This is a genomic window from Pedobacter agri, from assembly GCF_032678665.1.
GTDB classification, from domain to species: domain Bacteria; phylum Bacteroidota; class Bacteroidia; order Sphingobacteriales; family Sphingobacteriaceae; genus Pedobacter; species Pedobacter agri_A.
Genome location: NZ_JAVTSH010000009.1, coordinates 1 through 115343 on the forward strand (window position 1 = coordinate 1; position 115343 = coordinate 115343).

Annotated in this window: 94 protein-coding genes (1 of these 94 running past the window's edge); 35 read left to right on the forward strand and 59 right to left on the reverse strand. The window is 37.5% G+C overall.

Going from position 1 to position 115343, the window contains the following annotated elements:
* Positions 1 to 733 precede the first annotated feature (733 nt).
* The 11 genes from R2Q70_RS17705 to R2Q70_RS17755 all read left to right on the forward strand — a co-directional run bounded on the left by R2Q70_RS17705 (position 734) and on the right by R2Q70_RS17755 (position 13308).
* A complete protein-coding gene (locus tag R2Q70_RS17705; protein WP_316808880.1) occupies positions 734 to 1678 on the forward strand; it encodes an outer membrane protein assembly factor BamD in 945 nt (314 codons plus the stop codon).
* 7 nt (positions 1679 to 1685) lie between these two features.
* The gene (locus tag R2Q70_RS17710; protein ID WP_010602351.1) at positions 1686 to 2012 is read left to right on the forward strand and encodes a DNA-directed RNA polymerase subunit omega; all 327 of its coding nucleotides are present in this window, start codon (positions 1686 to 1688) and stop codon (positions 2010 to 2012) included.
* A gap of 78 nt (positions 2013 to 2090) precedes the next feature.
* Positions 2091 to 3287 (forward strand): bifunctional phosphopantothenoylcysteine decarboxylase/phosphopantothenate--cysteine ligase CoaBC, encoded by a 1197-nt coding sequence (coaBC, locus tag R2Q70_RS17715; RefSeq protein ID WP_316808881.1) that lies wholly within the window; start codon positions 2091 to 2093, stop codon positions 3285 to 3287.
* Complete coding sequence (locus R2Q70_RS17720; RefSeq protein WP_316808882.1) at positions 3284 to 4177, forward strand: DUF4835 family protein; 894 nt, start codon at positions 3284 to 3286, stop codon at positions 4175 to 4177. The genes coaBC and R2Q70_RS17720 overlap by 4 nt, the downstream gene beginning before the upstream one ends.
* A gap of 325 nt (positions 4178 to 4502) precedes the next feature.
* Positions 4503 to 4874 carry a BlaI/MecI/CopY family transcriptional regulator gene (locus R2Q70_RS17725; RefSeq protein WP_316808883.1) on the forward strand — a complete coding sequence of 124 codons (372 nt, stop codon included), beginning with the start codon at positions 4503 to 4505 and terminating at the stop codon, positions 4872 to 4874.
* 104 nt (positions 4875 to 4978) lie between these two features.
* Positions 4979 to 6937, forward strand: coding sequence for a M56 family metallopeptidase (locus R2Q70_RS17730; protein ID WP_316808884.1), 1959 nt, complete (start codon positions 4979 to 4981; stop codon positions 6935 to 6937).
* Between the two features lie 98 nt (positions 6938 to 7035).
* The gene (gene recN / locus R2Q70_RS17735; protein ID WP_316808885.1) at positions 7036 to 8688 is read left to right on the forward strand and encodes a DNA repair protein RecN; all 1653 of its coding nucleotides are present in this window, start codon (positions 7036 to 7038) and stop codon (positions 8686 to 8688) included.
* 64 nt (positions 8689 to 8752) lie between these two features.
* Complete coding sequence (locus tag R2Q70_RS17740; protein ID WP_316808886.1) at positions 8753 to 9964, forward strand: carboxypeptidase-like regulatory domain-containing protein; 1212 nt, start codon at positions 8753 to 8755, stop codon at positions 9962 to 9964.
* Between the two features lie 79 nt (positions 9965 to 10043).
* Positions 10044 to 11279, forward strand: coding sequence for a carboxypeptidase-like regulatory domain-containing protein (locus R2Q70_RS17745; protein ID WP_316808887.1), 1236 nt, complete (start codon positions 10044 to 10046; stop codon positions 11277 to 11279).
* 56 nt (positions 11280 to 11335) lie between these two features.
* On the forward strand, positions 11336 to 12400 hold the full coding sequence (locus R2Q70_RS17750; RefSeq protein WP_316808888.1) for a PA0069 family radical SAM protein: 1065 nt from the start codon (positions 11336 to 11338) through the stop codon (positions 12398 to 12400).
* 35 nt (positions 12401 to 12435) lie between these two features.
* Entirely contained in the window at positions 12436 to 13308 is an 873-nt protein-coding gene (locus R2Q70_RS17755; RefSeq protein WP_316808889.1) for a hypothetical protein, read from the forward strand.
* An 80-nt stretch (positions 13309 to 13388) separates the two neighbouring features.
* On the opposite strand, the gene R2Q70_RS17760 is transcribed toward R2Q70_RS17755, so the two are convergent.
* Both R2Q70_RS17760 and R2Q70_RS17765 read right to left on the reverse strand, forming a co-directional pair.
* Positions 13389 to 13916: a CAP domain-containing protein gene (locus tag R2Q70_RS17760; protein WP_316808890.1), complete on the reverse strand. Its 528-nt coding sequence runs from the start codon at positions 13914 to 13916 to the stop codon at positions 13389 to 13391.
* 186 nt (positions 13917 to 14102) lie between these two features.
* Positions 14103 to 16655, reverse strand: coding sequence for an ATP-dependent Clp protease ATP-binding subunit (locus tag R2Q70_RS17765; protein WP_316808891.1), 2553 nt, complete (start codon positions 16653 to 16655; stop codon positions 14103 to 14105).
* A gap of 567 nt (positions 16656 to 17222) precedes the next feature.
* Here R2Q70_RS17765 and R2Q70_RS17770 point away from each other — a divergent pair.
* The 4 genes from R2Q70_RS17770 to ettA all read left to right on the forward strand — a co-directional run bounded on the left by R2Q70_RS17770 (position 17223) and on the right by ettA (position 21931).
* On the forward strand, positions 17223 to 17543 hold the full coding sequence (locus tag R2Q70_RS17770; protein WP_316808892.1) for a hypothetical protein: 321 nt from the start codon (positions 17223 to 17225) through the stop codon (positions 17541 to 17543).
* A 52-nt stretch (positions 17544 to 17595) separates the two neighbouring features.
* Positions 17596 to 19119 carry a DUF4394 domain-containing protein gene (locus R2Q70_RS17775; RefSeq protein ID WP_316808893.1) on the forward strand — a complete coding sequence of 508 codons (1524 nt, stop codon included), beginning with the start codon at positions 17596 to 17598 and terminating at the stop codon, positions 19117 to 19119.
* Positions 19120 to 19627: 508 nt separating this feature from the next.
* Positions 19628 to 20056, forward strand: coding sequence for a hypothetical protein (locus R2Q70_RS17780; protein WP_316808894.1), 429 nt, complete (start codon positions 19628 to 19630; stop codon positions 20054 to 20056).
* Between the two features lie 195 nt (positions 20057 to 20251).
* Positions 20252 to 21931: an energy-dependent translational throttle protein EttA gene (ettA, locus tag R2Q70_RS17785; RefSeq protein ID WP_316808895.1), complete on the forward strand. Its 1680-nt coding sequence runs from the start codon at positions 20252 to 20254 to the stop codon at positions 21929 to 21931.
* Between the two features lie 43 nt (positions 21932 to 21974).
* Here ettA and R2Q70_RS17790 read toward each other — a convergent pair whose 3' ends face one another.
* From R2Q70_RS17790 to R2Q70_RS17805, 4 genes are all read right to left on the reverse strand, one after another.
* On the reverse strand, positions 21975 to 22697 hold the full coding sequence (locus R2Q70_RS17790; protein WP_316808896.1) for a GDSL-type esterase/lipase family protein: 723 nt from the start codon (positions 22695 to 22697) through the stop codon (positions 21975 to 21977).
* 21 nt (positions 22698 to 22718) lie between these two features.
* Positions 22719 to 22952 (reverse strand): DUF1456 family protein, encoded by a 234-nt coding sequence (locus R2Q70_RS17795; RefSeq protein WP_316808897.1) that lies wholly within the window; start codon positions 22950 to 22952, stop codon positions 22719 to 22721.
* Positions 22953 to 23147: 195 nt separating this feature from the next.
* Positions 23148 to 24452 carry a DEAD/DEAH box helicase gene (locus R2Q70_RS17800; RefSeq protein ID WP_316808898.1) on the reverse strand — a complete coding sequence of 435 codons (1305 nt, stop codon included), beginning with the start codon at positions 24450 to 24452 and terminating at the stop codon, positions 23148 to 23150.
* 45 nt (positions 24453 to 24497) lie between these two features.
* Positions 24498 to 24713, reverse strand: coding sequence for a hypothetical protein (locus R2Q70_RS17805; protein WP_316808899.1), 216 nt, complete (start codon positions 24711 to 24713; stop codon positions 24498 to 24500).
* A gap of 241 nt (positions 24714 to 24954) precedes the next feature.
* On the opposite strand from R2Q70_RS17805, the gene R2Q70_RS17810 reads away from it, so the two are divergent.
* The 3 genes from R2Q70_RS17810 to R2Q70_RS17820 are packed head-to-tail and all read left to right on the forward strand — an operon-like array spanning position 24955 to position 26498.
* Positions 24955 to 25428, forward strand: a complete 474-nt coding sequence (locus R2Q70_RS17810; protein ID WP_010600518.1) for a ribonuclease H-like YkuK family protein — start codon at positions 24955 to 24957, stop codon at positions 25426 to 25428.
* Between the two features lie 48 nt (positions 25429 to 25476).
* The gene (locus R2Q70_RS17815; RefSeq protein WP_316808900.1) at positions 25477 to 26001 is read left to right on the forward strand and encodes a TlpA disulfide reductase family protein; all 525 of its coding nucleotides are present in this window, start codon (positions 25477 to 25479) and stop codon (positions 25999 to 26001) included.
* A gap of 29 nt (positions 26002 to 26030) precedes the next feature.
* Positions 26031 to 26498: an SRPBCC family protein gene (locus R2Q70_RS17820; protein WP_316808901.1), complete on the forward strand. Its 468-nt coding sequence runs from the start codon at positions 26031 to 26033 to the stop codon at positions 26496 to 26498.
* Positions 26499 to 26508: 10 nt separating this feature from the next.
* Here R2Q70_RS17820 and R2Q70_RS17825 read toward each other — a convergent pair whose 3' ends face one another.
* The 13 genes from R2Q70_RS17825 to R2Q70_RS17885 form a co-directional block, all read right to left on the reverse strand.
* Complete coding sequence (locus R2Q70_RS17825; RefSeq protein WP_316808902.1) at positions 26509 to 27087, reverse strand: DUF4468 domain-containing protein; 579 nt, start codon at positions 27085 to 27087, stop codon at positions 26509 to 26511.
* 83 nt (positions 27088 to 27170) lie between these two features.
* Complete coding sequence (locus tag R2Q70_RS17830; RefSeq protein ID WP_316808903.1) at positions 27171 to 28187, reverse strand: porin; 1017 nt, start codon at positions 28185 to 28187, stop codon at positions 27171 to 27173.
* A 36-nt stretch (positions 28188 to 28223) separates the two neighbouring features.
* The gene (locus R2Q70_RS17835) at positions 28224 to 29612 is read right to left on the reverse strand and encodes an ammonium transporter (protein ID WP_316808904.1); all 1389 of its coding nucleotides are present in this window, start codon (positions 29610 to 29612) and stop codon (positions 28224 to 28226) included.
* A gap of 344 nt (positions 29613 to 29956) precedes the next feature.
* Positions 29957 to 30904 carry a TIGR01212 family radical SAM protein gene (locus R2Q70_RS17840; RefSeq protein WP_316808905.1) on the reverse strand — a complete coding sequence of 316 codons (948 nt, stop codon included), beginning with the start codon at positions 30902 to 30904 and terminating at the stop codon, positions 29957 to 29959.
* Positions 30905 to 31100: 196 nt separating this feature from the next.
* Entirely contained in the window at positions 31101 to 32222 is a 1122-nt protein-coding gene (locus R2Q70_RS17845) for a metallophosphoesterase (protein WP_316808906.1), read from the reverse strand.
* Between the two features lie 248 nt (positions 32223 to 32470).
* Positions 32471 to 33835 carry a DUF4302 domain-containing protein gene (locus R2Q70_RS17850; RefSeq protein ID WP_316808907.1) on the reverse strand — a complete coding sequence of 455 codons (1365 nt, stop codon included), beginning with the start codon at positions 33833 to 33835 and terminating at the stop codon, positions 32471 to 32473.
* Positions 33836 to 33845: 10 nt separating this feature from the next.
* Complete coding sequence (locus R2Q70_RS17855) at positions 33846 to 35144, reverse strand: substrate import-associated zinc metallohydrolase lipoprotein (RefSeq protein ID WP_316808908.1); 1299 nt, start codon at positions 35142 to 35144, stop codon at positions 33846 to 33848.
* Between the two features lie 31 nt (positions 35145 to 35175).
* Positions 35176 to 36594: a RagB/SusD family nutrient uptake outer membrane protein gene (locus R2Q70_RS17860; RefSeq protein WP_316808909.1), complete on the reverse strand. Its 1419-nt coding sequence runs from the start codon at positions 36592 to 36594 to the stop codon at positions 35176 to 35178.
* Between the two features lie 11 nt (positions 36595 to 36605).
* Positions 36606 to 38747 (reverse strand): TonB-dependent receptor, encoded by a 2142-nt coding sequence (locus tag R2Q70_RS17865; RefSeq protein WP_316808910.1) that lies wholly within the window; start codon positions 38745 to 38747, stop codon positions 36606 to 36608.
* A 33-nt stretch (positions 38748 to 38780) separates the two neighbouring features.
* Complete coding sequence (locus tag R2Q70_RS17870; RefSeq protein WP_316808911.1) at positions 38781 to 40196, reverse strand: SusC/RagA family TonB-linked outer membrane protein; 1416 nt, start codon at positions 40194 to 40196, stop codon at positions 38781 to 38783.
* A 296-nt stretch (positions 40197 to 40492) separates the two neighbouring features.
* Positions 40493 to 41665, reverse strand: a complete 1173-nt coding sequence (locus tag R2Q70_RS17875; RefSeq protein WP_316808912.1) for a FecR family protein — start codon at positions 41663 to 41665, stop codon at positions 40493 to 40495.
* Positions 41666 to 41818: 153 nt separating this feature from the next.
* Positions 41819 to 42403 (reverse strand): RNA polymerase sigma factor, encoded by a 585-nt coding sequence (locus R2Q70_RS17880; protein ID WP_316808913.1) that lies wholly within the window; start codon positions 42401 to 42403, stop codon positions 41819 to 41821.
* A gap of 412 nt (positions 42404 to 42815) precedes the next feature.
* Positions 42816 to 44252, reverse strand: coding sequence for an APC family permease (locus R2Q70_RS17885; RefSeq protein WP_316808914.1), 1437 nt, complete (start codon positions 44250 to 44252; stop codon positions 42816 to 42818).
* Positions 44253 to 44575: 323 nt separating this feature from the next.
* Between R2Q70_RS17885 and R2Q70_RS17890 the strand changes: the two genes are divergently transcribed.
* The 4 genes from R2Q70_RS17890 (at position 44576) to R2Q70_RS17905 (ending at position 50477) form a co-directional block, all read left to right on the forward strand.
* Entirely contained in the window at positions 44576 to 46822 is a 2247-nt protein-coding gene (locus R2Q70_RS17890; RefSeq protein ID WP_316808915.1) for a sodium-translocating pyrophosphatase, read from the forward strand.
* 129 nt (positions 46823 to 46951) lie between these two features.
* Positions 46952 to 48409 carry an amino acid permease gene (locus R2Q70_RS17895; protein ID WP_316808916.1) on the forward strand — a complete coding sequence of 486 codons (1458 nt, stop codon included), beginning with the start codon at positions 46952 to 46954 and terminating at the stop codon, positions 48407 to 48409.
* A 192-nt stretch (positions 48410 to 48601) separates the two neighbouring features.
* Positions 48602 to 49834: a porin gene (locus tag R2Q70_RS17900; protein WP_316808917.1), complete on the forward strand. Its 1233-nt coding sequence runs from the start codon at positions 48602 to 48604 to the stop codon at positions 49832 to 49834.
* 76 nt (positions 49835 to 49910) lie between these two features.
* The gene (locus R2Q70_RS17905) at positions 49911 to 50477 is read left to right on the forward strand and encodes a MarC family protein (protein WP_116170839.1); all 567 of its coding nucleotides are present in this window, start codon (positions 49911 to 49913) and stop codon (positions 50475 to 50477) included.
* Between the two features lie 295 nt (positions 50478 to 50772).
* Here R2Q70_RS17905 and R2Q70_RS17910 read toward each other — a convergent pair whose 3' ends face one another.
* The 5 genes from R2Q70_RS17910 to R2Q70_RS17930 all read right to left on the reverse strand — a co-directional run bounded on the left by R2Q70_RS17910 (position 50773) and on the right by R2Q70_RS17930 (position 56908).
* Positions 50773 to 51933, reverse strand: a complete 1161-nt coding sequence (locus R2Q70_RS17910; RefSeq protein ID WP_316808918.1) for an RsmB/NOP family class I SAM-dependent RNA methyltransferase — start codon at positions 51931 to 51933, stop codon at positions 50773 to 50775.
* Between the two features lie 20 nt (positions 51934 to 51953).
* A complete protein-coding gene (locus tag R2Q70_RS17915; protein WP_316808919.1) occupies positions 51954 to 53168 on the reverse strand; it encodes an ABC transporter substrate-binding protein in 1215 nt (404 codons plus the stop codon).
* 108 nt (positions 53169 to 53276) lie between these two features.
* Complete coding sequence (gene guaA / locus R2Q70_RS17920; RefSeq protein ID WP_316808920.1) at positions 53277 to 54806, reverse strand: glutamine-hydrolyzing GMP synthase; 1530 nt, start codon at positions 54804 to 54806, stop codon at positions 53277 to 53279.
* Positions 54807 to 54953: 147 nt separating this feature from the next.
* The gene (locus tag R2Q70_RS17925; protein ID WP_316808921.1) at positions 54954 to 55412 is read right to left on the reverse strand and encodes a dCMP deaminase family protein; all 459 of its coding nucleotides are present in this window, start codon (positions 55410 to 55412) and stop codon (positions 54954 to 54956) included.
* Between the two features lie 62 nt (positions 55413 to 55474).
* Positions 55475 to 56908, reverse strand: a complete 1434-nt coding sequence (locus tag R2Q70_RS17930) for an MFS transporter (protein ID WP_316808922.1) — start codon at positions 56906 to 56908, stop codon at positions 55475 to 55477.
* Between the two features lie 144 nt (positions 56909 to 57052).
* Here R2Q70_RS17930 and R2Q70_RS17935 point away from each other — a divergent pair, with 144 nt between their 5' ends.
* Positions 57053 to 57679, forward strand: a complete 627-nt coding sequence (locus R2Q70_RS17935; protein WP_316808923.1) for a LysE family translocator — start codon at positions 57053 to 57055, stop codon at positions 57677 to 57679.
* Positions 57680 to 57691: 12 nt separating this feature from the next.
* Here the strand turns inward: R2Q70_RS17935 and R2Q70_RS17940 are convergent, their stop codons facing one another.
* Together R2Q70_RS17940 and R2Q70_RS17945 are read right to left on the reverse strand one after the other, a co-directional pair.
* Positions 57692 to 58255 (reverse strand): hypothetical protein, encoded by a 564-nt coding sequence (locus R2Q70_RS17940; RefSeq protein WP_316808924.1) that lies wholly within the window; start codon positions 58253 to 58255, stop codon positions 57692 to 57694.
* A gap of 193 nt (positions 58256 to 58448) precedes the next feature.
* A complete protein-coding gene (locus R2Q70_RS17945; protein ID WP_316808925.1) occupies positions 58449 to 60350 on the reverse strand; it encodes an amidophosphoribosyltransferase in 1902 nt (633 codons plus the stop codon).
* A 234-nt stretch (positions 60351 to 60584) separates the two neighbouring features.
* On the opposite strand from R2Q70_RS17945, the gene R2Q70_RS17950 reads away from it, so the two are divergent.
* From R2Q70_RS17950 to R2Q70_RS17965, 4 genes are all read left to right on the forward strand, one after another.
* On the forward strand, positions 60585 to 63377 hold the full coding sequence (locus R2Q70_RS17950; RefSeq protein ID WP_316808926.1) for a TonB-dependent receptor domain-containing protein: 2793 nt from the start codon (positions 60585 to 60587) through the stop codon (positions 63375 to 63377).
* Positions 63378 to 63386: 9 nt separating this feature from the next.
* Positions 63387 to 64712, forward strand: a complete 1326-nt coding sequence (locus R2Q70_RS17955) for a DUF4876 domain-containing protein (protein WP_316808927.1) — start codon at positions 63387 to 63389, stop codon at positions 64710 to 64712.
* Between the two features lie 150 nt (positions 64713 to 64862).
* The gene (locus R2Q70_RS17960) at positions 64863 to 66428 is read left to right on the forward strand and encodes a DUF6850 family outer membrane beta-barrel protein (RefSeq protein ID WP_316808928.1); all 1566 of its coding nucleotides are present in this window, start codon (positions 64863 to 64865) and stop codon (positions 66426 to 66428) included.
* Between the two features lie 4 nt (positions 66429 to 66432).
* The gene (locus tag R2Q70_RS17965) at positions 66433 to 67572 is read left to right on the forward strand and encodes a cytochrome-c peroxidase (protein ID WP_316808929.1); all 1140 of its coding nucleotides are present in this window, start codon (positions 66433 to 66435) and stop codon (positions 67570 to 67572) included.
* Positions 67573 to 67735: 163 nt separating this feature from the next.
* On the opposite strand, the gene murI is transcribed toward R2Q70_RS17965, so the two are convergent.
* The 13 genes from murI to ubiE form a co-directional block, all read right to left on the reverse strand.
* Positions 67736 to 68554: a glutamate racemase gene (gene murI / locus R2Q70_RS17970; protein WP_316808930.1), complete on the reverse strand. Its 819-nt coding sequence runs from the start codon at positions 68552 to 68554 to the stop codon at positions 67736 to 67738.
* A gap of 172 nt (positions 68555 to 68726) precedes the next feature.
* Positions 68727 to 69305, reverse strand: coding sequence for an OmpH family outer membrane protein (locus R2Q70_RS17975; RefSeq protein ID WP_010602608.1), 579 nt, complete (start codon positions 69303 to 69305; stop codon positions 68727 to 68729).
* A 61-nt stretch (positions 69306 to 69366) separates the two neighbouring features.
* Positions 69367 to 69894, reverse strand: a complete 528-nt coding sequence (locus R2Q70_RS17980) for an OmpH family outer membrane protein (RefSeq protein ID WP_316808931.1) — start codon at positions 69892 to 69894, stop codon at positions 69367 to 69369.
* Positions 69895 to 69992: 98 nt separating this feature from the next.
* The gene (gene bamA / locus R2Q70_RS17985; RefSeq protein ID WP_316808932.1) at positions 69993 to 72533 is read right to left on the reverse strand and encodes an outer membrane protein assembly factor BamA; all 2541 of its coding nucleotides are present in this window, start codon (positions 72531 to 72533) and stop codon (positions 69993 to 69995) included.
* Between the two features lie 153 nt (positions 72534 to 72686).
* Positions 72687 to 73427, reverse strand: a complete 741-nt coding sequence (locus R2Q70_RS17990) for an isoprenyl transferase (protein WP_316808933.1) — start codon at positions 73425 to 73427, stop codon at positions 72687 to 72689.
* A gap of 19 nt (positions 73428 to 73446) precedes the next feature.
* Positions 73447 to 74244, reverse strand: a complete 798-nt coding sequence (locus R2Q70_RS17995; protein ID WP_316808934.1) for a DUF6089 family protein — start codon at positions 74242 to 74244, stop codon at positions 73447 to 73449.
* A gap of 2 nt (positions 74245 to 74246) precedes the next feature.
* A complete protein-coding gene (locus R2Q70_RS18000; protein WP_316808935.1) occupies positions 74247 to 75128 on the reverse strand; it encodes an NAD kinase in 882 nt (293 codons plus the stop codon).
* Positions 75129 to 75139: 11 nt separating this feature from the next.
* Positions 75140 to 75802, reverse strand: a complete 663-nt coding sequence (locus tag R2Q70_RS18005) for a CBS domain-containing protein (protein WP_316808936.1) — start codon at positions 75800 to 75802, stop codon at positions 75140 to 75142.
* Positions 75802 to 76566: an alpha/beta hydrolase gene (locus tag R2Q70_RS18010; protein ID WP_316808937.1), complete on the reverse strand. Its 765-nt coding sequence runs from the start codon at positions 76564 to 76566 to the stop codon at positions 75802 to 75804. Before R2Q70_RS18010 ends, R2Q70_RS18005 begins: the two co-directional genes overlap by 1 nt.
* A 181-nt stretch (positions 76567 to 76747) precedes the next feature.
* Complete coding sequence (locus R2Q70_RS18015; protein WP_316808938.1) at positions 76748 to 77188, reverse strand: GatB/YqeY domain-containing protein; 441 nt, start codon at positions 77186 to 77188, stop codon at positions 76748 to 76750.
* A 133-nt stretch (positions 77189 to 77321) separates the two neighbouring features.
* Positions 77322 to 78080, reverse strand: a complete 759-nt coding sequence (locus R2Q70_RS18020) for an SDR family oxidoreductase (RefSeq protein WP_316808939.1) — start codon at positions 78078 to 78080, stop codon at positions 77322 to 77324.
* Between the two features lie 92 nt (positions 78081 to 78172).
* Entirely contained in the window at positions 78173 to 78970 is a 798-nt protein-coding gene (locus tag R2Q70_RS18025; protein WP_316808940.1) for a PorT family protein, read from the reverse strand.
* Positions 78967 to 79698 carry a bifunctional demethylmenaquinone methyltransferase/2-methoxy-6-polyprenyl-1,4-benzoquinol methylase UbiE gene (gene ubiE / locus R2Q70_RS18030; RefSeq protein ID WP_316808941.1) on the reverse strand — a complete coding sequence of 244 codons (732 nt, stop codon included), beginning with the start codon at positions 79696 to 79698 and terminating at the stop codon, positions 78967 to 78969. The genes R2Q70_RS18025 and ubiE overlap by 4 nt, the downstream gene beginning before the upstream one ends.
* A gap of 169 nt (positions 79699 to 79867) precedes the next feature.
* Here ubiE and yihA point away from each other — a divergent pair, with 169 nt between their 5' ends.
* The 4 genes from yihA to eno all read left to right on the forward strand — a co-directional run bounded on the left by yihA (position 79868) and on the right by eno (position 85120).
* Positions 79868 to 80491: a ribosome biogenesis GTP-binding protein YihA/YsxC gene (yihA, locus tag R2Q70_RS18035; RefSeq protein WP_316808942.1), complete on the forward strand. Its 624-nt coding sequence runs from the start codon at positions 79868 to 79870 to the stop codon at positions 80489 to 80491.
* Positions 80492 to 80707: 216 nt separating this feature from the next.
* Entirely contained in the window at positions 80708 to 81565 is an 858-nt protein-coding gene (locus tag R2Q70_RS18040) for a UbiA-like polyprenyltransferase (protein WP_316808943.1), read from the forward strand.
* Between the two features lie 166 nt (positions 81566 to 81731).
* Positions 81732 to 83438, forward strand: coding sequence for a M3 family oligoendopeptidase (locus R2Q70_RS18045; protein ID WP_316808944.1), 1707 nt, complete (start codon positions 81732 to 81734; stop codon positions 83436 to 83438).
* Positions 83439 to 83824: 386 nt separating this feature from the next.
* A complete protein-coding gene (eno, locus tag R2Q70_RS18050; RefSeq protein WP_316808945.1) occupies positions 83825 to 85120 on the forward strand; it encodes a phosphopyruvate hydratase in 1296 nt (431 codons plus the stop codon).
* A gap of 248 nt (positions 85121 to 85368) precedes the next feature.
* Here the strand turns inward: eno and R2Q70_RS18055 are convergent, their stop codons facing one another.
* The 5 genes from R2Q70_RS18055 to R2Q70_RS18075 all read right to left on the reverse strand — a co-directional run bounded on the left by R2Q70_RS18055 (position 85369) and on the right by R2Q70_RS18075 (position 94765).
* Positions 85369 to 87543, reverse strand: a complete 2175-nt coding sequence (locus tag R2Q70_RS18055) for an alpha-N-acetylglucosaminidase (RefSeq protein WP_316808946.1) — start codon at positions 87541 to 87543, stop codon at positions 85369 to 85371.
* A gap of 201 nt (positions 87544 to 87744) precedes the next feature.
* A complete protein-coding gene (locus tag R2Q70_RS18060) occupies positions 87745 to 89379 on the reverse strand; it encodes a RagB/SusD family nutrient uptake outer membrane protein (protein WP_316808947.1) in 1635 nt (544 codons plus the stop codon).
* A 39-nt stretch (positions 89380 to 89418) separates the two neighbouring features.
* On the reverse strand, positions 89419 to 92691 hold the full coding sequence (locus R2Q70_RS18065; protein WP_316808948.1) for a TonB-dependent receptor: 3273 nt from the start codon (positions 92689 to 92691) through the stop codon (positions 89419 to 89421).
* A gap of 200 nt (positions 92692 to 92891) precedes the next feature.
* Positions 92892 to 94043 (reverse strand): FecR family protein, encoded by a 1152-nt coding sequence (locus tag R2Q70_RS18070; protein ID WP_316808949.1) that lies wholly within the window; start codon positions 94041 to 94043, stop codon positions 92892 to 92894.
* Between the two features lie 143 nt (positions 94044 to 94186).
* Positions 94187 to 94765, reverse strand: coding sequence for an RNA polymerase sigma-70 factor (locus R2Q70_RS18075; RefSeq protein ID WP_316808950.1), 579 nt, complete (start codon positions 94763 to 94765; stop codon positions 94187 to 94189).
* A gap of 106 nt (positions 94766 to 94871) precedes the next feature.
* On the opposite strand from R2Q70_RS18075, the gene R2Q70_RS18080 reads away from it, so the two are divergent.
* Positions 94872 to 95171, forward strand: a complete 300-nt coding sequence (locus tag R2Q70_RS18080) for an FtsB family cell division protein (protein ID WP_316808951.1) — start codon at positions 94872 to 94874, stop codon at positions 95169 to 95171.
* Positions 95172 to 95236: 65 nt separating this feature from the next.
* Here the strand turns inward: R2Q70_RS18080 and R2Q70_RS18085 are convergent, their stop codons facing one another.
* Both R2Q70_RS18085 and R2Q70_RS18090 read right to left on the reverse strand, forming a co-directional pair.
* Complete coding sequence (locus tag R2Q70_RS18085) at positions 95237 to 95857, reverse strand: trimeric intracellular cation channel family protein (RefSeq protein WP_316808952.1); 621 nt, start codon at positions 95855 to 95857, stop codon at positions 95237 to 95239.
* Entirely contained in the window at positions 95844 to 97928 is a 2085-nt protein-coding gene (locus tag R2Q70_RS18090) for a hypothetical protein (RefSeq protein WP_316808953.1), read from the reverse strand. The genes R2Q70_RS18085 and R2Q70_RS18090 overlap by 14 nt, the downstream gene beginning before the upstream one ends.
* A 291-nt stretch (positions 97929 to 98219) precedes the next feature.
* Between R2Q70_RS18090 and R2Q70_RS18095 the strand changes: the two genes are divergently transcribed.
* Positions 98220 to 98951 (forward strand): murein L,D-transpeptidase family protein, encoded by a 732-nt coding sequence (locus R2Q70_RS18095; protein WP_316808954.1) that lies wholly within the window; start codon positions 98220 to 98222, stop codon positions 98949 to 98951.
* Positions 98952 to 99036: 85 nt separating this feature from the next.
* Here R2Q70_RS18095 and fabG read toward each other — a convergent pair whose 3' ends face one another.
* The 11 genes from fabG to sucD all read right to left on the reverse strand — a co-directional run bounded on the left by fabG (position 99037) and on the right by sucD (position 110299).
* Entirely contained in the window at positions 99037 to 99780 is a 744-nt protein-coding gene (fabG, locus tag R2Q70_RS18100) for a 3-oxoacyl-[acyl-carrier-protein] reductase (RefSeq protein WP_010599469.1), read from the reverse strand.
* A gap of 107 nt (positions 99781 to 99887) precedes the next feature.
* Positions 99888 to 100973 (reverse strand): agmatine deiminase family protein, encoded by a 1086-nt coding sequence (locus R2Q70_RS18105; RefSeq protein WP_316808955.1) that lies wholly within the window; start codon positions 100971 to 100973, stop codon positions 99888 to 99890.
* A gap of 151 nt (positions 100974 to 101124) precedes the next feature.
* On the reverse strand, positions 101125 to 101478 hold the full coding sequence (locus R2Q70_RS18110; protein ID WP_316808956.1) for a four helix bundle protein: 354 nt from the start codon (positions 101476 to 101478) through the stop codon (positions 101125 to 101127).
* A gap of 112 nt (positions 101479 to 101590) precedes the next feature.
* A complete protein-coding gene (locus tag R2Q70_RS18115) occupies positions 101591 to 102460 on the reverse strand; it encodes a carbon-nitrogen hydrolase (protein ID WP_316808957.1) in 870 nt (289 codons plus the stop codon).
* A gap of 592 nt (positions 102461 to 103052) precedes the next feature.
* A complete protein-coding gene (locus R2Q70_RS18120) occupies positions 103053 to 103286 on the reverse strand; it encodes a cysteine-rich CWC family protein (protein ID WP_316808958.1) in 234 nt (77 codons plus the stop codon).
* Between the two features lie 233 nt (positions 103287 to 103519).
* The gene (locus tag R2Q70_RS18125) at positions 103520 to 105904 is read right to left on the reverse strand and encodes a ribonucleoside-diphosphate reductase subunit alpha (protein ID WP_316808959.1); all 2385 of its coding nucleotides are present in this window, start codon (positions 105902 to 105904) and stop codon (positions 103520 to 103522) included.
* Positions 105905 to 106062: 158 nt separating this feature from the next.
* Positions 106063 to 107034: a ribonucleoside-diphosphate reductase small subunit gene (locus R2Q70_RS18130; RefSeq protein ID WP_316808960.1), complete on the reverse strand. Its 972-nt coding sequence runs from the start codon at positions 107032 to 107034 to the stop codon at positions 106063 to 106065.
* A 455-nt stretch (positions 107035 to 107489) separates the two neighbouring features.
* Complete coding sequence (locus R2Q70_RS18135; protein ID WP_316808961.1) at positions 107490 to 107870, reverse strand: septal ring lytic transglycosylase RlpA family protein; 381 nt, start codon at positions 107868 to 107870, stop codon at positions 107490 to 107492.
* A 232-nt stretch (positions 107871 to 108102) separates the two neighbouring features.
* Entirely contained in the window at positions 108103 to 108603 is a 501-nt protein-coding gene (locus R2Q70_RS18140) for a methionine-R-sulfoxide reductase (protein WP_316808962.1), read from the reverse strand.
* A 192-nt stretch (positions 108604 to 108795) separates the two neighbouring features.
* Positions 108796 to 109188 (reverse strand): GxxExxY protein, encoded by a 393-nt coding sequence (locus tag R2Q70_RS18145; RefSeq protein WP_316808963.1) that lies wholly within the window; start codon positions 109186 to 109188, stop codon positions 108796 to 108798.
* 238 nt (positions 109189 to 109426) lie between these two features.
* The gene (sucD, locus tag R2Q70_RS18150; protein WP_290240883.1) at positions 109427 to 110299 is read right to left on the reverse strand and encodes a succinate--CoA ligase subunit alpha; all 873 of its coding nucleotides are present in this window, start codon (positions 110297 to 110299) and stop codon (positions 109427 to 109429) included.
* Between the two features lie 347 nt (positions 110300 to 110646).
* Here sucD and R2Q70_RS18155 point away from each other — a divergent pair, with 347 nt between their 5' ends.
* The gene (locus tag R2Q70_RS18155) at positions 110647 to 111069 is read left to right on the forward strand and encodes a cupin domain-containing protein (RefSeq protein ID WP_316808964.1); all 423 of its coding nucleotides are present in this window, start codon (positions 110647 to 110649) and stop codon (positions 111067 to 111069) included.
* A gap of 336 nt (positions 111070 to 111405) precedes the next feature.
* On the opposite strand, the gene rlmF is transcribed toward R2Q70_RS18155, so the two are convergent.
* Positions 111406 to 112401 carry a 23S rRNA (adenine(1618)-N(6))-methyltransferase RlmF gene (gene rlmF / locus R2Q70_RS18160; RefSeq protein ID WP_316808965.1) on the reverse strand — a complete coding sequence of 332 codons (996 nt, stop codon included), beginning with the start codon at positions 112399 to 112401 and terminating at the stop codon, positions 111406 to 111408.
* Positions 112402 to 112597: 196 nt separating this feature from the next.
* A complete protein-coding gene (gene dctA / locus R2Q70_RS18165) occupies positions 112598 to 113866 on the reverse strand; it encodes a C4-dicarboxylate transporter DctA (protein ID WP_316808966.1) in 1269 nt (422 codons plus the stop codon).
* Positions 113867 to 114090: 224 nt separating this feature from the next.
* On the opposite strand from dctA, the gene R2Q70_RS18170 reads away from it, so the two are divergent.
* Positions 114091 to 115343, forward strand: partial view of a TonB-dependent receptor gene (locus R2Q70_RS18170; protein ID WP_316808967.1) — the 5' portion only. It continues 1150 nt past the right edge of the window; 1253 of the gene's 2403 nt are visible here — the first part of the coding sequence; it begins with the start codon at positions 114091 to 114093; its stop codon lies off the right edge, out of view.

The window sequence follows — 115343 nt, forward strand, 5'->3', positions numbered from 1 at the left end:
AGTTGATTGGTTTTAAAAGGTTGCCTGGTGTGGATTTTTGAGGCAGGAGTGATACAGGTAGTTTTTGAACCATATAGATATAGAGAACATATAGGTTTGAGCCGGGATCTAAACCAGCGTTTTTCTTTGAACCATATAGATATAGAGAACATATAGTATTAAAACGGGAGATCAAACGGCATGTTTTTTTTGAACCATATAGGCATAGAGAACATATAGTATTAAACAGGGAGATCAAACAGCATCTTTTTTTTGAACTATATAGACATAGAGAACATATAGTATTAAACCGAGAGATCAAACTGCATTGTTCTTTGAACCATATAGGCATAGAGAAAATATAGGCTGAATTGAAGAGGTTAAAATAAAGATAGCTTTAAGGCTTAGCACATAGGTAACTGGTGAAGGTGTAATTCTATTTAGGTAGGTTGGCACCCAGCCATTGATTGAGGCAGTAGCTGCGCCACTTAAACCCGACCAAAGTGGAAAACCCGCAGCGAGGTACGAGCGAGGATTTGTAACATAGGGCGGGACAATACTTATATAAGAGCAGTTGCAGTGCTTTCCAAAAAACATTAAATAGTATACCATATAAGTATACCATATATATGTATAGTGTGAAATGATAGGATGTTAAAAATTGTTAACTATATATATGTAGTGATTTGCTTTGCATAGCTTAGCGGCTAATTGTTTTTATTGATGTTATCGTATTATTATTTATCTTTGCAGAATGTTTAAAGTTAAACACTTAATTATTTTAGTATTTATTGCCGCATTGGGTATTGCGGGTTGTAAAAGTCGTTTCGAGAAATTGAGAGCGAGCAATGACGTTGCAAAAAAATACCAGGAAGCTATTCGGTTATATAATAAAAGGGATTACAGTAAGGCTTTAGTGTTATTTGAAGACTTGGCTCAAAAATACCGTGGTCGTGAACAGGCTGAAGATTTGAACTATTACTACTCTTATACGCTTTATAGGTTAGGTGATTACACAACTGCAAGATATCAATTTAAGAGTTTTGCTGATACGTATCCTGCCAGTAAAAATGCAGAAGAAGCTCGTTACATGGGCGCTTATTGCTATTATTTAGAATCTCCATCGTTTTCATTGGATCAAGAGAATACATATAAAGCGATAGATGCATTGCAATTATTTATTAACTTATACCCAACAAGTGATCGGGCGGCAGCAGCGGGAAAATATATTGCTGACTTAAGAGGCAAATTGGAAGATAAGGCTTTTGAAAATGCGAAAATGTATTTAACAACTGGTCCTAGTAATGTAGATAATTACCGTGCGGCTGTTATTGCTTTAAAAAATGCACAAAGAGACTATCCGGATATTAAATATGCTGAGGAGATGGACTTTTTGATGATTAAAGCACAATATTTATATGCTAAAAACAGTTATATCATCCGCCAGGAAGATCGTTATAACGAGGCAATTGAATTATATACTGAATTTACTGAAAATCATCCTGATAGTAAATTTACACGTGAAGCCAAGCAATTGAAGAAAGATGTTGAGGATGGGATTGTAACTTCGAAACAAGAGCTTGCATTGTATGCAGCTGATCAAGAAAAATATAAGCAAATGTTGATAAGGACCGGTAAATTAAAGGATACCGTTTCTACTAAACCAACTACTGCTGATAACACGAATATTAAAAATTAATTAATACATGAATACTAACAAACCTGCTGTACCAAATACTACAGTTACCAGAAACGTTCACGATTTGGATAGAACTACAGATAACTTATACGAATCTTTAGTTGTTATTGCTAAAAGAGCAAATCAGATTTCGAATAACGTTAAAGAAGAGTTGCACGGTAAATTAGCAGAATTTGCTTCGAGCAACGATAACCTGGAAGAGATTTTCGAAAATCGCGAGCAAATTGAAATCAGCAAACACTACGAACGTATGCCTAAACCTGTTTTAGTTGCTATGGATGAGTTTTTGAATGATAAAGTTTATCACAGAAATCCTGCTAAAGAACAAAAATAACATTGGCATAGCGCATGGAGTTTGGAGCTAAGGCGTTTCGCATGCGCTCTATGCACTGTGATTTAACTCTTTGCTTAAATGCTGAAAAATAAAAATATTATCCTTGGCGTTTGCGGTAGCATTGCGGCTTATAAGTCGGCCTTTCTGGTTCGGCTTTTGGTAAAAGCTGGTGCAAACGTTAAGGTAATTCTTACCCCTGATGGTGCTCATTTCATTACACCATTAACCCTTGCTACGCTTTCTAAAAACCCTGTTTACACCCAGTATTTCGAAGAGGAAACCGGCGTTTGGAGCAACCATGTTGAATTAGGTTTATGGGCAGATCTTATTATTATTGCCCCTATCAGTGCCAATACACTCGCTAAACTGGCAACCGGCATTTGTGATAATTTACTAACAGCAGTTTATCTTTCGGCAAAATGCCCAGTATACGTGGCGCCAGCAATGGACCTGGATATGTGGAAGCATGAAAGTACCCAAAACAACATCAATCAAATTTCTACTTATGGCAACGTTGTAATTTCTCCCGCAAGCGGCGAGTTAGCCAGCGGACTGCATGGCGAAGGCCGTATGGCTGAGCCTGAAGAGATTGTAGCATTTCTATCTGATCGTATTAAACAATCGCTACCACTAAACGGCAAAAAAGTAATGGTAACTGCAGGGCCAACCTACGAAGCAATTGATCCTGTCCGTTTTATCGGCAATCATTCTTCTGGCAAAATGGGCTTTGCTTTAGCTGATGAGTTGGCGAAACTTGGTGCTGATGTTACTTTGATTGCCGGGCCTACCGCTCAAAACTCAAACGCTTACCTGAAGAGGATTGATGTGGTAAGTGCAGCAGAAATGTTAAAAGCTTGCACTTCTATTTTTTCGGAAACAGATATTACCGTAATGTGTGCTGCTGTTGCCGACTATCGTCCGAAAACAATAGCTTCACAAAAAATCAAGAAACAGGAAAGTGCGTTGGTTTTGGAGTTAGAGAAAACGGTTGACATTTTGGCAACGCTAGGGAAAAGCAAAACGGAGCGTCAAATTTTAGTTGGTTTTGCTTTAGAAACCAACGATGAAGAAAATTATGCCAAAGGTAAGTTAGAAAAGAAAAACTTAGATTTGGTTATACTCAACTCCTTAAACGATAAAGGCGCCGGTTTTAAATCAGATACCAATAAAATTACTATTTTTAACAGGGCATTGGAGCGAACTGTATTCGAACTGAAATCGAAAACTGAAGTAGCGAAAGATATTTGTACTGCTATATTAAAAATCATAAGATGATAAAAAGAATTGTTTGGATATTGTTGTTAATTGGTTTCGGGAAATTACAAGCTCAGGAACTAAATGCCCGGGTAACCGTTCTGGCACCTCAGGTATCAAACATGAGCAAACCTACTTTGGAAGCTTTACAAAGAACAATCCGCGATTTTTTGAATAACAATAAGTTTAGCGTTGAAAACTACAAGCCACAAGAGCGCATTGAATGCAGTTTTGTGATTACGATCAATTCGTGGGATGGTGGCTCTGGTTATACCGCGGAAGCACAGATACAAAGTAGCCGCCCGGTTTTTAACAGCTCCTACAACAGTACACTGCTAAATATGAGCGATAAGAATTTCGACTTCAGCTATAACGATGGATCTACGATCGATTTTTCTGACCAAAATTATATCTCCAACATCAGCGCACTGCTCTCCTATTATGCTTACACCATTATCGGACTTGATAAAGATAGTTTTGCCAAAATGGGTGGAAGCACTTACTTTAAAAAGGCACAAAATATTATCAACTTAGCGCAAGCCTCAGGTAATACTGGCTGGAAAGCTGCAGATGGTTTACGAAACCGTTTTTGGTTTAATGAAAATGTTTTGAATCCAGTTTTCAGCGAATTACGTGTTTTTATTTACGCCTACCATTTAAACGGCTTAGATCAGCTTACTGATAATGATAAAGGTTTAACACAAATTGTATCGGCCCTGCCGGCTTTGCAGCAGATGGATAAACAAAAACTGGGATCCATTTTTCCTAATGTTTATTTTGCTTCCAAAGCTGAAGAGGTAACCAATGTACTTTCTAAACTAAATACTCAGGAGCGTATGAAAGCCTATAATATGCTCGCTGAGATCGATCCTGCCAACATTGGTAAATACGAAGGATTGAAAAAGAATTAGATTTTGGTTTGGTAATTAATGGCATCGAGTTAAATTTAACCTCACTCCCATTCGAAAATCAATTTCCAACTTTCAAATTAATGTCAGTCCTGCTTTCCGTTTATACGCCTGCAGGCCTTCTGCATAAGGCCGGTATCCACTTCAATCAGGTTTAATTAACTTAAACCGGTGCTAAAAACTTAAAACACCACCATTATTGTTTCTTAATTTATGCAACGTTTTAGATGTTCTTGCGTCTATTATTTAAAAAGCTGCTAAAATATTTTGATTATACGAATATCTTCGTACATTTGATTACGAAATAATTCGTACAACGTGTAACAATATGACAATTAACAACATCAAACCTACTGAAGGTGAAATGGAAATATTACAGGTGCTTTGGCAAAAGGGCCTGGCTACAGTAAGGGAGGTTCATGAAGCTTTAAATAAAAAGGATTCTGGTTACACCACTACTTTAAAATTAATGCAAATTATGCATGAAAAAGGAATGGTTGAAAGGGATACTAATCAAAAAACACATATCTATAAAGCCATCGTTAACCAAGATAAAACAGAAAAACAACTGGTTACAAAAATGATCGATAATGTTTTTAACGGCTCAGCGGCCAGATTAGTAATGCAGGCACTGGGTAATCATAGTGCAAGTGCAGATGAGATTGACGAAATCAAAAAATATTTAGATAGCCTTAAATAGTTCATTGGTCATTAGTCATTAGTCATTAGTCATTAGTGAAAACAGACTTGCATTGAAAATATCAAGGAAAGTAATTTGATTTTAAAAGAATTAAAGCAATTAACATGGAAACTTTAATAGAACAATTTATCAAGGCATTTGGATGGAGTATTTTAAATTCCCTTTGGCAAAGTGCCCTTATTTACGGTGTCTTATTCATCATTATGTTGAGTTTACCCAAATTGGCGGCAAAATATAAACATAACCTTGCCTTCGGTTCAATTGTATTGATGTTTTTTGGATTTGTTTATCATTTCGTAAATCAAATGCTCATCAACATACCTCAGGAATCAGCAGCTGTTTATCAAAAAGGCCTTCAGTTCCAACAATATTTTAATAATTTGCCGGAGAGCTTTAGTAGCAAGGCGGAGGCCTATTTCCCAATCGTCGTAACATTTTACCTAATCGGCATTGTGCTTCAACTCTTTGTCATCGTTAGAGGATACCATCAACTTGATAAATTCAAAAAACAGCATTTGAATGCTATTCCTGATAATTGGAAACTATTATTCGAAAATGTGATTGCCAAGTTGAAAATTAAAAAGACGATAAAGTTTCAATTGTCGTCAATTGTAAACGTTCCATTGGTAATAGGTTATTTCAAGCCGATTGTTTTGTTCCCCATCGCCTTGGTTAATCAACTGGATAATGACCAGGTTGAAGCGATTTTAATTCACGAATTGTCTCACGTGAGAAGGAACGATTTTCTACTAAATCTTATTAAAACTGCCATTGAAACACTGCTTTTCTATAATCCATTTGTTTGGATGGCTGGTAGATTTATCCACATTGAACGGGAGCATGCTTGCGATGATCTCGTACTGAAAATCACTGGCAAGCCATTAAACTATGCCCACGCTTTACTCAAACTTGAATTACTAAAAGATAAAAGCAGTCCGTCATACGCCCTGGCTGCAACAGGTAAAACCCAAAATTTATATCAACGTATAAAAAGAATAACCAATATGAAAACGAATTATTTAAATGCCAAACAGCAAATGGCAGCCCTCACCCTTGGCGTTGCGTGTCTGTTTTCCATCGCGTGGATTAACCCAACAGATAAGCAAAAAGACAACAAAACTGTTGCTAAAAACGAATTAATGACCATGATTAATGCTGATGGTACAGTAAAGACAATGCTAAAAATTGATACGAGTAAAAAACGTAAAATCAAGATTGTAACTATTGATGCCAATGGTAAAAAAACGGAGTATAACTCTTTAAATGAAATGCCAGATAGTTTGAGAAGGAATTTTTATAAGGATGAGCTTTTTTCTGGCAAAAATGTATTCAGATTAACGAGTGATTCTAATTTTAAGTTTAAAGATTCATTGTTCCAGGCAAGAATTTATAAAGAGTTCAATTCTCCTGAGGCGCAATTAAAATGGAAAAAATTTGGTGATGATATTGCAAGGGAATATTCCTCTCCGGAAGCACAAGCGAAATGGGAAAAGTTTGGGGCTGATGTAGCGAAAGAATATACATCTCCTGAGGCCCAGGCCAAATGGAAGAAATTTGGAGAAGATATCGCAAAGGAATTTTCATCTCCGGAAGCTCAGGCCAAATGGAAAAAATTTGGTGAAGATATTTCAAAGCAGTATTCATCGCCCGAAGCCCAGGCAAAATGGAAAAAGCTTTCAGAAGATATGTCTAAGGAATTTAATTCTCCAGAGGCACTGGCCAAATGGAGAAAATTGGGAGAAGAAACTGCTGCCAAATTGAACACCCCAGAATTCAGAGCTGAATTAGATGCCTTAAAAGATCGCGTTGGAAAAGCTGATAGCAGGAGAATTAAAAACTTATCCAGATTAAAAAGTGATTCTTTAGGCAAAGTTTATCAACTTGGTTTCTCTACTCCAGAAGGTTCAACAGTCTATTTCAATGATAACCAGACAAACAATAAAGTTAGACAAACCGAAGAATACAAAAAGCTAAAAGAGAAATTCGACAAAGAGGTTAAAGAACTTAAAGAAAAGATAGAAAAGTCGGAGAAGAAAGAAAAGAGAGAAAAATCAGAAAACTAAAATAAATCAAACAAACCCTGAAACAGCGAAGATTTATCTTCGCTGTTTGCGTTTTAGCCCTTTCTTAAAATAACTTTTTAGTATTTTCGTAGTCTGATATGCTACAAAAACTTTCCATTCGTAATTACGCATTAATCGATAGTCTTGACATCGAATTTGATAAAGGCTTAAATATCATCACCGGTGAAACAGGTGCCGGGAAATCTATCATTTTAGGTGCTTTATCGTTGATTTTAGGTCAAAGGGCAGAGAGTAAATATTTCTTCAACCAGGATAAAAAATGTGTGATTGAGGGAAATTTTGCTTTGGCTGACAATCAGTTAAAGGATTTTTTCGAGGAAAATGACCTGGACTTTTTTAATGAAACGATCCTGCGCCGTGAGATTTCAATTGACGGAAAATCGCGGTCCTTTATCAACGATACGCCTGTTAACTTATCCATATTAAAACAGATTGGCGAAAAGTTGATTGATATCCATTCTCAGCATGCCACGCAGGAAATTAACGATGCTGACTTTCAATTGCTCATTGTAGATTCATTGGCTAATCATCAAACTTTGTTAGTTGAGTACAGAAGCGGTTTTAAAAAATTGAGGCATGAGCGTAATCGTTTAAAAAAACTCATCGAAGATGCTGCTGAAGCCAGAAATAAACAAGATTATGAGCAATTTTTGTTTAACGAATTGGAACAGGCTAATTTAAAATCGGGCGAGCAAGAAGAATTGGAATTGGAGCTGGAAAAACTTACCCATGCTGAAACCATAAAAAGAGCTTTACTTATTTCAACTGGTTTATTAACAGAAAGTGAACCGTCTGCACTGCAGATACTGAAAGAAGCGCAATTACAATTACAGGCTGTTGAAAAGTTTGATCCGGCAATTAATACACTTTTTGAGCGGCTTAAATCATCTATCATCGAGATTAAGGATATTGCAGATGAGGTTTCATCGCTGGAAGAAAATACCTTGCACAGTGCCGATCGCCTTGAAATCATTAATCAGCGGTTAGATTTATTTTATTCATTGCAGCAAAAGCATCGTGTAAGTAATAACGACGAATTACTGGCAATCCAAAATCAACTCGAGCAAAACCTAAATAATTTGTTATCATCAGATGCAAATATCGAACAGCTTGAAAAAGATATTGAACAACTTACACTCAGCTTAACTAAACAAGCAAATTTGTTGAGCAGTAATCGTAAAAAAGCGATTAAAATTGTAGAAGACCAAACCGCCCTAACGCTAAAAAGAGTAGGAATGCCGAGTGCAAAGTTGGTTTTGAATCAGAAACAGTTATCAGATTTAAATAAAGATGGCTTAGATGAAATTTCTTTATTGTTTACTGCAAATGCCGGACAAAACCCTGCGCCTGTTAACAAGGTGGCCTCGGGCGGAGAATTATCAAGATTGATGCTGGCAATTAAAGCCCTACTTGCAAAACATACTTCCTTACCAACCATCATCTTCGATGAAATTGATACGGGAATCTCGGGTGAGACAGCATTAAAAGTTGGCGAAGTAATTTCAGATCTTGGCGAAAATATGCAGGTAATCTCCATCACCCATTTACCACAAATTGCGGCTAAGGGCAACGCACATTACTTCGTACATAAAAATGAATCTGGCGGCAAAACAAGTACCGGCATCAGAAAACTTCAAGCTGATGAACGTGTGGGTGTCATCGCAGAGATGTTGAGCGGTAAAAATCCTGGTGCATCGGCAATTGAAAATGCAAAGGAATTATTAGGCTAGTTTAAAAAACGATACTTGTGTTTTTCAAACTAAAATACTAGTTTTAAAAATGCGATTGATTTCTTTGTCTCTATTTTTTAACCTGATTTTTCTATTCACGTATGCCCAACAAAGCTTTAACCTATCGGGTACTGTCAAAGATAAACGAGGCGAAGCCTTACCGGGTGCTGGAATTTATGTGAGTGGTTATAAAATCGCCACAGTTGCTGATAATGACGGTAAATACATTCTGCCGCTTAAACCAGGGAATTATGATATTTTAATCCAGTTAATCGGATATAAAGCACTCAACAAAAATGTTATCATTTCAGATAAAGCTATTCGTTTGGATGTTATTCTTGATGAAAGTATTACACAGTTAGCCGAAGTAACCATTAAACCCGATGCCAACCGGGCGCATTACATTGCAATGTTTCGCGATTTTTTTATCGGCACCACACCTAATGCTCAAACTTGTAAAATCCTTAACCCAAATGTTTTAATTATCGATTACGATCAGGAAGATCGAAAACTAACGGTAAAAACAAATGACTTTTTAATTATTGAGAATCAAGCGCTTGGTTACAGAATTAAATATCTGGTCAAAAATTTCGAATGGGAAAGCAAAACAGGTATTATTTATTATGAGGGCTTTCCTTATTATGAAGATTTGAAAGGAACGGAGCGAAAAAAACGCATTTGGGCTAAAAAACGAATGGAGGCATATTTAGGGTCGCCACAGCATTTTTTTAAATCGCTTTTCCAGAATAGTGCCACTAAAGAGGGTTTTATAATCAACAAGTTAATTACAAAACCTAACCCGGATCGACCATCAGATAGTTTGATTAATGCGAATATGAGGCGCCTGGCTCAAAAGCAGATTGGCTTAAATGGCAAAATTACGATTGGAAACGTTCAAGATGATTCTCTAAGCTTTTGGGCTAGAAAGAAAAACCTGAATAAAGGAATTTCAATTTTAAACCGTAGGGATGTGCTTCAAGATACTTTGGTTAAATATTTCAATCCGAACATTAAAGCAATCAACTTTACCGACAAGCTTTATGTGATTTACAAAAACGAAACTGAAGATCCGATGTTCTTAAATCGACTCGGCCAGTCCATCTCTCGCCCTTTAGATATGCCAAATTATCAGGTTTCTACTATCGATTTACAGGTTGCACCCGTATATTTTTATGAGAACGGTGGCATTTACAATCCCCGATCAATGTTGTTTTCAGGATATTGGGCCTGGGAAAAAATTGCAGATAGTGTGCCGATGGATTTTAGCCCCAAATAGTCGCCTTCGAAAAAGTTAAATTTGTTAAAATCATATCCCAACATTCGGAATATTACGGCTTTTGGTTACATTCGCTTTCATGTTTAAAAGCCTACTGGCAACCTTATTTTTTTTCATTATTAGCCTATGTGCTTTTGCACAAAACACATTTACCATCAGCGGCATTGTTAGAGATAACAAAGATGGCTTACCTGGCGCAAGTATTTATTTGAGCGGCTATAAAATTGCTACTGTTGCCGACAATGATGGAAAATTTAAACTTCAAAACCTAAAGCCGGGTAGTTATGATTTGCTTGTACAAATTGTTGGATACCTCCCCTACTCTAAAAGTGTAATCATTTCTGATCAATCAGTAACAGTTGATCTGGTTTTGAAAGAAAATGTCGCTCAATTGGATGAGGTAGTTGTACGGGCAGATCCGAACAGGCAGAAGTACATCAATCAGTTTAAAGAGTTTTTCATTGGCAAATCGCCAAACTCTCTTCAGTGTAAAATTTTAAATCCTCAGGTACTCAATGTTGATTTCGATATTACAAAAAGTACTTTAACTGTCAGCACAACCGAGTTTCTTGTGGTCGAAAATAAAGCACTGGGTTATCGATTGAAATATATGCTGGATCATTTTGAATATAACTCGAGAACGCACATTATTTATTATTCGGGCCATCCGTTCTTCGAGGAACTAAAAGCTTCTGCAGCTAAAAAGAAAAAATATATCGCTGCCAGAGAGATTGCTTATTACGGATCATCACAACATTTTTTCAGGTCGCTTTACGCCGGAAAAAGCAAAGAAGAAGGATTTATCATTAATAAAATGCTTAAAATCCCAAATCCAAACCGTTATCCGGAATATGTGATCAATGCCAATTTGGAGAAGATAAAAACACTGCCGGAAAAAACAGGTGTGCGGAAAAGTGCAGGAAAGATTGATACGGCATTACTGAACTTCTGGACCAAACAAAAGGAAATGCCAAGAACTATCGACAGGTTTTCAAGAGGAGATGTACGCCCAGATACTTTGGTTCATGATTATGATGAAAATTTAAAATACCTGAGTTATACTGATGCACTCATTGTTCAATATACTAAAGAAAAAGAATCGCTGGCCTATTCAAAAACCGGATTTTGGATTTTCAGGCCCTTGGATGTTCCAGAAAATCAGATTTCGGTAGCTAACTTAACAAGTACTGGCGTTCGGTTCTACGAAAACGGCGGGATTTATGATTCAAGATCACTGCTTTATGAAGGTTATTGGGCCTACGAAAAGGTTGCCGATATGGTGCCGATGGATTACATCCCGCTCGCTAAAATTTAACTAAAATTCTTTCCACAATCGCAATAAATTACTAAAAATATTAGTAATTTTAGGTTATGACTGGCGAAGAAAAACAATATTTTAGAGGAAGAGGTGCTCAGGTTAATCCACATAACAAATTCTTGAAGGATGTTTATGTAAAAGAATATGATGAGGGCATTGACGATTGGGAAGAAAGCGATCGCAAAACATCTTTCCTTTTCGAAAACTCAAAATCAATTGTAAATAAGGTTGATAGTCCAGATGTTGGAATGGCTTATTCACTGAATCCATATCAGGGTTGTGAACATGGCTGTACTTATTGCTACGCCCGTAATTCTCATCAATACTGGGGATATAGTGCTGGCATTGAATTCGAGCGCAAAATTATTGTAAAGAAAGACGCTCCAATACTATTTAAAAAATTTCTTGAGAAAAAAGGATGGGATGCCTCTACGATCTCACTTTCTGGAAATACCGATTGTTACCAACCTGCTGAAAGGAAATTCAAATTAACCCGCCAGCTATTGGAGATCGCATTGGAGTACAAGCAACCCATTGGCTTGATCACAAAAAATTCGCTTATCCTTCGCGATAAAGATATTCTCCAGGAAATGGCGAGGTTAAATCTTTGCAAGGTTTACGTTTCGATCAACAGTTTAAATGAAGATTTACGACAGGTTATGGAGCCACGAACGACAACTGCAAAGCAGCGATTGAAGGTGGTGGAAGACTTAAGCAAAGCTGGAATACCGATGGGCGTAGTTGTTGCGCCACTTGTACCAGGCTTGAGTGATCACGAAATTCCAAAAATTTTGAAAGCAGTGGCTAACGCTGGTGCCCTACATGCAGGTTATACCGTAGTACGATTAAATGGCGCTATTGCCCAGATTTTTGAAGATTGGTTACAAAAGAATTTTCCAGATCGTTTTGAGAAAGTTTGGCACATGATACAAAGCTGCCATGGAGGAAATGTAAATGATAGCAGATTTGGAGATCGAATGCGTGGAGATGGAAATATCGCTAAAATGATCAGAGATAATTTTAAGCTGCACTGCCGTTTAAATGGGCTTAATGTTCAGCGCACTGTTTTAAATCATTCGCTTTTTAAAGTCCCAAATGATCAAATGTCATTGTTCTAGTTTGAAATTTGAGGGATAAAACATAGTTTTAACCCATGAATATTGCGCTGGTAACTTATTTGGATAAGGGAAAATACGATTCAACAACCGTTGAAAGTGAGGATGATAAACTGTTAAACTTTTTACAAAATAAAGGTTTAGCTATTGAAAAGGTAATTTGGAATGATCCGGAAATTAGATGGGAAAATTTTCAATTGGCCATATTAAAATCTCCATGGGATTATTTTGACAGGATTAATGAATTTCATAAATGGCTTGATCATCTCGAAACGAAAAAAGTAAAGCTTTTAAACCCTATTAATGTTGTACGCTGGAATACCAACAAACATTATCTGAAAGAAATTGAAGCCACAGGACTAGCCATTACGTCAAGTGTATTTATCAGCAAGAATGATCAATTTTTACTGAATGATTTTTTTGAGAAGTTTAATTCGAGTAAACTCATTGTAAAGCCATGTGTAAGCGGTGGGGCCAAAAATACTTTTAAAGTTACAGACGAAAATGTTGAGGAAATAAATAAACAACTGCAGCTGCTAGTTAAAGAAGAAGATTTTATTGTTCAACCATTTTTACCAGAGATAATAGAAAATGGAGAATGGTCGTTTATATTTTTTAATGGAATTTACAGCCATTCACTGATAAAGCAGGCAAAACCTGGTGATTTTAGGGTTCAGCCTGCTCATGGCGGTTCTGTACATCCTCAAAACCCTGATGAGGATTTAATTGAGGTTGCATCGCAGTATGTAAATCTTTTTGCCAAAGGTTGCCTTTATGCGAGGGTTGACGGCACATTTGTTAATGGAAAATTTCTATTGATGGAGCTGGAACTGATTGAACCTTTTCTATTTCTGAATACAGATCAGGAAAATTATGAGCGATATTATCAGGCATTAGTCGAATTGATTTAGGTGGCAACTCTTTTGCAGATGATAAAGCCACAGACCAGCACCATATGATTATGACTTTGCTCGCCTGTGGCTAAATAAGTTTACATTTTCGCAGCGAATACTTGCGCCCAGAAAGCACCTGATCTCGCTGCCCCCATTTCCTTATAATTTGCATTCATCATATTTTTACAGTGACCTTCACTTTTAAGCCAATCATTAAAAACCTGGCTTTCGCTTGTTTGTCCTTGAGCAACATTTTCGCCAACAGCTTTCCAAACATAACCGGCAGCAGTTACGCGATCTCCAACACCCGTTCCATTAGCAGATTCGTGTTGCATCTTGTTAATTGATTCCATATACTTACTCTGGTTGATCGCTGCTGTTGCCAAATTAGTATTCCAGGTTACCGCAGCAACTGGAGGCATCACGGTTGTTCCGCAATTACAGCCTGCCAAACGGGTGTCATTCACGAGCTTTAAAAGCGCATCGTTATTGATATTTGTGGTGGTTGAAGTTTCTATTTTTTTAGTGTTTACTTCTGGATCTGACGATTTTGCACTTTCATTTTTCTTACAGGAAATTGCCAGACAAACTACTGCTAGGCCAATCATTGGGACGAATAATTTCATTATATAGGTTTGTTTTGTTATCGAAAGATACAGTGAAATTCATTAATAAAAAATTTCTCGAATTTCTTTTTTCTGCCACTAAACCTAATTAAAGCATGTTTTAGCGTATTTGTAAACCTACAAATACAACAAAAACCCTAAATCGTATAACAAAAAAACTCCCGATTTTCATCGGGAGTTTTCTTATTATTTACTAGAAGAATCTTCTTCTTTTTTAGGCTCTTCTTTTTTCTTTTCGCCCTTTTTGTGATTTACTGAAATCAGCTCTGTTTCTTTATTATAATCAATTTCTAAAACATCACCTTCAGTTAATTCACCTTTAAGTATTTCTTCTGCTATCGGATCTTCTAAATATTTCTGAATGGCTCGTTTTAACGGACGGGCACCAAAATTACTATCAAAACCTTTATCAGCAATATAATCTTTAGCATTATCAGTTAATGCAATTTCATAACCCAAAGTATGAACGCGGCCAAACAAGGCTTTCAATTCAATATCAATGATTCTGAAGATCTCTTCTTTACCTAAGCTATTGAAAACTACTACATCATCAACACGGTTTAAGAATTCCGGAGCGAAAGCACGTTTCAAAGCACTTTCAATAACGCCACGGCTGTGAGATTCTGCCTGGTTTGTTTTTGCAGAAGTAGAGAAACCAACGCCCTGACCAAAATCTTTTAACTGACGGGCGCCAATGTTAGAAGTCATGATGATGATTGTATTTCTAAAATCAACCTTACGACCTAAACTATCCGTTAATTGTCCTTCATCTAAAACTTGTAATAAGATATTGAAAACATCAGGGTGAGCTTTCTCAATCTCATCTAATAAGATCACAGCATAGGGTTTTCTTCTAACTTTTTCGGTTAATTGTCCACCTTCTTCGTAACCAACATATCCTGGAGGCGCTCCCACTAAACGAGATACTGCGAATTTCTCCATATACTCACTCATATCAATTTGAATTAGCGAATCATCACTATCAAACATGAAACGAGCCAGTTCTTTTGCCAATTCTGTTTTCCCAACACCCGTTGGACCTAAGAAAATAAACGAACCGATTGGCTTTTTAGGATCTTTTAATCCGGCTCTTGTACGTTGAATGGCTTTAGTTAATTTCTTAATCGCATCATCCTGACCAATGATTTTCTCTGCAACTTTATCGTACATGTTTAATAGCTTTTGGCTATCGGTTTGTCCAACACGTTGTACCGGAATACCAGTCATCATGGCTACAACTTCAGCAACATTATCTTCAGAAACTTCGTAACGTTTAGTTTTCGTTTCTGCTTCCCATTCTGCTTTAGCTTTATCTAATTCTTCAATTAAATTTTTCTCTGTATCGCGTAATTTTGCTGCTTCTTCGTATTTCTGACTGCGAACAACTTTGTTTTTCTCTAACTTGATATCTTCGATTTTTGCTTCGATATCAATAATGTTTTGAGGAACATGAATGTTCGTTAAGTGCACTCTCGAACCAGCTTCATCTAAGGCGTCGATTGCTTTATCTGGCAAGAAACGATCGGAGATATAACGAGAAGTTAAAGTAACACAAGCCTGAATTGCTTCATCGGTGTAAGTTACACCATGGTGTTCTTCGTACTTATCTTTAATTCTGGTTAAAATTTCTACAGTCTCATCAGGTGTAGCTGGCTCAACCATTACCTTCTGGAAACGACGATCTAATGCACCATCTTTTTCGATATATTGACGATACTCATCTAAAGTTGTGGCACCAATACATTGAATTTCTCCTCTGGCTAATGCTGGTTTAAACATATTCGACGCATCAAGTGAACCTGAAGCACCACCAGCACCCACAATGGTATGAATCTCATCAATAAATAGAATAACGTCAGTAGATTTTTCAAGCTCGTTCATCACGGCTTTCATACGCTCTTCAAACTGACCACGATATTTTGTACCTGCCACTAATGACGCTAAATCTAAAGTAACTACACGCTTACCAAAAAGTACACGCGACACTTTACGTTGTACAATGCGTAAGGCTAAACCTTCTGCAATTGCCGATTTACCGACACCTGGCTCTCCAATTAAAATCGGGTTGTTCTTTTTTCTACGAGATAGAATCTGCGAAACGCGTTCAATTTCTTTCTCGCGGCCAACAATTGGGTCTAAGCGCCCTTCTTCTGCTGCCTTAGTTAAATCACGACCGAAGTTATCTAAAACCGGTGTTTTCGATTTAATATCCGAAACCTTTTTAGGCGTACTAAAGCTTTCTTCTTCACGATAATCATCATCGCCACCCGTAGATGCGCTGTTTGAAATATCATCTCTGAAACCATTTTTATTCACTTCAACCTCCTGTTTAAAAACATCATAAGTAACACCATATTGTAACAATATCTGCGAAGCAATGTTATCATCGTCTCTCAAAACGGATAACAACAAATGTTCGGTGCCAATTAAATCGCTTTTAAATATTTTAGCTTCTAAGTAAGTAATTTTTAAAACTTTTTCTGCCTGTTTAGTTAACGGAATATTACCCAAGTTAACTGTAACACTCGAAGTGCCGCGAACAGCATCTTCAATTGAGCGGCGCAATTTACCGGTATCAACTCCTAACGATCGTAAAATTTTTATAGCCATGCCATCGCCTTCGCGGATGAGGCCCAATAATAAATGCTCGGTTCCAATGTAATCATGCCCTAAACGGAGCGCTTCCTCCCTACTAAAAGAGATTACATCTTTAACCTGTGGTGAAAATTTTGCTTCCATAATACCTTTCTTAACAGCTACGTCCCTAAACTATAAAATTAATTATAAAAGAGTACCTGCTGTTTTCTTTATTTTATCAACAATTGCGCCATATAGGTGGATAAAGAGGCTTTTGAATACCGCATCATCCAGAAAATAACTTAAGTGTAGTGCTATGATAAATATTTTTTATTTTATATCTATCTACGTAATAAGTGTTTTATAGGTTTTAAAGCAGATTTTGCAATCTGTTTTGAAATTAACCTATCATATTGTCGGTTTATTGTAAGGATATTTCTGCAACGGACAACTGACAAATTGTAACCTTTTGCACAAGCAATTTACAAGTTTTGACAGAAAAATAAAACTTTGTGACATCATTTAACAATTTAACACAGCAAAATAATTCCGATGCCAGATATTCCCTATTAATGAATGGTAAACCTTTACAAATAACTATCTGTAAAGGAATTTTGTTTTGAAATAACCATGGCTAAATGGTTGGAAGTAATATATTTTTTTGAAATGGAATCTAATTAAACATTATTTACGTATGTGCTTAAGAATCCAAAATTCTGGATCATAATTATGGCACCTCTTTATCAACGGTATTTCATTGTACTTCTTTTACTGCTTGCATTTGCAGGTAGGGTTGCGGTATATGCTATTCCTGTTCAAAAGATGTCGAAAGATTTGATCCAGAAGAACTCTTCAGCCGAGAGTGAGAAATCAGAATCATCAGAAAAACAAAATCAACTGGAAGACAAAGTTAAACTTGCTGATCTGCATTTAAACAACATCACAAATTTTGATTTTGCCTCTTCTGGCAACGCAAACCAACAATCATTCTCCGGCAATTTCCTTTTGGCTTACTGCCATCTTCAAATCCCTGAACAACCCCCAAAATAGAAGCTAACCTGGCTCCTATTTATTATTTAACACTTAATTAAACATTAAAATCATGATGAAAACTAAACATTTCTTCATAATGGCTTTGCTTGCCCTTATGACACCCATTTTATTCTCTGCCTGCAAAAAAGACAGAAACAATCCTTCGGAAACCCTTGTTCCAGGACCAGATGTAAACTTTTATGCGCTAACATCTGATAGCAAGCTGTTGTTGATTAACGCCAAAAACCCATCTTCCGTTAGTGCAACTGTTAGCATTTCTGGTTTACAACAAGGTGAAACACTTTTAGGAATCGATTTTCGCCCGGCAACAGGCCAACTTTATGCCGTTGGTAGCACAAGCCGTTTATATGTAATTGATTACAAAACCGGTGTGGCAAGAGCAATTTCTACTACACCTTTAACACCAGCAATTAGCGGAACTTCAGTAGGTTTCGATTTTAACCCAACTGTTGATCGCATCAGATTGGTAACCAATACTGGTCAGAACCTGCGTTTAAATCCAGAAAGCGGAGCAGTAATGATCACTGATGGCGCTATCAACGGTGTTACAAATGCAAGGGTTTCTTCTGTAGCTTATACGCAAAACAAAGCCGGCGCAACTGCAACAGTGCTTTTTGATATCGACGCCGCAACTGACAAACTTTACAAACAAGATCCACCGAATGATGGAAAATTGGTTGAAGTTGGAAGTTTAGGTTTTGACGTAGAAGATGCCGGTGGTTTTGATATTAACCCCGATGGAACCGCAGCACTTGCTGCATTAACCGTTGGTGGAACTTCTGCTTTATTTACAATTGATGTAAATAGTGGTAAAGCTTCGAAAATTGGAAACCTGCCTGCGAACATTACGGCTTTAGCTATTCCTACCGAACCGGTAGCCTATTCAGTATCTAACAATAACGAGTTGTTAATTTTTAACCCAATGGCAGCTACGCCAACAGTTAGTGTAAAAACCATTTCTGGTATTCAAACTGGCGAGCAAATTTTAGGAATTGATTTCCGTCCGTTAAATGGACAACTTTACGCTTTAGGAAGTACAAGCCGTATTTATACAATCAACACTTCATCTGGCGCAGCCGCAGTTGTGGGCACAGCTCCATTAACTACATTATTAAGCGGAACACAATTTGGTTTTGACTTTAACCCAACGGTAGACAGAATCAGAATTGTAAGTAATACAGGCCAAAATTTAAGATTTAACCCATTAGATGGTAGCGTAACTGTTGATGGTGTACTGAACCCTGCTACAACTGGAATTACTGGTGCAGCATATACCAACAACTTTGCGGGCGCAACTACAACTGTTTTATTTGATATCGATTCGAATAGCGATAAATTGGTTAGACAGGATAATCCAAATGGAGGATTATTGGTTGATGTTGGTGCTTTAGGCATTAACGTAGAAGGAAGCAACGGTTTTGATATTGGCGGTACAAGCGGATTGGCTTACGGTTTATTTACTGTGGGTACAACACAGCGAATTTATACTGTAAACTTAACTACTGGTGCTGCTACAGCTGGCGCAACCATTACAAATGCCTCGAGAGGATTTGCTTTAGGTTTAGGCTTTTAGTATTCATATTTTTAAAAATTCAAATGCCCTTCGAATTTCGGAGGGCATTTTTTTTACAATCTTTCTGTAAACAAAATCGACGATTGTAAGATGTTAAAACATTTTAATTACCCCAGGATTGATACGCTTTTGGTAAAGTTATTTAATTAAAATCTTCACAGCAGTTTACTTTTCGAAAACATAGCCACAACTGTTATTTATCCTTATTCATACAATTTTTTAGAAGTTGGAAGATTGAATAATTAAGTGAAGATTTTTTTTAAATATTGTTGCAAACAAACTAAAAAGTATAATAAAAAAAACGTTACTCCTCCTGGTACTCATCAGTACCAATCTCATTGCTTTTGCCCAATATGAAAATGCAAAGCAAGTATTCGAAAGTCCAAAATTAAAAGAGGTAATTGCTACACACAAAACCGTAGCTATTCTTCCATTTAACACCAAGATTTCCTTTAAGAAACAGCCTAAAGATTTCAATCTAGAAGCTCATGTGCAAAAGGAGAAAACGATGTCAACATCTATACAATCGAGTATGTATACTTTCCTGCTAAGAAAATCCAGCAACTATACCGTAGAATTTCAGGATGTTGAAAAGACAAATATTTTATTGAAAAAAGCCGGGCTTTTAGATAAATTAGATGAAGTTACAAAAGATGAAGTTGCTAAAGTATTAGGTGTTGATGCAGTTATTTCAGGTAAATTTGAAACAGAACAAACCCGATCAGAAGCCGGAGCGATTGTAACAACCGTTTTATTTGGTGGACTTGGAAGTAAAACCGGTTCTGGATCATTAACAATGGTAGTGAATGATGGAAAAACGGGTGATATGTTATGGCGTTTTTTCAAAGCAATGAATGATGGCGTTTTTACTTCAACAGATGAATTGATCGATAGAATGATGAGAAAAGTATCGAGAAATTTCCCTTACAGTAAGTAATCGCTAATTTTAAAATAGTCAACTTATTACAAGCCCTCATCTTTTTAAGTTGAGGGCTTTTTTGTGTAAATACTAAATGATGTCAAAAATAATATTCCCAGATAAACCAATTGTTATCGGCAGGTTGTTATTATCTTTGCCAGTATTTACAAACCCTTATGATTAAGGCATAATTAACTAATATCAAAATTCAACATGTCAGACGAGAAAATAATCTTTTCAATGGCTGGAGTGAGTAAAATCTATCCGCCACAAAAACAGGTTTTAAAAAATATCTACCTATCATTTTTTTACGGTGCAAAAATTGGCGTTGTAGGTTTAAACGGCTCTGGTAAATCATCTTTACTAAAAATTATTGCTAGTTTAGATAAATCAATACAGGGCGAAGTTGTATTTTCTCCGGGCTATTCTGTAGGTTATCTGGCTCAGGAACCAGTTCTTGATCCTGATAAAACGGTACGAGAAGTAGTAGAAGAAGGTGTTGCTGAAGTAACCGCCATTTTAAAAGAGTATGAAGAGGTGAATGAAGCTTTCGGATTAGAAGAAAACTATTCTGATGCCGATAAGATGGACAAACTCATGGCCCGCCAAGGGGAGCTACAAGATAAAATTGATGCTTTAGGTGCATGGGAGATTGATTCGCGGTTGGAAAGAGCCATGGATGCCTTACGCTGCCCAGATCCGGAAACCAAAATTAGTGTACTTTCAGGAGGTGAGCGTCGTCGCGTTGCGATGTGTCGTTTGTTACTTCAAAAACCAGATGTTTTACTATTGGATGAGCCAACCAACCACTTGGATGCTGAAAGTATTGACTGGTTAGAGCAGTTCCTGCAAAACTATGAAGGAACCGTGATCGCGGTAACCCACGATAGGTACTTCCTGGATAATGTAGCGGGATGGATTTTAGAATTAGATCGTGGCGAAGGTATTCCATGGAAAGGAAATTACTCTTCGTGGTTAGATCAAAAAGCGAAACGTTTGGCTCAGGAAGATAAAACCGAAAGCAAACGCCAGAAAGCCTTGGAGCGTGAATTAGAATGGGTACGCATGGCGCCAAAAGCCCGTCATGCCAAATCAAAAGCCCGTTTGGCAAACTATGATAAGCTTGCATCTGAAGATGGTAAGGAAAGAGAAGATAAGCTGGAACTTTTCATTCCTGCAGGACCGCGTTTGGGTAATGTAGTAATTGAAGCTACCAATGTTACCAAAGCTTATGGCGATAAAATTTTATTTGATAACCTGAATTTTTCACTTCCGCCAGCAGGTATTGTGGGCATCATCGGGCCAAATGGTGCGGGTAAAACAACTTTATTCCGCTTAATTACCGGACAGGAAGAACCAGACAATGGAACTTTCAGGGTTGGTGAAACGGTAGAACTGGGTTATGTAGATCAAATGCATAACGACCTGGATGCTGATAAAACTGTTTATGAAAATATTACGGATGGTTTAGACAACATTCAGTTAGGCACTAAAGCTGTAAATGGTCGTGCTTATGTTTCTAAATTTAACTTTAACGGTGGCGACCAGCAGAAAAAAGTTGGCATTTTATCAGGTGGTGAACGTAACCGTGTTCACCTGGCCATTACTTTGAAAAAGGGCGCAAACGTACTTTTACTCGATGAGCCAACCAACGATATCGATGTGAATACCTTACGTGCTTTAGAAGAAGCTTTGGAAAACTTCGGTGGTTGTGCGGTAGTGATCAGTCACGATAGGTGGTTCCTGGACAGAATTTGTACCCACATTCTGGCTTTTGAAGGAAACTCAGAAGTTTATTTCTTTGAAGGAAATTATTCCGATTATGAGGAAAATCGCAAGAAACGTTTGGGCGATGTTGCTCCAAAACGAATCAGATATAAAAAATTAAACTAAAAAAAAGTCCCGGTTTGCACCGGGACTTTTTTCGTTTTAATAATTACTTCCTTCTCCTCAAAACTTTGTCTATTACCTCTTCAGTAACCTTTTCCATTACCTTATAACCCGCCAGATTCGGGTGAACGCCATCTGTGGTATATGCTGCTTTCTGTCCGTTTCGCTCATCAACCAAGGGCGTCCAATAATCTAAAATGATAAAATGATTGGCTTTCGCATAGCTAACAATTTCGTTGTTCAAAGAAATAATCTGATCTGCTACGCCCTTTAGGTTTTTATTCCAGGGGTACTCATAAATTGGCAGGTATTTACAGAGGATAACCTTAATTCGATTTTTCCTGGCCAGTTCGGCCATCGATTTGATGTTATTTAAAACGGTTTCATTACTTACATGGCCTTTGTTACCAGCCAGATCATTGCTTCCTGCAAGAATAATAACAGCTTTCGGTTTCAGATTGATCACATCTTGCCGAAATCGGATGAGTAGCTGAGGTGAAATTTGTCCGCTAATTCCCCTATCAATATAAGAACCGTTATTAAAATACTGCGGATCTTTCTGCTTCCAGAATTCGAATATTGAAATGCCTAAAAAGACCACCCGCTTCTCGCCTTTCTTCGGAACGCCTAAGGAGTCATTTTCTTTTCGATATTTTGAAAGCGCCGCCCAATCATCTGAAAAATCCTCTTTCTGAACCGACTCCCGCTGTTGGGCAATCAAGCTGACAGAATACAAAAGCAGTCCCAATAAGAGAAATTTAATTTTCATAATTGTGCTAAAAATGCTGTATTAAGATTTTTTTTCTTCTCTTGGACCTCTTTTATAAATCACCAAACCGTTTAAAAAGTTACGCAGAATCTGATCGCCACACGGTTTGAAATTTTCATGATCCTCGTTCCTAAAAATATCACCCAGTTCTGCCTTTGTTACTTTAAAGCCAACCAAATCACAAATTGTAATAATATCTTCCGTCTTTAATGACAGCGCTACCCTTAATTTTTTTAATATATCGTTATTGCTCATATTTTAATTTTGAATGAATGAATTTGAATTAGTAAATCATTGATAAGCGAATTTGAATGACATTGCTAGTATGTGTTTTATTGGAATGATGAAATGTTAGAATGTTGTAACGTTTAAACCTTCCAACAAATGAACAATTGAACCAATGAATAATTGAACTAATGAACTAATGAACAATTGAACCAATGAACCAACCTAACTCGCTACTTCCAGTTTTAACTTTTTTCCTTTTATTTTTTCACCAGTTAATAGCTTCAGGAGTTTTTCGATTTTTTCTCGTTTTACGGCTATGTAACTCGTGGTATCTTTTACTTCAATCAAACCTAAATCGTCTTTTGCCAGTCCACCTTTTTGCAAAAATAACCCCACAATATCTATCTTGTTAACTTTATCTTTTTTGCCATGGGCCAAGTATAAGGTTACCCAATCAGTTGCTTCAGGAATTTCATAGTGATCCGATAGCTGCTCCTCTTCAATGTCTTCAGGCAGATACTTATAATTTTCTTCAGGGGTAATTACGGCATATGCGGTACCTTTGGCATGCATTCGGGCGGTTCTTCCATTGCGATGAATGTAAGCGTCTTCCGTGTAAGGCAATTGATAATGAACAATGTGCTCAATTTCCGGAATATCAAGTCCACGGGCAGCCAGATCTGTCGTGATTAAAATTTTGTGACTTCCGTTTCTAAACTTCAAAAGCGCTTTCTCACGGTCGATTTGTTCCATTCCACCATGAAAAACATCATGCCCTAAACCATGTTCGAAGAGGATATCACTAATCCGATCTACCGTTTCACGATGATTACAAAAAACCAACGTATTCTTTCCTCCAATTTTAGTTAATAATTTAAATAAGACTTCTAATTTATCTGCCGCCGGGGCAGTTACTTTTTTCAGTTTTAAATTAGGTTTCGATTGAAGGTTTTGAGAAAAATCAATATCAAGTGCATTTCTTAACTTCACAAAATCAGGAATTTCCTCCATTTTCGTTGCTGAGGTAAGTATCCGTTGATTCAACGAAAGCAACTTGCCGATGATGTACGACATATCTGACTCAAAGCCAAACTCAAGCGATTTGTCAAATTCATCCAAAATCAGATTTTCTACGAATGATTCGTCAAAATTCTGATGTTCCAGGTGATAAGCAATTCTGCCCGGTGTGCCAATTAATACAGCCGGCGGATGAGCAAGATTATTTTTTTCTACCCGAACTGCGTGGCCGCCGTAACAACAGTTCACCTTAAAAGGCGTACCCATTTGCTTAAATACCTGCTCAATCTGCAATGCAAGCTCTCTCGACGGCACTAAAACCAGCGCCTGAACACCTTTAACATCAGGCTTCAGCTTTGCCAGTAAAGGCAACAGAAATGCCAGTGTTTTGCCAGAACCAGTAGGTGCAATCAGCAAAACATCATGCCCGGATTTTACTGCTTTTGAGGCAGCTTCCTGCATTTGGTTAAGCGCTGTAATGTTTAATTTTTTTAAGGCGTTCTCTATCATTACGCCAAAGATAAGCATTTCAACGCCTGTTACCTTAAATCACTATCACTTGAAAAACTTTGATTTAAATTTTCTGATGGTAGAGAAATCAAATTTTTTCTCTAACAACATTAACATATTCCCTCTTTTTGAGATTGATGAATTGACTTTTTCTGTTACCAAATCAACTGACGATTTTAGTCTGTCTGATAAATCATCTGCAAATTTATTCGCTCTGCTATTCTGCAAAAGCTGAAGTTCCTGAATTAATTCCGCTCTCATATTCTTTTGAATTTTAGTCGTTAATCTAACAAGTAGAACGGCGATTCGGTTGTAAATAATATAAAAAATTTGCAATTGTTCACCATAAAAATCGCTAACTTGTTGAAAACTAAGGCGCTGTTAGCAAATAAACAATTTCATCTTAACATAAATTTAATTTCAAGCACTTATTTTTATAAAAACCTGATTACCATGTATCCAAAGGAATTTCTTTGGAATTAACCTCAAAACAACATTGCGTATGACCTGGAAAAAATTTAGTGGCGAAATTATTCAATCTTCTATCCTCGAAGAAGTAGAAAAAGCAATTATCAGAGAAACAGAAAATGGCTACAAACTAAAAGTCTGCATCGGAACAGATTCGCAAGTGAAAGGCCTGGTGACTGATTTTGCTACCGTTATCGTACTGTTGCGAGAGCATCACGGCGGTTTTATGTACATCCATCAGGAAAAAAATACTCAGCAAGTGGGTATCAAAGAAAGGATGTTGATGGAAGTTCAAAAATCAATTGAAACGGCTTATTCCATCTGCGATTTACTGGACATTTATGACGTTGCACTTGAAGTTCATGCTGACATTAATACCAACCCATCATTTAAATCGAATAAAGCTTTGAATGATGCAATGGGCTATATTTTAAGCATGGGCTTTATTTTCAAAGCCAAGCCTGAAGCATTTGCCAGCTCAACCTGTGCTGACAAAATGGTGCATTAATTTTGTAAAGATTTTTTATAGGAGTATCTTTATTCATAATCCCCTATTATGAAAAAGATATTCCTAATCATTTGCTTATTCATCTCTGCCAATGTAATGGCTCAAACTGCTGATGATGGCACAATAACCAAAGTTGGTGACCCTATACCTTCTTTTAAATTTGAGATCGAAAAGGGCAAAACTGTTGACATTGCCGACTACAAAGGCAAACTGATTTTAATTAACCTGTTTGCAACCTGGTGCCCGCCTTGTAATAAGGAGTTACCAGAAGTTCAAACAAAAATTTGGGAAAAACATCAGCAAAACAGCAACTTTGCTTTCTTCGTATTCGGCAGAGAAGAAGGCTGGGATAAATTAACTCCTTATAAAAGCAAAAAAGGATTTACCTTCCCGATACTTCCAGACTTAGATCGAAGTATTTTCAGCAAGTTTGCTAAACAAAGTATTCCCCGAAATATCTTAGTTGACCAAAATGGAAAGATCATTTATCAATCTATTGGTTACGAGCAAAAAGAATTTGAGGCATTGGTGAAATTAATTACGGATAAACTCAGTTTATCCGCAACAAAATAGCAGCATTGCTGTTAAGCCTAAAAGATACTTTGAAAATACATCGATTAGAATTTACTCAGAAAATTCCTGTAGAATTGGATACCGCATGGGATTTTTTCTCATCGCCGCTAAACCTGGCAGAGATTACGCCGAAAGACATGACATTTGACGTGACCTCACCCAATATGGCAAACACTAAAATGTATCCAGGTTTAATTATCACTTACAAAGTTTCACCACTTTTTGGTGTCAAACTCGATTGGGTTACAGAAATTACCCACGTTAAAGACAAAGAATATTTCATTGATGAGCAACGATTTGGCCCTTTTGCTTTCTGGCACCACCAGCATCATTTTCAGGCTACCGCAAATGGCGTATTAATGAATGATATTTTACACTACAGTGTGGGCTGGGGTCCGCTTGGAAAAATAGCCAACGCAATTATGGTCAAAAATAAAATTAACGAGATATTCGATTTCCGTTACAAAAAAGTAGAAGCCATATTTGGCAAAATTTAAAAATCAGTTTTTACCATTTCCTGGTAGAAATTGATTCTTTTTTAACGGGAGCAGCTGTCTTTGTATCTGTAGCGATAAATTTCTTGAATGATTCGCCAAGTTTTAAAACTTTTACATAAGTGCTGGCTTGAATATCTTTCCAGGTTCCTGCATTTAAACGGTCAGCAGGTTTTTCCAAAGGGGTTCCGATATTTGTTGTAGCAACAAAATTTCCGTAGCGATCTCTTTGGTAAGGGATATATTCGAAATCAGTTAACCAGTAACGGTACTTACCGGCTCGTACTTCCATCACAAAGTTGTAGTTCACCTCCCCGCTCGGATGGCCAGCAACTAATATTGTTTTATCTATTACCATTTTTCCTTTTGCCAAAATTGAGGTATCCGTACTGCTTTCTAACCGCATGGTTTTCTTGTTGGCAGATTGAATAAAATTCTTTGCCCGCTCCAGTAAAATTGCCTTATCCAATACTTGCGAATCGACAACTTTATAATAAATAAATTTACCATCTTCATCCTTAGGAAATTGTTTTTCCTGAGCTGATAAACTGGTTATAAAAATGGAAAGGATTAAGGCAAATGCGTATCTCATCGGATGGTGTTAAATCTATTGACTAAGGTAAAAAAAAGCCGCCAGTTTTAATCGACTGGCGGCTCAAATCATATAAATTGCTTTTAGAAAGCATAAACTGCTGCCAAAGAAAACTGACCGGCATTTGGTGCAGCCATTCCATTTTCTTTTGCAAAAGGTTTAGCACCACTGTGATCTAACCTTACCTCAGGAATAAAAGTTAAACCTCCAGATTTAATATTTGCAGTAAGTGTTACTGAAGTGTATTTATCTCCTTCAATACCACCAACATTTTTGTATTTGAAATACTCACCTCTTAAACCCAATGCAACGGCATCAGTAAAGGCATATTGCGGATATAAAGCAGCGCCTGCATAACCACCGGCATCGTCATTAATGTCGTAATTAGCAGCGTTTAAGCCTAATTTAAATTTATCTGTAATCTGATAAGCCGTTGTTAAATCAGCAATGGTTCCATAACCACCTCCGCCAGCACCAGATAACACATTGATGTAAGCAGTCCAACCTTCAACCGGAGAAACCATCAACTGACCGCCGATGCTCGATACCCCACGGGTTGCACTATAAACATTCCAATCGTTAAATAAACCAGCCATTAAACTTACCTTATCAGAGAATTTGTAAGTTGCTTTGATGCCCGCATTCTGGAAAGGACCATTGGTAAACAAATACGAAGTAGAATAGTTAAAGTTTCCTACTGGAGAAATTACTTCGTATCCAATAAATGTTCCCATGTAACCGGCAGTCATCGAAAACTGATCGGTAAAATCGTAATTAACGTACAAATTCTGGATGTGGAATGATGATCCGTCATCAGAAGCATCTAAAAGTGATTGTGTTTGTCCTCTTGGACCAAAGGAAAGCTCCCCAACAAATGAAGCTTTACCTGTTTTCTTTTTTAAAACCAGGTCAATCATCCCTAATGAAACCGAGTTATGATCAGAGGCAAATGAGGTTCCAATATTGGGTTGTTTAGCAAAATCGTATTTAAAATAGGTATCAACCGATCCCGAAATTTCGAGTGGAGAGGTTGGCGTTTCTTGAGCCAGGGCGCAGCTAGCGCTGGCCATTGCGAAAATAGCAGTTAAAAATTTCTTCATGTTTGAGCTTTATTTGGGTTTAGATATTATTTAATGTTAGGCGATAGGTTCAGTTAAAGGACTGTTTTTTTCGATATAAACAGCTCTTTCTTCCACTAACAATGTACCTTGAGAATATTTTTCATTGTGTTGCGACTCATCAAGACCCATTTCTTCTTCCTCTTCAGATACGCGAATTGGTTGAATCAAGTTAATGAATTTGAAGATGATGAATGATACCACGAAACTGAAAATGATTACGATCACCGCACCTTTAACCTGAGTGAAGAAGAATTCAGTACCACCGTACAATAAACCATCTGCACCAATGCTATTTACGGTTTTGGTGGCGAAAACGCCAGTTAAAATCATACCAACAATACCACCAACACCGTGACAAGGGAAAACATCTAAAGTATCATCTAAACTTGTTTTTTGTTTCCATGAAACCACTAAGTTTGAAATTACAGAGGCAATAACACCAATGAATATACTTGATGGGATACTTACAAAACCTGCACCAGGGGTAATGGCAACTAAACCTACAACGGCACCAATACAGAAACCAAGCACTGATGGTTTTTTACCTCTTGCTACATCAAAGAACATCCATGATAAACCAGCGGCACCGGCAGCAGTATTGGTAGTTAAGAAAGCCGAAACTGCTAAAGAATTTGCGCCTAAAGCCGAACCCGCATTAAAACCAAACCAACCGAACCAAAGTAAACCTGTTCCAATTAGTACATAAGGGATATTTGCAGGCGGAACTTCTTTATGCTCCAAGTGCGATTTTCTACGTTTTAAAACCAATGCACCAGCCAATGCAGCCATACCAGCCGAAATGTGTACTACTGTTCCACCGGCAAAATCAAGAACGCCCATTTTTAATAAGAAACCGTCAGGCGACCAGGTCCAGTGTGCCAAAGGAGAGTATACAAATATGGCGAACAATACAATAAATAGAATATACGAGGTAAATTTAATACGCTCTGCAACTGCTCCCACAACCAGGCCTGGTGTAATGATGGCAAACATCAATTGAAACACTGCGAAAAGTGATAATGGAATCGTTCCCCAGGCTGGACCTGAATTTACACCTTGAAAAAACAGGAAAGTACCTGGATTTCCAATAAATCCGCCTATTGTTTCGCCAAATGCTAAACTGAAACCAACTACGGTCCAAAGAACAGTAATTACCCCAGCTGCAACCACACTTTTAATCATGGTTGATAATACATTTTTACGATGAACCATACCACCATAGAAAAAAGCAAGACCAGGAGTCATTAAAAACACCAACGCTGCAGAAATTAAAACGAAAGCAATATCAGGTGCACTGTATTTTCCATCGTCGAAATTTGGAAGTAGTGGAATAAATAGCGCTGCAATCGCTACGATCATTAAGACTGCAAAAGGCGCATACTGTTTTAAGGAAAATTTACTCATAGTTTTTATAGTTTGATTTGTTTTTATTGAAATTCTCTTAATTATTCATTAATTATTTTTATAAAAGTACGACATAATGTAATTTTTACACTATTTAATTAAAAAATTATAACAAAAACAGCAAATTTTTATAAAACAAATCAAAATTATACCCTAAAAATAAAATTAAATCAAAAAACAAACTTATTTAAGATGCGTTTTTAACAAAAACAAAATGACAAAATCTAGGCTAATAGTAAATATTTATCATTTTTTTGAAGAATATTAACATATAAAAACATGTAAAACTAAAAAACCCATAAAAATTCATGGGTTTTTATCAAAAAATATAAAATTTCTAAGATTTATCCAAAATAATCAGAACCCTGAACTACACCTCTTTTTTCGATCTCTTTATCAATATAAGTTTGAATTGCCGATTTATTCAGACCCCAATTGGGAGCAATTAACAAATCCCAGTCAGAAATTCCGAATAATCTTTGTATTACGATATCAGGGCGAAGCATTGGAATCAATTCGCAAAGCAAATCGGTGTATTCCTCTAATGTAAATAGTTTAAAAGGTTCTTTTTTATATTTAGCGCCCATGATTGATCCTTCAACAATGTGCAGATGATGAAATTTCACAAATTTTATTTGAGGAAAACGATTAATCTCATGAATATAGCCATACATCATTTCCCTGGTTTCCCATGGGAAGCCGAAAATCGTATGTACACACAAATCAAGCTTGCTATTTTCTAAAAGCTTAACCGCAGCAACAAATTCACCATGACTACAACCTCTGTTAATCTGCTCCAGCGTTTCATCATAAATGGATTCCATGCCCATTTCTAAATCAACATCGAAGCGATCGGTATAACTTTCCAACAGCGCCACCTTCTCGGCATCTATACAATCAGGCCTCGTGCCTACTGCAAAACCTACAATGTTTTCGGTTTCTACAGCAAGTGCCTCATCATACATCATTTTTAAATAATGTGTTGGTGCATAAGTATTGGTATTTGGCTGAAAGTAAACAATGAACTTATCTGCTTTATAGCCGTTTTTCGCCCGCTTAATTCCCTCCTCAAGCTGCTCTCTTATAGTAGGCATTTTACGAGAAGGTTCTGGCGTAAAAGAATCTACATTACAATAGGTACACCCCCCATAGCCCTTACTGCCATCTCGGTTCGGACAGGTAAAACCGCCGTCAACAATTACTTTGAATACACGTTGTCCATTATATTTTTGACGCAAATGAACGCCGTAAGCCTTATAACCCTTAATGCCAATATCTACCTGTGTTCCCATTGTCGCAAAAATACACAAATACATTTAAGTACAAGGATTTGATACTCAAGATTACATAGCGATCATAAAGCTAAAATTATGCTGATGATTTCATTAGGGTCGTAGCTGGATAAAAAAGCTTCTAAAATAAAAAGGAGCAAATTTACTTTGCTCCTTTTACTTATTGCTGTTTTTCGAAAGCATCAACACCCTTCAGCTAATTAAGTAAGGTCTTATTACCTGTTAAATTTAATTTATACCACTTTTTATCCTTGTAAAAAACCGCTTGATGATCGCCCTTGTGTTGGTTTACATCTATCGCTAACACTTTACCCTGGTAATGAAAGCGGATATTGTCATCCAAAATAGTGTGACCAACCACTATTTTTTTTGCTTTTTGAAAGGCCAGTATTTCATCCAGTACTTTTTCGTCTAAAGGCGGTTCATCAAAATAACCGCGATACCAGAACAATCCTGTTTTGCTATTGAAAATATTCAACACCTTTTCGTCCTTAACTGTATTCTTCAGATTCTCCCAACCGAGATACGGCCTGGAAATGTTGTTTATTTCTTGTACACTCAGTTTAAGGTTGTTTACTTCCGGTGATATTCCTCCGTGTAAAAACAAGTTCTCCCCGATTTTTTCGATCAGGTTTTTGCTCCTTAACCACCTGCCCAATTCCGTATTTTCGTTATATAATTCTACATAAGGATGTCCCATCGCAGCGGCACTTAGCAAATATTTTTTATCAAGGTATTTTAGGTTATTTGCCAAATTCATGATATCGTGATTACCTAAAATAGTATGTACATAACCGCCTTTTGCTTTTGCCGCTTCTTCCAGCTTATAAATGAGCCACAATGCTGCCGGAACATCCTTACCACGGTCGAACAAATCGCCACAAATTACCAAATGCCCTTTACCAAAAATCCATTCGTACTTGCCATCTATAATTTTGTTTGCTAACAGGAGATTTCTAAAAGCATCAAACTCGCCTTCAATATCCGACATGACGAACATCTCTTTAGGCTGTTTCCAAACGGAAGGTTCAACTTCAATTGTTTTTTTAAGTTTTACTTGAAAATTTTTTTCTTTTGCGTTTGAAAACTGAACATCTAACACTAAGTTTTCCTTATTACTTAAGGGCTGAGCGCTGGATTGAACTTCAGCCTTTTCTTTGGAAATATGCGTAGCGACTTTAACTAAAATACTATCGCCTTTATATAAGAGGTAAGGGCCATCTAACTGGTTTTGACTTTTTTGCTCCTGTGCATTGCTCACCTGCGTACCATATAGCAAAGCAACTAAAAATACAGATTTTATAAAATTGGACATCATATCGTTTTAAATTACTAAAATACTTCCCCCTCAGGGAAAGGCCTGGAATTATCCATAACGGGCACTTTCATAATTATAAGGATAACTAACCAATTTCTAGAACACTATGTAATAAAAAATATGTGCTTTCGAAATTATTTTTTGAGAGAATTAAAGGTTGTAATTTTAATACCAACAGCCTATTTGCGCTAATTTAAAAAGATTACCTCTATAAAAACACAAGAGGTAATCTATTCAATTCTATTTCATCAATTTACATTTAGCCGCATAAAAAAGGAATTATTGGTGGAGACTTTCAACCTGCCAAGGGTTTGTAAACCTCCATTAATCATCCCCACTTCGTAATCTGCATCAAAAGTATTTTGGGTTAGGAAATTATGGAATCCGGTTACATAGGTACCTACACCTCCAACTGCCTTGTAGTTGGTATAATTGCTTGTATTCAGCTTACCTACAAAATCGGTAAAGCTTACCTTTCCATTGTCTATTTTGATAACATATTCCTTGTATGCTCTCGTAGAAACGTTCGCTGGATTATAGTAGGCATAATTCACAATTACAGTATCTGCAGCCCTGCGTGTAATTTCTATGTATCTTAATGTATTTCCTACTGTTGCCATACTGGCTTCTGTATTGTTGTATAGGTTTGCACCGCTACCGGTTTGGTTAGCCTTTTGTAAACGTAATGCTGAAAATCTATAGATGGACAATCGCTCTGCAAAAGTCTCTACTGGGTTATTTTCTGAGCGTACTAGTGACTCTTTCCCATCTTTGTCTATCACGAAAAGTTGGTTGGTGGCTTTATTAAATCTAAATCCTGATACAGAAACATTCCCATTAACAAAAATATCTCGAAGTATGAGTTTATCGGCAGAAACAGCAAATGGTTTATTAGCTTCCTGCACTTGTCCACTAGCGTTCTTCCAGTTAAAAGTTACCTCTCGTATCACCATATTAAAGATAGCTGTAGTGTTGTTTACACCTTGTACCGGATTTAAAAATAAAAATGGATTTAATAAGGTATAAGCTTGTATCTCCGTTTTTTGGCTCGTTAAGGTATTTTGCGCAAGCGCAGTTAAATCCTTATCGGTAGCTTTAACCAGAACCATTTTATTGTTATACAATTTACCTTCCAGAATAATGCTATCCGTATATAATTTCTTAAAGGCATATTCAAAATCGCCGAACAAACCCAGACCGTTTATTCCGCCATTTATGGCTGGATCTGGATCTGCCAAAACATGAATATAATTGTAAGTATCAAAATTAAGTGCCGGACTGCCGGTGAGTTGCAAAGCGTACGCACTCTCCTTTTTGTTAAGAAGTGAGTTGTCATCAAAATCGCTATACATATTTACCCTACCGTTGGCATCAAATTTCATATAAAAAGTGTAGCCACCTGTTGCATAAGATCTCGGATCACCCGTACCTGGATACACGTACGCCATCCATCCTTTATCCGATCCTGTTAATATTTGTTTGTATTGCGCCATGGTTTCTGATAGCCTTTGTTCTGGTTTTTTGCCATCAATCAATTCTTCGCCATTTTTTTTACAAGCAAGAGTTGTAAAAATCAGCATCAGTAATGAAACGTAATATAGGTTCTTTTTCATGTTCTTTTTTTTATTGAAGTAAACCGGTTACAAAATTTGTACTTTCCTGCCCCACCACATATAAACCGCCTATTGCAGTGCTGCTTCCCTGATAGTCTATTTTAAAGGTATTGCTGTTAAGGTAATTCCTTAAAGTTGGGGTCGCATTAAACAATGAACCACTTGCAGGGTCGTATTGCTGTAACTTAAAGGTAGTAGGGGTAACAGGTATTATTTTAAAACGTAAGCTATTATTGCTTGAAGTCCCAGAGATCGTAGAATATATCCTTAATCGCAATTCCCCATCAATCTCATTAAAATTAAATAACAGATAATCTAAGGAACGCGAACCGTAGGCGAATAACTCTGATTTAATCGCTGGTAACAAACCAGCAAAAGCCTGCGATTTTTGTATTAATGTATTGCTTTCTAGGAATTGAAATTGCGTAAACTTTTTACCATAACCCAACTGTGAAGCCAAGGTAGGTTCTGGAGGTAAGGCATTTTGGATACGAGTTTGCAGTGCCCTAAAATCTATATTCCAGATTTGGCGATAATAATCGATGACCATGGCTTCTTTTCTTCTAAGTCTGTTGGCGCCATCAGTCCCTGCCAGCATTAAAATATTATCGAAGTTTTTCTGCCCACCTACCAATAAAACAGCAATCATATCGGCAAAATCTTCATCAGGTTCATTTCTCGCATTCAATGTGATAAAACCCTTTGCATATGCCTCTGGAAGTGTTGAGTTTTCAGCCTCACTTCCAATATAATCTGCTTGATTACTAATGGTTTTATAGCCTGCGTTATAATTTGCATATTGCATTAAAACATGTGCAAAATCGTGATGAATCGTTCTAATCTGTTCGGTTACAGCAACTCTATTATTCGGATCGAAATAGTTCAGGCTGTAAAATGTAATTTTCCTTCCTGATCCCGCAATAATTTCATTGGGCGAACTTTCGGCACTACCTACTAAAATAATTTGTTTGGGTGGATAGGTTTTAATAAAAAAATCAGAACTCTCAGCCTTATATGGCAATAAAAAACTGTTTAGCAATAATCGGCTTACTGGAAGGACTTTTGACTCATCTACCGGAACCAACGAACTTCTGGATAGTTCAGAGCGATCCCAATAATATTTCACCTGAATATTAAAAGGCTTCGTAATGCTATCCGTTAGCCAATTATCAATGGCAGTTGGCGTTCTCAAATTGTGAGAGAAATTCATTGCATTTACCTGCTCCGCAAGGTCTTCTTTCTTTTCACAGGCTGTTAAAAATGCAATAGCCGTAATCAAAAAACCGAGTATATAATATCTTATTTTCATTTCTATGATTTTTAAGTTAAACGGATATGACTTATCTTGGATTAAGTTCTATACCCGCTAATTTTGCTTCAGTAGGTATTTGAAAAACTCGTCTCAAATCATTTTTATCAACATTAATGGTCCTAACGTAAGTACCAGCATCATCTAAAACATCATGTCTTACGGTAATACCGTGCCTAAGAATGTCAAACCAACGTATCCCTTCCTGCACGAACTCCGATCTTTTAAAATCCAGCACGGTATTTACCAAACCAGTTTGATCATCGGTGGTCGCATAAAAATCACGTATTTTACTAAGCGTAATTTCGTTTGTAGTAGCGTTATACCCTGTAATGCGTTTACTGGCGTACAAGTTTAAATCAGCAAGCGCCTTTTCATTTTGCCCGGTGTAGGCATAGGCTTCTGCTCTATTAAACAACACTTCCTCTGCAGATAAAAGCGGTAAATTTGGATCATCAGAAGTAAATTTATTATGTCGACCGGTAGCGGTGCGTTGTCCCCATGATGCACCCGTAACGTTTACCTTAATCATCAATTGCTGATTGAGTTCAGTACTTAATCCATACCTATAATTGGCGTTTTCATAACCCCATCGAGTTGATGAATTGGAGACCAGGAGATTGGCCGCTTCAGTAGGTAAACCATATCTGGTTTTAGTAGCATTGGTACTTAAAGCGTTATACTCGGTAATCCAGGGGCGAAGTGAGTTACTAAAATTACCTCCGGCAACTACCTGGTTAGCATGTTCGATTACCTTGGCATAATTTTTTTTGAATAGAAAAAATCGTGACGCGAAGGCATGAGCAGCCTGGGTAGTGAAATGATATTTTGGAACCGTATATACCGTATTTTTTATAAGTGGTATGCCTTCATTGATGTCGTTCTCAATCATTTGATAAACATAATCAACCGTTCTACGGTCATACTTCGGTTGCATCTGCGTTTCTGGTGCATCTAAGTAAGGGATGCCTGGCGAACTATTTGCCTGGCCTGCTACGTATGCCTTAGAAAAAAAAGTGACCAGCATGAAGTGTGCATAAGCCCGGGCAAGCAAAGCTTCGCCTTTATACGGTAGATACGCTTTCTGATCAGAAACATTTGCTATCGCAGCAAGGGCATGGTTGGCTGCCGCAATGGCCGAATAACAGTTATACCAATAATAAATTGGCGTATCTGTACCTTCACCACCGTCAACATTTCCATAATCTTCGAATAAAAATGGAGGTACGCTTATGCTGTATTTTACACCATCTATCTTATCTATAACATTATCAGAAGCACCTTCAGCAAAAGTGATGTAGTTGGCAGTTGGGTAAGCGGTAACTAATAATTCTTTTACTTTACTCACTCCATCTAAACTTGTCCTCGCATCTGGTGAAACATCTAGATATTTATCGCAGGAAGCCAAAGTGAATGTTAATAATAACAATAAAATGTTTTTAATTTTCATATGCTTTGAGATTAAAAGTTAAACTTAAAAGAGATTGAAGTTTGTTTAGGTTGAGGCATCGCAACCCCTCCCGATTGGGCGAACTCCGGGTCCTGGCCATTCAGCTTGCTGTCAGCATAAATCAACCAAATGTTATTGGTTACCAACGAAACGTTAGCACTTTTTGCCCAAAAGTGTTTCGCAAATTTGCCTGGAAGTTGGTAAGTCAACATCACCTGCTTTAGACGAATAAAATCGCCCTTGGCCACGCGAACCGAAGAATAGTTGTAATTGTTATAAGGACTGCCATCAATACCATCGAAATCTATCCAACCTAAAACAGAAGGTGTTGTTGTTTTGAGTTCATCGCCCGGCATCACCCACCTGTTTAACATGGCTTTAGATGTTGCATTCAAATCAGAATATCTGGCTTGAAATGTAGGGTTTAGTCGCACAAAGTTACCTGCACTAAATGTTACCATCGCACTAAGGGTAAATTGTTTATAGGTAAAACTGTTATAAAATCCACCTGTAAATGGTGGATCACTTGGGCCATGATATACTAAATTACCAATTGAAGTACTCGATGTATTTACCTCTGTTGCCCTGTGGTTTCCCAAATCATCTACAAAATAAGGATATCCCTCTAGTTCATCTAAACCATCGAATTTCATAGAGAATAATGCATTCGGCGGATAATCAACCAACATGCCACCTGTAACTAAACTCCAAATAGTAGGTAGCGATTGTAGATTGGTGATTTTACTCTTATGAAATGCCCCGTTCAACTGCATACGCCATTTAAAATTGTCGTTATTCACAGGCGTTCCTGCCAAGGTAAATTCTATACCTTTTGACTTCATATCGGCATAATTCGCATATTTAGTCACTAAGCCCCCAATACCTGATGTTTTGATATTACCCAACAAATCGAAACCCCTTCTATCGTATAATTCAACAGTCAAATTGATTTTATTCTTTAAAAAGCCGAGGTCAAAGCCTAAATTGGTTTCATATTGTTTCTCCCAGGTTAGGTTTGAGTTTTCTAACCGGTCTATTCTAATTGTATTTTCGTTATCAGCTAGAATTGGTCTGCTGGTAATTCCATTTTTAAATACCACTGCAGAATTTGTTGCGCTGCTAATGCTCGCCACCAAACCATAAGTTAACCGAGCTCTAGCCTGACTTAGGATATTTTGATTGGCAAAAAATGCTTCTCGGTCGATATTCCAGGCACCACTCACATTCCAGGTTGGTAACCAACGTGCGAGCCTTGATTTTCCAAGCATGTTAGATCCATCGTAACGCATGGTCGCGTTTAATACATACTTATCATCGTAAGCGTAGGCTGCTTTTGCCATGTAAGCCAGGTAACGATCGTTGCTTTCGCTCATGCTGTAGTATTTACCGCCATTAACAGCAAGGTATTTGAAATATTGAGGATCGAATGCTACTGTTCCTCCCCGATCGTACTGATAACCTACTCCATTAAAATCAGAGCTTTGACGGGCAATGTAACGTAACTCTGCCGATGCAAAAACATCGAAAAGATGTTTACCTACTTGTTTATTCCAGTCTAAACTGTTACGTAAATAATAGTTGGACAAAGCCGTATTGCTTTGCAAATAAAACCCACCCTGTGGCAATATGCTGGTTGGTATTTCCAATGGATCGTCAGGATCAGTAAAAAGTAACGGGTTATTATTTCTAACATAAAAGCTATAATCCGACCTGAAAGCCTGCACCATGTTAGATTCTTCGGTTACGATCTGCTCTTGTTTGGTCGTCGCAAAACGGTATGCACCATCAAAAGAAAATTTTAGATCTTTAGTGATTTTATATCTCAGTTCTCCCTGTAATTTAAAATCAAGCATATCCGTGTTTAAAGTATTATTCTTAATTTCATTTAGAATATTAAATGGCGCATAGTTATCAGTATAATAAGTTAAACTACCGTCTTCTTCATAAATGGAGGTAGCACGGCTGGTTCTGAGTGCATAGCTATAAGGGTTGATTTCAAAACTACGGCTATAATTTCCAGCTGAAGCATCGGAAACCTGATCTGACGTACCTGGCGACAATTGCTTCCTCACTGCCGAGGTAGCCAATAAACCTATCTGCAATTTTGGAGAAATATCAAAATTACCTCTTAAATTTCCGGTATAACGTTTCACGTTTTCAGCTACACTCCAACCATTATCATTTAATTAACCAGCTGAAAAATAAACTTTCGTTTTATCAGTACCACTGTTAATACTTAAGGTGTGTTCCTGTTGCAGGGAATTTTTGAATAACACATCAAACCAGTTGGTATTTAATGATGCTGCTCTACGCAAATAGGCCTCACGATCGGCAGGACTTTGAGTCAGTGCAAAAGTTCCTGTTGCTTCATTGACTTCATACATTAAACCGTACATTTTACCAAAAACTCCGGTGGAAGGGCCATTGAGTACATCAAGAGGATTTAAATAACCTTTCTTTTCCAATTCTAGATTAAAAGCCATTTGATCGGCAGAATTCATGATATCAAGCCCTTTATAGGTTGGTTTTTGGTAAGTGGTTAGATTGGCAACATAAGAAACTTGTGGCTTACCCTCTGTTGATTTTCCCTTCTTCGTAGTAACCACAATAATGCCATTCATCGCTCTCGCTCCGTATAAGGCCGTGGCTGCTGCATCTTTTAAAATTTGAAAACTCTCAATATCGTTGGGGTTAATACCCGCTACTGATGAACCAATCAATGTGTTAGGGTCGCCGGTAGATAACTGCTCATTTGAGATGTTCACTACATCTTCCAGTACGATACCATCTACTACCCATAACGGCTTATTATCGCCGGTTAAGGAGGTTGCACCCCTAACGGTAATTTTAGGTGCGGCACCGAAAGTGCCCGAAACATTTTGCACAGAAACCCCGGCTACCTGCCCTTCCAACATGCGGCTAACGTCTGGTATACCAACCCGCTCAGCCTCCTTGGCAGAAACTGACACAGATGCTCCCGTAAAAAGCTTCTTATTTACATCCTGGTAACCTGTAGATACAATGTTTACTTCTTTGAGTTGGGTTTCATCTTCTTCGATTACAATGTTAATCGGGTCTTTTCCACTCACTACTCTTTCTATCGTTTTATAGCCAATAAACGAAAATACTAAAGTTGCACCCTCCTTAACGGTGAGCTGAAATTCACCATTCTGATTTGTGCTGGTTGAATTATTGGTTCCTTTTTCTTTGACAGATACACCGGGCATCGCAGCACCAGTTTTATCTTTTACTTTACCGGTAATCCGAACATCAAAAATGTAATTTACCACCCTGTCAAGCAGTGATTTTTCTTTTGGCTTGATCATGATGGTTTTGTCTTCAATGGCGTAGCTTAAATCTTTGCCAGTTAAAACTTTATCCATCACATCTTTAATTTCAGTACGATTAAAAGCGACATCAATGCGATCGGTACTCTTTAAGTTTTTTGTAGATAAGAGCACATCATATCCTGTCTGCTTCCTGATTTCTTTTATTACCTTCTCTATGGTAACATTTTTTGCATTTAGTGTTACATGTTGGCTAAACGATGCTGCACTTACCTGCATGAGAGAGGTAAATAATAGGATACAAACTAATTTCATTACTAATAAAAATTGGGGCACGTAGGTTCGTTGCGTACATAAAATTTTAGTATATTTTTTATACATTTGATCATCTGTGTTTAAGAAACACCTAACCTCCTTACTACAGAAGGGTGTTTCCTTGCGTCCATAAATAATTGATTTTTCTCAATGTTCGGATAAGCAGATATCAAGGAAGGGAAAGTGTCCAGCAATCTCTTCCTTATTTCCGCAAAGCAGCCCTTAGCCTGAAGCGTGATTCGTTTTCATGTGTTTGTTTGTTTGGTTGGTTAGTTATTTGGTTGATTATTTTACTTTTATCTTTTGTATACAATCACTTTCTTGCCGTCTATCTCAAAACGTACTTCGCCAGTTTCCTGAAATTTATGCAGCACTTTAGATACATTGTCGAAACGGCTTACCGTACCATAGTAGGTGATATCTTTGGCTTTTGCATCAGCGTATACAATTTCTACATCATACCAGCGGGCAATTTTGCGTAGAATGTTTTCTTGCTTTTCGTTGTTGAACATGAAATAGCCATTCTTCCAGGCAATGGCTTCATCTGTATCCACCTTCTTGATGTGTATCAAATTTGCCGTAATTTCAGCCTGGTCTCCAGGTTGAAGTGTATGAGATTCGAGTGCATTATTTAATCGCACTTCTACACTACCCTCTAACAGCGTAGTTCTACTTAACGTTTCATCTGCATAGTTTGCAACATTGAAATGTGTACCCAACACAGTTATCTCCTGTTTATTGGTTTTTACCACAAAAGGATGCGATACATTTTTTGCCACCTCAAAGTATGCTTCACCACTCAGTTCAACTTTTCGGCTTTTCTTGCCTGAAAAAGCCAATGGATAAGTTAATGATGAAGAGGCATTGAGCCAAACCATTGTGCCGTCGGGCAAACGCACTTGCCATTGCCCGCCATTTGGTGTAGAAATGGTGTTGGTTCTATTTTCATCGCTTTGTCTATCGCCTTGCTGAACATTATAAATTAATTGCCCATCTTTTGTTTTGCTAATTGATATGCCTGCCTCGTTTGCAATTTGTCCGTTAGTAGCGTCATTTAGCGAAATGATTTTTCCGTTGGCCAGCTTTAAAAAGGCTTTATTTTTACCTGGCTCAATGTCTGCTGCAAATATGTTTCGCTGTAATGTTTTATTTACGCTGTACTGGTAAAAACCAAAAAGGCCAACCACAATCGCCGCCGCAGCTGCAGTCCAAAGTTTCCAAACTTTGATCCGGCTTGCCGGTTTAACAGCCGGTTTATCCACATTTAAAATAGCTGCTAACGTGTCGTCCCAATTAATATTTGATAATTCAACATCACTGTGCTGATGCAAAAGGCTTCTTTTGAATATCCCCGCCTCTACTGAATCAGGATTTTCTTCTAACAGTTTTCGTAACTGCATACTTTCCTCATTCGTAAGCGTTTGGTCTTCGAACTTTTTTAAAAGAATATCAATAGGTGTAATATCCATTAGTTAACATTTATAACTGTTATCGCAAATTTGAGCTTACAGCACTCTTCCCTGCTACTACAGGTAAGAAGCACGAAAAACAAATAAGGACTAATGGGATGTAATTTTTTTTCTTAATAGGGAAGAAAGAAAAAGGGAAAGGTTTTATGTACCTTAAAGCATGCCGATCAAAATTAGAATATTAATGGATATTCCGTGATCTTTCAAAGCATCTTTAATATTTTTTAAAGCGGTAACCAGGGTGTTTTTTACCGTGTTTGGCGATAAATCAAGTGCTAAAGCAATTTCAGGGATAGATTTCCCCTGAACTCTACTTAATTCGTATATCTGTCTCCTTTTGGCCGGCATATGTAAAATTACCGAGGAAATGATTTTTCTAATATCGCTTACATACATGCTTTCCATCACATGATTTGTGCTTTCCTCCTGAGTTGTTCCAAAATCAGCCATCACCTGGTCTTTTCGAAGTGATTTCTTTAAATGACTTAAACACTCATTTGTAACGTATTTATACAGATAAGCTTTTGGATTTTCAATGTCAGCAAGTTTATCGCGATTTAGCCATAACCTGACAAATGAATTTTGAATAACTTCTTGCGTAGATTCGATAGATTTAGTGTAACGTGTTACAAAAGATTCCAGATTCGAAATGTGTTCATTAAAAAACAGGGCAAATGAATCTTCATCTCCCTCCGATATTTTCATGAATAATTCTCGTTCGTCTATCTTACTGATCATTGTGCTTATAGAATATGACCAATGAATACATTACCGTCTAAAACTATGAAAGTATGGTTAACCTGTCTTTCAAAAACCTGCAAATAACCAAAACCTACAGGAATGCTAAAGTAACAATATTTTTAACATGCGCAAATACACAGCACAAAACAACCTATCGATAACTGGTAGCTATTGGTTAATTATGTTCGATAAACATATCTATTCCCAGCATCCCGGATTTTCCATCATCATTAGATAAACTAACTTAGCTATGAACCAAAAGCCACCAATATGGCATTTAATAGTCTATTTGGCTACTAATGAGCATTCAGAAATATAGGAGTAATAAAACGAAAAAAACCGCAGAAGCTCTTTTGCCACCGCGGTTATCATATTGATCACTAAGTTTCGTTTTTAAACCAAAACAATACTAAACTGTTTTTTTATTGATGAAAAAGTAAACAGGAACCCCTACCAGAACAATTAATAATCCTGGCCAGGTATATTGTTGTTTATAAATTAGGAGCAAAATGCAGAACGCAGCACCGATTAATAAATAAATGATCGGTGTAATTGGGTACAACCATGTTTTATATGGTCGTTCCAAGGCTGGTTTTTTAATCCTTAAATAGATTACTCCAAAAACAGTAATCATATAAAACAATACAATTACGAAGGAGATCATATCTAATAAATTACCATACTGGCCACTTAAACACAATACAGAAGCCCAGATTCCCTGCATCCAAAGCGATTTTTCAGGAACGCCGTTTTTATTATTATGAAGGGCGGCTTTAAAAAACATGCCATCCTGTGCCATGGTTTGAAAAACCCGGGCGCCTGCCAATACAATTCCATTCACACAACCGAAAGTAGAAATCATTACCAGCACAGCCATCACAACTGTACCTATTCCACTGCCAAAAATTTGTTCTGATGCGGAAACCGCAACCCGATCGTTAGCCGCAAACGCAATGCTATCGCGATCTAAGGTATTGAGGTATATAAAATTTACCAACAGGTAAAGTACCATTACTGCCGATGTACCCAGAACCATTGATCTTACCACATTCTTTTTTGGGTTCTCAATTTCGCCGGAAACAAAAGTTACGTTCTCCCAGGCCACGCTCGAAAAAACAGACCCAACCATAGCAGCTGCAATTCCAGCCATAATCCCCATTCCGGAAATTGATTCCCAACCGGATTTTAAAAAGTTTCCACCCGAGTCAGTTTTTAAATTATTGAAAGCATCCCAACCAAAACTCATGTTTCCAGACCAGAAATTATTCTTCACCAAAAGAAAACCTAAAAGAATTAAGCCAATAAGCGCAACGATTTTTGATCCGGTAAAAACATTTTGCAACAGTTTTCCACTCTCAACACCTTTAGTATTAATATAGGTAAGCAGTAAAATAACGCCAATTGCTAAAATCTGAATCCAGGTAATTTTGTAGCTGCCATTTTGAAATAAAGGCGCCGCATCATTTAAGGCAGGGATTAAGTAAGCGGTAAATTTTCCAAATGCTACGGCTACCGCTGCAATTGTACCCGTTTGAATCACTGTAAACAACCCCCAACCGTACAAAAAACCCATCATTTTACCGAAGATTTCTTTCAAGTATGTGTATTGCCCTCCTGCTTTTGGAAACATGGCCGAAAGTTCGCCATACGAGATTGCGGCAGCCACAGTCATTACCCCGGTGATTACCCAAACCACAATTAACCAGTATCCAGAGCCCAAATTCCTCATGATATCGGCACTTACAATAAAAATACCGCTTCCAATCATCGATCCCATGACTAGCATTGCAGCATCAAAAAGACCTAGCTTTCGCTTGGGAGTACCCTCGCCCTGTAATTTTTCCATTTTTTTTTGTTGGTTTAGCTTTAGTTGCCGGCTAATTTATTTATAAATAAACAAAATCACAGGGATTGAAGTGTATTATTTTAGTCGACGAGAAAATTAAAACGTAACCGGGGATCGTCCTGAAAATGCAGCATAAAGGATTAACTACTGTTGTTTTGATCTTATCAATTCATTCCTTTAAACTCTCATTTTTTATTTAAGTACAAGAAAATAAAATTATTATATTGCTTAACTAATAACCAAAATTAAGAAATCAATGTTCTTTACTTATGAGGGTAAATCAATGAACTTGATATCAACGAACCAATAACCAAATATTAACTATGAACTTTTTACAAGAGAACTTAATTTACAGTATCCCGGCTTTGGGCCTTGTTGGGATTATTGTGATGATGATTAAAAGCGCCTGGGTAAATAAACAAGATGCAGGGGATAAAAATATGCAGGAGCTGGCAGGTTACATTGCCGACGGCGCCATGGCATTTTTGAAAGCCGAATGGAGGGTGTTAAGTATTTTCGCAGTTTTTACTGCTGCATTATTAGCCTACTCCGGAACCATTACAGAAATTAAAGGTGTGCCAATGCACTCCAGCTGGATTATTTCCATATCCTTTTTAATTGGCGCCATTTTTTCTGCTACCGCAGGATATATTGGAATGAAATCGGCCACAAAGGCTAACGTAAGAACCACACAAGCAGCAAGGACAAGTTTAAAACAAGCATTAAAGGTATCATTTACAGGCGGAACCGTGATGGGTTTAGGCGTAGCGGGTTTGGCTATATTAGGTTTGGGTGGCTTATTCATCGTTTTTTTAAAATACTTCAACGTTGTATCTGTGAACAGCGTAGAAATGAAAACAGCCATTGAAGTATTAACCGGGTTTTCACTCGGGGCAGAATCTATCGCTTTATTTGCTCGTGTTGGTGGAGGGATTTACACCAAAGCTGCAGATGTTGGCGCCGATTTAGTGGGTAAAGTTGAAGCAGGAATCCCTGAAGATGATGTGAGAAATCCTGCAACCATTGCCGATAACGTAGGCGATAACGTGGGTGACGTTGCAGGAATGGGTGCCGATTTATTTGGATCTTATGTAGCCACAATTCTGGCAACAATGGTTTTAGGGCAAGAAATTGACGTAAAGGATAATTTTGGCGGGATGTCTCCCATCCTGTTGCCAATGGTAATTTGTGGTTTGGGTATTATTTTTTCCATTATCGGCACCTGGTTTGTTACCATTAAAGATGAAAAATCTAACGTTCAAAATGCCTTAAATCTTGGCAACTGGTCTTCAATTGTAATTACTGCCGTTGCTTCATTTTTTATTGTGAAGTGGATGTTGCCTGAAACCTTGAGTTTACGCGGTTATGCGTTTTCCAGCATCAATGTATTTTACGCCATAATAGTTGGTTTGGTTGTGGGCACCATTATGAGTGTGGTAACTGAATACTTTACAGCGATGGGCAAAGGACCTGTAAATTCCATTATTCAACAATCTTCAACAGGCCATGCTACAAATATTATTGCAGGTTTATCTGTGGGCATGAAATCAACAGTAATTCCAATTTTGGTTTTGGCTGGAGGAATTATGGCTTCCTATCATTTTGCAGGTTTGTACGGCGTAGCAATAGCCGCAGCGGGAATGATGGCGACTACTGCCATGCAACTGGCAATTGATGCCTTTGGCCCTATTGCTGACAATGCCGGTGGAATAGCGGAAATGAGTCAGCTCCCTCCTGAAGTTCGTGAAAGAACCGATAATCTGGATGCTGTGGGCAATACCACAGCTGCAACAGGAAAAGGATTTGCCATCGCTTCAGCGGCCTTAACATCATTGGCTTTATTTGCAGCTTTTGTGGGCATTGCAGGCATTAGTGCGATTGATATTTACAAAGCACCGGTATTGGCCGGATTATTTATCGGCGGAATGATTCCATTTATATTTTCTGCCCTATGTATTCAGGCGGTTGGAAAAGCTGCTATGGATATGGTACAGGAAGTTCGTCGCCAGTTTAGGGAAATACCTGGAATTATGGAATACAAAGCCAAACCTGAGTATGAGAAATGTGTGGCCATTTCTACCAAAGCTTCCATTCGTGAAATGATGCTTCCGGGAGCAATTGCTTTAATCACACCCATCATTATTGGTTTTACTTTTGGACCAGAAGTTTTAGGCGGGCTATTAGCAGGTGTTACCGTAACCGGTGTATTGATGGGGATTTTCCAGAGCAATGCTGGGGGTGCGTGGGATAACGCTAAAAAATCTTTTGAACAAGGCGTAATGATTAACGGAGAGATGTTTTATAAAAAATCTGAGCCACACAAAGCATCAGTAACAGGCGACACCGTTGGAGATCCATTTAAAGATACTTCAGGGCCATCAATGAACATTTTAATCAAATTAATGTCTATTGTTTCGCTGGTTATTGCTCCATACATCGCAGTTAAGGCTGTACCTACCGAACAAAGGCAAGAAGTTCGCAAGGAAATCAGAATTGAGCAAAAAACTGATGCTTCAGGTAACATCATTAACGATACTTTAGTAAATACTATAGATACATTAACAAATTAGTTGTAAAAACATAGAGATAATAGGACTGAAATGGGGATTTTAACAAAATCCCTTTTTCTTTTTCGCAATTTTTATTTAGGTTTACCGCTTATTATCATAAATCAACAAACATAAAAGACTAAACAAATTATGAATCTTAAAAAGCCTATTGATGTGCTTATAGCAGAATCTGCTGAAAGTGGCGAGGGGACGCTCAAACGTACGCTGAGCAGTACGAGCCTTGTTGCCCTGGGCATTGGAGCGATTATTGGTGCAGGTTTATTCTCATTAACAGGTATCGCAGCAGCTGATCACGCTGGACCAGCAGTAACATTATCATTTGTACTGGCAGCAGTTGGTTGTGCATTCGCCGGCTTGTGTTATGCAGAATTTGCTTCGATGATTCCTGTTGCCGGTAGTGCTTACACTTATTCTTACGCTACAATGGGTGAATTTATGGCCTGGGTTATCGGATGGGATTTAGTATTAGAATATGCACTTGGTGCTGCAACGGTTGGGGTTTCCTGGTCTGGTTATTTCAACAAATTACTCCACGAATTTGGCCTCGAAATGCCGCTGTATCTCACAAAATCATTTGCAGAGGTAGATGGTGGAGGAATTAATCTTCCAGCGGTAGTTATCGTTTCTCTTCTTTCACTGATGCTCATCCGTGGAACTAAAGAATCAGCAAGCCTTAATAATGTTTTGGTAATTGTTAAAGTTGCGGTAGTAATCATCTTCATTGCTTTAGGTTGGAAATTTATTAATCCTGCTAACCATACGCCATATATCCCGGAAAACACTGGTGTTAAAGGAGAATTTGGTATTTCAGGTATTGCTGCGGGTGCTGCTTTGGTATTCTTTGCATTTATCGGTTTCGATGCCGTTTCTACAGCGGCTCAGGAAGCAAAGAATCCTCAAAAAGGAATGCCAATCGGTATTTTAGGTTCACTGGTAGTTTGTACCATACTTTATGTATTATTTGCTCACGTAATGACAGGTTTAGTACCTTTCTCAGTTTTTAAAGGTGATGCTTCTCCGGCAGCTACGGCGTTTAAAGTGACTGGTTACAGCTGGTTGCAAATGGGCTTAATCATTGCAATTTTAGCGGGTTATACTTCGGTAATCCTTGTAATGTTAATGGGCCAGTCGAGGGTTTTCTATACCATGTCTAAAGATGGTTTATTACCGAAATTCTTCAGTAACATCCACTCGAAATTCAGAACGCCATTTAAAACAAATCTGTTCTTCATGGTTTTTGTAAGTATTTTCGCTGGTTTTGTTCCGGTAACTGATTTGGGTCACATGGTATCAATTGGTACTTTGTTTGCCTTCTCATTGGTATGTATTGGCGTGATGTTATTACGTAAAACTGATCCAGACAGAGCTCGTCCATTCAGAACACCATTGGTTCCTTTTGTGCCAATTATGGGTGTAATCGTTTGCGTTTACCTGATGTCGTCGTTACCATTAGAAGCCTGGATCAGGTTAGCAATCTGGATGGCTTTAGGTGTAGCCATCTATTTCTTCTACGGTAAAGGAAATTCAGTTCTAGGCAAAAAAGGAAAAGTTGTTCATCCTGTTGATCCTCCGAAACCAGGATTATAGAACATTAAAATAAATTCAAAGCCTCGACAAATGTCGGGGCTTTTTTTGTGTTAAATAATTGTTAATAAAGTACCTTTGCAGCACAACCCATTGAAACGTATGCAACCAGTTAAATACAAGCATTTGGCAACCTTTGCTTTCTTGTTATTGTTATCCTTCCAATCCTATTCGCAAAGAACGATTAACGATATCATGGATTCCACAACAGTTAACCACCTGCTTATCATCTCTAAAAAATACGGCTCACTATCTTTCAGCGGTTATATGCAGCCTCAGTTTCAGGCTGCCCAATCGAATGGTACGCTTGCCGAATATCAAGGTGGAAACTTTGGAGAATTTAGCAATAACCGTTTTCGATTAAGGAGAGGCAGGTTAAGGGCAGATTATATGCTATTAGATGATAAAGGTAATCAATCAACCTATTTTGTGCTACAATTTGACGGAACTGAGCAAGGGGTAAATGTGAGGGATTTTTGGGGCCGATATTATGAGAACAAATGGAAGTTAGTATATGTTACCCTTGGTCTTTCTGGCCGCCCTTTTGGAAACGAATTACAACTTTCCTCCTCGAACAGAGAAGCGCCTGAACGTGGAAGAATGTCGCAGATTTTGATGAGAACCGAGCGTGATTTGGGTGCAACCTTTACTTTTAATCCACGTTGGAAGGACGCCAAACTTAAAAATGTTTTTTTAGATCTTGGTGTTTATAACGGACAGGGATTAGCTGGCCCCGGCGAATTTGACAACAGCAAAGACGTAATTGCCAGATTGAGCCACAAACCTTACACATTTAAAAAATTAGGATTTTCTATTGCCGGAGGAATAAGTACGTTGCAAGGCGGATTAAATCATCGTTTACCTGTAAGCTACCGAATGGAAAATCTAAATGGAAGCCTAAGCATGGTGAAAGATTCTGATGCAACCACCATAAATAAGGTAGCACCACGCCGATATTACGGCGCTGATGTTCAGTTAGCAACATCTGTGCAAAGCTGGAAATCGGAATTAAGGGCAGAAGTTATTTCAGGACTACAATCGGCCACCGCAACTACCTCGGCAACACCTGGATCTTATCCGGTTGATAATAAATCGGTAGCACTCCCCTACTACACCAGAAATTTTAACGGGGCCTATTTTACTTTCGTACAAACCTTAAATAGTACGGATAATCAATTGATTTTTAAATATGATTGGTACGATCCAAATGCGAAAGTTGCAGGAATGGATATTTCAGAACTAAAAGGATTAACTGCCGCTGATGTTCGGTTCGACACGTTTGGGTTTGGCTTCCTGCATCATTTCAATCCTCATTTTAAAGCGGTAATATATTATGATGTGATCAAAAATGAATCGACCCAGATTTCTGGCTACACTGAAGACAGGAAAGATAATGTGTTCACCTTGAGAACACAATTCTACTTTTAATAAATGGTTTGATAATAAGTATTTAATACAATTGCTTTACCTTTGGGTAAATTTGTTCCCTATGAAATATGATTTCATGAAGTTCGACTTCAACCAGATTCTGACAACTACAATGGTAATTTTCGCCATTATTGATATTTTAGGATCAATTCCGGTAGTGATCGAACTTCGTAGGAAAGCGGGACATATTGAATCTGAAAAAGCATCAATTGTAGCTACGGCACTGATGATTTTATTTCTATTCCTGGGAGAATCATTATTAAAGGTGATTGGACTTGATGTAGAATCGTTTGCTATTGCCGGCTCATTTGTAATTTTTTTCATTGCAATGGAAATGGTTTTGGGTTTAACCATCTTTAAAGAAGAAGCGCCAGAAACGGTTTCTATAGTTCCACTGGCCTTTCCTTTAATTGCGGGTGCCGGTACAATGACCACACTGCTCTCACTCAAAACTGAATATCAAACTCAGAATATTTTGGTGGGTATTATCCTGAATATGCTTTTCGTTTACTTCGTGTTAAAAAATACCGAACGTTTAGAAAAGCTCTTTGGTAAAACCGGATTAAACATTCTTCGCAAAGCATTTGGCGTAATTTTATTGGCTATCGCTATTAAATTATTCAGAAATAATACGGGATTGTAGATCAAAATCTCAGGAAAGAAATCTTCCGTAAGCCAATCATCATGTAGACCGAAGCCGAAGAAATCTTTACCGGATACAAGATCGTACTGTAACAAAAATTTCGTATATTCATCTAAACATAAAGCTAACCAAAGATGAACAGCTTCGAGGAATATACGTTAATTATCGGGGCAATTGCTGTTTTAATTGAAGCAGTGAAATACCTTAAAAAGAACTTCAAATCCTGGTTTGAGCATGTATAAACCTGTCTAAACGCTAATGTAGACAAACATCAACGACAAAGCCTTTGATGCAACTAAATTTTGATGAGCCTGGCTACAAACATGGTATCGGCATTATTTTGATACCCTTTGATTACCTCCATTTTTTCAAGCGTTAATGGTAAAGTATCTGTTAAGTGTTGCACCACCGCTTCGTTCTCAGCAGCAAACGCAGAACAGGTAATGTAAATCAGGGGCTTGCCTGGCTTTAAATATTTTACAACGTTTGGTCCGATAGCCTTCTGAATGGCTGCAAATTGATTAATCTTCTTTTCTTCAAAAAAGGTAAGCATTTCTGGTGTTCTTCCCCAGGTTCCGGCGCCTGTACAAGGTGCATCTAAAATAATCCCGTCAAATTGATAATGGTGCAGAACCTGATCATTATTTTTCAAAAGGTCTAACTCTTTTTTATGGTATTTCCTGATTCCTGCAAGGCGAAAACGCTCATCAAGATTCATCAGCACTGATTCTCTTAAATCTGTAACCAACAGCTCAACTACAGGCTCTAAGCTATGTAATAATAGGGATTTACCACCAGATGCCGCACAGCAATCCCACCACTTATCCCATTTGTTTGGCTCGAAATAGGTTCCTGTATACTGTGAAGATAAATCCTGAACCTGATAAGTTCCTTCTTTTAATACCGTTTCGAGTTTGGTACCATTCGGTAATGCCAAAGCAGTTTTAGAAACCTGATTAACTGTAATATCTGCCGCTTCAAGCGTTGTTATAATCGATTTTACATCAGCAGATGCCACCCTGATAAACAAATCCGGCTGCCTAAAAAACGAAGTAAAAAACTCAATCTTATTGATTCCTTCAGATAATTCATCTCCAAATGGAAAAACATCTTCCAGGTTAAAATCTGGGTATTTTTCTGCAATGATTTTAATTTTCTCTCCTAGCGGAAGCTGAATATCCGACTGTAACGAGGGTGAATTTTGCGCTACTACCGCACTTAAGGTTTCGTGGCAAAGAAAATCAGCAATACAAAGCCTTTCCTCGCGAGGCAGATTAGGCAATGCCTTCCCTAGCCTAAAAAAGCTATAAATATGCCTGGTTGCCCATCTTCTGTCAGACGACCCCATTTGCTTGTTTTGCTTGAAATAGCCAGGCAAAAAACGATGCAGGGGCAAATTCCCATCATAAGTATTTAAAATTTGTTCAAAAGCCCTTAACTGATGGTCAGCCCTCATAGAAAAATAAAAATTGTGAATTATTCGATAATATTTAATGCAAAGTTTTTGTATTTCAACAGCATTAAACTGGTGTTAATATAGCCTAATTTTTCATCATGGATAAATGAAAAATTATTATGAAGCCCCTTATATTTCTCCTTTGTAAGGTAATCGCGGTAATTTTCACCGTATTGACTTAGCAATTGACCAAAGTAAAAGCCTATATCAAATCCCTTGTAAGCATATTCACCAGGTTCGAAACCGAACTGTTTGCGATATTTTTTGATAAAGGCAATTACAGCAGCACTTTTATAATCAATCTTATATGATGAGCTGATTATCGTATTTAACGCCTGCATTTTATCCGTTGGATAGTTCTGTTTTATCCAATTGGGATGACCAAAAAGACTAAGATTATAACCTCCCGAGGGCAGATTTTTTAGCTTGAACAGTTTTTCAATAGTAGGTAAAACAAAAGTTCTATCCGTTGATGTAACCACAACAACATATTGCTTACCTTTTATCATCTTCGTTTCGAAAGTATAAGCCGATGCATATTCCTGCACTACAAACTTTGTTTTGCTTGCCAGATAGGATCTGATGGGCGAAGCAAAGGCTTCATCTCCAGTTTTCTTAGGATTGATAATCACTACAATGGTGTTTGCAGGATTAAAGCTTTTGCCAATATAAGCGGCAATTTTTTGCGCATGAAGATCGATATTGTTTACAATGGAAATGAGATTTGGATTGTTAAACTCTGAAGGATTAGATGCCGCCAAAGGGGAAACTACAGCGATATTGTTTTCCTTTGCATAAGCCGACATAAATTTTTGCCCGTCAGGAAATACCGGACCAACAATTAAATTACTCTGTTTAAACCGTTCATTTTTGTATAGTACTGCAATATGAGCATTATCATCCTGCGTATCAAAAACATTAAGTTTAAAGTTTAAGCCTGAAGCAGCTACCGAATCTAAACCCAACTTAAACCCCTGGTAAAAATCGATCGGCATCGCATATTTTTCTACATCAGCCTTGGTAGCTGTTTTTAAATTCAGCTCATCGAGTTTAAAAGGTGCAAGCAACGACACACTCGCTTGTGTGAATTTCTTAACCGTTTTCTTTTTTTCTTCAGGTTTTTCCTTTTCAACAGGTTTACTGGTTGGTGTTTTAGAAGTTCTTATTTTAGGAGAACAAGCTCCTAAAACTAAAATAAAGAAAACTAAAATATAGTAACAGTTTCTAAAATTCATACCTGCTGTTTTTAACAAAATATGCTAGCAAAGTTTATTCCACCTTGCTAGCATCACTTATATTTTATTGATAATGTAGTTAACTGAGAGAAAAACTGTCAACTTAAATTATTCCCATTCAATGGTTGCAGGTGGTTTAGAACTGATATCGTAAACAACCCTGTTAATACCTTTCACCTTATTAATAATCTCATTTGAAATTTTCGCAAGCACCGGATAAGGCAAATGGCACCAATCTGCAGTCATACCATCTACTGATTCAACAGCACGAAGCGCAATCACATTTTCGTAGGTACGCTCATCGCCCATTACACCAACAGATTGCACTGGTAAGAAGATTGATCCAGCCTGCCAGATTTTATCGTATAATCCAGCGGCTTTCAGTTCATTGATGTAAATGGCATCAGCATCTTGCAGTATGGCTACTTTTTCTGCGGTAACCTCACCCAAAATACGAATACCTAAACCTGGTCCTGGAAAAGGATGGCGGCCAAGAATCACATCATCGATTCCTAAAGCTTTACCTACCCTGCGAACCTCATCTTTGAATAGCGTTTTTAACGGCTCGACCACTTTCAGTTTCATAAAATCTGGTAAACCACCCACATTGTGGTGCGATTTGATGGTAGCTGAAGGACCATTTACTGAAATAGATTCGATTACATCAGGATAAATGGTACCCTGACCTAACCAGTTTACACCTGTTACCTCATGTGCTGCATCATCAAAAACTTCGATAAATACTCGTCCAATCGCCTTACGTTTCAATTCCGGGTCAGTTAATCCGGCAAGCTGGCTTAAGAAACGATCTTTAGCATCGATGCCCTTAATGTTTAAGCCCATGTGTTTGTATTGCTCAAGCACTTGTGCATATTCATCCTTACGCAGTAAGCCATTATCAACAAAAATACAATGTAAATTTGTGCCTATCGCTTTGTGTAATAACACAGCTGCTACACTACTATCTACGCCGCCTGATAAACCTAAAACAACTTTATCATTACCTAAGGTTTGCTGTAATTCTGCGATGGTAGTTTCTATAAACGCTGCCGAAGTCCAGTCCTGGCTACAACCGCAAATATCAACCAGGAAGTTTTCTAATAAAACCTTTCCGTCGATACTGTGTGTAACTTCAGGGTGAAATTGTATGGCATAAGTATTTGAATCTTTAATATGATAAGCTGCAACTTTTACGCTCTCTGTGCTGGCAATTAATTCTGCATTTGCAGGCATATCAGTAATGGTATCACCATGGCTCATCCAAACTTGTGAATCGATGTTGATCCCCTTGAATAGCTTATTTTCCTGGTTTACGAAACTTAAGTTTGCACGACCGTACTCACGTGTTGAAGACGCCTGCACCTGACCGCCAGATTGTTGTGCGATATATTGCGCACCATAACAAACCGCCAATAAAGGATACTTGTTATGATATTTTGATAAATCAATTTGAGGGGCATCATCCTGACGAACAGAATACGGGCTACCTGAGAAGATAACACCTTTTACATCTTCTGAAATTTCAGGAAGGTTGTTGTATGGATAGATTTCACAGTAAATATTTAGTTCGCGAACTCGACGGGCGATGAGTTGTGTAAATTGCGAACCAAAATCGACGATAATGATTTTTTCTTGCATCCGCAAAGATAGAGAAAGAAAGGGAATTGTTAAATTGTTTTATTGTTATTTTCTGGCTGCAAGTTATTCGTTGAGAGTTGTTAGCAATAAGCTTAACAATTCACCAATTTAGCCATTTCACAATTAACCAATTACCCATTTCGGCAGTTAAGCTTCTATCAACTTCACCTCTACCCCAAATTTCCTGAGAAAGTCTACGCCTTCGTCGCTAGGCAAACCTTTATAGGCTGCATACGATTGTGAATAGTAAACCAATTTTATCCCTGATGATAAGATTAAACGGGCGCAGGCAATACACGGCGACAATGTGGTGTATAGCGTACATCCTTCTATCTTCGATCCGTTTTTAGATGCGTAAAGAATTGCATTTTCTTCCGCATGTAAAGCCAGTGAGCAGCTTCCCTTGCTGTCTCTTGCACAACCATGTTCTGGCCATTCCTCATCGCAATTGTGTGTTCCTGCTGGCGGACCATTGTAGCCAATAGAAATAATACGGGTATCTTTTGTTAAAACCGCACCAACATGAGCACGTACGCAATGCGAACGGGCAGCCAAATCGGTGGCGAGATTCATAAATATGGTATCGAAACTTGGTTTGTTGGTCATGCTAAAAATAAAAAAGCCACAAAGCATAAATCTTTGTGGCTGTAAAAATAGCTTATTAAAAATTAATGTCCGCCAGAAATTTTCTGATCGAAATTAATTCCCTGAGACCGAAGGATACCGCTAACTCTCCAGGCATAAAATGCCAGGTAAGCAAAACAAAGAATCCCTACAATGTAACTATATTGAATACCGGTAACTTCCGAAACCGCACCTTGTAACCAGCTGATGATACCACCGCCCATAATCATCATGATCAGGAAACTACTACCTTGACTGGTATGTTTACCCAAGCCGCTAACCGCTAAAGTGAAAATACATGGCCATAAAGTACTGCAAAATAACCCTACACTGGTGATGGCGTAAACACTTACCATGCCTGTTGTGAACATTCCAATAAGTAGCGCTAAAATACCAATCCCCGAGAAGATTAATAACATTCTTGCAGGATTACCCTTACTCGCCATATCAGCAATAATTAAAACAAGAATAATTAAACCATAAACATAGAAAGGGGCTAAATCGTGATCAGCGATAGCATTTACCGCTAAGAAAATTCCGAAAGCCAGGTAAGGTGCCACAAATCTAAGTACTTTTTGAGTCTGAACGTTGTCGGTAAAAGCCTCAACTGCACCCGTCCATCTACCAATCATCATACTTGCCCAATACAAAGAAATATATGGTGCAATATCATGCAGAGCGAAACCTAAATCTTTTTCCATATAAGCCGGCAGGTTGCTTGCTGTAGAAACCTCAACACCTACATAAACAAAAATGGCGATCATACCCAAAACCAATTGTGGGTATTTCAAAGCTGAACCTTTAGCACCCACTTCTTCCGTTTTTGCCTCAACCAAAGCCGGGCGATCAGGCAGCGAAGATAATTTTAAGAAAATAGCAACGGCGATAAATGCAACACCCAAAATAAGATAAGGAACTTTTACACTTTCAATGCTGATATCTGAACTGGCATTTGCTGCTGATCCAAAAATTGCAAAACTCACAATTAGTGGTCCGATGGTTGTACCAAAATTATTAATCCCTCCTGCCAGCGTTAAACGCTGAGAACCTGTTTTGATAGGACCCAATGCAATCGCCAAAGGGTTTGCTACGGTTTGCTGTAGTGAAAAACCTAATGCTACAATGAACAAACCCGACAACATTAAAGGAAATGAGGCTAAATTAGCGGCTGGGTAAAACAAAAGGGTACCTGCGGCAGAGATAACCAAGCCTAACGCCAGGGAATTTTTGTAACCCAATTTATTCACAATATCTTGACCCATTAGCACAGATATACCGTTATAAATTAATGCACCAACGGTATAAGCAATATAGAATGCTAAAGAAACCAGTTGACTTTCGGCCTGTGAAAGATCAAAAGCTTTCTTAAATACAGGAATTAAAATATCATTACTTGCGGCAACGAAGCCCCAAAAAAAGAATACGGTAACCAGGGGTATAAATTGGGCCCACTTGGTTTGTGTTTGTTCTGAACTCATTTTTAAAATTTAGTTTTAGTGGGGCTAAACATAGATAAAAAAAAGTTAACTGAGGGTAACTTTTATGCAACTAATGCAACAAAAATAAATGTGCCATGTTTAGGTATAAAATTGCATATTCGCATATTATAAACAATACAATACATGTTTGAAGCCATATTATTAGGTATTGGGGCAGGGATTATTTCGTCGTTTTTAACAGGTCCGGTATTTTTTGCAATGATTAAAACCAGTATAGAAAGGGGCTTTATGGCAGGCTTTTCTTTGGCTATTGGAGTTATAATTAGTGATGTTATTTTAATTGCACTGGTGCTTTTTGGCAGCCAGTTTTTTGATTACAAAGCGAGTTTTGATAAATATGTTGGTTCTATTGGCGGAGTTTTCTTACTCGCTGTAGGAATATATTACCTGGTATCGAAAATGAAGGTGAATTATGATTCAAAAACCCTTCAAAAAGTTAGTAAAAGAGGTTACGTTTTAAAAGGTTTCCTGATGTGCATCCTCACTCCTTCAACCTTGATGTTCTGGATTATTGTTAGCGGAATCATTTCCGTTAAACTCAATAATATGCTAAACGAGAAACTGGTTTGTTTCTTTATCGCTATGGCTACTCAGTTGAGCATAGATGGCGCTAAAAGTTTTTACTCCAGTAAACTCCGTTACAAAATAAAGGAAGATGCTTTGAAAACGTTGAATAAAATAGCTGGCGTAGTGATCATCTTCTTTGCCTTCTGGCTGATTTATAAAACCTATATTCAGTTTTACGCCTGATCAAGAACAGGTTTATAGCACTTCATCAAGATTATAGATATCAACATAATCTAGCAATCTACCGCCGGCACAGTTTTCCATATTTTGAAGACGATAATAAGCTCTGTCGCCCTTTTTTAAAAATACCTGAGCACCAGTTTTTTCGCAGGGCACACCTCCATTATTATCTTTAATATAGGTTATGAGGGTACCTTCAAACGAAACCCGATTGGCATCCAATCTTTTCATCCGCCCATCAATTTTAAGATATTCATTCCGGCTATTGGTTTGCTCGCCCTTTACGGCAAACCAGTTATCTGCCTTTTTAGTTATTTGGGCAGTACCTTTCTCACTTTCGAAACTGATCCACTGCAAACCAATCGGAACGCTTTTGCTAACATTGATCTCAACTTTTGGAATTTTACTCTTAAGCTCATCGCGTACATTTTTAAGTGTATCATTTAATTCAGATAACTTATTAGAAATGCTATCGCTCGTATTATCTATCGCGTTGGTTACCTTTTGCTGGCTACTATCAGAACAACCAAATGCCAAACAAATGGCAAATATTACGCAGGATTTTATCAAATTTTTCATAGTGGAATTAACATGTACACCTGTCGAAATGTTTTTTTCAAACTGTTAAATCTGATCATAATGATTGATGGCATTAGTACTGAAAAACACCTCCAGATTCGTTGATTATTCACGTTACTCTATATTTTTTCAAGAAAAAAAAATAGCCCACATAAAATGTGAGCTATCTAATCTTCTAATTCTTCGAGGAGTTTTAATATGCCCGCTGGTTATTTCCTTCTTTCCAGTTGATAAAAGCCTTATTTACCACTTTATTTCCACCAGGAGTTGGGTAGTTACCAGAAAAATACCAATCACCTTTATTTTTCGGACAAGCTTCATGCAAGTTTTCTAAACTTTGATAAATCACTTCCACCTCGGCAACTGTACCTTTTGGCGTAATAATTTGTGCAATTTTAGCAGAAATTTCTTCTGGTGTAAATGGTCTGTAAATATCTTTCACATGATTTACTATCTCCTCTTTAGGCAGCAATAAAGACGCTTTACATTTTGCATAAACATCTTCAATAACCTGCCACATGCCACGCTCAGTTAATAACTGAATTGCTGCATCGAAAGCTACAAACTGCCCCATTCTACTCATATCGATACCATAACAATCAGGGTAACGGATTTGAGGTGCAGAAGAAACAATGATAATTTTTTTCGGATGTAACCGATCTACGATTTTAATGATGCTTTGTTTCAAGGTAGTACCACGAACAATTGAATCATCTAATGCTACCAGAGTATCCTGATGATTATTGATGATACCGTAAGTTGTATCGTAAACGTGGGCTACCATTTCACTTCTATCCGCATCCTGGGTAATGAAGGTTCTCAATTTTACATCTTTAACGGCAAGTTTTTCAACCCTTGGCGCTAACGATAATAAATCTTCCAGTTGCTCATCAGTCAGTTCTTCTTTCTTATGTAGAAGTATATCTTTCTGGTGCCTGCGTACATATTGCTGAACACCATCAACCATTCCGAAGAATGCGACTTCAGCTGTGTTTGGAATAAAAGAAAATACAGTGTTTTTCAAATCATAATTAACAGCCTGCAGAATTTTATCACTCAATAAACGGCCTAACTGTTTACGTTCACGATAGATCTCCACATCACTTCCTTTTGAAAAATAGATGCGTTCAAAAGAACAAGATAATCTTTCAGTAGGTTCGCGGAATTGTTCCATGCTCACCTCGCCGTTTTTTTTAATGATTAAAGCATGACCAGGATCAATTTCCTTCACATCTTTAAACTGAATATTGAAGGCCGTTTGTAAAGCCGGTCTTTCAGAAGCAGCCACTACAATTTCATCATCATAATAATAATACGCCGGGCGAATACCTGCCGGATCACGCATGATGAATGAATCGCCGTTACCTACCATACCACAAATAGAATAACCACCATCCCAGGTTTTAGCCGAGCGGCGAAGGATATTTGCAATGTCTAAATGATCGGATATTTTGTGTGTGATGGATACGTTATCATGTCCTTCTTTTTTGTACTGATCAAAGAGGTCTTGATTTTCATCATCTAAGAAGTGACCAATTTTCTCCAAAACGGTAACGGTATCTGCTTTTTCTTTTGGATGTTGCCCTAACTCATACAATTGCTCCAATAACTCATCAACATTGGTCATGTTAAAGTTACCGGCAATTACCAAATTACGGGTCATCCAGTTATTTTGCCTTAAAAAAGGATGGCAATTTTCGATACTGTTTTTACCATGTGTACCATAACGCAAATGGCCCAATAACACCTCGCCAATAAAGCTAACATTGTTTTTGAGCCACTCTGTATCCTGCATTAATTCAGGTGTGTTTTCTTGTATATCTACGAACTTATTCTGTACGTATTCGAAGATATCTGCTACCGCATTCGAAGCCATGCTCCGGTATCGGCTAATGTACCTACTGCCAGGTTTCATATCCAGTTTAATGGTGGCAATACCTGCGCCATCCTGGCCCCGGTTATGCTGTTTCTCCATTAAAAGGTATAATTTGTTAAGGCCGTAAAGTGCTGTACCGTACTTTTGCTGGTAGTAAGAAAGTGGTTTTAACAGGCGAATAAAAGCGATTCCGCATTCGTGTTTTATCTGATCACTCATTGTGTAGGTTTGAAGCCGCAAAGTTATCCTTTTAAAACATCACAACCTAAACAAAAGTATTTTCTTTTGTCACAAACGAGTTAATTTGAAATGATGCATTTCCAACACTTATAACGCCAAAATGTTAAATTATTTGGAATTAGTCTAAATAGTTTTGTAAAGAGGCTGCAAATTTACATCTTTGCAAAAAAAATGAATTTCGTCTGAGTTTTCATACTCACAATTATTAATTACTTGAAGAGAGTTTACATATTCGTATTATTATTGTTCGCAATCTCTGCCCAAGCGCAACAGGGAATGTTTATTGAAGGTAAGGTAATAGATCAACAGAATAAACCTATTCCTTCGGCCAACATCAAAATTATTGAAACCAATCAGTATGGAATAACGGCACCTGATGGTTCGTTTAAGCTTCCGGTAAAAAACTTATCTAATAATACACTAACATTAGAGTTTACATTTATCAGTTATCAAAAACTTGTTAAAAAAGTGCTGATTTCAGGAAATGGCACAAACCTCGGTAATGTTATTTTAAAAGAACTAAACCTAAGTTTAGAAACGATTGACATTAATGCTAAACGTAATTATGAAGGACAATCAAATTCATCACTGATAATTTCTAGAGACATTATCGAGCAAACTCCTGCCTTAAGTGTGGCCGATTTGCTTAATCAACTGCCGAACAGAAAAATTGTTGCACCATCTTTGCAAAGTGTGCAAAACATTACGTTGAGATCGAGTTTTGCACCAACCACCAACGGCCGTGGTGCATTCGAAATGAACAACTCTTTTGGGGTTGCCATTATTGTTGATGGAAATGCGATTAGCAATAACATGAACATGCAAAGTTTTAACCCAGGTTTATTGGGTGCAGGCAATTCGTTAATTTCTGGTTCTTATAGTGGTTTAAACGGTGCAGCAACACCAAGCGTAAACGGCAGTCCGGTTACTTCGTACTCAGGCGATTTTGCTTTCAGTGGAACGGATTTACGTCAGATTCCAGCCGATAATATTGAAAACATTGAAGTAATTTCTGGGGTTGCCCCCGCAAAATATGGCGATTTGACCGATGGAGCGGTAATAATCGATCGCCAGGCTGGTAAAGCACCTGGATACTTAAGAATGCAAATTCGCGACAATGCTACATCTTATGGCTATTCCCAGGGTTTTAAAATTTCAGAAAAAGCTGGCGCCGTGAATGTTGGCATCAACTACGTTAATTCCTTTGGCGATAACCGCGACCGTTTAAAAGCCTACAAAAGAATTAATACCTCGGCGATGTACTCAAATTCTTTTGGGATAGAGAAAAGATTAAAAAATACTTTAAGTTTAGACTATGGCCGAAACCTCGATGGCTTGCGGGGCGATAACGATGACATCACCAGGACCATTCTTCGTTTTGATAGTTGGAATTTTAGCGTGGCCAACAGATCTAATTACCGCATAAACAGTAACTTTTTAAAAAGTGCATCGCTAAATTTAAGGTATGCAGAGGGGCATCAAGTAAGTTACAGAGAACAGTTTAGAAATGAACCATATCTGATTGTTTCCGATGCCACTACAACCGGTATTCACGAAGGTAGTTATGCTCCAGGAATTTACACCGCAGCATCTTTAATTGATGGGCGACCAGTTAATGCTTCAGCGAAGCTGGATTTTAATGCTGATTTCAAAATGGGGGAGATTACACACTTTTTGGGTTTCGGTGTGAGTTATGATTATGGGGTTAATAAAGGTGATGGACAAGTGCTCGATCCGAGCAGGCCTAGGGCACAAACTGCGGCTGCTACTACTTCTTTAACCCCAAACCGGTCAGAACGTTATTACGATTTTAACTTGGCCGTACCCCAAAGAAACGTAGGTTTTTATTTGGAAGATTTATTCAAAGTGAAGATGTTCAACCGCGATTTAAACGTTAGGGCTGGCTTAAGGTACGATATCCAAAATGCACTGCCCTCTTTTTCTCCAAGGCTGAACATGAACTATGCTGTTGACCAAAATCTTCGTTTTGGCTTCTCTTATGGTTTATCCTTTAAATCCCCATCGTTAGGCCAGCGCTACCCTGGCCCAACTTATTTTGAAATTCCAATTATAAATTCTTTTAACGGGAATGCGGCGGAAAGCATTTATCTGGTTTATGTTAATCGTTATGATCATAATTCGAGTAATTTAAAATCATCAAAAAGCCAAACATTTGAGTTTACTTCACAACTTAAATTAAAAGAATTTAATCTTTCATTAAGCTTGTTCAACAAACAAAATCGTAATGGCATTAACACTATTAGCCAACGCAATTATGTAAAATTACCAACTTATGTAGCCACTATTAGACCAGGCCAACAGCCAATGTTAACCCAAACCGGAACACGAATAGTTGGCTTTCAATATTCTTATTTTGGAAACGACTTATTATCTGATAATCAAGGTGTAGAACTTATTTTGAATACGCCAAAAATTAAAGCCATTTCTACAACGTTTAACGTTAGTGGCGGTTTGTTCAGAACCAACTATGAAACCAAAAGTCCAAAATTGGACAGTTTTGAAGATAATGGTTCAACAAGGCCCGACTACGCCATCATTGGATATTACGAACCGGAGAAAAGGGTTTCATTCTTAAGTAATGCCAGAATAAGCTCATCTACACACATTCCCAAAATCAGCTTAATTGTTAATTTTATCGCTGAGTTCTCTTTACTTCAAAAAACAGTTCAATCTGAAACCGCTGGTATTCCTTATGCTTACCTCACAAGAGAAGGCAGATATATTGATATTCCAAATTTCGATGCGCTTAATCTTGATTATGGTCATCTTTATAAACCCGCATCAGAGATCAATGAGAATAATATTCCTCGTGTAATTCCCAACTTCCATTTGAGTTTGGCAAAAGAAATTAAAAAGAGATTCCGTTTCTCTTTCAATGTATATAACGTATTCAATTATCAACCTTATTATATCAATACATCAGGCAGTTACATTTATCCAAGTTCTGCACCATCTTTTGGCGCAGAGATTTCAATTAAACTTTAAATTTTAAAAATGAAAAAGTATCTCTACTTACTTCTTGCAGTTTCGATTTTAGCATCCTGCAAAAAAAACAATTCTACCGACATTCAGCCTGTAGATGTAAATGTAAAATTAGCGTATAACTTACAAGCGAGCAATTACCAATTGCCTTTAACCGAGATAAAGGTTAAGGTAACCAACATCGATACCAAAATTGCGCAAAACTTTACAGTGAACGATAAAGGCACGCTTATAGTTCCCCAATTGGCTCCGGGTTTTTACGATATTGATGCATCTGCAACCATTTCTGCTGCCGATTACAGCGCTTTAACAGGCACTTTGGTAACTAAAGACGTAACTTACAATGCATCTGTTAAAAAGAAACAAATTACAGTTAATTTTAGTGAAACTGTTGCCTTAAATCTGGTAACCGGCACTACTGGAGATTGGGTAATTAAGCAGGTTTATTTTGCGGGTTCTGATAGAGTAAATGGCGCTCTTTATCGCGATCAGTTTATCGAATTTTATAACAACAGTGATAAAGTACTTTATGCAGATAGTCTTTACTTTGCAGAAACTGTCGGTTTGGTAACCAAAACCAGTGCAGCAACTTACAACGTTACGGCAAGCAGCCAGTACGATTGGAGCAAATCGGTAAATATGCCAGCCAATATCGATGCAAATAACGATTACATTTACGCAAGAGCATTTTTGATGATTCCGGGTACAGGAAAGCAATATCCCGTACAACCCGGAACCAGCATCGTGGTAGCGCAAACCGCAATTAATCACAAAAGTCCATACACTGGTGTTGATGGAAAAGCCATTAGCGTTTTAAATGCAGATCTAACTATCGACTTAAGCAAAGCTGATTTCGAAGCTTACTATGCGCCTTTGTTAAGTAAACCATTGGCATCTGACATCGATAATCCATCGGTACCAAACTTAGAAGTTTTACAATATTTTGGAACGGATATGATTTTTGATAATCCAGGCCGTTACTCTTATGCTTTGATTAAAGTAGACGGTACACAAAAGCCAAAAGATTGGCCACAGTACAACCTTCCAACAAAGGCAACGCCAGGTTCAACTTCTACAAAATACTATCAGATCCCAAACAAATGGGTAATTGATGCTGTAGAAGTTCAGCCGAATGAAGTTGCAGACCGTATCCCTAAAAAATACGATGCAAGTTTAGATGCTGGCTTTACATTTGTACCACTAGGTTCTTACACATCTCAATCTATTATTAGAAAAACAGAGAAATCTGTCAACGGCCGTGTAATTCTAAAAGATACCAATAATAGCACTGAAGATTTCGATTATTTCAATCTTGCAAATCCAAGAGGATTTAAATAACAATCAAATGAGGTTGTATCATAAAACAAATTTCTCAGAACGCTTTAACATTGAACCTGTAGCAATACCTTAAAATTGCCTTTAGTAGGTACTTGAACAAGGTCGGGATAACAATCTATGTTTATGATACAACCTCTTTTTAACATATAAATGAATACAAAATTTCTCCTTTATCTATTTGTTTTCATCATTCCATTTTCAGTTTGTGCCCAAACGGTAAGTGATGGAAGAGATATGAAACGGGCTATAACATCAAATCAGTTCTATGCTGATTCTACCAGCCAGCAAATGTTCAACTTTGCAAAATCGAGCAGTTATTATCTCAATAATTTAATGCCCGATCATATAAGCAAGGCTGCAATGAGTTATCAATACGATAGAGGGCTTTATAATGCATCGCAAAATGCCACAAGTTTGCAAAGCAATAAAATTGAAACTGAAGGAACGATAAAACTGGGTACCATCAAACTATTTGGTGGATTTTCGTATAGGAAAAGCTATGAAGACAGCACTCGTTTTGCACACCAAACCCGTAGCAATACCAGCACCCCTTATTACTTTGGCTCGCCGGCTTATGTACATTACGAGCGTAATGTTTACGATTTTAAAACCATGGCGAACAAAAATTTCTTTAGCGAAAAACTTAGTGTTGCCGCAGGGGCAGATTATAAAGTGGGCAGTCATTTTTCTACAAATGATCCACGTGGGGGAATTGGGGAGTATCAGTTTAACCTCATGTTATCTTTGGGCTATCAAATTAGCACGATTACCAAAGTAGGGGCAGCAATTAGACATGGTTACGGACAGGAACGTATAAACATTGCTTACAAAAACCCACGCTATTACGAAAGTTCGAGCTTCCCGATGTATTACAATCATTTAATTAACGGCTATGGTGAGAGCAGGCCGGTTTTAAATGAACGCCGCTACAATGATGATCAAACCAGGAATGGTGCCGATATTTATGTAGATATTACCACAGCAAATGCTGGAAATTTCCACCTATCAGGAAGATATATTGCAGAAAACCAAGATTATTTATTTGGAAATGGAAGTGGTTTTACAACGTATGCCAAGTATAATTTAAAAGCCACCGTTGGGAATTTATTATGGACCAAGAAAATCCGCAACCTGAGCTTAAGTGCTTTAATTAATTACATCTCAAAGAACGGTGAAGATTACAATATTGATTTCAAGGCTAACAATTACAAATACCTCTCAAACAATTTATCTGCGAAGTTTTTTGTAACAACACGACAAGAAAAAAATCAATTTAATCATTTTATTGGGGTTGAACAACTAGATGAAGAACGTGTGGATGGTATTAAGGGTAATGATGTCTTTTATAAGAATCTTTTATTGAGCGCAGGTTCAGGTTGGAGAAGAAATCAAGATGATGCACATTACTTTGCATTAAACCTCACAGCTACCTATATAATGCCTTTGGATGATCGTTTTGCTGTATTGCAAACCAATGAAGCTTATTTTACACAGTACGTAATTTACCACGATTATTTGTACAATACTTCATCTTTTATTGGTGGCAATTTGGCTGCCGAATATGGTTTCCCATTATTTAAAGTTATGCAAGCATCCTTTAAAATTAATGCAGGTTATCTGCAAAAAATAGATGAGAAAATAATCAACAGAACAATCGTTTCGGCCCCCGGCAAAGATCGGTTTGCTTCCAATATCAGCTTAAATCTGTATTTTTAACCCCATGAATAAAGTTTTTGTCACGCTTGCCTTAGTCCTAACCGGATTGATTTTATTTTCATTTCAATCAACAAATTTTAATAATGATGATGAATTGAGCATAGATAGTTTGCGTAAAGTTTATTCGAAACCTACTGACCATTGGCCAAAACCTACGGTAGATAAAGGGGCCGTTTTTCAGGAATTGGGAGAACTTCCACCCTCTCCGGTCGATTTAAAAAACGATTCGGTAAAAAATGTTGTAGAACTTGGAAAGATCTTGTTTTTCGATCCTCGATTATCAGGCTCTAATCAAATTTCATGTTCGAGCTGTCATGCGCCAGATTTACATTGGTCTGATGGTCGCCAGGTTTCTGTAGGGCATGATCATCTGACTAATATCCGCAATGCACCATCTTTAGAAAATGTGTGGTTTTACAAACGTTTATTTTGGGATGGAAGAGCAGCAAGTTTAGAGGAGCAAGCTGAAAGTCCGGTGGCAGCACACAATGAAATGCACCAGGACATGAAAGCACTGCCTAAAAAACTGACAAAAATAAAAGGTTATCAACCATATTTCACTGCAGCATTTGGTTCGAAAACCATTACCAATAAAAGGATTTTCGAAAGCTTAGCCACTTTTCAACGGAGTATTGTGAGCAGAAGAACCCCATTTGATCGTTTCCTTGCCCGAGATAAAAAAGCATTAACTGACCAACAAATCGTAGGCTTACATCTGTTCCGTACCAAAGCCCGTTGCATCAACTGCCACAATGGCCCATTGTTCACCGATAATGAGTTTCATAATGATGGTTTGACTTATTTCAAGCGCAAATACGAGGATTTAGGCCTGTACAATGTCACCAAAAAACCTGAAGATGTAGGTAAGTTTAAAACGCCTGGATTAAGAAATGTAATGAAAACTGCCCCTTGGTTTCATAATGGACTGTTTCCGGATATGGATGGAGTGATGAACATGTACAATATCGGCATGCCTGTTCAAAGAGTTAGGCCAGAACAGGAAAATGATCCGTTATTGCCTAAAAATGATAAGCTTTTAAAAGGTTTAATGTTGAGCAAAGCTGAAAAGGATGCCGTTGTTTCATTTTTAGATGCGCTTACCTCCCCTACGGTTTTAGTTCGGGTAGAGAAGTTGCCGCAGTAATTTTACTAGATAGCCGTTCGACCATTATCCCTAGCTTGACTGGTGTTTTCGTCGTAAATTTATTCAATTCACTTAGGGATATTAAGTACTTCCTATCGCATACAACGTCATACCCTAGGGCATGATAAAGGCATTTAAAGGCATCTTTGATACCACCTTGCACTTACATCTTTTCAGATTTCAAATCTTCGCCAAAAAAGATTGAGGCATGTTCATCAAATGCCAGCGGATCGCCACTGGTGTAAAATGATTTCTCCTGGTTCCTGCTCAGTTTCTCTTCGATCTCAGGGTGTCGCTGTAGGTAATCAACCAAACTAGTCGCTACGATTTCGCCCTGCGTGAGAATATTGATATAATCTGGAAAAACTTTCTTAAGCTTAGGCAGCAGTAAAGGATAATGTGTACAGGCTAATAAAACACAATCAATATCCTCTGACTGTGTCATCAGCTGGTGGCAATACTCATTAATAAAAAAGTCGGCTCCACTTTGAAGATGCTCATTATTTTCAATTAACGGCACCCACATCGGGCAGCTCTGTTGGTAAACCTTTATCTCCGGAAAAAATTTATTAATCTCCAGCAGGTAAGATTGAGAATTAACCGTTCCCCTGGTTCCCATCACCCCTACCGTTTTGCTTGAAGTAAATTGGTTGATCACTTCGGCCGTTGGCCTGATTACCCCCAAAACCCGTTTACCCGGATACTTTGCAGGTAAATCTTTTTGCTGAATGCTACGAAGCGCTTTCGCTGAAGCAGTATTACAGGCCAGAATGACCAATTCACAGCCCTTTGCAAAAAGCCATTCCACGCATTCTAAAGTATATTTATAAATGGTATCGAAAGAATGATCGCCGTAAGGAGAACGGGCATTATCGCCGAGATACACGTATTGATAGTCTGGCAATCGATCGGCTATAGACCTAAAAACCGTCAATCCTCCATAACCAGAATCGAAAATACCTATTGGCGATGTTTTTTGCATGTATTGATTAAATGTGGAAGCGTTAAAATAAAATCTTAACCTTACAACGTTACAATGTTTTTTACAACCTTACAACATTAGTCAAAAAAAAACGGAACCAAGTTGCCTCGATTCCGCTTTATATTTTGAATTAGCCAGGGAGATTCACTACTCCAGACTAAAAACTAAAACCTTATTTCTTTGGTGCAGCTGGTTTAGCAGCAGTAGCTGAAATACCTAATTTACTTTTAACTGCAGCAGTGATATCATCGCCACCTTCCCAGAAAACTAAGTTGTTACCACCTTGTCCGTTCGCGATATCGAAAACGTAAGCCAAGCCTTTTTCTTTAGCTACAGCAGAAATTGCAGTGGCCACTTTTGCCTGAATTGGTTGGAATAACTCACCTTGTTTAGTACCTACATCCTGAGATGCTTTAGTACGGGCATCAGTAATGCGTTTCTCTAAATCTTGTAATTCTTGTCCGGCAACTTGTAATTCTTTACCAACTTGCTCTTTGTTAGCCTCACTTAAAGTTTTTTCTTTAGCCTGGGCAGCAGCCAATTTAGTTTGATATTCTTTGATCATTCCATCAATGCTTCCCTGTAAAGATTTACCTAAAGTTTCTAAGGTAGTTTGAGCCGTTTTAGCCTCAGGAAGATTAGCAAAAACATCTTCTGAATTAATGTGACCTAATTTTTGTTGCGCACTTGCCATATTCGCTGTAAACATTAACCCTGCTGCTACAAAGAATACGTTAATTAACTTTCTCATCGTTCTATTTTACTTTTTTTATTTTTTTATTGTTTTTCTAAATTCTAAGGGGGCGAATATACTAATTTCCTGCCCCTGGTTTGTAACCTAATTTCACAATTACATCATTACTAACATCGTAGCTACTACTTGCATAAATCATCATGGTTGCTTCACTGCTCTTGTCAAAAATGAAATCAAGGTATTTTGCTTTTGCAATCTGTTTAATCACGTCAGAAACTTTATCCTGAATTGGTTTGATTAATTTGGTTCTGGCCTGAAAAAGTTCACCATCAGGACCGAATTTTGAGCGTTGAAATTCCTTCGCTTGTTTTTCTTTCTCTATAATTTCATTTTCACGGCGCTTACGCATATCATCAGTTAATAAAACCTGATCTGCCTGATAGGCTTTATACATCCTGTCTATTTCAGAAAAGTTTTGATCTACCTGTTGTTGCCATTGTTTTGATGCTACTTCTAGCTGGCTCAATGCCGATTTGTATTCTGGCATCTGCTTCAAAATATACTCTGTGTCTACATATGCAAACTTTTGTGCATACGCACCAAATGTGGTGCAAAGTAAAAATGCGATAAAAAGATACTTTTTCATTTGTGTGTGTTTTATAATTCGTTTATAACCTAAGCCTTGTTTAAACTCAACTTATACTGTTTTATTGCATATTTAATTATTTTTTTACGCTTTATCAATTAAAATCCACCTAATTGTTGTGCGATACTAAAGTGGAACTGGCCTTTGTTCGAATCAGGTAAACCTGGAATCGCATCAAAACCATAACCATAATCAATACCTAACAAACCGAAAATCGGTAAAAAGATTCTTGCACCAACACCAACTGATCTTCTGATGTTGAATGGATTGAAATCACTGAATCTGTTCCAGGTGTTACCACCTTCAGCAAAAGCCAACACAAATGCTGTAGCTTGCTGACTTGCAATAACCGGGTAACGAGCTTCCAATACATATTTCGTATAGATAGGGCTACCAGATTGCTGTGCAATACCTGGATTTGATCCTACCGGGATAACCGTATTGTTGGCATAACCACGCATCGCGATCAGCTCTGATCCTTGTAAGAAGTCGAAACCTTGCATACCATCACCACCTAATTTGAAACGCTCAAATGCTGATTGACCTACGGCTTTATTATACTGACCTAAGAAACCAAATTGTGCCTGTGCTTTAATTACGAAGTTACCTGCTACACGTTGATACCATTGCGAATCAAACTTCCATTTGTGGTACTCGGTGAAACGATATTTTTCCTTATCAGGCGCTGTTGCATAATTTGTTTTATTAAACAATGAATAAGGCGGCGTTGCCTGAACAGTAAAACGGATAAATGAACCTGATTTAGGGAAAATAGGCGAATCTCTCGAATCGCGGCTAATCTCTTGTGATAAGTTTAAGTTATATGATGTTCCTGTAGTAAATAAATAACCTTGATAATTATTCAGAATGTATTGTTGTAAATTAACGGCGTGGCTTAATTGAAAATAGTTATCCGGCCAGTTTAACCTTCTACCTAAACTTACGGTAACACCATTCAAACGGATTTTCATTAAGTCAGACTCATTCGTTGCAGCATTTGATTGCAATGAAGTAAATGCACTCACACCAAAACTTACCGGTTTCTCGCCACCAAACCATGGCTGAGAGAAAGAGAAACTGTATGATTGATAATATTTACCATTCGTTTGTCCACGTAAACTTAATTTTTGCCCATCACCTTTTGGAAGTGGTTTGTACGCTTTTAAGTTAAATAAGTTTTTTAACGAAAAGTTATTGAAGGTTAAACCCAAAGTACCGATAATACGGCCACCACCGAAACCACCTGATAACTCAATCTGATCGGAAGGTTTTTCTTCTACCGCATATTCAATATCAACTGTACCATCTGCCGGATTAGGACGAGGAGTTGGAACTGTTTTGGATTCATCAAAGTTACCCAATTGGCCAATCTCACGAATGGTACGGATTAAATCGCTTTTGTTAAATTTTTGTCCCGGTTTGGTACGGATCTCACGTAAAACCACTTTATCATTGGTAATGGTATTACCCTTTAACGTGATTCTGTTGTTGGTATACTGCGGCCCTTCATACATGCGCATTTCCACATCAACCGTGTCGCCATATATTTTAGTTTGAACCGGATCGATGTTAAACGTTAAATAACCATTATCCGTATACATGCTGTTAATGTCGCCACCGTTTTCACCACCGCCATTCAGTTTCTTATTTAGTCTTTCTTCACTAAAAACATCACCTTTTTCGATGGTTAATACTTTATTTAAAATACTATCAGCATAAATCGCATTACCTGCCCAGGTAATATTTCCGAAGTAATATTTCTTTCCTTCGTAAAGATCCATTCTGATATTTACTCTTTTTTTGTTGTGTTGGTAAATGGTGTCTTTTAAAAGCTCAGCATCACGATAACCTTTTTCATGCATTTTGGCTATCATTTTTACTTTATTCTCTTCGTATTTTTCTTTAGAGAACTTTCCTGAACCCCAGAAACGCCACCAGGCAAATTGCTTAGGATTTTTTAGGTACTTTCTAAGCTTGGCTGCTTTAAAATCCTTATTGCCTGTAAAATCAATACGCTGCACTTTAACGCGTCCACCCTTATCAATATTTGCCTCTAAAACCACACTATTTTCTGCATTTGGGTCTTTACGTGTGGTATAATTAATCGTGGTGAAGAAGTAACCTTTATCTAACATGTACTTCTTCACAATTGCCGAAGTAGTGTTGTACAAGTTATCATTAACAATTTTACCGGTTTTATCATTCAGTTTTTCCTGAATGGCAGTTCTTTGTGATTTGTTAATTCCTTTCAAATCAATCGAGCTTAAACGAGGACGCTCGATCACTTCAATTTCAAAATAAACTGAATCCTGAACAAACTTTTCGATATTAATTTTAACATCATCAAACAATCCCTGCGCCCAAAGCGTTTTAATGGCATCAGAAGTAGCTTCACCAGGAAGAACCACTTTATCGCCTTTGGTTAATTTGGAAAGGGTGATTAAAACCTCTTTATCAAGATATTGGGTTCCTGTTACGGTTGTGCCACCAATGATATATTCTTTCGGACTAAAATAATCGAGATCTAAGCCTCCAACTTTTAAAGATGGGGTTGCCGGTGCCTTACCTGTAGGACGTATTTGAGCGAAGGCCGGAGCAGCTAAAACGAGTAGGATTAAAACTTGAAATATTCTTTTCATTAAAATAATTTGTTCAGTAATGGCCACGAAGGTAACAATGTTTTTTAAAGCAAATTTTAGGTTTGCTATGTTTCCCTTATGATGGTTACATTTATCGTATAAAAGTGGTGCTAAGTTAGTTTAAACGCTTGTTAAAAAGTGTTAAAAGAAAAATTAGTTCAATTGTTCGCTAATTTTTCCAAAGCGGCGTTCGCGTTTTTGATAATCAACAATAGCTTCAAAAAGATCTTCCCTTCTAAAGTCTGGCCATAACACATCGGTAAAATAAAACTCCGTATAAGCCATTTGCCAAAGCAAATAATTGCTGATTCGGTGTTCTCCACTGGTTCTGATCATCAACTCAGGATCTGGAATATTTACAGTAGTAAGTTTGGATGAAAAAAGATCTTCATCAATATCATCTAAGGAGATGGAATTATCTTTTACAGCTGCTGCAATTTTTTTAGCTGCCTCCAAAATTTCCCATTTGGCACTGTAGCTTAAAGCTAAAGTTAGGGTACATTTTTCATTGTGAGCAGTTTTTGCCATAGCCTCTTTCAAATCATCAATACATTCTTGAGGTAAAGATGCTATGTTACCAATCGCATTTAGCTTAACATTATTTTTGTTCAGGGTTTCGGTTTCCCTGTTAATGGTTGAGATCAAAATCTGCATTAAAGCATCTACCTCTTCTTTTGGCCGGTTCCAGTTTTCTGTTGAAAAGGCATAAAGGGTAAGGTATTCAATTCCTACTTCTACACAACCTTCTACAATATCTTTTACTGAAAGTACACCTTGTTCATGCCCGAAAACACGTACTTTGCCCTGGCCTTTCGCCCATCTTCCGTTACCATCCATAATCACGGCAATGTGCTTTGGCAGGCGGCTATAGTCTATTTGTTCTTTAAAATCCATTAATTATGTCAAAATCAGCTTAAAACGAGTAGCATTTTGAGGATACAAAGGTAAAAGATATGCCAACACTAACAAATAGATAAGTGTCCCTTTTTCTAAAATCTCCTCTTTGTGTTCCGGCGAAACCAATCTGATTAGGAGAAGGGTCTGATAAATTGACCCGATTTTGTCCATTACCTACAATTACAGGATTAACCGGATACCTACCACTCACATCATCGATATAATCGGTTAGCGGTGTTCGGTAGCCTAGTTCTGTAAATACACTCCAGGTATCTTTATAATTGTAGCGCAGGCCAACGCCGTATGGAATGGTTAATACCATATTTTGATAGCCCTCATCTTGCCCTTCTGTTGCTAACCGGTCAAGACGATAGGTTTCTCCGTCGTACTTAAACTTAGGTTTAAATGCTACAAAACCTGCTCCTGTAAAAAGGTAAGGCGTAAACTGACGTGTGCCCCCACCAAGCTTAAAATTAAAAAAATTAAAATCAACCAGCGCACTCAGTTCATTTAAAGAAGTATTGAAACTTAAATTCCGATCCCTAAACTGGGCGTTGTTTGATTCAGAATCTTTGGCCTGAATTTGACCGTAAGTATAATTTAGGCGGACACCTAAATATTGATTAAAATTCCTTTTTACGTATAAACCACCCGATAAGCCACTGATTTGTAATGGATTATTTTGATTTAAATCGCCCATGTAACCTGCTCCTCCACCCATAAGGCCAATTTCCCAATTACCTTCCTGAGCATGAGCAACTCGGCCGGCAGTAGTAAACAGGAAGATGATTAAAAGGAGTTTGTTTAGCGTCATACTTAGTAGTTACGGGTATCAATTCCCCATAATAATTTATTCCTTAACGTGTTTAAATAGGTTTCATTGTTAAGGCGAATAAGATTTATACAAAAGTCAGCTTTTTTTATTGATATTTTAACTGATCGCTCTACCGTAACGGTTCTGCTATCGCAGGATACCAGAAATTTTGATTCCCTGGCTTCTACTTCAAACGATAACTTATTATCATCGGGTAAAACTACCGGACGCACATTTAAATTATGTGGTGCAATTGGTGTAACTACAAAATTTTCAGAATCTGGATAAATAATCGGTCCGCCGCAGCTTAATGAATAAGCGGTTGAACCAGTTGGCGTGGCAATGATTAATCCATCGGCCCAATAAGAATTGATAAATTCATCATTCATGGAAGCATGGATAATCATCATTGCTGAGTTATCACGCCTGTGAATGGTAATATCATTTAGTGCAAAATTTTCTTCGCCAAAAAGATGATTATCTGATTCTAAAACTAAAAGCGACCTGGTATCTAACGTATATTCTCCATTAACCAAGGCGTTAAGTGCCGATGTGATTTCGTTTTTATTGATACTTGCCAAAAATCCTAAACGGCCAAAATTAATCCCAATAACCGGAATATTGGAGTTACGGATTAATGATAGTGTATCAAGCAATGTTCCATCACCCCCTAAACTTAATAAAACATCAGCGTTTTGTTTCAGTTCTTTATGGTTATGAAAAATAATGGTATTGGAAGGCAGTTTTATTTTTCCGTGAAGCGATGTCTTAAATTTTGAATATAAAACAGGCTGAATCTGGTGTGTAGCCAGGTGATCAAAAACCTCCTGTACGTAAGGCAAAACCGTATCGTTAAAATCTCTTCCGTAAATTGCGATCCTCATAAAAAGTAGCCTTATACATTTAAATAGTTCATAAACGAATCATATCGTTCTTGTGAACCATCATCAATTTGGGTGTTGTTATAAACTTCTTTTACCAGATAATCATACCTTTCGAAAGAAGCAACAAGTGAAGTAATTTCTGTTTTATTTACTTTCAACGTTACTTCCATCCGGGTAGAATCGTTAAAAGAATTAACATAAGAAGACAAAATTTGGGCATTATCTGCCTCTACTATTTGTGAGATGTGTGCTAAAGAATTATCTCGGTTGCTTATTTCCAAAACGATAATTCCACCTGGTTCATTTACCGCATACTGCTCAGCAACTGCATCAACCATGTTATTAATTGAAATTAATCCTACATAGTTTTTTTGCTGATCTAAAACTGGCACTGCAGTAAGTTTAAGCTGACTCATTAAGCGGATTACATCATAAGTATGTGCATCACTCAAGGTAAAAGCATTCAACATATTCACAGCCGAATCTGTTAAAAAAATATCGTGATTAGGAATACTTTGTAAATCATCTTCAGCAACCAAACCCAAAAAAGTAAGCTCATTAACAACAGGCAGATGCTTCACCTTAAATTCGCTCATGCGATCTAAAGCTTTTTGCACCGTGTCATTTGTTTTTAATGATGGTATGGCCTTCGATATGATTTCTGCAGCAAACATTATTTTAGTAAAATTCTATCTAAAAATTTCTCGAGGTATGCGTTAAATATTGCCGGGTGCTCCATCATTGGCGCATGACCGCATTGATCAACCCAGTTCAATTCGGAGTTGGGCAACAACTGATGAAACTCTTCGGCCACTTCCGGTGGCGTAACTTTATCATTTTTACCCCAAATTAATGAAACCGGGATAGTAATTTTCGACAATTCTTTTGCCATGTTATGGCGAATGGCCGATTTAGCCATGGTTAAAATTCTGATTACACGCGATCGGTCATTTACCGTTTTGAATACATCATCTACCAGCTCTTTAGTAGCCGTAGCCGGATCGTAAAATGTAAATTCTACTTTCTCTTTAATGTAATCGTAACTCTCTCTGCGAGGGAACGAACCTCCGAAAGCATTTTCGTATAAACCAGAACTACCTGTTAGCACCAAAGCCTTCACAAATTCCTGATGCGCAACGGTAAAAACCAAACCAACATGACCGCCCAGAGAATTCCCCACTAAAACAACTTGATTTAATCTTTTAAACTTCAAAAAGCGATGTAGATATCTTGATAATGCTTTTACGCCTAAAGTTAAAATCGGCAATTCGTAAATGGGTAAGATTGGAATAACAACATGATAACGATCTTTAAACTGTTCGATAACAAGCTCCCAGTTGCTTAATTCGCCCATAAGGCCATGTAACAATACCAGCGTTTCGCCTTTTCCAGCTTCGATGTATTTAAATCCGTCGTCTTCTATTATCTCGTAAGTCATATATATTCTAGATGGTATTGTGCACTAAGTTAGTAGAGTAAAATTAAATTTTCGCATTTCTATGCCATTTTTCTGAAATAAAACCGAAAACGGTATAAAAACGCAGTTTGTAAAGCCCAAAGCAATACCTAATAGCCATTTCACAATGCTAAACCTTTAAACCTGCTCCCTTAAACCTTTGTTAAGCCAGCTTCTCTTTCACAATTTCGGCAATTAATTTACCATCAGCTTTGCCTGCCAATTCCTTGTTGGCCAGGCCCATTACCTTACCCATATCCTTAACCGATGTAGCGCCAGATTGTTTGATTACCTGCTCAATTATCGATGCAACTTCTGCCCGATCTAGTTGCTGTGGCAAAAACTGATTGATTACCGCAATCTCCTCTTCCTCTACCTGAAATAAATCTTCGCGGTTTTGAGATTTATAAATATCTGCAGACTCGCGACGTTGTTTGATTAATTTCTGTAAGATTTTCAATTCTGTCTCTTCAGTAATTTCTTCTGAGGAACCTTTTTCGGTTTTAGCCAGAAGTAAAGCAGCTTTAATGGCTCTCAACGCTCTTAACTGTGCATTGTCTTTAGCCAACATGGCTTTCTTAATTTCTTGATCTATCTGTATCATTTGTTTTTTAGTTTTTGGTTGTTTAGATGTTTGGCGGTTAGCTATTTAGATGTTTAGGGTTCCTTTACAATATTTACTTAGTAAACACTATGTACCAACAAACCAAACAAATAAAAAACCAAACAAATAACTGCTACCCTCTATTTATAATCGTTGCTGTTGCTTGTATGGTTGGCATAATCAGCATATCATTAATGTTTACATGCTTTGGCCGGCTAACCACATACCAAATGGCATCAGCAATATCAGCTGCAATTAATGGTTCCAGGTTTTCGTAAACTTTCTTTGCACGTTCTTCATCTCCCTTAAAACGTACGACAGAAAATTCAGTTTCAACCATACCGGGATTGATTTCAGTAACTTTAATGCCATAAGGCAAAAGATCGATACGCATGCTTTTGCTTAATGCATCAACCGCATGTTTGCTGGCACAATATACATTCCCATTAGGATAAACCTCTTTACCTGCAATCGAGCCAATATTCACAATGTGCCCCGATTGGTGAGGTATCATCCAGTTGGAAACAATTTTAGTTACATAAAGCAATCCTTTTACATTGGTATCGATCATCGTATCCCAATCATCGGTATTTCCTTTATCAATCGGGTCCAAACCCTGACTCAAACCTGCATTATTAACCAACACATCCACTTTTTTCCAATCTGATGGTAAAGCTTCTAACAAGGTTGATAAACTTTCTTTATCCCGAACATCGGCCAAAACCTGTTGAATTTCGATGGCGTACTTGTCTGCCAGATGATGAGAAAGCTTTGCTAAACGATCCTGGCGACGGGCAAGAAGAATAAGATGATAACCTTGTTGGGCGAATGTATGTGCACAAGCCTCGCCGATGCCAGAAGTTGCGCCTGTAATTAATGCAATTTTAGCCATAGTATGAATAATTTAGCTTCAGTAAACCAATAAGCTACAATAGCCATTGATTTATAAAGGCAAGCAAAGGTAAGTTTTTTTGAATTGTACGGCTATTGAAAAATTAAACTGAACGTTAATTGACGTAATTTTAACTTATCGATTGGGTTTGCAAAAACGGTATTGTCATGCTGAAGGAGATCATCAGTAGAATACGCCAGCTTAATTTCAGGCGACATTTTAAAATATTCGAAATACAAGTCGAATCCGATTCCGGTTTCGTAAGAAAGGTAATTCCGTTTGTTCTTTAAAAATTTATTAATCGGTGTTTCACCCTCATCAAAGAATTTTTTCTTTGATGCAATATCAATAGAATATTTGGCGCCACCCAACCAGTAAGCCCGGAAATTATTCATCCTATTCGATTTAACTTTCAGCCCCAAAGGAAATTCGAACATGGTGGCCTGAACCTTTTTATCGATAACACTTTGAAAATTTTTCACCTGACCATTCCCAACCGTGATCGACTCCATTGGCAAGTACTCATAGGTAACCACCCGATCACTAAAAATTAAGGAGGGTGTTGCCCGAATATCAAAATTTTCGGCAATTCGCCTGTTCATCACAAAACCTAAACCGAAACCTTGAGAAGGTGGACTGGAAATAGAATTTAATGAACCGGTAACTGGCAAACCAGAATTCGAATCGTACGAAACTTCTAGCGAGTTTGGAACCTCATAAAATGGTGCCCGCCAGTTTTCTTTTTTTAAAATTTTATACTCAGCAGAAATATATTGGAAATTAAACCCGAAACTCCAGTCCTCATCATCAATTCCCCCACCCCAGTTTTGGGCAAAAGTTAAAGTTGAAAGGCTACATAAAGAGAGGATGAGGCTTAATTTTTTTATCATTTAGTTCCTGCGTATATTGAACTTATTCCAAACGTCAAAATTCTTTGTTTGGTACTTTTAAAACCAACTTTCTCCATCAAACTGGTAAAATCTTTACCATCAGGGAAAGCGGCAACCGATTCTGGCAGATAAGTATATGCTCTGGCATCTTTTGAAAAGAGTTTTCCGAAGAATGGCGTTACATGTGAAAAGTAAAAATTATAAAGCTGTTTAACCGGGAAGACCCTGGGTTTTGAAAATTCCAAAATAACCATTTTGCCACCAGGTTTGAGTACGCGGTACATGTCGGCCAAACCTTTTTCAAGGTTCTCGAAGTTACGAACACCATAAGCGCAGGTAATGGCATCAAAAGAATGATCTGCGAAATGCAAACCTTCCGAATCGCCCACCTGAACTGTAAAAACTTCATTCAAACTGCGTTCGTTAATCTTCTTTTTGGCTACTTCTAACATTCCCTCAGAAATATCTACACCAATTACTTTTTCAGGGTGAAGTTTTTTTATGGCTTCAAACGCGAAATCGCCGGTTCCGGTGGCCACATCCAATAAATTCCTAGGCTGAATAGAAACCAACTCCTTAATGGCCATTTTGCGCCAAAGCACATCAATCCCCAATGAGAGAAAGTGATTTAAAAAATCGTAAGTACCTGAAATGTTATTAAACATGGTAGCAACCTGCTCTTTTTTGGTTGCATCTTCAACTTGATATGGAGTGATATTCTGATTCATGATGTGTGGCAAAGATAGGGAAAAAGTCGTGAGTCTTTAGTCTGGAGTCTGAAGTCTGCCTCATCAAAACGCTTTCGGCAATTTAAAGTTTACATTTCAACGAGAATATGCAATTTAGACTACCGACTTCCCTCTTCGGACTTCCGACTCAAAACCCTACCTTTGCAATATGGTTATCAAAACGGCAACATTTGTTTGTAGCAACACCCAGATTTCGGCATTACCGCCCCCAACTATGCCAGAGTATGCTTTTATTGGCCGCTCTAACGTGGGTAAATCTTCACTAATAAACATGTTGGTAAATCAGCATGGATTGGCAAAAACCTCGCAACGCCCTGGAAAAACACAACTGATTAATCATTTCTTAGTGAATGAAAAATGGTATATCGTCGATTTACCCGGCTACGGTTACGCTAAAGTTTCTAAAACGAGCAGAGAGAAATGGGAAAAATTTATTCGGGCTTACATCACCAAAAGAGAAAGTTTGCAATGTGTTTTTGTATTAATTGATAGCAGATTAGATCCGCAGCAAATAGATATTGAGTTTTGTTATTGGCTCGGAGAGAAACAAATTCCTTTTTCACTGATTTTCACAAAAGCTGATAAACAAGGGATGACAACTACACAAAAAAACGTAGCCGCTTTCAGGAAAAAACTGGGTGAATTTTTTGAGGAGATTCCGGCTACATTTATTACTTCAGCAGAAAAGGGGAATGGAAAAGATGACGTTTTAAATTTTATTACTGAAGTAAATCACGATTTTGTTGTGCCAACAGATTATAAGAAATTTTAGATGGTTTGTTAGGCATTAGTTCATTAGTCAATGGTTCATTAGATTACTAACACATGGCCATTAGATCATTACTTAAACTTGAATTGTATGGTTGTGATGCTAACACAAAATTAAATCTTAAGAGTAATTTGTTCTTTAAACTAAAAACAATGGAGCCATTACCCAACTACACAATTAACCAGTTAACCGATTTGTACAGTTAACCAATTCTAATAAATGAAAAAATATTTTTCACTCGTATTATTCGCTCACTCGGTTTTTGCCTTACCGTTTGCCATGATCGGATTTTTCCTGGGTGTTACCACTACCGAAAATCCTTTCTCCTGGTATAAATTAATTCTGGTTTTGCTTTGCATGGTTTTCGCAAGAAATTCTGCCATGGCGTTTAACCGCTACCTTGATCGAAATATTGATGCCAAAAACCCACGTACAAAAATGCGTGATATTCCTGCTGGAAAAGTTTCGGCTAAAGAGGCATTGATATTTGTAATTGTTAATTGCATACTTTTTTCTATTGCCACCTATTTCATCAATCCGCTTTGTTTTTATCTATCGCCGGTAGCATTATTTGTTGTATTATTTTATAGCTATACCAAAAGATTTACGGCGCTTTGCCACCTGGTGTTAGGTTTAGGTTTAGCGCTCGCCCCTATTGGCGCTTACATTGCAGTTACCGGTCATTTTGCTTTAGTTCCGGTTTTGTATTCTTTAACGGTACTTTTTTGGGTGAGCGGATTTGATATTATTTATGCCTTGCAGGATGAAGATTTCGACCGTGAGGAAAATTTACATTCTATTCCCTCAACACTTGGCATTAAAAATGCACTAAATGTGTCGGTTTTGCTCCATATTTTATCAGCAGCATGCGTAATTTTACCCGTATTCTTCACCGAATTTAGCTGGGTTTATTATGTTGGAATTGTATTTTTCTGCTCGATGCTGATATATCAGCATTTGCTTGTAAAACCAAATGATATTAGTAAAGTTAACAGGGCCTTTCAAACTTTAAATGGCTATGCATCGGTTGTATTTGCCATTTGCTTTTTGATTGACGCGTACATAAGAACGAAATAAATGATGGAATGAGTGAATTATTGAATGAGTGAATTTTGAATGATTGAATTAGCGCATGTTTCAGGCAAATTGCACATTTAGAATTTAATCATTTGATAACCAGCTACATCATTCTCTCATCCATTCATTCAAAATTCAATCATACTCTCATCAATAATTTACGAACATGATTATAGAAAAAAAGACTAGAAAATATATTCCCCAAGACCTAACCATCACATGGGAAAGCCTCGAGCCATTGTTTAGTGAACTGCAAAGCCGCGAAATAAACAATGTGGATGAACTGGAACAATGGCTGAAAGATCGTTCTGAACTGGAAGCCGCCCTGGAGGAAGATTTCGCCTGGAGATATATCAAAATGAGCTGCGATACGGCGAATGAAGAGCTGGTTAAAAACTTCCAGTATTTCGCTGAAGAAATTGAACCAAAGATTTCACCTTTATCGAATGAGTTAAATAAAAAGTTTGTGGAAAGTCCGTTTATGGATGATCTGGATAAAGCAAAGTTTTTCGTTTACAGCAGAGCGATTAAAAAAGCCTTGGAAATTTACCGTGAGGAAAATATTGAGTTGTTCACACAATTACAGGTGAAACAGCAAAAATACCAGGGTATTACCGGTGCCATGAGTGTTGAAATCAGCGGGCAGGAATATACGCTCGAACAAGCCTCAATTTTTATTAAAGATTTAAATCGCGAAGTTCGCGAAAATGCCTGGAAAACCATTCAGCAACGTCGTCTAATTGATAAGGATGATTTAAACATTTTATTTGATGAGCTGATTAAATTACGTAATCAGGTAGCGTTAAATGCCGGTTTTGAAAACTACCGTGATTATATGTTCCAGGCTTTGGGTCGTTTTGATTATACGCCACAGGATTGCTATGATTTTGCCAATGCCATTGAGAAGGAAATTGTTCCCATTTTGAAAGAGCAGGCAGAAAAACGCCGGGAAGCTTTGGACTTAGACGCTTTAAAACCATGGGATTTGGAAGTAAGTGTAAGTGGTAAACCCGCTTTAAAACCTTTCAATAATGGCGAAGAACTAATTGATAAAAGTATTGCTTGTTTTAATGCCATCGATGAAAAACTGGGTACAAAACTGGCTACCATGAAGGCAAATAATCTTTTTGATGTAGAAAGCCGGAAAGGAAAAGCACCAGGTGGATATAACTATCCATTGGCAGAAACCGGAGCGCCTTTCATATTTATGAATTCAGCCAATTCGCTTCGTGATTTAACAACAATGGTTCACGAGGGTGGCCATGCGATTCATACTTTTCTTACAGCCAATTTAGAATTAAATGATTTTAAACATTGCCCTTCAGAGGTAGCTGAACTGGCTTCAATGAGTATGGAATTGATCTCAATGGATAATTGGGACGTTTATTTCGATAACGAAGAAGATCTAATTCGTGCAAAAAAAGAGCAACTGGCCGATGTGTTGAAAACATTGCCTTGGGTTGCCGTAATCGATCAGTTCCAACATTGGATTTATACCAATCCGGATCACACCGCGGCAGATCGGGAAGAAACCTTTAAACAGATTTACAACCGTTTTGGAGCAGGTTTTGCCGACTGGACTGGTTTGGAACAACAATTTGGCAATGTATGGCAAAAACAACTTCACCTATTTGAAGTACCGTTTTATTACATTGAATATGCCATTGCACAATTAGGTGCTATCGCCGTTTGGAAAAATTATAAAGAAAATCCTTCTAAGGCATTAGATCAATATTTGGCGGCACTTTCTTTGGGTTATACCAAACCTATGAATGAAATTTATGAAACTGCAGGAATCAAATTTGATTTTAGCGCAGATTACGTGAAAGAACTGGCCCAATTTGTAAAAGAGGAACTGGAGAAATTGAATTAGTCAGGATTCTGAACCGGCCAATATTATTATTTTATTTTAAGTCGTAGTGCATTTCACTGCGACTTTTTTGTTGCCATTAGTTTGCCACAATAAATATCCTCAGCGATATTCGATTATTTTTGAGCCGATGCGCCACATCTCACTCAAACTACCGGCAAAAAATATTTTTCGACTAAACTTTATTTTTAATCAGATTAATATTGCAAATGAGTTTATTAAATGCTTTTTATGCAAAATTTTAGGACTCCAAAACGATAAAATTACTAACGTAACATTAACAGCTGAAACACTTTATTTATTTAAAAAATATACTAACTTTGAAACTACGCTTAGTAATTGTACTTTGTACACTAAGCAGGTTAAAAAATCAACAAAAATCAAATAAAATGAGCATAATTGTTAATGTCCATGCGAGACAAATCCTCGATTCGAGAGGAAATCCAACAATAGAAGTAGAAGTAGTAACCGAAGCAGGCGCTTTTGGTCGTGCAGCTGTACCAAGCGGTGCATCTACTGGTCAATACGAAGCTGTTGAATTACGTGATGGCGATAAATCTACATATTTAGGTAAAGGCGTTTTAAAAGCGGTTGAAAACGTAAATACTAAAATTGCTACGGCTTTAAGAGGTATTGATGTTTTTGAACAAAACGCAATTGATAAATTGATGTTGGAACTTGATGGTACTGAAAACAAAGGTAACTTAGGTGCTAATGCAATTTTAGGTGTTTCTTTAGCGGTTGCTAAAGCTGCTGCTGATGAAATTGGCCAACCTTTATATCGTTACATTGGTGGTGTTAACGCGAATACTTTGCCAATTCCAATGATGAACATCATCAACGGTGGTTCTCACTCTGATGCGCCTATCGCATTCCAGGAGTTCATGATTATGCCAGTTGGTGCACCTTCTTTCTCTGAGGCTTTACGTTGGGGAACTGAAGTTTTCCATAGCTTAAAGAAAATTCTTCATGATAGAGGTTTATCTACAGCTGTAGGTGATGAAGGTGGTTTCGCCCCTACTTTTGATGGTACTGAAGATGCAATTGAAACCGTTTTAAAAGCAATTGAAACTGCAGGTTACAAACCAGGTTCTCAAGTCTGTTTAGCGTTAGATTGTGCTTCATCTGAGTTTTACAAAGATGGCAAATATGATTACACTAAATTTGAAGGTGCAACAGGCGTAGTTCGTTCTAGCGAAGAACAAGCACAATATTTAGCTGACCTTTCTGCAAAATATCCAATCATTTCTATTGAAGATGGTATGGATGAAAATGACTGGACAGGCTGGAAAAGCTTAACAGATAAAATCGGTGACCACGTTCAATTGGTAGGTGATGATTTATTCGTAACTAATGTTACGCGTTTACAACGTGGTATTGATGAAGCTACTGCTAACTCAATCTTGGTAAAAGTAAACCAAATCGGTTCTTTAACTGAAACGATCAATGCAGTTACTTTAGCGCAAAACAGTGGTTATACTTCAGTGATGAGTCACCGTTCTGGCGAAACTGAAGATGTTACCATTGCTGATTTAGCAGTTGCTTTAAACTGTGGACAGATTAAAACTGGTTCTGCATCTCGTTCTGATAGGATCGCAAAATACAATCAATTATTACGTATTGAAGAAGAATTAGGCGAAAACGCTCGTTTCATCGGTTCTAAATTTAAATACGCTAAGAAATAATTTTCGATTTATTTTATAAAAAATGCCGCTTAAATATTTAAGCGGCATTTTTTTGTTTCTATGCATCACGTCATTGCGAGGCACGAAGCAATCTTAAAAGTTTAAAAGTAAGATGAAGATGTTGTCTTATCAATGAAAGCCTGTCTGGCTCAGACAAAATAAACACCCCGCCCTGCGGGCACCCCGCTAAAAGAGGGGAATGCAAATCGCAGAAAATCAATTCCAAAACAGCCTTAATAATTGCCTTTCTATTCCAATATCCTTTTCTGGATGGCCAGTAATTGGCGTTCAGTTATTTTTTTAACAGGGTATAAATTTGCTTCTTTTGCCCATTTAACTTCCAGATCGTAAAAGGTAGTGGTGGGTGTTATCTTATCATTCATGGCTTCGTCAATAAAAAGTTTCCAACGATTGTAATATAATGATGATAATAAACCACTCCATTCCTTATGTGCATAATCTTTAAACCTGGTGAAAGATTTATTGTCTGGGCCCCAAAAGGTAATCTGAGCTTTAGCATTGTACAAAATATTGTTTGCATCTGGCAAGCCTTTTCCTAAAGCAACCGCCTGATTTAGCCACCTGTTTAATGTGAAATAATGATTGCTACTTAGCAAACTGTCTTGTTGTAAAACCATGCTCAAGAACACATTGCCCTTATCTTTTATCGATTTTTTATCTTTTTCCTGTATGGCTTTAACCAATTCATCATAAGCCCTATCGCCTTTATCGGCCATTACCTGCCTTAAAAAGTCAGTTTTATCCGTTTGGTAAGTTTCAGAATTTTTAAATTGTTTATCTGCTTTTATAAATAAGGCAACAGCTTGTTTAAACAGTTTGATGTCGTAATTACGCTTACGTGTACCCCAAGATGAAACCGGATTAACCTTGAGCGATGGCCTTGCGCAATAAATGCTTTCTGATGGCCCTTCCTGATAAACTATTTTACCTTTTTCATCTAGCGGACTGCTGTACACAGTTTGTGTAAACACTTTCCAGGCATCAACAATATCTTTGTTATAACTTCCGTATCGGTAAATGGTATAATCTGTAATCCATTTTTCTAAGGAAGGTTTTTCTTTTCGCCATGCCATATCTAACATCAAATCGTATGCTACAGGGTTATTATTTAATCCTTCCGGAATAATGCCTACACCTTTCAAGTAATTGTTGTATGGGCTTTGTTTTATTCGATAAACTTCATATAAAAAACGTTGAAGACGTCCGTATAAACCGGTCTTCTCGCCAAAGTTGCTTACATTAGACCAAATGAAACTGGTACCACCATAACCTTTTCGCAACTTCCAATTGGAAGTATTTTCACCAAAAAGTTCAATAATTAAGGTGTTTTCTTTTTTCAAACCTGCCAATAGCGCATCGGCAGGATTACTTTGCCAACCCTGCAAAACCCATGTACTGCTTGGAAAATGTTTTTGCATCATGCCTTGCACACTTTTTGCCACTGCAGTAATATCAACTCCTGTTTTTTTCCCTCCCTCATGAAAAGGTTCGCCGCCGAAATATTTAATATCGTTGCCGTATAGTTTTTTTAGTTCATCATAGTACACATCGGCTACAACATTAAATTTATCATTTGTTGGTACTAATATCGCAGGGCGTATAAATTCTGAAGCTACCCAAGTGCCTTGATCGATAATTTGTGCATCTTTAAGTGCATCAACTTTTTTATTCAAATCGTGAGGTACCATGCCGTAAAAACCCTGCAGAATGGGTTCTATTTCCAATTCTTTCATTTGGGTAAGTACCTTTTTTTGAAGTGCTGCCTGCGATTGCATAAAAGCGATACTGTTCGGTCCACCCCAGCCTTCTAAGTTGCCCATTAACCACCATGCAGTAAAAGCTGGTCCGGGAATAAAAGCTTTTGCCTCGGCATCAGTGTAGCCTAACTTTATTAAAGTATTATACCATACCAATTCGGTACCCATTGGGGCTAACATTAAATTTACCCCGCTTAAAGCCATCCAATCCAGTTCTTTCTCCCAATCTTTCCATCCATAAAAGCTAAACGAATAATTAATGGTACAATAATTTAGGGCATAGCGATATTGAAATGAAGAACTGATTCGAACCTTTTCGCTAATGACTGGCAGTTTCGAAAGTGGTGAAAGGTTATTTCCTAAATGGGATAAACTCCTGTTGCAATAGTATTTTAAATACCAGCCCAGGCCCTGTGCAGCAGCATTAGCGTTGGTTGCGGCAATTAAAATTCCCTTTCCATCAGAACTAAGCTCAAAAACATCTTTTTCACCAGAAACAATTTTGGAAAACTTGAGTGATTTAGCTAACCAGGGCACTCTTCGCTCTGCAATACTTTTTACCGAGCTAAAATCTTGTGCCTTTAATAAAGCAGTACTAGTGAGTAATAAGAGCGCAAATAATAATTTTCTTTTAAAAAAAGCCATGTGTGTTTAGAAAAAATGTTGAACTGAATGAAAACCCTTATCAAATACGTTCAAATGAACATAAAAAAAATTGCTTAATATCCTGTGATTAAAATTGAGATTCCTCTATTGCCAGATAGTTAATAAAATGTATGCATCCTTAAAAAAGGGCCGTTCTCATCATGAAAAACGGCCCTTACAGAAAAAATATAATTTAGGATACTACCAACCTGGAGTTTGTGTAAAACCTGGATTTTTGCCTTTTACTTTATTCATTTCTGCTTGTGGAATAGGAAATAAGTAATGTTTTGAGGCATCGAATGATCTGGTTTGAGATTGGAAATACGTAAATGTGGTATCTGTAGCACCGGCGATGGTATAATCAACACCAAAAACAGGTCTGTTATCAACAACTTCAGCTATCTTCCATCTTCTCACATCCCAAAAACGGTGGTCTTCCATTACCAGTTCTATTCTTCTTTCATGTCTGATTACGCTTCTCATTTGAGTTTGATTTAAACCAGCAGGAATATCCGGCATACCTGCTCTTTTTCTGATCGCGTTGATGGCACTATATACGGTAGCATCAGGACCAACAGCTTCATTTTGTGCTTCGGCATAGTTTAAATACAATTCTCCGGTTCTAAATATTGCCCATCCTTTTATTGAAGCGCCGGCACCGGTTGATAAAACTACACTCTCAGTCATGTATTTTCTCCACCAGTAATTGGTACCTGCTGCACCGGCATTGTCTTTATCAACACCGTAAATATTAACCGTACGATTTTTCCATCTGGCACCAGGGTATAAAATGCTTGAGTAAAACCTAGGGTCTCTGTTTCTGTATGGATGTTTTGGATCCCAGCCAGAACCTGTGGCTTTAATGGGCACTCCGGTTTTCATTTCGTAATCATCAACCAAATCCTGTATCGGCCCACTATTTGACCATCCCTGATAACCTAAAGGTTGTAAATTTTGATCAATCGCGGTGGTACCCATACTTCTACCCCAAATACATTCCGAATTCGCATAAACTAAAAATGCATCTTCATATTTTGGCGTTAACGTATAGTTATTGGCTAAAGCCATATCCAAGGCCTGTTTGCTTATTGTTGCTGCCGCTTGCCATCTGGATAGATCGTTACCTGGATTAGATAATACACTGGCAAAATATAAAGCTGCTCTAGATTTAATCGCCAAACAAATGGTTTTATTAGCCCTGCCCCACAAACTGGCACTGGTATGTTTCTCTGGCAAAATAGCCATAGCCGCATCAAGATCATTATTTATAGATGCAATAACCACGGGCAAATCGCTTCTTTCAACAAACACACCTTCCCCATCTGTTGCGGGTGATAGCGGTTTATCTAATAATGGAATTTTACCCCAACCTCTATATAACCTAAAATTATACCAGGCCCTTAACATTAATGCTTCTCCTCTTAATCTCGATCTACGTTGAGGATCATTTGGATCATCTGGAATTTTATCATAATTCGATAAAAAAACATTAATGGATCTTATGGAGGCATAATTGTTTGTCCACTCTATACTCATAGGGGCAAAGTTGGTTGGATTCCATGCACCATTATTAAAAATTATTGCACCATCAACCCATCTTTGCTTTCCCTCATCTGTCATTGCACTCGACACATAAAAACTACTATTGAGATAACCCCATGTACCAATATTAGCATAACAGCCATTGATAAATAGTTCGGCATTTGCTACACTTCCAAATACTTCTTGTTCATCAATATAATCATCTGGTACCTGGTCTAAAAAGCTTTTTTTACATGATGTACTTACCATCACTATCAATAGCGCAGTAAATAACTGTGATAGGTATCTTTTCATATTACTTATTTTATATCTTTTCATATTACTTGATGTTTATTAAAAGGTTAGTGTTAAACCTAAATTATATACCTTTTGGATCGGATATACTGCTGTACCATTTACAGACTGTTCAGGATCAAAATCTTGATAAGGTAATTTATCCCAGATAAATAAATTAAGTCCGTTAGCAAAAAACCTTAAATTATTGAGTTTCATTTTTTTCAACAATGCTTGAGGCAAGGTGTAGCCCAATTCTACATTTTTTAGCTTTAGATAGTCAGTTGAATAAATAAACCAGGTATTGATCGGACTATTGTTTTGAGCGGATACTGCCGACTGGTGAACTATTGGGTACGTAGCGGTTGATGCTGTTTCTGGTGTCCAAAAATCATTTAAACGATTTGGACCTAGGTAAGATATAAATGCTGTACCTTTTAAGTTACTTTGTAATAAAAAGCTAAGATCAAAACCTTTGTATCCAACACCTAATGATAATCCAAGTACATGGTTTGGAAAATTCCCCACCTGTAATGGAATTCGATCATTTACGTTAACGAAGCCATCACCATTAATGTCAGCATAGCGAAGATCGCCAGGCCTTGGTGCTCCTGCTACACTTTGTGGCGGAGCCGCGTTAATTTCAGCCTGATCTTTAACCAAACCTATTGCCTGATAACCCAATTGATAACCGATAGGTAAGTTGGTTAAACTTTGATAAGGAAATGTTAAATCTGGCTCATCTCTTTCTAAAATTTTGTTCTTGTTATAAGTCCAGTTTAAATAACCAAATAAATTCAATGCATTAATGTTCGTGTTATAGTTTAAAGATGCCTCCAATCCTTTGTTTACCACACGACCTACATTTATTTTGGGAGTATTTGTTATGCCCAAATAGGTTGGTATAGTTAAGGAAGAAGTTAAAATATCTTTTCTATCATTTCTAAAAAATTCGACATCTAGCCTGAGTTGATTGTTAAAAAATCCTGTTTCAACACCTAAGTTAATATTTTGTGACTTTTCCCAGGTAATGTTCGGATTGCCATTTCTTGATGAAACGTAACTTGCCACACCAGTTGAAACAGTACCAAACGTGAAGCCACCAGCATTACGGGCATAATCAGTAATAAATAACCAACGATCGGCAACCACCATTGGATCATTATTAATTTTATCATTACCCACGTAACCAAATGAGCCTTTGAATTTTAAAAGGTTCATTACTTTTGATTTAAACCAAGGCTCGGACGAAGCTATCCAGCCTGCAGACACAGCTGGAAAAACACCATATCTTTGGCCTTTCGGAAAATTCTCTGAGCCGTTGTAACCGATATTGAAATCAACAAAATATTTATTATCATAACTATACCCCAATCTGCCTAAATAACCTTCATAAACTGATGGTAAATATTGAGCTCTGGAGTTGAGGTTACGTGTAAATAATACTAATCCCTTAACATTGCTTTTTCCAAAATCGCGATTATAATCCAATTGCAGGTTCATTACAAAATAGCGAGTTGCTGCAGGGCTATAACTATTTGTTAAAGAAGTTTCAGTGGTAAATGGTGTACCATAAGTTTCTACACCCGTTACCGGATCTTTTCTATATCGATAAGATGTATAAGTTTGTCCATATGAGTTGTTAATGGCTGAATAATTCTCGAAAGAATATAATCCTTTAGCACTTAAACCTTTTGTGATGAAATCTAATTTATGGGTGGCCTCAATGGTTCCATTTGTACTGTTAAATGAGTTATTGTAATAACCACTTTCCTTTAATGCGGCTACAGGATTTCGAAGGTCGGCAGCAGTTATGCGCCCAGCTCCCCAACTTCCATCAGGATTATAAATAGGTGTTTGATAAGCCTGCATCAAATTTACCCAGGTAAATATAGAAGCATAACCCGGACCAGGGCCTACTCTATTTTCCAATCTTGAAGCTAAATCTAACCTCAGGTTTAACATTTCGGTTGCTTTAATATCAATGTTCGATCGGAAGTTATATCTGTCGTAGAGTTGTTTTATACCATATTTATTGTCGTCTGCACTTTTAAACAACGAGCCTTGATTTAAGTAACCTAATGAAACAAAATATTTTACATTTTCGTTACCGCCGCTGATGTTGGTATTGTACTGCTGTTGAGGGGTATATTCTTTAAAAAGTTCGTTATACCAATCTACATCCGGGTAGGTATATGGATCTTGCTTGTTAGTAAAAAGTTCAATTTCTCTGGCTGTCCAAACTGGTGCTAAACCATCATTTGCAGCACCGATGTTATCTAATGTTGCTCGCTCTAAACTATTAAACTTCGCTGGAAGGCGACCCGGTGTTTGCACCCCATAATTGGCATTAAAACTGATTTTTGTTTTACCAACGGTACCCCTTTTTGTAGTAACCAATACAACACCATTTGCACCTTGTATACCATATAAAGAGGTTGCAGCAGCATCTTTTAAAATACTAATGGATGCTACCTCATTTACATCAATATCACCAAAATTAGCATCACCCCTTGGTAAACCATCTATTACAATCAATGGAGTTCTGTTTGCGCCATAAGTACCAATTCCCCTGATGTAGATTGCCGCAGCATCTGCACCAGGTATTGCCTGCGATTGAATAGTAGTTAAACCTGGCAAACGGCCGGCTAGTGCATTACTTAAATTGGCTACCGGGCTTTGTTTTAATTCTCTGGTCTGAATGGTAGAAATAGAGGCTGTAACGCTGATTTTTTTCTGGGTTTGACCATAAGCCGAAACCACAACTTCCTCTAAACTACCCGATTCTGCAAGTAATTGAACAAGTAAATCACTTCTGCCATTAAGCTTTACCTCCTGGGTAACATAACTTACAAACGAAACCTGTAAAATGGCATCATCATTCACATTTTTAAGTGAAAATTTTCCGTCATTATCCGTAACTACGGCAATAGTAGTCCCCTTTACTTTTACCGTCGCACCAGGTAATCCGTTATTCGTTTCATCAATTACCCTGCCTCTAACATCGAGTTTTGCAGCTTGCGGTAATAATGACGATGAACCTTTATCTCTAACCACTATCGATCCTGATTCTATAGAGTAACTAAACGGTTGATCAACAAAACATTTATTCAGCGCTTCTTGTAGGGTTATATCCCGAATATTGATATTAAAAACTCTAGCTTTTTTGATTTTGGCAGAGTTGTATAAAACATCGTACCCGCTTTGATCGCCAATTGCAATGAGCGCTTTTTCGAGTGTAGTATTTTTCTCCGTTAAAGTGATTCGCTGTCCAAATGATGTTGCCCCTACCGACGTGAGAAAAGTGAACAAGAATATAGCAGTTAGCTTCATAGTTAACAAAATTTTGCTTTTCGCATAGCCGTTCCTATACAATTTAAAATTGTTAAATTTCATATATTTATGTTTGGTTAGTTAAGATGCTTACAGCACCCTTTAGAATAGTTTGTTTGTTCTCATTTTAAACGAAGCCCAATGGCCGGAAGTGTTGGTAGCACTTTCGGTTTTTTTTAGCTGTGTTAAATTGTAAAAATTTACGGCATAACCACTACCCTCCTTCCTGTTACTTTAAATTTAACATCGCCTGTCCTGTTCAGCATATTCAAGATTTCCTTGAGATTTTTTTTCTTTGATATTTTTCCGCCAAATTCAACACCGCTGAGATCACCCTCGTAAGCAACTTCTATATCGTACCAACGGGCAATTTTTCTAAGCACCAATTTAACATCTGTATGCGAAAAATTAAACCGCCCGTTGATCCAATCGATAGACTGACTTACATCAGCCAGCTGCACACTCAAATTTTTATCACTGAGGACGGCGGCTTCTCCTGGTTTTAAAGTTGCAGACCGTTTTTGGTCAGCTGTAAGAACTTTTACACTTCCTTCAAGCAGCGTAGTTTTAATTTGATTTTCATCCGAATAAGCATTGATATTAAAATGCGTTCCTAAAACTTCTACCGATTGCTTGTTTGTTTCAACTATAAAAGGTTTTTGCGCCTGATGTGCTACTTCAAAATATCCTTCACCAGTAAGCTTTACATTTCTTTGTGCACCGGTAAAATCGCTCGGAAATGTTAACGAGGATGATGAATTTAACCAAACTCTGGTTCCATCAGATAATACAACTTTAAAAAAACCGCCTACAGGCACCTCGATAACATTGAGTGGCTGGTTACCACTGGCTTCTGCAATTCCATCAGCAAATGAAACCTCATCAACCTGAATCTTGTTAGCACTCGAGCTGCCGAAAGCTGTTAGTTTTCCGGTTTTAGCAGCGGCCAAGTCTATATATTTACCATTACCCAAGCGAAGTATAGCTTTGTTTCCTCCTGGAAGGATTTTGCTTGCATAATCAATGCTATCCTGCTTGCCCGGAAGATTTTTTTGCTGAAAAAAATAGTATGCCGACGCAATTACTGCCAGAACTGAAGCTATTTTTAACCAGTTAGGAAACAGTTTAATGGTTCGCTTTTGAGTGGTAACCCCACGGCCTTCAATAGCATCTATTTTCTGATTAATTTTGGAAAGCAAGGCTTGTTCTGTCACCGTATCATTTGCAGAAACTTCATTTGTTATATCGCCAGAAAGCTTATCATAATATTTATCAACGAGAGAAACTTCATCTTCACCCGCCAGGTTTTGCAGATACTTATCGATTAAGATTTTGAATTGGTCTTTTTCCATGGTATACATATAAGTACCAAAAAGATGGCAACACCCTACGCTAATTTTTAAATAATTTGAAATTAATAATTATAAAAGGCTCATATGCCTATACAGCAAATAATAACCCACTAATTATTAGGGATGTATACTAATCGGGATGATTAATTTAATACATGCTGAACCAATATTGAAAGACATAGATTTATACTTAGCCCGGCTTTAATACTTTTAAGCGAAAGAGACATTTTCTTCTCAACGGTTTTTTCTGAAATACCCAACTGGAATGCGATTTTCTTATAGGTTAAATTATCAATCCGACTTAAGTTAAAAATGGTTCTGCAATCTTCAGGAAGCTCATCTATTAAATGCTGAATAAGGTGGCCCATTTCTTTGAAAACAAGCGGATCTTCACAAACCAAATCGACCGTAATTTTGGCAAGCTTATCGTAAAAGTCATCGCTTACTTTATTCTCGCGAATGGCTTTAAGCACTGAAAATTTAACCGCCTGATTTAAATAAGCCTTCAGATTAACAACTTTAACTTCTTCTCTTCTTTGCCAAAGCGATACAAAAACCTCCTGAATAATATCCTCAGCTTCAGCATCATTTTTCAAGATTCGACATGCTTTCTGATGCAGTGTTCTCCAGTAACGCAAATAAATCTGGTTAAATGCAAACCTATCTCCCTGGATTAAGGAGTTACTAAGTTCCGAATCTGTAAACGAAGAATAATTTTGCATTTGGAAACCCAAAGTAACAAAATTATAGCAAAACAATAAAATTCTGCTACTTTTGAAAATGAGTTAAAAATAACAACTCATCATTTGTTTTTTTATATTTGTTAGAATGAAACGTTTGATAGATCTATTTCGCAATAAATACTTCCTGGCAACAGCTGCATTTGCAGTTTGGATGTTGTTTTTTGATAAAAATGATATGATGTCGCAATATGAGTATCGTAGTCAGGCGAATAAACTTCAGGAAGAAAAAGAGTATTTTGAAAAGGAAACTGCTCAGGTTAAGAAAGATTTAAACGAGTTGAACACAAATTTAAATACTGCAGAAAAGTTTGCCCGCGAAAAATATTTCATGAAAAAAGATAATGAAGATGTTTTTGTGATCATTCATGAGGCAAAAAAAGATTAGCTAGAATTTTCGAGCAGGATTTTTAGGATTAATGGATTTTAAGATAAAGTGTTTTTTATCTTCTATTAATAATCAAACTTTGGAAGTGAAAGTTTAAATTTCACAGCCACAATTCTCAACACAAAAATAAAAGCAACCACAGCTAGTTTTGCTACAACACTTTCGATATTTAATTCGATTAATAAATAGTAAAGCATACCGCCGAGAATACAAGCGGTAGCATAAATTTCTCTTCTAAACACCAACGGAATGGTGTTGAGCAACGTATCTCTGATAATTCCACCGAAGCAACCCGTAATTGTTCCTAGCGCAATGCAAATTCCAGGGTTTAAACCAAATGTGATACCTTTTAAAATTCCAACCATTGTAAACAAGCCTAAACCAAGGCTATCAAACAAAAACAAGGTAATCTTTAATTTCTGCACATGCGTTTTAAAAAACATAGCTGCCACTGCCGTAAATAAAACAATTAAACAAGTCTGCATGTCCCGCATCCAGGCAACGGGTGTGTCGCCTATTAATAAATCCCTAACGGTACCACCTCCAATTGCGGTTACAAAGGCGATAATCAATACCCCGAAAGGATCTAACTTTCGCTGCATGGCATTAAAAGTTCCTGATATGGCAAAGGCAATGGTTCCTAATACCTCAATTACTTCTGAAGTAGAAATATTATAATTCTCCATTGCGCTTACGTAAAAACCATTCAACCGACAGTAAAATTAAGATAAGTCCAAACAGCCATTTCATATTGATGAGCTCGTTGTATTTACGGTCTTCATAACTAATGGTTTTAATATTTTCGTTCTTCAGAATTTCATCAGCAATTTTCAATAAATCGGCAGGCATAAAAAGCTTTCCATCACTTTGTTTTGAAATGGTATTAAGCAGTTGATGATTGGCAGTTGTCTGTTGGTACTCGGCAATTAGCGCATTAACATAAAAACTTCCGGAAGCAGTAAATTTTTGACCACCTAAAACTGTATTGGCTACGTAAGAATAATTTCCAGCTGGCATGGTACCGGCATCTAGCTGATAGCCATTTTCAGTTTTAGAAAACACGTAGTTAAATATTTTACCGGCCTCATTTTTAACCTGTAATTTTACCTCGGCTTCATTTACAGGCTGATAACTTTCGTTATATAAGGTTCCGTTGAATTGGATGGCTTCGTTTTCATCGTAGGCTGACTTTGATGTAAATACCTTAAACCTTCGCTTATCATCCTTTACCGAAAGATATTGTACCGTTTTTGAAATTAAATCGTTTAAAGCGGATTGTTCAGTTTCATTTTCAGCGGCTGATAGTTTCCAACGCCACAACCCCTCTCCCATTAAATAACCGGTTTTCAAACCATTGTCGGTTGTAAAAAATAATAGTGGCTGTTGGGTACTTACCTTTCCAATGCGCTGATTAAAAATCGCCGTAGCACTGGCGTTTACCGTTAGTCTGCCAAATGGCATCAATAGTGGGTCGACAGTTGCAAATTGTTTTTTATCCTCTTCTGAAAGACTAAAGTTGGTGAAACCATTGGCAAAGTCAGGATAAACCTCCTGTAACGAGCCGTTCGCCGAAGCTAAATTAACCTGATTTTGGATTTGGTTAAATGTACCAACATTACTTTGAGCGCCCAAAACATACCAGGTAGGTTTTTTTAAGGTTGTTAATTTCTGCAAAAATGAAGTTGAAATATTCTGCACATCAGGTAGCTGGTACAACACAACCAAATCAAATTTGGATGGATCGGTAGCGTTTAAGTCATCCGCTAAAACGAGCTTTGCCTCATAATGTTTATTAAGTGAAATGGCCTCTTTTAAAACACCTAAATCGGGATGTGGGGCGGCGGCCGCTAATAATACTTTTTGCCTACCATCAATTACTTCAACATAAAAGGTTTGCGTATTATTTTTCGTGGTAATTTCATTTTGAAGCGTACTCAGCTGAACGGTATATTTTTGAATACCTATTTTGCCTGCATGCAGTTTTACGGGAATGGTTTTCACGAAAGAATTTCCGCTAATGGCCAGGCTTTGTTGCTGCACTTTAACTCCATTCTGATTAACGGTTAGTATTGTATTTTCACCATCACTTTGGAAAGCCTGAACCTGAACTTCAATGGTAAAATCATCATCTAAATAGACAATGTTATTATAATTTACATTTGAAATTAATACGTCGCGTTTTGGAATGCTATCGCCAAGGGCAATGGTATAAACCGGTGCATTTATTTGGTTGATGCTGTACAAGGGGTTGCCACCGTGGTTAAAAATACCATCAGTAGCTAAAATAATTGCACCAACATTTCTATTGGTGTATTCATCTTTAACTTTTTGAAAAAATGAAGATGCATCAGTCAGTTTTCCTTGTCCCTTAAAATCGAGCCCATCGCCTACATAATCGCTAAAATGATACACCTTTACTTCATATTTATCTGAAAGTTTATCCTTTAAGATTTTAAGGTTTTGCTCGTACAGTTTTTGGTTAAAACCAGCTGCCTTAACCTGACCAACAGAAAGCGAATTATCTTGCCCGATGATAATTACAGGCTTATCTAAGGTGTAGTTTAGCGTTTTAATTAACGGTGCAAAAAGCAGCCAGGCGATAGCGGTAACAACAATTATTCTGATGGTCGCTAAAATATATCGAAGTTTTTTGTCAAGGTTTTTATTTCCACGATACAGTAGCCAGGCATACAAAACACCCAAAGCAAGGCAACCCAGAAAATACAAAATAGAAGTACCTGCAAAAAAGCCATTCATATTTTATAAAGATGCTAATTTTGTGTTTAACCACAAAGGAAGCAAAGATTTTAAGTGAGTTAAGATTTTTGCCACGGAAGCGCTGAATCCACGGAAAAATATTTTAATTTGTTGTAAATCCGTGTTTGCGTGGCAAAATTTAGGCAAACAAAAGGAACAACTTTGTGCTGATTATCTGCTTTGCCAAAGAGATACAGAAATTAAGTAAAAAACATTTTTAATTCCGTGTAAATCTGTGTTTCCGTGGCAAAATTTACCTTTAAATAATCAGCTTATCCAAACCAAATATCAATGAAATTAATCTGTTTAACCTTTCTCCTATCCTTAAGCATAATGGCAAATGCACAAACCCTTACGCATCGTCAACTACAATTTGAAAGAGTTAAAAATGCTTATGATGAAAAATGGACTTCCCTTCGTGAGGTACTTTCAAAATTCAGTATTGGTCATAGTCCATTAATGTTAATTAATGCCTATAAAGCAGAAAAAACATTAGAAGTTTGGATGAAAAATCCAAGAGATAAGTTTTATCAGTTGGTTAAAGTTTATGAATCTTGTGCAAGTTCTGGCACCTTAGGCCCGAAAGTAATGGAGGGCGACAAACAAACGCCAGAGGGATTTTATTACATCAATGTTTTGAACCCAATGAGTAACTATCATTTATCGTTGGGTATTAATTATCCTAATAATGTTGATTTAGAACGCACAGGTAAATACAATAACCCAGGTGGAGATATCTACATTCATGGTAGTTGCGAAACCATCGGCTGCATCCCTTTAACTGATGATAAAATTAAGGAGCTTTATCTATTAGCTATTTTCTCTACCGATCTGAAGTCTAAAAAAATTCCAGTGAACATTTATCCTTTCAAAATGACTGATGGAAATATGAAAAAATATTCCCTACAGTTTCCAACTCATTTAGCTTTTTGGAAAACCTTGCAACCAGGATATTTAGCCTTTGAGAAGAATAAAATCTCAGCTGAAATTAAAGAAGTTGAAGGGAAGTATATTGTGAAATAGTTGGAAATTAAAAAGGTTGGAAAGTTGCAATGTTCTAAATCCAAAACATTTCAACTTTCCAACCTTAAATCCTTTTAACCCAAACCTACAGCATTCCGCCGCAAACAGAAAGCGTTTGTCCGGTTACGTAAGCGCTCATATCTGATGCTAAAAACACACAAACATTAGCAATGTCTTCCGTTTCGCCAGCACGTTTTAATGGAATATCTTTTTCCCAACCCGCAACAACCGCAGGGTCTAAAACTTCAGTCATTTCAGTACGGATAAAACCTGGAGCAACAACGTTTGCACGAATATTTCTCGAACCTAACTCTTTGGCAACCGATTTTGTGAAACCAATAATACCAGCTTTAGATGCAGCGTAATTCGCCTGACCAGCGTTACCCTGAACGCCAACAACCGAACTCATGTTAATGAAAACCCCTTTACGGGCTTTCATCATTACTTTCGAAGCTGCCTTAGTTACATTGAAGATAGATTTCAGGTTGATATTGATGACATCATCCCAGTTTTCTTCACTCATGCGCATCAATAAACCATCTTTGGTAATGCCTGCATTATTTACAACGATATCAATTGTGCCAAATTCTGCAACGATATCATTGATTAATTGCTCTGCCTGGTCAAATTTTGAGGCATCAGAGCGGTATCCTTTAACTTTTGTTCCAAAGCTTTGTAACTCTTGCTCTAAAGCTTCACCTTTTTCTACCGATGATAAATAGGTAAAAGCCACGTTAGCACCTTGCTCAGCAAATTTTTCAGCTATTTTACGACCAATACCTTTCGATGCACCGGTAATTAAAGCTGTTTTTCCTTCTAGTAATTTCATAACCCCTAAATCCCCTAAAGGGGACTTTAATATAATGTATAAAAAATTTAAACGTGTAAAGTTAATATTAATTGTGAATGTTTAACACGATGGGTTTTATTCCCCCTTCAGGTGGTTAGGGGGGTTGGTTCCTGCTGACTCAAACAGTGAAAACTGCCCAAACCCCAGATAATATCAACTGAATTAATCCCAACTACTTTTCTATCCGGGAAACAACCCTGAATAATATCTAAAGCTTTCTGGTCATTCACATCATCAAAAACCGGCACAATTACCGCAGCATTTGCAATGTAGAAATTAGCATAAGATGCAGGTAAACGTGTATCATCAAAAATCACTGGTGAGGGCATTGGCAACTCCACAATATTTAACGAGCGGCCATCTTTCAGTTTCATGGCTTTCAAAGCGTCTAAATTCTCTTGTAAAAGAATATAGTTTTCATCCAGCGGATTACTTTCTACAACCGTTAAAACGGTATCTTCATTCACAAAACGGGTAATATCATCGATGTGTCCATCCGTATCATCGCCTACAATTCCATCTCCTAACCATAAAACCTGGTCTTGTCCGTAATATTCAAGCAAATATTGTTCAATCTGCTCTTTTGTTAAATGTGGATTGCGGTTTTCATTCAATAAGCAAGCAGTAGTGGTTAAAACCGTACCCGCACCGTTAAATTCAACCGAACCACCCTCCATCACAATATCTGGGGTAAATAAAGGCAAATCGAAATGTCTCGCAATTTTAGTTGGTATTACATCATCCAAATCGAATGGAGGATATTTTCCACCCCAGGCATTGTAACCCCAATCAATTACCGCTTTTTCATTTCCTTTAACTACAAATGCAGGTCCGTGGTCGCGGCACCAGGCATCATTCGTTTCGTTGAAATAAAATTCAATTTGCGATAAATCTGCATCAACCTTTTCTAATTCCGCAACTGCAAAAGCTTTCATTTCTTCGTCTTTCACATTGATGCGAACCTTTTCGCCCTCGGCAACAATTTTAATAAACTCACAATAAGGTTTGTAAATCGTTTCGATTTTCCCTGGCCAGCTTGCTTCCTTGTGTGGCCAGCTTAACCAGGTTGCCTCATGTTTTGCCCACTCGGCAGGGAAAGCATAACCTTGTTGTTTCGGAGAATAATCGAATTGGTTTATATTTAAATGTTCTTTGGGAGGGAAATTTGACATATTCTTTAAGTCGGAAAGTCGGGTGTCCGAAGTCCGATGATTTTAGTTTTATAAATAGTCCGAGGTCGGATGTCCGAAGTCGGAAGATGTTAGTTTTATAAATTAGTCCAACGGTCAGGTGTCTGAAGCCGGAAGATGTTAGTTTTATAAATTAGTCCAAAGATTTTATTAAGGCAGAAATCATTATCAAAATCTCTTCACAAGCTTGATAATGCTTCTTAAAAATGTCTTCGGTAATGTAGCCACGTCTAATAGCTAAGTGCAAGCAATTTACGACTTCAATATCAGACCTTAAAGAATAGCGTAGAAACTTCTTAAACTCTGGGTTGCTTTGTCCTGTGCTTCCCTCAGCAATATTCATCGATATAGAATCGGCAGCACGTTTCATTTGAGATGTCAACACATAAACTTCTTCTCTTGGGAAATTTTTTGTCATCTTATCAATCCCATCAGCTAAATCTAACGCTTTTTGCCAAACCTTAAGTTTCTCGAATTTGAAAGCCATATTTTAGTCCTTAGTTAGCGTAAATCAAATTACAGATTTTCAACTCTCAAACCAAATCAACTATATGCTATCTACTTCCAAACTTCTGGCCTCGGTCTTCAGACTTCCGACTTTAATCAATAAATCTTTTCGTAATCGGCTGATAAGAATCAATTCTTCTATCTCTTAAAAACGGCCAATGTTTACGCATAAAGTCGCTTTGGTCTAAATCCAATTCCACCACTTCCGTTTCTTCTTGATCGTGCGAAGCTAAATAAAGCAATTTCCCCTGTGCATTAGTTGCGAAACTACCACCCCAGAATTTCATCGCACCATCTTGCTCAAAACCAACGCGGTTTACACTCACAACCGGAACACCGTTCGCTACCGAATGTGAACGTTGAATCGTTTGCCATGCATTATATTGGTCTTTGTTAGTTTCCTCATCCTGGTCGGTTGCCCAGCCAATTGCTGTTGGGTAAAACATAATATCTGCACCCATTAAAGCTGTAATTCTTGAAGCTTCCGGATACCATTGGTCCCAACAAATTAAGATGCCGATTTTGGCAAACTTCGTTTCGAAAACTTTGTAACCTAAATCGCCTGGCGTGAAATAAAATTTCTCGTAAAAAGCTGGGTCGTCTGGAATATGCATTTTGCGATATTTACCTAAATAAGAACCGTCAGCATCTAAAACCGCAGTTGTATTATGGTAAATTCCGGCAGTACGCTTCTCAAATAAAGACGCAATAATTACAACACCCAGTTCTTTGGCCACAACCTGCAAAGCATCGGTCGATGGACCAGGGATGGCTTCTGCTAAGTCGAAATTTGCATAATCTTCCACATCGCAAAAATATAATGAAGTAAAAAGCTCTTGCAAACACACTATTTGAGCACCTTTTGCAGCAGCTTCCCGCACCTTCACAATTGCCTTATCTAAATTTTCCTGCTTATCTTTAGTACAAGTCATTTGTACCAAGCCAACTTTTACTTTCTTCATATCTTCAAATGATTGAATTAATGAATTAGAGAATGATTGAATGTTTTTATTACGCTTTACGAATTCATTCATTCAAAATTCACTCATTCAAAATTAATGCGCAAAGTTACTATTTTGTTTAAAAGTAGAACGGCATAATTTTGTAATTGTTTTTTAGAAAAGCAAAGGCCGTAGCCTTGGTTATGGTTAGTCGGGCTATCCGTTAAATCTTTTTTGTTATTGTCACACTGAGTCCATCGAAGTGCAACAAAAAAGGATATCACTTCTATCCCGTTTAAATGGGGAAAGATTTTGCTACTATCAGGGGTTGCAAATTGCCAAGAACTACCAAACTTTGTTATTTAAACCCGACAACAGCGGAAATACTTTTAAAAAGAGCAGCAACCTTTAATATCCTGTCATGCTGAGGCACGAAGCACCTGCAACCGATGAAACAGATGCTTCATACATCAGCATGACAGATGTTATTTTATAAAAGATTAAAGCGAATGGCGGGATGGTTGCAACCGAAAAGCACAGAAATTTGCTTTTCGAATTCTTAGTAAAAACCTAAAATGTGCTTCGACAAGCTGATCATGACAAGCGACGAATTTTAAGCCCCTATTTCTTCCCTATACTCTTGTTGCAATTCGAAAAGACATTTTGCGCATAAACAGCCATCAAACAATTCAGAAATATATTGAACCTCATTAATGCTGAGTTGAACCACGCTACATTGGCATTTGGTATAAGAATTTGCCTTGCATTCAATAGCCGTTCCGCACCTTTCGCAGGGAATGATTTCGTGTTTGCTATGTTTTTGAGTGTTCATTGGTTTAGTGGTCATTCGTTCATTGGTGTTTGGCGCATTAAAAAATAATGAACCAATGACTAATGAGCTATTTAACTAAATACAAAAATAGGGACAAAAAATAAGGTTTTGAGCGTTTGCCCAAAACCTTATCTATTTTATTGCTTTAAGATGTTCAGTGGTTCAGTTGTTGTTAGTTTATTGGCAATTAGCGCATATCTTATTGCACCTTGACAAATGAACTATTGAACCAATGACTAATGAACTACTTAACCTGAACAGCTAATGCAGCCTTCTTCCATTGAACAAACTGGTCCGTCAACGATTTCTTCTGCAACCTGGTCTTGAGTCATTTGAGCAGGAATTACCGCTTCAATGGCTTTGCCACCTTGGTTTTCTACCGTAAATTTAACTGCTTGAGATGCTGCCTGAGTACGTAGATAGTACATACCAGTTTTCAAACCTTTCTCCCATGCGTAGAAGTGCATTGAAGTTAATTTTGAAGTATTTGGTGCATTTACGAACAAGTTTAACGATTGCGATTGACAGATATATGCGCCACGATCTGCAGCCATATCGATGATGTTACGCATCTTAATCTCCCAAACTGTTTTGTATAATTCTTTAATGTAATCTGGAATTGACGGAATTGCCTGGATTGAACCGTTAGCCAATATGATTTGATTTTTCATATCGTTGTTCCACAAACCTAATGCTACTAAATCTTTCAATAAGTGTTTGTTTACCACTACAAACTCTCCACTTAATACACGACGGGTGTAAATATTTGAAGTATATGGCTCGAAACATTCGTTGTTACCTAAAATTTGAGAAGTAGATGCAGTTGGCATTGGCGCAACCAATAATGAGTTGTACACACCATCTTTCACTACTTTCTTACGTAGTGATTCCCAATCCCATCTTCCGCTATCTGGTGTTACATTCCATAAATCGAACTGGAACTGACCTTTTGATAATGGAGAACCTTTGAAAGTTTGGTAAGGACCGTTTTTCACAGCTAAATCGTTAGAAGCGGTCATCGATGCGAAATAAATCGTTTCGAAAATGTCTTTGTTTAAACGTTTTGCCTCATCACTTTCGAAAGGTAAACGCAATAAGATAAAGGCATCTGCCAAACCTTGCACCCCTAAACCAACCGGGCGGTGACGCATGTTTGAATTTTCAGCTTCCTGAACTGGGTAATAGTTATGGTCGATGATTTTATTCAGGTTTAAAGTAGCCTGATAGGTTACATCGTATAATTTTTGGTGGTCGAAAGCACCATTGATTACGAAACGAGGCAATGCTAATGATGCCAGGTTACAAACCGCAACTTCATCTTTAGAGGTGTACTCAATAATCTCCGTACATAAGTTAGAAGACTTAATGGTACCTAAATTCTGTTGATTAGATTTGCTGTTCGCTGCATCTTTAAACAACATATAAGGTGTACCGGTTTCAATTTGCGAATCTAAAATGGCAAACCAAAGTTCTTGTGCTTTGATGGTTTTACGTCCGCGACCTTCAGCCTCATATTTCGTGTATAAATCTTCGAATTCTTTACCGAAACAATCTGCTAAACCTGGTGCTTCGTGCGGGCAGAATAATGTCCAATCGCCATTATCTTTAACACGTTGCATAAACAAATCGTTTATCCAAAGGGCATAAAACAAATCACGGGCACGCATTTCTTCTTTACCGTGGTTTTTACGCAAGTCTAGGAATTCGAAAACATCTGCATGCCAAGGCTCTAAATAAATTGCGAAAGCACCTTTACGTTTACCTCCGCCTTGGTCTACATAACGGGCAGTATCATTAAATACACGTAACATTGGGATAATACCGTTACTTGTACCGTTTGTACCGCCGATGTAAGAACCTGTTGCACGAATGTTATGGATACTTAAACCAATACCACCAGCACTCTGAGAGATTTTCGCAGTCTGTTTCAAAGTATCGTAAATACCTTCGATGCTGTCATCTTGCATGGTTAACAAGAAACATGATGACATTTGAGGTTTTGGTGTAGCTGCGTTGAATAATGTTGGTGTAGCGTGTGTAAACCAACGCTCGCTCATTAAGTTATACGTTTTGATTGCACTTTCGATATCTTCTTTGTGGATACCAACAGAAACACGCATAAATAAATGCTGAGGACGCTCAACAATTGCTCCGTTAACTTTCAACAGGTAAGACTTTTCTAAAGTTTTGAAACCGAAGTAATCAAAGCCAAAGTCACGATCGTAAATGATCGAACTGTCTAAAATAGCTGCGTTTTTTTCGATAATCTCATAAACATCATCAGCAATAAGCGGTGCTGCCTTCTGCGCTTTCGGGTCGAAATATTCGTACAACATTTTCATCGTACCCGAGAATGATTTTGTGGTGTTTTTATGCAAGTTAGAAACCGCAATACGCGAAGCCAGCAAGGCATAATCAGGGTGTTTTGTAGTTAACGAAGCAGCAGTTTCAGCGGCCAGGTTATCCAACTCTGATGTGGTTACACCATCGTATAATCCTTCGATTACCTTTTTGGCAACATCGATCGGATCTACAAGGTCTGAATTTAGACTATAACACAACTTCTGAATACGGGCTGTGATTTTGTCAAATTGCACCGGCTCTTTCCGGCCATCTCTTTTTAGTACGAACATAATTTATGAGATTATTTTGTTAATGATTGAATGAGTGAGTTTCGAATGATTGAATGATTTCCCCTCAACCTTTAAACCAACTCGTAGTATTTTATTTATTTTTTGAATGATGTATGAGCACATTCACTCATTCTGTCATTCATTAATTCAAAATTTAATTAAAAGTCCTCGTCTAAAGAAAACGCTTGGGCTTTATTATCAGCTGATGTTAACACACCACTTTTTTGATAATCGCCAACACGTTTTTCGAAGAAATTGGTTTTTCCCTGCAATGAAATCATTTCCATGAAATCGAAAGGATTGGTTGCATTATAGATTTTTTTGTAACCCAATTCCTGTAACCATCTATCGGCTACAAATTCGATGTATTGACTCATTAATTTTGCATTCATACCGATTAAGGCAACCGGCAATGCGTCGGTAATAAATTCTTTTTCGATTTCTACAGCATCGCTGATGATGCCGTGAACCGCTTCTTCACTTAATTTATTGCTCAACATACTGTAAAGCAAGCAAGCAAACTCACAGTGTGAACCTTCATCTCTGGAGATTAACTCATTACTGAAAGTTAAGCCTGGCATTAAGCCGCGTTTTTTCAACCAGAAAATAGAACAGAAACTTCCGCTGAAGAAAATACCTTCAACCGCAGCAAATGCCACTAAACGTTCTGCAAAAGTTCCGTTTTCAATCCATCTTAAAGCCCATTCTGCTTTTCTTTTTACCGCCGGAACGGTATCAATAGCATGGAATAAGCGGTCTTTTTCTTCCGGATCTTTAATGTAAGTATCAATTAATAAAGCATAGGTTTCGGCGTGGATGTTTTCCATCATAATCTGAAAACCGTAGAAACAACGGGCTTCTGGCAGTTGTACTTCACTCATAAAGTTTACAGCCAGGTTTTCGTTCACAATACCATCACTAGCAGAAAAGAAAGCAAGGATATGAGAAATGAAATGTCTTTCGCCATCGTTTAAATTATCCCAGTGTTTTTGGTCATCAGAAAGATCGATCTCTTCTGCCGTCCAGAAACTAGCTTCGGTCTTTTTATACATTTCCCAAATTGCCGGATATTTGATCGGCAACAGTACAAACCTGTCTTTGTTTTCTTGTAGTAATAATTCCTGTTCCATAGCTGATACTTTAATTTTTTATTCAATTTAGTTAGAGCCGACAAAACCACGCATTCATCAATTTTATATGATGATTGAAATGTTTCGTATTAAAACTCTAGTGAAAGTGCTAACCCTGGCGATCGACAAACTACTGGGTTTTTAGCGGGGACAATTTAAATCTGAAATCCGAGAGATGTACCGATAAATTACTAAAAACTAAGCTTTTATATTTGTTTTCAAACGCAAGAAGTTAAAGAACTTTGTTATAACAAATATAGATACGAAGGCACTGTTTTGTGAATCAAAGTTGTTAACACACTGCTTGATAACTGGGGAAAAACGATCAGCGAAATATCATTTTCGAGCGAAAAAAAAGCTAATCGTTTAATTTCAAGGGTTTAGCAAACGAAAATAAGTGTTAATAACTTAAATTTGCAGTGTATAATGGGTGTGAAATAGAGCAGAATGGAATACTACTCTACGGTATAACTTAGCTTAACTTTAGCTATGCCTTTATGGTAGATACCAATCTCTTTAGCAGCACTTTCCGACAAATCAATAGCCAGTCTTTTTGAATAAGGACCACGATCATTTACCTTTACAATAACCGATTTTCCGTTATCCGGATTAGTTACGGTAACGAGTGTACCCATAGGTAAAGTGCGATGCGCTGCTGTAAATTTTTTGGCCCTGTACTTTGCGCCGCTAGTGGTTCGGCGGCCTTCGAATTTTCTGTGATAATAAGTTGCAAGAACTGTTTTTTTGATACTATCTGGCTCATTTGATGAATCAGAATTTTGTGCTTTACCTTGTAAAAACAGGAAACAAAAACTTAATAACAGAAAATACTTCATAGGCTAAAATTTCTTTATCGAGCCTGCAAATATAAGCATTTAGTTTATAATCAATAATTTGTGGAAAAATTCAGGATTTGAACATTAACTAATACACCTTCGAAAGCCCAAATTGACACTAAAAAACCCAATCATTTCGCCTGTTAAAAAATGATAAATCAGAATAGTAACTAAACAAAAAAAGCGTACAACTTATCGCTGTACGCCTCTACCTAACCTCACTATATCCACCTTATTTTTTATCAGGTACAAAGTTCATGGAAATTGAATTTACGCAATGACGTGTGTCTTTAGCGGTAAATCCTTCTCCGGTGAAAACATGACCTAAATGTGCGCCACAATTGGCACAAACAATTTCTGTACGCGATCCATCTGCATCGGGAATACGTTTTACAGCACCTTTAATTTCATCATCAAAAGCTGGCCAGCCACAACGGGCATCAAACTTACTTTCTGAGCGGTACAACTCTGCGTTGCAACGTTTACAGGTATAAGTTCCTTTGTCAGTAGTGTGCTCGTATTTTCCTGTACCAGGATATTCTGTTCCTTTATTAACAATTACTCTCTCTTCTTCGGGTGTTAATGTATTCCAGTTCATTTTCTTCTTTATAATATTTTCTGATGGCTGTGCTTGCTTTGTTTCTTTCTTCTCCTGCTTTTGAGCACAAGCGGAAAGACCTGTAGTTAAAACAACAGCCGAGATCAAAAATAGTTTATTTAACATCGTTTTCATATTACAATATACGCTGCAATTTTTGTTTTGGTTTGTAGGTTTAATGGTTTGGCTGAGTGTTTACAAAGGGATGATAAATTAGCGTGATGCAGCGGAGGCGAACATGGAAAATGATAGAAAATTGCCACGGAAACACTGAATACACGGAACAGATTTGAAAAAGCGATATTCGCTTCACACATGGATCACCAACTAGAAAACAACACGCTTAATTTCCAAAGTTGGCTTTCCGAAGTTTAATACCAAACCAACCTTACAGTCTGAACACTTTAAATAATTTATGGCTTGAGCTAAATCCTCATTTGCTATTCCACTTTTTGATTTGATTTCTAAAATAACAGAGTCAAAAACAATAAAGTCTGCATAAAAGCTATTTGGAAGTAAAACTTCCCAATAATACACAGGATAATGTTTTTCTCTTTCGAAAAAGTATCCACGGCTGTCAAATTCGATACAAAGTGCGTCCTTGTAAACGATCTCCAAAAAGCCGCAGCCCAAAGCTTTATGAACTTCGATTGCAGCATTAATAATTAAATCAGTTTCAGCTTTATAGGGAAGATTATCTTGTCTTATTTGATAATCCATAAAAATAGTTTTAACTAATCTAATCAAATTTCTTTAACGTTTGTCCATTCTCAAATGCCTATCTTTTTTCTGTATTTCGGTGACAATAAAACAATTAATTCCAAAATTCTTTTTTTCTGTGTCTTCTGTGTTTCCGTGGCAAAAGAAACATTTCTTTGGCAGCGTATATTTCCTTGGCAAACAAAAAAGCGTCCCGAACCTAATCGAAACGCTTTCATTTATGTAAATTCAAAAAATCTTACTTTGCCAATTCTTCTGCCATTGCAGCGCCAATTTCAGCCGGACTCTCTACCACACGAATACCACACTCACGCATGATTTTCATTTTAGCAGCAGCGGTATCATCAGCACCACCTACAATTGCACCCGCATGGCCCATTCTACGTCCGGCAGGAGCAGTTTGACCAGCGATGAAACCAACAACAGGTTTAGTACCATTTTCTTTAATCCAACGGGCAGCCTCAGCTTCCATTCCACCACCAATTTCACCAATCATGATGATACCGTGAGTTTCAGGATCGTTCATTAATAATTTAACTGCTTCAACAGTTGGTGTACCAATGATTGGGTCACCACCGATACCGATAGCCGTTGTAATACCTAAACCAGCTTTCACAACCTGGTCTACCGCTTCGTAAGTTAAAGTTCCTGATTTCGAAACCACACCAACATGGCCTTTTTTGAAGATAAAACCTGGCATGATACCAATTTTAGCCTCATCTGCAGTAATTACACCCGGGCAGTTCGGGCCAATTAATGTAACATCACGGTCAGAAATATATTCCTTAACCTGAATCATATCCTTCGTTGGGATACCTTCAGTAATACAAACAATCACTTTAATACCACCTTCGGCAGCTTCCATAATCGCATCAGCAGCAAAAGCTGGCGGAACGAAAATGATAGATACATTTGCTCCTGTTTTATCAACAGCATCTTTAACAGTATTAAAAACAGGCTTATCTAAATGTAATTGCCCACCTTTGCCAGGCGTAACACCACCAACTACGTTTGTACCATACGCCAACATTTGTTCTGCATGGTAAGTTCCTTCGTTTCCGGTAAAACCCTGAACGATAACCTTAGAATCTTTATTTACTAAAACGCTCATGTATCAATATTTTTTTGTGCAAAGCTAATATTATTGAGTGGAAAGTCAAGCCTAAAAATAGATTATTTAGACCATTTTTTCTGGAAAATGTATGGAATGCGAATATGGCTGGTGTAGCCCTGCTATACACTACAATCTTTTGCTGTAAAGTTACTAACCCTACAAGCGTTTTGCTAAAAAAGGGTTAGTAACTTTTAAAACATCAAAAGTATTTTCGTTTCTATCAGGTTTATTTCACAAAGTTTAGTGCCTTTGGCAAAACCGTACAAAACGCCTAAATTTACTGGAAGCAGAAAGATTAAAGCTGAAAGGCTAAAGCTAAAAGCAGAAGGTTAAAAGAGCATAACATGAAAAACAAAACTTTTATTCTTTTTACATTATTGACAACAATCGCGTTTGGCGCTAAAGCACAATCTATTGACACCACAAAATACATTTTGCAAAATGATGTTGAAATCGCTAAAGTAGAGCCCGGCACACATGGCGGAGGTGGAGAAACTGTAGGCTACAATTTTTTCTCAGAAGCAAAAAATCTTAAAACCGTTTTCAAAAAGAGAATCTTAAAATCAGGTTCATCCATTGGTTATCATTTGCAAAAGGAAGATGAGATTTACTATGTTCTTAGCGGCAAAGGTGTAATGCAAATGAATGGAAAAACTTTTCCTGTTAAACCCGGCGACGCGATTTTAACACGACCAGGAAGTTCGCATGGTATTAAGCCAAACGATGATAATGATTTAACGATTCTAATTGTTTACGAGAAAAAGTAGTCTGGTTGAAGGATTAAAAATCCTTAATTCAAGGATCGGGATTACAAATCCCGACCAGCGCCCATTTTTTCCCGTCATTGCGATCCCGATTTTTCATCGAGAGAAGCAATCTCTTTCTTAAGATTAATTTTCAAAATGAGATTGCTTCGTACCTCGCAATAACGAGCACTATAGATGTAGTTTGTTTGGATTTAAGATTATAAATCTATGTTTAGCAAACTGAGACACGAGGCATCTGCAACTTCCTAATAACCAACGTTAAAAAAGACAGAAATAAAAAAAGCCGGACTAACTTTAACAGTTCATCCGGCTTTGCTTTTCAAACGATCTTAAATCTTAAGCTTTTTTCACTTCAGCTTTTGGCTCCGTCTTCCATCCTTTTGCCCACTCAGCCTGCGCTGCATCATCCTGAAAAGTCCAGGCTACGAAACGGCTTATTTTTTGTCCCTGGCTCATTTGAACGGTACGCACTTCAAAGGCGTTTGCATTAACCAAAGCACTGTAAATACTTTTAAGGTTAGCACTTTTTGATACCAGCGAAGTAAACCACAATACCTGGTTTTTAATTTGCGCACTTTGAATAATCATCTGTTCTACAAAAGCACGTTCGCCACCAGGGCACCAAAGCTCGGCTTTATTTCCACCGAAGTTTAAAACGTGTTTTACCTCTTTCTCATTTCCACCTAAGTTGCGCCACTTTTGGCGGGTTCCTTGCTCTGCCTCCTTTAAAGAAGCGTGGAAAGGCGGATTACAGACTACCGCATCAAAACGCTCGCTTCTGCCAACAATGCCTCTAAAAATACCCATTTTTGAAGATTGCTGACGAATTTCAATTGCACCTTGCAACGGTTGGTTAGCCTCCACAATACGTTTGGCCGAATCTACCGAAAGCGGATCGATCTCAGAACCTACAAAGCTCCAGCCATATTCCTGATGGCCAATAATTGGGTAAATGCAATTTGCACCAACGCCGATATCAAGTACGTTTACATTGGCACCTTTTGGGTTTTTACCCATATTGCTCGAACCCAAAAGATCGGCAACATAATGGATATAATCGGCCCTGCCTGGTATTGGTGGACAAAGAAAATCTTGTGGAATATCCCATTGAGAGATATTATAAAAGTATTTCAACAACGCTCTGTTGAGTGTTTTAACCGCATTCTGATCTGCAAAATCAATAGAATCGTCGTTATGTTCGTTTTTAAAAACGAAACGTTTTAAATCTTTTGATGTAGCAGTAAGTTGTTTGAAATTGTAACGCGAACGGTGTTTGTTGCGTGGGTGTAACTCGCTTTTTTCTTTGCGGTTATTTTGTTCTTCTTGAGCCAATGTGATCTGGTTTAACTAAACATGCTGTGTGCATGTTTCTGATACAAAGGTAGTGAAAAGAGTTGGGTTATAGGGTTTAGGGTTTAGGGTTTAGGGTTTAGGGTAGGAATTTGTTTTGAACAAATATTTAATTGCTCGCGAATTTTTATATTTTTTTTCGTCCAGACTTATAACTTACAACTTGTAACATAAAAAACTAACTTTCCTCATTTTTCTCAATCACCGCTGGCTGAATTGCTTGTAAATATTTCTCCTGATCAAACTGATTTTCGCTTTTTGCGATAACGATGGTAGCCACACCGTTTCCGATTACGTTGGTAATCGCTCGGGCTTCGCTCATGAAACGATCAACACCAATTAAGATTGAAATATGTTCAATCGGCATAATTTTCAATGCCGTTAAAGTAGAAACCAATACAATAAAACCACTTCCTGTTACACCTGCAGCGCCTTTTGAAGTAACCATCAATACGCCTAAAACCGTAATTTGCTGACCTAATGATAAATCGACGTGAAAAACCTGACAAAGAAAAATTACGGCCATGGCCAGGTAGATTGCTGTTCCATCGAGGTTAAATGAATATCCGGTTGGAATAACTAAACCCACAACCGATTTATCGCAGCCAATGGCTTCCATTTTTTGCATCATACTTGGCAGCGCTGATTCTGATGAAGAGGTTCCTAATACAATTAAAATTTCCTGCCTGATGAATTTTAAATAGGACCACAAACTAAACTTATAATACCTGCAAATGCCATTGAGCACTACAAAAATAAACAAAATGCAAGTCAGATAAACCGATCCCATTAGTTTTGCCATTCCAAAAATACTCTGCAAGCCATGTGTACCAATACTGAAAGCCATTCCACCAAAAGCGCCAATTGGGGCCAGTCGCATAATCACCTTCATAATTTTAAACAACACTTTCGAAATTTTATCAAAAGCATTTAAAACCGAAGTTCCCTCGCCACCTAATTTATTCAAGCCATAACCAAAGAGAATAGCGAATAACAAAATTTGCAATATATTGCCTTCCGCGAACGCCGCGATTACATTATGTGGAATAATATGCAAGAAAAATTCTGCCCAGTTCATGTCTTTAGCTTGCTCAGCATATCCAGAAATTTTTGATGCGTCACTAGTTTTCGCCACCACGCCTGCACCAGGCTGAAGAATATTTGCCACTAATAAACCAACTGCAATGGCTATAGTGCTTACGATTTCGAAATACAGCAGTGCCTTTCCTCCTACTCTACCCACTTTTTTCATGTCGCCCATGTGCGCAATACCTAAAACAATGGTGAAGAAAATGATAGGTGCGATGAGCATACTAATCAAGTTAATAAAACCTTGACTAATCAGTTTTGCTGTTGATGCAAACTCTGGAAAGTAGGTCCCTACAATTATCCCAACGATGATTGCGACGATAACCTGAAATGTTAAGTTGGAGAAAATTGCCTTCATAGATATGTTTTGAGTCATGAAATATAAGTTATTTTTTCGTTTGTATTTCAGTTTAGTATTAAACCTAACTATTAAGGCAGGCTAATGCCATTGACAAGCCATTGAAAACGAAAAATTTGTACAACTAGTTGCAGATCAATTCTTATTTAGAATAATTAAAAATAATTCTCTAATCTCATTTTAATTTCTTTCTTTTGCGCCAACTAAGAATTAATCTAAATAAGATGTATAAAAAATTTACCCAAATTATTTATTTGGCAATGGTTTTTCTGCTACTCTCGGGAACAGCTTTTGCTCAATCTAAGAATGGATCGGTATCAGGATCTATTAAAACAAGTGACGGAAATCCGGCAGCTTTAGTTAGTGTTGGATTAAAAAACACCAATAAAACTACTCATACAGATGAGCAGGGAAACTTTATCCTTAAGAATGTTGCCCCAGGAAAATACACCATTAAAATCTCAGCAGTTGGTGTTAGGATTCAGGAAAAATCTATAACTGTAACAGCCAATAATGAATCTAAAATCAGTTTTGCAACAGCCGAATCGTCATCACAATTGGATGAAGTTGCCATAAACGGTTACAGAACGCCAAACAAAAAACCAGTAAACCTTGGTAAAATCGCGATTGCACCTAAAGATTTACCACAGTCAGTGCAAATTATCAATAACCAGATCATCACCGATCAGCAAGCCATGCGTTTGAGCGATGTTCTAGCCAACGTAAATGGCGTAGCTTACTCAGAGAACCGCGGTTCGGTAAGTGGAGAAACATTTGTGGCCAGAGGTTACAGCCTTGGTGGCAATAACGTTTTTAAAAATGGTGCTCGTACAAGCACCGGAGGAATGCCCGAGGTAAGCACACTAGAATCGGTAGAAGTATTAAAAGGTAGTGCAGCTTTATTATATGGTGGTGTTACAGGTGGCGCAGTAATTAATATGGTCACCAAAAAACCAAAATTCGAATACGGCGGTGAAGTATCAATGCGGGTTGGCAGTTATGATCTGTATAAACCTACAATCGATCTTTACGGACCAATTTCGAAAAAAGTGGCTTTCCGTGTAATTGGTACGTATGAAAATGCAGGAAGTTACAGAGACCAGGTGAAATCAAAAAGATTTTACCTAAATCCTTCCTTGTTGTATAAAGTTAATGAGCAAACAGATTTCTTATTGCAAGGCGATTACCTGAAAAGTGATTATACGCCAGATTTTGGTATAGGCACCATCGCAAACGCCATCCCTGATCTTGGAAGAAACACCTACTTAAATGCGCCATGGGCTTACAACAAAACCAACACTTCTACCACACAACTAAGTTTTAATCATAAATTTGATGAAAACTGGAAGTTAAATATCATTGCATCAGGACAAGCCTATAATAGAAATTATTTTAGTGCTGAACGCCCGTTCGCAGCCGCAAATGCCATCGCACTGCGTAATGTTACCCGTTCGAAAAGTAAAGAGTTTACTTACAA

What these genes read in the sequence shown, in the direction of transcription:
- R2Q70_RS17725 (WP_316808883.1), top strand. Translation starts at nt 4,503, where the DNA reads ATGACAATTAACAACATCAAACCTACTGAAGGTGAAATGGAAATATTA.
- R2Q70_RS17875 (WP_316808912.1), bottom strand. Translation starts at nt 41,665, where the DNA reads ATGGATATTACACCTATTGATATTCTTTTAAAAAAGTTCGAAGACCAA.
- R2Q70_RS18070 (WP_316808949.1), bottom strand. Translation starts at nt 94,043, where the DNA reads ATGGAAAAAGACCAATTCAAAATCTTAATCGATAAGTATCTGCAAAAC.
- R2Q70_RS17755 (WP_316808889.1), top strand. Translation starts at nt 12,436, where the DNA reads ATGAATATTGCGCTGGTAACTTATTTGGATAAGGGAAAATACGATTCA.
- R2Q70_RS17910 (WP_316808918.1), bottom strand. Translation starts at nt 51,933, where the DNA reads ATGAGGGCTGACCATCAGTTAAGGGCTTTTGAACAAATTTTAAATACT.
- coaBC (WP_316808881.1), top strand. Translation starts at nt 2,091, where the DNA reads ATGCTGAAAAATAAAAATATTATCCTTGGCGTTTGCGGTAGCATTGCG.
- R2Q70_RS18010 (WP_316808937.1), bottom strand. Translation starts at nt 76,566, where the DNA reads ATGACTTACGAGATAATAGAAGACGACGGATTTAAATACATCGAAGCT.
- R2Q70_RS17940 (WP_316808924.1), bottom strand. Translation starts at nt 58,255, where the DNA reads ATGAAAAATTTGATAAAATCCTGCGTAATATTTGCCATTTGTTTGGCA.
- R2Q70_RS17775 (WP_316808893.1), top strand. Translation starts at nt 17,596, where the DNA reads ATGATGAAAACTAAACATTTCTTCATAATGGCTTTGCTTGCCCTTATG.
- R2Q70_RS17860 (WP_316808909.1), bottom strand. Translation starts at nt 36,594, where the DNA reads ATGAAAATTAAAAACATTTTATTGTTATTATTAACATTCACTTTGGCT.
- R2Q70_RS18000 (WP_316808935.1), bottom strand. Translation starts at nt 75,128, where the DNA reads ATGAGGATCGCAATTTACGGAAGAGATTTTAACGATACGGTTTTGCCT.
- R2Q70_RS17880 (WP_316808913.1), bottom strand. Translation starts at nt 42,403, where the DNA reads ATGATCAGTAAGATAGACGAACGAGAATTATTCATGAAAATATCGGAG.
- R2Q70_RS17835 (WP_316808904.1), bottom strand. Translation starts at nt 29,612, where the DNA reads ATGAGTAAATTTTCCTTAAAACAGTATGCGCCTTTTGCAGTCTTAATG.
- R2Q70_RS18130 (WP_316808960.1), bottom strand. Translation starts at nt 107,034, where the DNA reads ATGGAACAGGAATTATTACTACAAGAAAACAAAGACAGGTTTGTACTG.
- R2Q70_RS17810 (WP_010600518.1), top strand. Translation starts at nt 24,955, where the DNA reads ATGACCTGGAAAAAATTTAGTGGCGAAATTATTCAATCTTCTATCCTC.
- R2Q70_RS17975 (WP_010602608.1), bottom strand. Translation starts at nt 69,305, where the DNA reads ATGAGAAAGTTAATTAACGTATTCTTTGTAGCAGCAGGGTTAATGTTT.
- R2Q70_RS18135 (WP_316808961.1), bottom strand. Translation starts at nt 107,870, where the DNA reads ATGAAGTATTTTCTGTTATTAAGTTTTTGTTTCCTGTTTTTACAAGGT.
- R2Q70_RS18080 (WP_316808951.1), top strand. Translation starts at nt 94,872, where the DNA reads ATGAAACGTTTGATAGATCTATTTCGCAATAAATACTTCCTGGCAACA.
- R2Q70_RS17925 (WP_316808921.1), bottom strand. Translation starts at nt 55,412, where the DNA reads ATGACCAACAAACCAAGTTTCGATACCATATTTATGAATCTCGCCACC.
- R2Q70_RS17895 (WP_316808916.1), top strand. Translation starts at nt 46,952, where the DNA reads ATGAATCTTAAAAAGCCTATTGATGTGCTTATAGCAGAATCTGCTGAA.
- R2Q70_RS17955 (WP_316808927.1), top strand. Translation starts at nt 63,387, where the DNA reads ATGAAAAAGTATCTCTACTTACTTCTTGCAGTTTCGATTTTAGCATCC.
- R2Q70_RS17750 (WP_316808888.1), top strand. Translation starts at nt 11,336, where the DNA reads ATGACTGGCGAAGAAAAACAATATTTTAGAGGAAGAGGTGCTCAGGTT.
- R2Q70_RS17900 (WP_316808917.1), top strand. Translation starts at nt 48,602, where the DNA reads ATGGATTCCACAACAGTTAACCACCTGCTTATCATCTCTAAAAAATAC.
- R2Q70_RS18065 (WP_316808948.1), bottom strand. Translation starts at nt 92,691, where the DNA reads ATGAAGCTAACTGCTATATTCTTGTTCACTTTTCTCACGTCGGTAGGG.
- R2Q70_RS18120 (WP_316808958.1), bottom strand. Translation starts at nt 103,286, where the DNA reads ATGACCACTAAACCAATGAACACTCAAAAACATAGCAAACACGAAATC.
- R2Q70_RS17780 (WP_316808894.1), top strand. Translation starts at nt 19,628, where the DNA reads ATGTCAACATCTATACAATCGAGTATGTATACTTTCCTGCTAAGAAAA.
- murI (WP_316808930.1), bottom strand. Translation starts at nt 68,554, where the DNA reads ATGCAAAAAACATCGCCAATAGGTATTTTCGATTCTGGTTATGGAGGA.
- R2Q70_RS18055 (WP_316808946.1), bottom strand. Translation starts at nt 87,543, where the DNA reads ATGGCTTTTTTTAAAAGAAAATTATTATTTGCGCTCTTATTACTCACT.
- R2Q70_RS18115 (WP_316808957.1), bottom strand. Translation starts at nt 102,460, where the DNA reads ATGAAGAAAGTAAAAGTTGGCTTGGTACAAATGACTTGTACTAAAGAT.
- R2Q70_RS18025 (WP_316808940.1), bottom strand. Translation starts at nt 78,970, where the DNA reads ATGATAAAAAAATTAAGCCTCATCCTCTCTTTATGTAGCCTTTCAACT.
- R2Q70_RS17800 (WP_316808898.1), bottom strand. Translation starts at nt 24,452, where the DNA reads ATGATAGAGAACGCCTTAAAAAAATTAAACATTACAGCGCTTAACCAA.
- R2Q70_RS18045 (WP_316808944.1), top strand. Translation starts at nt 81,732, where the DNA reads ATGATTATAGAAAAAAAGACTAGAAAATATATTCCCCAAGACCTAACC.
- R2Q70_RS17855 (WP_316808908.1), bottom strand. Translation starts at nt 35,144, where the DNA reads ATGAAAATAAGATATTATATACTCGGTTTTTTGATTACGGCTATTGCA.
- R2Q70_RS17790 (WP_316808896.1), bottom strand. Translation starts at nt 22,697, where the DNA reads ATGAAAATTAAATTTCTCTTATTGGGACTGCTTTTGTATTCTGTCAGC.
- R2Q70_RS17965 (WP_316808929.1), top strand. Translation starts at nt 66,433, where the DNA reads ATGAATAAAGTTTTTGTCACGCTTGCCTTAGTCCTAACCGGATTGATT.
- R2Q70_RS18125 (WP_316808959.1), bottom strand. Translation starts at nt 105,904, where the DNA reads ATGTTCGTACTAAAAAGAGATGGCCGGAAAGAGCCGGTGCAATTTGAC.
- R2Q70_RS18090 (WP_316808953.1), bottom strand. Translation starts at nt 97,928, where the DNA reads ATGAATGGCTTTTTTGCAGGTACTTCTATTTTGTATTTTCTGGGTTGC.
- sucD (WP_290240883.1), bottom strand. Translation starts at nt 110,299, where the DNA reads ATGAGCGTTTTAGTAAATAAAGATTCTAAGGTTATCGTTCAGGGTTTT.
- ettA (WP_316808895.1), top strand. Translation starts at nt 20,252, where the DNA reads ATGTCAGACGAGAAAATAATCTTTTCAATGGCTGGAGTGAGTAAAATC.
- R2Q70_RS18145 (WP_316808963.1), bottom strand. Translation starts at nt 109,188, where the DNA reads ATGGATTATCAAATAAGACAAGATAATCTTCCCTATAAAGCTGAAACT.
- R2Q70_RS18020 (WP_316808939.1), bottom strand. Translation starts at nt 78,080, where the DNA reads ATGGCTAAAATTGCATTAATTACAGGCGCAACTTCTGGCATCGGCGAG.
- R2Q70_RS17935 (WP_316808923.1), top strand. Translation starts at nt 57,053, where the DNA reads ATGTTTGAAGCCATATTATTAGGTATTGGGGCAGGGATTATTTCGTCG.
- R2Q70_RS17795 (WP_316808897.1), bottom strand. Translation starts at nt 22,952, where the DNA reads ATGAGCAATAACGATATATTAAAAAAATTAAGGGTAGCGCTGTCATTA.
- R2Q70_RS17905 (WP_116170839.1), top strand. Translation starts at nt 49,911, where the DNA reads ATGAAGTTCGACTTCAACCAGATTCTGACAACTACAATGGTAATTTTC.
- R2Q70_RS17945 (WP_316808925.1), bottom strand. Translation starts at nt 60,350, where the DNA reads ATGAGTGATCAGATAAAACACGAATGCGGAATCGCTTTTATTCGCCTG.
- recN (WP_316808885.1), top strand. Translation starts at nt 7,036, where the DNA reads ATGCTACAAAAACTTTCCATTCGTAATTACGCATTAATCGATAGTCTT.
- R2Q70_RS18040 (WP_316808943.1), top strand. Translation starts at nt 80,708, where the DNA reads ATGAAAAAATATTTTTCACTCGTATTATTCGCTCACTCGGTTTTTGCC.
- guaA (WP_316808920.1), bottom strand. Translation starts at nt 54,806, where the DNA reads ATGCAAGAAAAAATCATTATCGTCGATTTTGGTTCGCAATTTACACAA.
- R2Q70_RS18005 (WP_316808936.1), bottom strand. Translation starts at nt 75,802, where the DNA reads ATGTTTGCTGCAGAAATCATATCGAAGGCCATACCATCATTAAAAACA.
- R2Q70_RS17710 (WP_010602351.1), top strand. Translation starts at nt 1,686, where the DNA reads ATGAATACTAACAAACCTGCTGTACCAAATACTACAGTTACCAGAAAC.
- R2Q70_RS17730 (WP_316808884.1), top strand. Translation starts at nt 4,979, where the DNA reads ATGGAAACTTTAATAGAACAATTTATCAAGGCATTTGGATGGAGTATT.
- R2Q70_RS18110 (WP_316808956.1), bottom strand. Translation starts at nt 101,478, where the DNA reads ATGGCTTTCAAATTCGAGAAACTTAAGGTTTGGCAAAAAGCGTTAGAT.
- R2Q70_RS18060 (WP_316808947.1), bottom strand. Translation starts at nt 89,379, where the DNA reads ATGAAAAGATACCTATCACAGTTATTTACTGCGCTATTGATAGTGATG.
- R2Q70_RS18085 (WP_316808952.1), bottom strand. Translation starts at nt 95,857, where the DNA reads ATGGAGAATTATAATATTTCTACTTCAGAAGTAATTGAGGTATTAGGA.
- eno (WP_316808945.1), top strand. Translation starts at nt 83,825, where the DNA reads ATGAGCATAATTGTTAATGTCCATGCGAGACAAATCCTCGATTCGAGA.
- R2Q70_RS17840 (WP_316808905.1), bottom strand. Translation starts at nt 30,904, where the DNA reads ATGGGAACACAGGTAGATATTGGCATTAAGGGTTATAAGGCTTACGGC.
- R2Q70_RS17805 (WP_316808899.1), bottom strand. Translation starts at nt 24,713, where the DNA reads ATGAGAGCGGAATTAATTCAGGAACTTCAGCTTTTGCAGAATAGCAGA.
- R2Q70_RS17990 (WP_316808933.1), bottom strand. Translation starts at nt 73,427, where the DNA reads ATGGATTTTAAAGAACAAATAGACTATAGCCGCCTGCCAAAGCACATT.
- R2Q70_RS17830 (WP_316808903.1), bottom strand. Translation starts at nt 28,187, where the DNA reads ATGAAGAAATTTTTAACTGCTATTTTCGCAATGGCCAGCGCTAGCTGC.
- R2Q70_RS18015 (WP_316808938.1), bottom strand. Translation starts at nt 77,188, where the DNA reads ATGATACAGATAGATCAAGAAATTAAGAAAGCCATGTTGGCTAAAGAC.
- R2Q70_RS17995 (WP_316808934.1), bottom strand. Translation starts at nt 74,244, where the DNA reads ATGACGCTAAACAAACTCCTTTTAATCATCTTCCTGTTTACTACTGCC.
- R2Q70_RS17720 (WP_316808882.1), top strand. Translation starts at nt 3,284, where the DNA reads ATGATAAAAAGAATTGTTTGGATATTGTTGTTAATTGGTTTCGGGAAA.
- R2Q70_RS17770 (WP_316808892.1), top strand. Translation starts at nt 17,223, where the DNA reads ATGGCACCTCTTTATCAACGGTATTTCATTGTACTTCTTTTACTGCTT.
- R2Q70_RS18095 (WP_316808954.1), top strand. Translation starts at nt 98,220, where the DNA reads ATGAAATTAATCTGTTTAACCTTTCTCCTATCCTTAAGCATAATGGCA.
- dctA (WP_316808966.1), bottom strand. Translation starts at nt 113,866, where the DNA reads ATGAAGGCAATTTTCTCCAACTTAACATTTCAGGTTATCGTCGCAATC.
- yihA (WP_316808942.1), top strand. Translation starts at nt 79,868, where the DNA reads ATGGTTATCAAAACGGCAACATTTGTTTGTAGCAACACCCAGATTTCG.
- R2Q70_RS18105 (WP_316808955.1), bottom strand. Translation starts at nt 100,973, where the DNA reads ATGTCAAATTTCCCTCCCAAAGAACATTTAAATATAAACCAATTCGAT.
- R2Q70_RS18140 (WP_316808962.1), bottom strand. Translation starts at nt 108,603, where the DNA reads ATGAAAACGATGTTAAATAAACTATTTTTGATCTCGGCTGTTGTTTTA.
- R2Q70_RS17825 (WP_316808902.1), bottom strand. Translation starts at nt 27,087, where the DNA reads ATGAGATACGCATTTGCCTTAATCCTTTCCATTTTTATAACCAGTTTA.
- R2Q70_RS17815 (WP_316808900.1), top strand. Translation starts at nt 25,477, where the DNA reads ATGAAAAAGATATTCCTAATCATTTGCTTATTCATCTCTGCCAATGTA.
- R2Q70_RS17760 (WP_316808890.1), bottom strand. Translation starts at nt 13,916, where the DNA reads ATGAAATTATTCGTCCCAATGATTGGCCTAGCAGTAGTTTGTCTGGCA.
- R2Q70_RS17960 (WP_316808928.1), top strand. Translation starts at nt 64,863, where the DNA reads ATGAATACAAAATTTCTCCTTTATCTATTTGTTTTCATCATTCCATTT.
- R2Q70_RS17850 (WP_316808907.1), bottom strand. Translation starts at nt 33,835, where the DNA reads ATGAAAAAGAACCTATATTACGTTTCATTACTGATGCTGATTTTTACA.
- fabG (WP_010599469.1), bottom strand. Translation starts at nt 99,780, where the DNA reads ATGAAATTACTAGAAGGAAAAACAGCTTTAATTACCGGTGCATCGAAA.
- R2Q70_RS17980 (WP_316808931.1), bottom strand. Translation starts at nt 69,894, where the DNA reads ATGAAAAAGTATCTTTTTATCGCATTTTTACTTTGCACCACATTTGGT.
- R2Q70_RS17930 (WP_316808922.1), bottom strand. Translation starts at nt 56,908, where the DNA reads ATGAGTTCAGAACAAACACAAACCAAGTGGGCCCAATTTATACCCCTG.
- R2Q70_RS17765 (WP_316808891.1), bottom strand. Translation starts at nt 16,655, where the DNA reads ATGGAAGCAAAATTTTCACCACAGGTTAAAGATGTAATCTCTTTTAGT.
- ubiE (WP_316808941.1), bottom strand. Translation starts at nt 79,698, where the DNA reads ATGAATCAGAATATCACTCCATATCAAGTTGAAGATGCAACCAAAAAA.
- R2Q70_RS17915 (WP_316808919.1), bottom strand. Translation starts at nt 53,168, where the DNA reads ATGAATTTTAGAAACTGTTACTATATTTTAGTTTTCTTTATTTTAGTT.
- R2Q70_RS17845 (WP_316808906.1), bottom strand. Translation starts at nt 32,222, where the DNA reads ATGATGTCCAATTTTATAAAATCTGTATTTTTAGTTGCTTTGCTATAT.
- R2Q70_RS18075 (WP_316808950.1), bottom strand. Translation starts at nt 94,765, where the DNA reads ATGCAAAATTATTCTTCGTTTACAGATTCGGAACTTAGTAACTCCTTA.
- R2Q70_RS17870 (WP_316808911.1), bottom strand. Translation starts at nt 40,196, where the DNA reads ATGAAATTAGTTTGTATCCTATTATTTACCTCTCTCATGCAGGTAAGT.
- R2Q70_RS17890 (WP_316808915.1), top strand. Translation starts at nt 44,576, where the DNA reads ATGAACTTTTTACAAGAGAACTTAATTTACAGTATCCCGGCTTTGGGC.
- R2Q70_RS17745 (WP_316808887.1), top strand. Translation starts at nt 10,044, where the DNA reads ATGTTTAAAAGCCTACTGGCAACCTTATTTTTTTTCATTATTAGCCTA.
- bamA (WP_316808932.1), bottom strand. Translation starts at nt 72,533, where the DNA reads ATGAAAAGAATATTTCAAGTTTTAATCCTACTCGTTTTAGCTGCTCCG.
- R2Q70_RS17885 (WP_316808914.1), bottom strand. Translation starts at nt 44,252, where the DNA reads ATGGAAAAATTACAGGGCGAGGGTACTCCCAAGCGAAAGCTAGGTCTT.
- R2Q70_RS17705 (WP_316808880.1), top strand. Translation starts at nt 734, where the DNA reads ATGTTTAAAGTTAAACACTTAATTATTTTAGTATTTATTGCCGCATTG.
- R2Q70_RS18155 (WP_316808964.1), top strand. Translation starts at nt 110,647, where the DNA reads ATGAAAAACAAAACTTTTATTCTTTTTACATTATTGACAACAATCGCG.